Raw genomic sequence first — 115,096 nt, forward strand, 5'->3', positions numbered from 1 at the left:
GCGTGGCGGCGAACTTCCTGCGGCCCAGCATCGTTGCCGCCGGGCTCGACCCCGACGATCTTCCACCCCATGGCGCAATGGACCTCAAATCGGAGGCCCAGGCGTGGAAAACGGTATGGTCGGCCGGCCAGGGTATCGGTGCGATTGCCGATGTGCCGACCGTCGAAACCCTGGTTTGCCGGTTCGAGGACGAATATGCGGCCGCCCGAGCCAGGCTTCAGGACTGAAACCCACAAAAATGCCGGCCGCCCCGTTGGGATGGCCGGCATTTCCTCGGGCACCGGGTCAGAGCTTTTCCGTCAGCTCCGGCACGGCGTCGAACAGATCGGCGACGAGGCCGTAGTCGGCCACCTGGAAGATCGGCGCTTCCTCGTCCTTGTTGATCGCGACGATCACCTTCGAATCCTTCATACCCGCCAGATGCTGGATGGCGCCGGAAATGCCGCAGGCGATGTAGAGGTCCGGAGCCACCACCTTGCCGGTCTGGCCGACCTGCCAGTCGTTCGGCGCGTAGCCGGAATCGACCGCGGCACGCGAGGCGCCGACAGCCGCGCCGAGCTTGTCGGCCAGCTTGCCGATGATTTCGAACTGTTCCGCCGAACCGACGCCGCGCCCGCCGGACACGACCACACGCGCCGAGGTGAGCTCGGGCCGATCGCTCTCGGCCACCTTGTCGGCAACCCACAGCGTCCGGGCGCTCGTTTCAGGCGCGTCTGCCTTTTCGATCGGGGCCGGCGCTGCCGCCTCTCCGGCTGCCTCGAAGGCCGAGGTGCGGATCGTCACCACCCTGACCGGATCGTGCGATTTCACCGTCTGGATCGCATTGCCGGCATAGATCGGCCGGTCGAAGGTTTCGGCGTCAACGACAGCTGTCACATCGGAAATGATCATCACATCGAGGCGCGCGGCGACGCGCGGCAGGATATTCTTGCCGTCGCTCGTCGCCGGCGCGGCGATGATGTCAAAACCATCCGCAAGCGCCCCGATCAGCGCTGCCGTCGTTTCGGCCAGCCGGTGCGCCAGCCCGTCGGCGTCGGCGACCAACACCTTGCTGACGCCATCGATGCGCGCGGCCTCGTCGGCAGCCTTGGAAACACCGGCCCCGGCCAGCAGTAGAGTGACGTCGCCAAGGCCTGACACGGCCTTCACGGCCCTCGCGGTGGCATCCCGCGCCAGAGCGTCGCCGTGGGTTTCGGCAAGAAGAAGAACGGACATCAGAGTACTCCCGCTTCGGTTTTCAGCTTCTCGATCAGCGCATCGACCGAGGCGACCTTGATGCCGCCCTTGCGCCCTTCCGGTTCACGGGTCCGTACAATCTCGAGGCGTGGCGAAACGTCGACGCCGTAGTCGGCGGCGGTCTTCTCTTCGAGCGGCTTCTTCTTTGCTTTCATGATGTTGGGCAGCGAAGCGTAACGCGGTTCGTTGAGACGCAGGTCAGTGGTGATGATGGCCGGCAATTCGACCGAGATCGTCTGCAGGCCGCCATCGACCTCACGCGTCACCTCCGCCTTGCCGCCGGCGAGCTCGACCTTCGAGGCAAATGTCGCCTGCGGCCAGTCGAGCAGCGCGGCAAGCATCTGGCCGGTCGCGTTCATGTCGTTGTCGATCGCCTGCTTGCCGGCGATCACCAGATCGGCCTGCTCCTGCTCGATCACAGCCTTCAGCAGCTTGGCAACGGCGAGCGGCTCGACATCGGTCTCCACGCTGTCGGCGGCAACGATGAGGATCGCACGGTCGGCGCCCATCGCAAGCGCGGTGCGCAGCGTCTCCTGCGCCTGCCGGACGCCGATGGAAACGGCGACGATCTCGTCGGCGAGCCCCTTTTCCTTCAACCGGATGGCTTCCTCCATCGCGATCTCGTCAAACGGGTTCATCGACATCTTCACGTTGGCAAGCTCCGGGCCGGAGCCATCCGGCCTGACCCGGACCTTGACGTTGTAGTCGATCACCCGCTTGACGGGCACCAGAATCTTCATGACCTGCATCTCCTCCGCTTTCCGGCGGATCCCTGTCTCCTCACAGCGATCCTGCCTGCTTCACACCCTATATGACATATAGGTTATAATTATGACGTATAGGTCATATCGGAGTTGAAGATCTTGTGCAAGTCCCTCGAAACCAGGGCGGCAGGTGACGAAAAGCGCGGCGGACCGGGCCGTCGCGCTTTCCGCAGTATTCAAGCGGGGTTCAGGCGATAGCGGCGTCGTCGGGCGCAACTGTAGCGCCGGCGATGATGACCGGCACCAGCAGGTCGCCCCAGTTGTTGCTGCCGCCATGGTGGCGCGCCGAACGAATGAGCTCGACCGATATGCCCGCGTCGACGGCGCGCATCACCGACTGGTTCAGCCGGTGCAGGTCATTGGCGATCATGCGGATCGCGGCCTGCTGGTCAGTCGTCATCTGTGCTGCCTGAAGATCGGCGCGCTCTCTGACATTGAGTTTCGGTGTCATTTTCTCCTCCTTCTGGCCTTCATTGGCCCGTTGTGGCCGTACCGCTCCTCTTCGGCACGGCCCGGTGATGTCATTCGGCGGGTTCGAACTGGGCGGCCTCGGTCGAATCGCCCATCGCGGTGGTGGAGGCCGCACCGCCGGTGATTGCCATCGAAACCGCATCGAAATAGCCGGTCCCGACCTCGCGCTGATGCTTGGTCGCGGTATAGCCCTTGGCCTCGGCGGCGAATTCGGCCTGCTGCAGCTCGCTATAGGCCGCCATCTGGCGGTCGCGATAACCGCGCGCCAATTCGAACATGCCGAAATTCAGCTGATGGAAGCCCGCAAGCGTGATGAACTGGAACTTGTAGCCCATGGCGCCCAGCTCGCGCTGGAACCGCGCGATCGTTGCTTCGTCAAGGTTCTTGCGCCAGTTGAACGAAGGCGAGCAGTTATAGGCGAGCATCTTGCCCGGATGCGCGCGGTGAACCCCTTCGGCAAAGCGGCGCGCCTGCTCCAGGTCCGGTTTCGAGGTCTCGCACCAGATAAGGTCGCAATGGGGTGCATAGGCGACCGCCCGGGCGATGCAGGCATCAAGCCCGTTGCGCACCCGGTAGAAACCCTCCGCGGTGCGGCCGGCCGCATAATCGACGAAAGGCTGGTCGCGTTCGTCGATGTCGGAGGTGAGCAGCTTTGCCGCCTCCGCGTCGGTGCGGGCGATGACCAGGGTCGGCACGCCCATGACATCGGCGGCAAGCCGGGCGGCGGTCAGGTTGCGGATATGGGCGCTGGTCGGGATCAACACCTTTCCGCCGAGGTGGCCGCACTTCTTCTCCGATGCCAGCTGATCCTCGAAGTGAACACCGGCAACGCCGGCTTCGATATAGGCCTTCATGATCTCGAATGCGTTGAGCGGCCCGCCAAAGCCGGCCTCGGCATCGGCGACAATCGGCGCGAACCAGCTGTCGACCGACAGACCCCTGCCCTCGGAAACCTCGATCTGGTCGGCGCGCTGCAGGGTGCGGTTGATGCGCCGCGCAAGCTCCGGCCCGGCATTGGCTGGATAAAGCGACTGGTCGGGATACATGGCCGAGGCCGTATTGGCATCCGCGGCGACCTGCCATCCGGACAGGTAGATCGCCTTCAGCCCGGCACGTACCATCTGCATCGCCTGATTGCCGGAAAGCGCACCGAGCGCGTTGACGAAATCCTCTTCGTGGAGCAGTCGCCACAACCGGTTGGCGCCCAACTCGGCAAGCGTATGACGGATGCGAAGAGAGCCGCGCAGCCGCTCCACCTCGGCAACGCCATAGCCCCGCGCGATACCATCAAAGCGCCCCTCGGGTGCACTCTCAACCAATCTGTAAAAATCTGTCATCGTTCTTCTCCTCTCAAAACGACAATTCGGCCGTTCGCCCGACACCCCATCTCCTGCAAGAAGTACCGACCAACGATCTGTTACAGACTTTACAGAATTGATAAAAGAAAGGCGACGATATTGCCTTTCATCAAGCTATAAATCGGGTTATATTGTCGTTCTTTTTACGATGCGCATTTGTAAAAATGTCAAATTTGTAAAAAAGACTGCGATGGCTTGGGAGGAGCGCATGGCGGAGAACAAGATATTTGCGGGCCCGCGGCTGCGGCGTTTGCGCAAGGCGCTCGGTCTGACGCAGACGGCGATGGCCGAGGCACTCGCCATCTCGCCCTCTTACCTGAACCTCATCGAACGCAATCAGCGCCCGCTGACCGTTCAGCTGCTGCTGAAGCTCACCGCCGTCTATGACGTCGATATCACGGCGCTGCAAAGCGACGACAGCGGCATGCTGAGCCAGCTGAAGCTGGTGTTTTCCGATCCGCTGCTATCGGGTGAACTGCCGGGCGATCAGGAACTGGTCGAAGTGAGCGAGGCCGCCCCCAATGCCGCCCTTGCCCTGATCAAGCTCTATCGCGCCTATGGCGAACAGGCCGCCCGGCTTTCGGATCTGACGGCACTGCTTGCGCGCGAAGGCCACGATACCGGCCTTGCCAGCGCACGCCTCCCGCACGAGGAGGTCCAGACTCTGTTTTCGCGGCGTCCGGCCTTCTTCCCGGCCATCGACGCGGCAGCGGAAGCCTTTCACCGCGGTGTTCTGACGGGTGACGATCCAGGCACCCTGTTGCGCGCATGGCTGAAGCAGAAACACGGCATCACCGTGCGCATTCTGCCGCCCGGAGCCATGGTCAGCCTCGGCCGCCGTTTCGACCGCCACACGATGCGCCTGTTCATCTCCTCCCGGTTTTCGCCGCACGACCGGCAGCGGGAGATCGCCATCGAGGTTGCGCATCTGGCGTTGCGAGACGAGATCTCGACGACGGCCGATGGCCTGACGCTTTCCAGCGACGAGGCCCGGCGCCTCGCCCGGTTCGAGCTTGCCCGTTACGCCGCCAATGCGTTGTTGATGCCCTATGGTCCGTTCATCGAGGCCGCCCGCCGCGAGCGCTTTGATATCAGCCTGCTCTGCGGCCGCTTCTCGGTCTCCTTCGAACAGGCGGCGACGCGGCTTGCGAGCCTCAGGCGACCGCAGCAGACGGGGCCGGGCTTTTTCGCGATGGAGGTTGATGGCGCCGGCAATATCCTGCGGCGTTTCGGCGCCGACGGGTTTCCGCACGCCGACTTTCGCGGCGAGTGTCCGAAGCTGCGGGTCTACGAGAGCTTCTACCAGCCCGGCCGGCTGCTTTCCGAGCGGGTGGAGATGCCCGATGGCAGCCAGTTCCTGCTGCTGTCGCGCACGGTGGATGGCCCCGAACCGGCGCTAGACGAAAGGCCGAGGCGCACCGCGCTACTGCTCGGCCTTCCCTTCGCCGAGGCCGAACAGACGGTCTACGGCAAACGGCATGCGGGTTCGGCCGAGGTGGAGCGCATCGGGCCAGTCTGCCGGCTCTGCGAACGACAAGGCTGTCTGTCGCGCGCTGAACCCGCCATCACCCGCCCGCTCGGCCTCGACGAAATGGCCGCCGGGCTTTCCGCTTTCGACTTCCGCTAGGCGTCCGCGCTCACCTCGCCATCCGGGCGCGGCGATCGAGATGGTCCCTTCTGGCATCGCGGACGCTGCGGTCGGGCGAGGCGAATTCAGCGGCAACGGCGCGGGCGAGGTCCAGGCCCTCGGCGCGCAGCGGGGCGTTCTCGTCGCCTTCGACGTTATAGATCAGGTGGCTTTCGACATCCCGGACCCCGCAATAGGCAAAGGTGCCGACATCGAGCTGCGTGCGCATGGCCTCGTCATAACCGTATTTGTCATAGGTCCGCTGCGACGAGCCGCCGATCCCGATCAGCACGGTCGGGATATTGCCGAGCAGCGATTGCAGCGGCGCCTTGCCGCGATCGGCAACGCCCTTACCGTATTGGTAGGCCCAGCCCCCGGTAAAGACGCGCTCGATCCAGCCCTTCATCATCGCCGGCATGCCCCACCAGTAGACGGGATAGACGAAGGCGAGCCGGTCGGCACGCTCGACGCGGCGATGCATCTCGGCGATGCCCGGCGGAATCGGGCCACCCCAGAAATGCGCATGATCGGCCTCGGTGAACCGCGGATCGAAGCCTTCGCGGTGCAGATCGAGAATATCGATCGTATCGCCGCGGGCCTGGAAGGCCTCGTGGAAAGCGTCCATCACGGCGGCCGGATACCGGTCGCGAAACGGATGGGAGAACACGGTGAGCAGGTGCATGTCGAACCTTTCTCTTGATGTCGGGACAGATGTATCGCCTAGCGCTCGGCTCTGGCGTTGCCGATCAGCAGAAGCGCAGCCATGCCGGCAGCACGGATGGCGCTCTCGCCACGATAGCTGGAGGCCGAGACGGCACCTTCGAAGAGGACGAGAACCTGCTCCGTCAGCTCTGTCGGCGGGGCTTGCCCGAGCGCCTTCGCGCAAAGCCTTTCGATGAGGGCGAGAAGCCGCTCACGATAGCGGGCGACCGCGGCCGCAACGGCGGGGTCATCCTCGCCCATCTCGCCGGCAGCTCGCAGAAACAGGCAGCCGCGAGCACCCTCGGCCTCCGCCCATTGCGCCAGCTCCTCGAACAGGGCTTCGAGGTCGTCAACGTCGAAACGCGCGAAGAAGCGGTTCTGCCGCTCTTCGAGCACGGCGACGACGAGTGCCTGCTTGTTGGTGACATGTTTGTAGAGCGTGCGGCTCGACACCTCGGCGGCGGCCGTCAGCCGGTCGACGCCCGATCCGGCAAAGCCGTGATGATCGAAGGTGGTTTCCGCACGGGCGAGTATCTTCTCTCTCAGCGTGGTCATGGACGATATGTAAAACGAACGTTTTACCTTGTCAACCTGACCGCCCGAGCCGGAAGCAGAAGCGGTGGCACGGGGCACACGGCCCCGGCCTGTTATCAGTCGATCAGACGCGCGGTATAGATCTCGTCCGCGGCAAGCGGCAGCAGCCGTTCGGCCATCTCGGCCTTCAGCGCCTCGTGGCGGGCGGTTTCCTCGGCCGACTTGTCCTTCTTGCCGCCTAGCCGGATGAATTCCTCCAGCACATGGCCGGGCTTGATGACCGCTTCGGCGGTCTTGCCGCGATAGGCAAAGCGGAAGAGATATGGACCCGGCGGATCGGTGATGACGTCCTTGCCGCCGAGCGGACGAAAGACGGCAAGCCGGTTCTCCGTCAGCCCGCGGGTAACCATTTCCAGCGCATCGCGGCCACCGGGACCGGTGAATGCCGTCAGGATGGAGATTTCGCGCCGTTCCAGCAGCTTGTCATCGAGCAGCGGAAATGCAGCCTGCATCGCCTTCAGCCCATGTACGACGCCGCCCGGAAAGCCGCCGCCGTGATAGGCCATGATCGCCTCGAACGAAAAGGTGAGCGGCCGCCCGTTCTCGCAAACGGTGATCGTGTCATGCATCGAGAAAATCCTTCAGATTGGGAACGAAACGGTCGAGAAAGCGGGTCGTCGCCGGCATGAAATGCGAGCCGTGATGGAACATCGGGTCGAGCGACGAGACGATCATCCGCCCCGGCGTCGACACCTCATCGATGTAGAGAACCGCCCTGCCCTCGCCATCGCGAACCAGCACTTCGGCGCCCTCCGGCGGATTGAACCAGCCGTGCAGATGCCAGGTCACATCCCGGTCGGTCATGCCGGCCATCAACGGATGCCCCGGTGCGGCGATCCTGACCCCGAGATCGGCATTTTCCCCAAGCCACCACCACCAGTTTGTTGGCGTCTGGATGAAATCCACATGCGAAAGCCAGAGATGCGAGAGGCTCTCGCCAAGCGCCACCACCGTGCCACCGGCCTGAAGATGGTCGGCGATGACGGGGCGGACGGCGATCATCCGCTGCGCCGGCGTGCGGCACGGCACCCAAAGGGCATCTGCCGGCTTCAGCGTACTGCTCAGCGCCTCAGGCGCGGTGACGACATCGAAGTGGCCGCCGTAGCGGGCGCCTTCGAGCGAATGGATATGATAGTAACAGCCGGAGGACGGCAGCACGAGGCGCCCGTCCTCGGCTGATGCATGATGTCCCGGATAGGTCTCGGCCTCGGCAAGCGCTTCGAGATAGCGACCGCCGGTCTGCCGGGCCGTCAGCCGGTCGACGCAGACGCCGCCGGAGACCCAGTCGATGATCCGGGCGGCAAGGGTTGCGGGCAATTCCCACTCCCGGCCCATCGTCGCCAGATCGTTGCCGGCGTGGCTGAAGATCCGGCCCCCGCCCTCGCGCTCCCACACCCAGTCCACCGGCACCTGCGCCGGGCCGAGGCCATTCACCGCCACCGCACCACGGGGCAGCGGATTGCAGCCCCGACCGTAGAAGCCGGCAACATTCCTGTTGGTCTCGAGCCTCTTGAGGTCGATGCCATCAAAGATCGGGTGAGCATTGACGGCCTGAAGATCGAAATCGGCCCGCTTCGGCGCCCGGATCGGCCGGTACTGTTCCATGCCGTCGACCAGCGGCCGCACCATATGGCCGTTGAAGAACCAGCGGCCGCCCTTGGCGAGGAACCGATCGAGCGCCGGCTTCAGACGCAGCGTGGCATCCTGATCGAGCTGGTTGGAGGTGATCAACCCGTCGGATTGCGTAAGCTGCTCCGGCTTCAGGTCGGACTGCTCGACGATGACGAGATGGCCGTCGGCCGCGGCCTGACGGAAGGTCGCGGCAGGGCCTTCATAGGAGGATTTCACATAAAGAATGGTCATGAATATTCACGTCCTGCAAAGGCCGGCACCACGGCGCGGCGCGCGGCTCCTCCGCTGCCATGCATCTCGACCCAGCGCATGTCGACGCCATAGAGCGTGTTCAGCGCCTCCGGTACGATCATCTCCTCGACCGTACCGTTGATCTCCCGCCCACCCGGCATCATCAGCAGCACGTCATCGGCAGCCGCCAGCGCATGGTTGGGGTCGTGCGTAGTGAACAGGATTGCCCGGTCGCGGCGGTCACGCAGCATGTTGAGAAGATCGAGTGTCTTCGACTGGTTGCCGAGATCGAGCGCCGAGGTCGGCTCGTCGAAGACCAGAGCCGGAGAGCCTGTGGCAAGGGCGCGGGCGATCAGGATCATCCGCCTCTGGCCGCCTGACATGCGGTCGTAGCGGTGCTCGGCAAGCCCCGTGGCACCGACGATGTCGAGGGCTTCACGGGCCGCCTCGATATCGCCTTTCCCCGGCTGGCCGAAGAGCCCGATGCGGGCGGCATGGCCCATGACCACGACATCCAGACCCGAAAGCTTCGCCTGGGATGCGCCGTGCTGTGGCACATAGCCGGCTATCTTCGGTGCAGTGCGTTTTCCGGCGGCAAGCGGCTGGAAGCCAAGCAGCGCCCTCAGCAACGTCGTCTTGCCGCGGCCGTTCGGGCCGAGAACGGCCATCGTCCGCCCGACAGGGACCTCGAAGGTGACGTCGCGGAAGATCACGCGGCTGCCGAAGGAAACGGTCGCGCCTTCAAGTCCGATCATGGCTGGTTGACCCTGGAAAAATGGCGCCTCAGCAGAATGCCGAACACCGGGGCACCGATCAGCGCCGTCAGGACGCCGAGCGGGATTTCCGCAGACGTCAGCGTGCGGGCGAGCGTATCGATGAAGGTGAGATAGGCGGCCCCGAGAATGGCGGAAGCCGGGATCAGCACACGATGATCCTCGCCGACGAGGATGCGGGCGGCATGGGGCACGACAAGGCCGATCCAGCCGATGATCCCCGCGACCGCGACCGAGGTCGCCGTCATCAGCGCCGTCGCAACGAAAACATACCAGCGCTCGCGATCCGGATTGACGCCGAGCGAGCGAGCCTCGGTATCTTCCAGCGACAGCAGGTTCAGCCGGTAGCGGAACAGCCAGATGGCGACAAGGCCGATTGCAAGCCCCGGTAGCCCGAGCCAGAACCGCGCCCAGGTCGCCGTCGAAAACGAGCCCATCAGCCAGTAGACGATGGCGGGAAGCGAGGTATTGGGGTCGGCGACGAACTGGACAATCGAGACCAGCGCGGCAAAGAGCGCGCCGACCACCATGCCCGAAAGAATGACGGTGACGATTTCGGTGCGGCCGTTGATGCGGGCGAGAAGTCCGACGATCACCAGGGCGGAAAGGCCGAAGAAGAAGGCAAAGCCCAATAGCGTGACGCCAGCATAGCCGAGCAGGATCGCCAGCGCGCCACCAAAGGCAGCGCCCTGGCTGATGCCGAGCACCTGCGGTGAAACCAGTGGATTGCGGAAAACGCCCTGGAGCGCGGCACCGCCGACGGCAAGGGCCGCTCCGGAGACCGCGGCGATCAGGACCCGCGGCATGCGCACCAGGAGCACGATGCGCTGATCGATGCTTTCCAGCGGCGCGGAGGGGTTCGCCAGCCATTGCAGGATAATCTCCGCAATCCGGCCGGGCGTGACGGAAAACCGCCCCGCCCCGATAGAAAAGATGAGGGCCGCAAGCAGGGCGGCGACCATTGCCGCAAACATGCCGCCCCTCAGGGCGCCGGTCCCGCCATGAAGGCGGGCGCCGGCTTCCGTCATGTTCATGACTTCGCCTTGAACTGGTCGTAGCCGGCGGCGCCCTCGTTGAGGTCGACCCAGAGGATGTTGTCGATATCCTCCTCGCTGAGGTCGTAGTCGTAGATGGTCTTGTAGACCTGCTTCATCTCGGCCCTCAGGTCGTAGTCGAAGACCTCCGGGTGCAGCAGATCGGCGAGCCACATCCAGGTCAGTGGGCTTTCCGTGTTCGGCGGATCCCAGCGATAGCCGCCGAGCGGCATGCGGTAGACCTTGTGATTCTGCGCCGCATTGGTGAGCGAGAGGATCGGATCGCTATAGATCCGCTCCGGCGCAATATCGCTCTCGAAATTGTTGAGCAGGATGACGTCGGGATTCCACTCGGCGATCTGCTCGGGGTTGATGGTGACACCGTTCGCCTCGAGATCGGCCGAGGCGCTCGTGCCGCCGGTCAGTTCGATATACCAGGTATTGTAGTTGTTCTTGGCGCCGGATGCCGTCAGCGTTTCCTTCGCGCGCAGCAGGTAGAGCACCTTCGGCTTGTCGGCGTCGGCGATGTCCGCCGCCTTGCCGGCAATATCGGACGCCACCTGTTCGCGCCATTCGATGAGCGGGCCGATCCGGTCGTCGCGGCCCATGGCCTCGGCCGACAGCGTCATGTATTCGCGGGCCTTTTCCTCCGTGCCGTAGGAAATCAGCATCGCCGTCAGGCCGGCATTGGTGATCGGGTCGACGAGATCGTCGCCGCGGTCGGCCCACTGGATGACGAGGTCGGGATTGGTGGCCGCCAGTTCCTCGACATTCGGAATGAAATTCGGCGCCGTGATGTCCGACGGGATATCCTTGGCTTCGGGATAGATCTTGCCGAGAATGCCATCGAGCACCGCCTGCTTGGCGACGGGATTCATACCGACCTGCTTCTCGACGCCACCATCGATCGCGATCAGCGTTGATGCCATCGGCATCGGAATGGAGGCGACGCGCTCGGCCGGCGCTTCCAGTCTGACCGCGCGACCCGCCTGGTCAGTCAGTTCAATCGGATCAGCCATGGCGGTGTGCGCCATCAGGGCCAGGAACGCGCCGGACAGGATGCCGGAGGCCTTGCGGATTTTCATCGATATGTCCCCATTAATAAGTCGGTACTTAAACCGCGTTATATTAACAGGAGTTTTATAGTCAAGTTTCTTCGTTGCTGGCAAGGCGACCGAAAACCGCCCTGTGTTTTTTCGGCCTCAGTCCCTCGGCTCCAGCGCATCCCGCAGGCCATCGCCAACGAAGTTCACGGCAAGCACCGTCGCGAGAATGAAGAGACCCGGCGCCAGCGCCAGCCAGGGCGCAACCCTGATCCAGGAGCTCGCGGCGTTCAGCAGGTTGCCTCAGCTTGGCATCGGATGCCGGCGCGCTGCATGCGCCCTTCCCCGTCCGCGTTCCCGGTCCGCGCGGCTACCATCTCGTCTCCTCCTCCGCCAAATCCGAGCTCCGCCGCGTCAGGCTCTTCCGCCGCTGGATTCTGGAACAGACAAGCCTCTAGGGCCACGCTCCGGCCAATCGACGGCTTCCGCCGAACGGATGGACGGGTCATGCCATTGCCAAGGCCCACCGCCAGGGCAACAGCTTCGACCCGGTCCGGCACCTCGCGGCGCCTTGATCGGCCCCAGCCAACGCCCTATCAGCCTGCGCACCCCTTCGGGCAATGCCTGAACGTCACCGCCGATTTGTGGATGTCGCCAAAAAAACCCTTGATCTCATGCACATTTGACCCTACACGGGCGTCACCGGAGAGGTGGCCGAGTGGTCGAAGGCGCTCCCCTGCTAAGGGAGTATACCAGTGATGGTATCGAGGGTTCGAATCCCTTCCTCTCCGCCATCTTCAGTAATCCAGACATCATCAAGTCTCGCGAAGTGGCCGCGTCGATGCAGCCGCCGATGGCGGCTAGGCGAGAGTTTTGTGATGTGGCGGCGGGTGGCTTCATCTGCGGCTTGTGACAGAGGCAGGATCAAAAGCTTAGGGGCGCGATCGTGTCTTCGCGCCCCTTTTCCTCGATCTCTTTTTTAGTGCAAGAGATCAGGTCTTACTGCTCGGCGACCTTGCGGGCCGCGTCGAGCCAGCCGTCGACGGTTTCGCGGTTGGCGGCGATCCAGTCGGCGGCCTGCTGCTTCAGATCTTCCGGCGTGTCGGCACCATTCTTCATCGCGGCATTCTGCTTGTAGATGAAGCTGATCGGCAGCGATGCCTCCTCGATGAGCTTTGCGGCCACCGGATTTTCATCCAGGAAGTCGTTGTTGCCGACGATGCGGATGTCGTTGACAGGCCAGCCCAGCGTGCAGGGATTGGCCACGCAACCTTCGATGTCTTCGACCGTCGCGGTATCTGCCATGGCCTGCTGGTCTTCCGGCAATTTGACGTCGGGCGTCTCGATCCAGACAACATCCTCGCCGGGCTTCAGCTCGTTGACCGTCCAGTTCGGTGTCCAGGTGTAGAACAGGATCGGCTCGCCGTTCGAATAGGCCGCAATCGCATCCGCCATGGCGGCCGAGTAGCCGGCGTTGATGACGTTGATGTCGTCATGCAATTCGAAGGCATCCATCTGATAGGAAATCGTCAGCTCGCAGCCCCAGCCGGGCGGGCAGCCGACCATATCGGCCTTGCCGTCGCCATTGCGGTCGAAGGCCTGCTTGACCTCGTCGCGGCGGAAATCGTCCAGCGTCTTGATGCCGTACTTGTCGGCCGATGCCTTGTCCACCAGATAACCCTGCAGCGCGCCCTGCTTGACCACATAGCCAATCGGTCGCGCGTTGAAGCCCGGCTGTTCCAGGTAGACATTGTGGAGCGGCAGCCAGCCGTCATAGTAGAGGTCGGCGCTGCCCTGGGAGACGGCCTGATAGCTGAGCGGCACATTGCTGTCGAGCGGATCCTCGACATTGTAGCCAAGCTCGCCGAGGAGCTCGGAATAGACCGCGGTGATGATGTAGCCAGTATCATCGTTCGCCTGGGCGAACCTGACGTCGACACCTTCGCCCGGCTGCTCCGATTGGGCTGAGGCGCCGTGAGCCCCTGCAAGGGCAATGGAGAGGGCCAGCAATCCGCCGGCGAACACATTCTGTTTCTTTTTGAAAATAACCAAACTTTCCTCTTTGTCTCAATCCGTTTGCAAAAGCGGCAGGCCGGGCGACATGTCGCAATCCGACCAATAAATGCCGCAGATGCTGTACCTACGACATAGCCAATGCGTGCATCAACAGCACGAGACAGCTAGAGGATGTGAATTGCTGCCGGCCGCGCCGAGCCGAAAGAGCGCCGTGGCGCTCAGCCCACCTGGCGCACGGCGCCGCCCGCGGTCTGGACCGCGCGGCTGCCAGCGCGAATGGCGGCGGCAAGCGAGGCTGCGGGATCGGCACCTTCGAGCCAGCCATCGACGAAACCGGCATTGAAGGCATCGCCGGCGCCAGTGGTATCGACAACGGGAACCGGTTCGGCCTCCTGGCGGAGGCGCTCGCCGCCGCACAGTGCAAAGGCGCCCTCGCCGCCCGCCTTGATCACGACGTTCGGGAAATGGGCGCCAAGCGCTGCAAGCATGGCGGCGGGATCGCTCTCGCCGGTGATCTCGCGGGCCTCTTCGAGATTGGGCAGAAAGAGGTCGATGCCGCGACTGTTTGCAACAAGCGCAGGATCGCCGATCAGCGCATCGTCCCAGCTCGGATCGAGCGACACCGAAAGGCCGGCCGCCTTGGCGCGGGAGACGAGATCCGGCATCTCCGCCAGCGTTGCATATTCGGCGATGTGGAGGTGGCGCGCGTGGGACCAGGAAAGTGCCGCTTCCAGTGTCGCGGGCTCGGCCGGGCCGGCCCGTCGTGTCAGGAAGGCACGCTCCGAACCGATCACGGAAGCGACGGTGAGCTGCGGGCCAGCGTCTTCCGCGCGCTCAAGAAAGGAAAGGTCGATGCCGCTCTCGGCGAGCTGGCCTTCGATTGCAACGGAGAGCGCATCGTGGCCGAGGCGGCCGACCAGTGCCGCCGGCCGGCCGACATCGACGAAATGCGCCGCCGAGATGAAGGCACCGCCGCCGGCCGCGATCGTCAGCGCATCGGCGAAGACCTCGCGACCCAGCACCGGCATGCGATCAAGCCCGGTAAAAATCAGGTCGCAGTAAATCCGGCCGACGCAGAGCACGGCCGACCTTTCCTCATGCTTCATGGTCATTTGCGGCCCAGGCTCTTTTCGGTCTTGGCGTCGAAGAGGTAAAGCTTGCCGGGCGGCACGGTGCAGGTGACGGTGGCACCGACGGGCGGCATCACAGTGCCCGGCGAAGTCGCGATCACGTTTTCACCGGCAACGGTGAGATGCACCATGGTTTCGGGTCCAAGCGGCTCGACCGCCTCCACCACGCCCTCAAGCGTGAGGATGGCGTCGGCGGGCACGTCTCCGTCGACCGCCGCGGCCAGATCGTGCGGACGGATGCCGACCAGAACATCGGCGCCGAGGTCGCTCTTGCCGAGCTTTGCAGCGGGCAGCATGTTCATCGACGGCGAGCCGATGAAGCGGGCTGTGAAGACATCGGCTGGATGCTCGTAGAGGTCCACCGGCGTGCCGGTCTGCAGGATATTGCCGTCCTTCATCACAACAATGCGGTCGGCCATGGTCATGGCCTCGATCTGGTCGTGGGTGACATAGACCGTCGTCGTCTTAAGCTCCTGATGCAACTTCTTGATTTCAATACGCATCTGGGCGCGAAGCTGGGCATCGAGATTGGAGAGCGGTTCATCGAACAGGAAGGCCGACGGGTTGCGCACCATCGCGCGACCGATCGCAACGCGCTGGCGCTGGCCGCCGGAAAGGGCCGCCGGCCGTCGCTCCAGATACTCCGTCAGGCCGAGAATGCGTGCGGCATCATCGATGCGCGCATTCTTCTCCTCCTTCGAGAGTTTGGATGTGTAGAGCCCGAAGCCGATGTTCTGCCGCACCGTCATATGCGGATAGATCGCGTAGTTCTGGAACACCATGGCAATGTTGCGGGCCTTCGGCGCCCGCTCATTGACGACATCGCCCCCGATCTTCAGCGTGCCACCGGAGATCTCCTCGAGGCCCGCGATCATACGGAGCGTGGTCGACTTGCCGCAGCCGGAGGGGCCGACGAAGACGACGAACTCGCCATCCTCGATTTCAAGGTCGATCCCGTGAACGGCTTCGACCTTGTCGTAGCGCTTCACCAGTTTCTCCAAAGCAATTGAAGCCATTATGCTTTTCCTCTCAACCGGTTGAAACGTTCATTGCGTATTCTGGTTGCGTCAGTCAGATGCGCGGCCTGCTTTCCGGCCGCACCGCGAAAGCCTTCCAGTGTCTCGCGATAGCCGGCGATGGCATTGCCCAGCGGCTCCTCCGCCGGGCCGCCATAGCGGGCGCGCACACGGACAAAGTATTCGGGCGAAACGATCTCGCGGAAGGCGGCCTCGTCCAGCGTGCTCTCGCGGCCGGCATGGGCGGCGAAGGCCTTGCGGAAGGTGCCAAAGCCATCGCTTGCCAGCGCGCCGCCGGCGGCCACCACAGCGCGGGCGACATCGGCTGCGATCTCGTGTGCCTGGCGAAAGGAAAGCTGCTCCCGCCGCACCAGCGAATCCGCAAGCTCGGTGATGGTGATGCATGAACGGTCGAGATTGGCGGCAACCCGCTCGCCGTTGATGCTGACGGCGGCAATCAGACTCGCCATCAGATCGAGCACGCGGTAGCCGGCATCGAAGGCCTGATAGCCCATGGCCTGGGTCTCGCCTTCGCTGTCATTCATGTCGGTGAACGGCGTGTTGTGCATGATCGTCAGCACGGTCTGCGCCCGGCCCACCGTCTGGCTGGCCAGATGCCGCATATGCTCGATCGGCACCGGGTTGCGCTTCTGCGGCATGATCGAGGAGATCTGCACCAGCGCGTTCGGCACATAGAGCTGGCCGACCTCGAAGCTGGTCCAGACCTGAAAGTCCTGGATCAGGCGACCGAGATGCAGAAAGAGAAGCTCCAGCGCCGAATATGTGCCGGTGATGTAGTCGACGGCGGCGATGCAGCTATAGGAATTCTGCAGCGGCGCCGAGAAGCCGAGCAGTTCCGCCATCAGGTGCCGGTCGATGGGAAAGCCGGACGTGGTGATCGCGGCAGCGCCCATCGGCGACAGGTCGACGGTCTTGCGGGCTTCGAAGAGCCGGGCGATATCGCGCGACAGGACCTCGATCGCGGCAGAAAGGTAATGACCGAAGGTCGTCGGCTGGGCCGGCTGGCCGTGGGTATAGGCGACGATCAGCGTTGCCTTTTCGCGCTCGGCTGTATCGATCATCGCGGCAAGCAGCGCGGTGGCCTTTTCGATGGCCACGTCGATATGGGCACGCAGGCCGAGCTTGAACAGCGTGTGATCGATATCGTTGCGCGAGCGGGCGGTGTGCAGCCTGCCGCCGAGATCGGGCCCGAGCCGGGCTTTCAGTTCCTTCTCGATCAGGAAGAAGAAATCCTCGACCTCACCGGTATATTCGAGCGCTGCCGGGTCGACTTCGGCATCGATGGCGGCCAGCGCCTCGGCGATCTTTCCGGCCTGGTCGGCGGTCAGGATGCCGGTCTCGTGGAGCATGACGAGGTGGGCGCGATCGATCGCCTTGAAGCCCTCGGCGAAGTGCATTTTTGCCTCGTCGAACAAAGGCTTGAGAACGGTTTCCTTGTAAACAGGATCAGGGAATTTTGTGGTGTCGTTCTGTGCTGGATTATGCATGATCTATCCCTTGACGCCGGCAAGCATGACGCCGCGCACGATGTAGCGCTGGAAGATGAGGAAGACGAGAAGCGTCGGTATGGTGGCAAGTGCCGCACCGGTCATGATCATCTCCCATTCGATCTGCGCCTCGACGGCAAACGACGAGAGCCCCACCGGCAGCGTGTAGAGTTCGCTCGAGGTGGTGACGATCAGCGGCCAGAAGAAGGCGGTCCAGTTGCCGAGGAAGGTGAAGATCGCGAGTGCGGAGATGGCGGGCGCGACCAGCGGCATGGCGATCCGCCACCAGATGACGAATTCGTTCATGCCGTCGATGCGAGCGGCCTCCATGAAATCGTCCGGCACGCCCTCGAAGAACTGGCGCATCAGGAAGGTGCCGAAGCCGGTCATCATGCCCGGGAACATGATGCCCCAATAGCTGTCGAGCCAGCCGAAATTCGCCGACATCAGATACCACGGAATGACCAGCATCTCGGTCGGGATCATCAGCGTCGAGAGGATGGCGAGGAAGATGAAGCGGCGGCCGCGGAAGCGGAATTTGGCGAGCGTATAGCCGACGAGACTGTCGAAGAACACGTTCGAGCAGGTGACGATGGTGGCGACCAGCAGCGAGTTGAAGAACCAGCGGGCGAAGCCGGAAGAGGTCAGCACCTCGATATAGTTGGAAAACGTCGGATCCTGCGGGATCAGTCGCAGGTCGTAAACCTGACTTCCGGGCTTCAGCGACGTCGAGAACATGAAGAGCAGCGGCGTGATCATCACGATGCCGCCGATCAAGAGCAGCGTCCACATCAGTACATAGCCGGGGCGGACCTTCGGGCGGTAGCGGGAGACCGCCTCGTTGCGGGTAAGATCGGTCATGACTTGTCCCTCAGGATCCAGAGCTGCAGGAGCGAGATGACCAGCAGGATGAGGAAGAGAACCACGGTCTGCGCCGCCGCATAGCCCATCTGGTAAGACGAGAAGGCGGACTGGTAAATCATCAGCACCAGCGGCTTGGTCGAGCCGAGCGGGCCGCCGGGATCGTTGGTGGTCATGTTGTAGACCTGGTCGAAGATCCGGAGGAACCCGATCGACGACAGCACGACGAGAAAGACGGTGGTCGGCTTCAGAAGCGGCAGTGTGATCTTGCGCAGGATCGCCCATTCGCCGAGGCCGTCGATGCGGGCGGCTTCATAGAATGTCGTCGGTATGGCGCGAAGACCGGCCATGAAGATGATGATCTGGAAACCGAGCCCGGCCCAGATCGCCGTCACCATGATCGATGGCAGCGCCTGCGAGGTCGAGCGCAGGAAGGGCTGCTGCGGCAGGCCGAGCGTCGACAGAAGGTCGTTGATGACACCGATCGGCGCGGGCTGGTAGAACCAGCGCCACACCCAGGCCATGGCCGCCGCCGTCGTCAGGAACGGCATGAAATAGAGCGCGCGGATGAAACCGTGGCCGAAGCGCACGCGGTCGAGGAAATAGGCGATGGTGAAGGATAGCACCAGCGAGATGGGCGTGCCGAAGACCAGATATGCAAAGGTGTTCTTGAACACCTTCCAGAAGTCCGGATCGGCAAACAGCTTCTGATAATTTGCAAAGCCGATGAATTTCGGCGGCTTCATCAGGTTCCAGTCCGTCAGCGACAGCCGGAAGGCATCGAGCGTCGGATAGAAACGGATGACGCTGTAAAACAGCACCGGAAGCGCCAGAAAGGTCCAGACCCAGATGAGGCGCTTGGTCTTCATCGAGAAGCGGTCGAAAAAGCCGCCGCCTTCGGGGCGGCCGGTCGCCGCCCCTGTCGTTGTTTGAACGGGCATGAGCCGGCTCACATCGCTTCGTCGATAATGGTCTGCTCTTCTTCGGCCGCTTCCTTGATGCTGTCGGCAGGCGACTGGCCGTCAAGCAGCACACGGTTCGCCATGTCGATGGCGACCTGACGCTGTGCCGATTCATCGACAAACAGCGTGGTATGGGCGTAGTCGAGGCCCTTCAGGAACGGTCCGTAGATCGGGTTGGAAACGTTCTCGTCGGTCAGCGCCACCTCACGCTTGGCCGGCAGCTCGCCGACAACCTCCAGCCAGACTTCCATGGCTTCAGGCGAGGTCAGATAGGTCAGGAACTTTTCGGCGGCCTCAAGCTTCTCGCCCTCCACCTTGGCACCGATGCCATTGGCGAAGTAGCTCGAATAGTTCGAGCGCATGCCGTCGGCATTCGCCGGCAATTCGGTCACGCCCCAGTCGAAGTCGGTGATCTGGCCGAAGGAACCGAGACGGAAGGTGCCATCGATGGTCATGCCGGCGCGGCCGCCCTTGAAGGCCGCCTGGGCCTCATCCATGAAGCCCGCCTGCCCGACCTTTTCCTCAAGCTGCAGGTTGGTATAGAATTCCAGGGCTTCCGTGCCCTCCGGGCTGTCATAGGTCACCTTGCGGTAATCGTCCGTGTAGGGAACGCCGCCGAACTGGCGCACCAGCACTTCGCGCCACCACTGGTGATCCTGGCCGCCCATGTCGAGCGTCATGCCTTCGGTGGTGATGTTGCCGGCGTCGTCATGCTTGGCAATCGCCTTGGCGGCGGCAACCATGTCGTCCAGTGTCTGCGGCGGGCTATTCGGATCGAGGCCGTTCTCCTCGAACAGCTTCTTGTTGTAGAACAGCGCCAGCGAGCGCACCGCCGTCGGCAGGCCGTAATACTCGCCGTCGCGCTTCATCGCGGTCACGATCGGGAAGAACTCGCTTTCGATCGCATCATGCGGAAAGGCATCCTGCGGAAGCGGCTGCAGCAGGTTGCCGGCAACGAACTTGTCGAGCCAGCCATAGAAGAGCTGCATGACATCCGGGCCCTTGCCGGCCATGTTGGCGGCGACGATACGGGTCTGGTAGTCGGCATAGGGGAAGGTCGTCTGCTTGACGGTGATATCTGGATTGGCTTCCTCGAACTTCTCGATCAGCTGATCCATCGCGTTGACGCGCGTCTCGTAGATATACTGCCAGTATTCGATCTCGACCGCATTGGCCGAACCGACGGAAAAAAGGCTGATACCGGACATCAGCCCGGCGAGCAAAAGTGCCTTGCGCATTGAAATCTCTCCACTTCCCTTGACGATCACCATGGACCTTCAGGGCTTTTGTTCCCGAAAAGCCGTCACCCCTCTCAGGTTGCGGCCTGCTCAGCGCCCGCTTTTACAGTGCGCCTGGGCGCCATTGCCGGCACCTCTCCTTTACGGTCGCGTGACATCAGGGTTTTGTCAATAAGATAATCTACTTGAATTAATATATTGACGTTAGAAAGGTCGCGCATCAGACTGAGGCCATAAGAGAGCGGAACGCATGAACGAAAAGACGCGCGGACAGTTCGCCATCGGCAACAATCCGGAACGCAACAGGGAACACAATCGCCGGGTCGTGCTCGACATCGTGCGTCAGCACGGCATGCTCGGCCGCATGGAGATCGCGCGCCAGACACAGCTGACGGCGCAGGCGGTTGCCAATATCGTCGATGATCTCGTCGGCTCCGGTCTCCTGATCAGCACCGGCAGGCGCCGTTCCGGCCGCGGCCAGCCGCCGATCCAGTTTGCCGTCAATCCCGAAGGCGCCGCCACCATCGGCGTTGAGATCGCCACCGACCAGATGGTCGTCACCGTGCTCGATCTGACCGGCGTGCTCCGCTACAAGCGCATCATACCGCTCACCGATCTGACACCCGAACGCTGCCTGCCCGTCTTTGCCCTGGAAGTGGAGCGCGCCCGCAAGTCCTTCGATGCGCCGCTTCTCGGCGTCGGCGTCGTCATGCCCGGCCCGTTCGGCATCGAAGGCATGAGCTTCGTCGGCCCGACGACGCTTCCCGGCTGGAGCGGCATTGATGTGAAGGCGGCACTGACGGAGGCCTGCGGCATCGAGGTCGCGCTTGAAAACGATGCAGCGGCCGCCGCCGTCGCCGAGCGGCTATTCGGCGCAGGCCATTCGATCGCGCACTTCTGCATGCTCTATTTCGGCACCGGCATCGGGCTGGGCATGATCCAGGACGGCGCGCCTTATCGCGGCGCCTTCGGCAATGCCGGCGAGATCGGCCATGTGCCGGTCGTGCCCTCCGGCCGTCTCTGCCCGTGTGGTCAGCGCGGCTGTCTCGAGCGCTATGCCTCGCTGCATGCACTGCACGAGAAATTCGATCAAAGTGGTAGAGAATGGCCACAGGCTTATGAAATCGAAAAGCTTTTCCAATCCGGAGACACGGTCGTTGAAGCCTGGGTCGATGAGGCAGCGGCGCATCTTTCAACCGTAGTCGGCTTGCTCGAAAACATCTTCGATCCGGAAACAATCATCTTCAGCGGCGCGTTTTCGGACGCCATCATGGATGCCGTCATCGCCCGCATGCCCGCGCTGCCGCCCTCTGTCGCTGCCCGCGCCGAGCGCGCCCTGCCGCGTGTGATGCGCGGTCAGACGGGACAGTATACGGCCGCCCTGGGCGCCGCCGCCCTGCCGCTCTTCGAAATCCTGACGCCAAAGCTCGAAACATCGCCACCCGATCAGCAGGTGGCCTGAAACACCAACGGGGACCAAAATGCTCACGCCGCGCCAACGCATCGAACAGGAAATGTCGTCGTCTGCCCATGTGCGGCTCTATCGGGCACTCACCCGCCTGACATCGCCCGTGACGATGATGAACACCGGCGCGCATCCCGATGACGAGCAATCGGGCCTCCTTGCCTGGCTCAGCCTCGGGCTTGGCATGCGCGTCATCATCGCCTGCTCGACACGCGGCGAAGGCGGGCAGAACGTTCTCGGCCCGGAGCGGCTCGGCGCGCTCGGCGTGCTCAGAACCCGCGAACTGGAAGAAGCGGCCCGCGCGCTCGATGCCGATATTCACTGGCTCGGCCACGGATCGGAGGACCCGGTCCACGATTTCGGCTTTTCGAAGGATGGCGACGCCACCTTCGCGCGCTGGGGCGAGGACCGCATCGTCGAGCGGATGGTGCGTGCTTATCGTGCCGAACGGCCCGATATCGTGCTGCCGACCTTCCTCGACGTGCCCGGCCAGCACGGCCACCACCGCGCCATGACACGGGCCGCCGAGACCGCCATCCGCCTTGCCGCAGACGAGACCGCCTACCCGGAACATTTCGCCGAGGGGCTGAAGCCGTGGAAGGTCGCGAAATACTATCTGCCGGCGTGGTCCGGTGGAGGCGGCACCTATGACGACGACCTGCCCCCGCCGCCGGCGACGCTGACGATCGACGTTGATGGCAAGGATCCGGTGACCGGCGCCGACTTCGATCGCATCGGCGAGTGGTCGCGCTACTGCCACGCCTCGCAGGGCATGGGGCATTGGCCGGAGCGGCCGGACCACCGCTGGCAACTGCATCTTCTGCTCGGGGAGAGTGGTAGCGTGCCGGAAGCGGCCATTCTCGATGGCCTGCCCACCTCGCTTGCCGCCCTTGCCGAGAGCGGCAGGCTCCACGATACACTCGCCGCCGCCGATGCCGCGATTGCCGCAGCGATCACGGCCTTTCCCAACGCCAGAACGGTGCAGAAATGCCTCGCCGAGGCGCTGTCTCAGATCGAAGCGGCCGAAGGCCTTGTCGATGAAGCTTTCGACGCGCGCCACAGTCACCGCCTTGCCCGCAAACGCGCCGAGATCGCCGCAGCGCTGATCGAAAGCGCCGGCCTCTTCGAGCGTGCCTTCGGCGATGCCGATTATCTTTCGCCGGGCGGATCCGCGACGCTGTCCACCGTTCTTGCCGAAGGTGCGTCAGCGGAGGTCACGCCCAATCTGCCCGCCGGCGTGCAGGTGGCCGAGTCGCGCGACAAGGACGGCATCCGCACGTTCACGCTTGCGGCCGCGGCCGACGCTCCGCTCTCCAATCAGTATCCGCCGCTCTGGTCCTCGCTCGGCGGAAACGGGCCGGTTTCGGTGACGCTGAAAGCGACCATCGCCGGATGCCAGGTGGCGAAGGCCTTTGATCTCGAAACCCCGCTCCCGCTTGCGCCGGCACACTCAGTGGCTCTGAAACCGAACGCGTTTATCGTTCCGCTTCAACAGCTTCCAATGAAACTCTCATTTTCCGCAGACACCGATCTACCCCTTCACTTCAACGCCGAAGACGGCTTCGGAATCGTGCCGGATGGTGGTGAATTCACGGTTCAGGTTCCGCAGGCCGAAACGCCGGGCCTCACGGTCTTGACGCCAGAGATCGACGGCAAGCCGGCGGCGAATATCGCCAGCTTCACCTACCCCCATATCGGCAAGAACCGCTTCATCCGGCCGGAGACGCTGAGCATCCTGACGCTGGATCTGAAACTGCCGGACGGCGCGAAGGTCGGTTATGTCAGTGGTGGCGCAGACAATGTCGGCACTTGGCTGAGCCGCATGGGCCTCGATGTCACCGAACTCGACGCCAATGCCCTTTCCGGCGATCTGTCGCGGTTTACCACCATCGTCATCGGCATCTTCGCTTTCGGCACCCGGCCCGACCTCGCGGCCGCGACGATGAAGCTTCACCGCTTCGTGGAGGATGGCGGCCATCTCGTCACGCTCTATCATCGCCCCTCCGATGGCTGGTCCCCGGAGACGACGCCGCCGCGCTATCTGAAGATCGGCACGCCATCGCTGCGCTGGCGCGTGACCAACCCGGCCGCCGATGTCGATGTGCTTCTGCCGGATCACAAGCTGCTGAAGGGACCGAACCCGATCGGCCCGGACGACTGGGCCGGGTGGCACAAGGAACGCGGGCTCTATTTCTCGGCCGAATGGGACGACGCCTACGAACCGCTTCTTGCCATGCATGACGAAGGCGAAAAGCCGCTTCATGGCGCCCTCGTCTCCGCGCCCATCGGCAAGGGCCGGCACACCCATACAAGCCTTGTGCTGCATTACCAGATGGACCGGCTCACCCCCGGCGCCTTCCGGCTGATGGCAAACCTCGTGCAGCCGGCGTGAGCGCCGGGGCCGCGACACCCGAGACGAAGAATTCGGCAAGCCAGGGCATCGCCTGGCTTCTGACCGACATGGCGCTGGTCACCTTCATGAGCGCGCTGGTAAAGGCGAACAGCGTCGCCTATCCTGCGATCCAGCTCGTCTTCATCCGCGCGCTGATCGGCCTGCTGTTCATCCTGCCGATGATCATCCGCAACCGCGCTGAACTCACCAATATGCGCTATCCGCTGCGCAATGCGTTTCGCGTCACGTGCAACGCGATCGCCCTCACCTCGAATTTCCTGGCCTTTGCCATGCTGCGGCTGGTGATGGTCAATGCGCTCGGCTTCACCCGCCCGCTGGTGACCATGGGGCTTGCCGCCCTGCTGCTTGGGGAAAGAGTGAGCCGGCTTCGCTGGCTCGGCGCCGCCCTTGCATTCGGCGGCGCGCTGATCATCGTCTCGCCCGATGAGATCGCGCTCAACCCCGGCATATTCGTGGTCATTGCCAGCATCGTCTTCGGCGCCACGGCAACGATCCAGACCCGACGGCTGAAGGATGAGAGCACCATCGTGATGATGGTCTTCTACACGGTCGGCCTCGCCCTTCTCACCGGCATACCGGCCGTCATCCTGTGGCAGCCCGTGCCGCTTTCGCACTGGCCGGTGCTGGCGCTGATCGGGCTTCTGGCCCAGGCGGGACAATATTGCTGGCTGCGGGCCTATCAGAAGAGCGATGCCAGCGTGCTCGCTCCGTTCGGCTATCTTTCGGTGTTCTTTGCCGCTGCTGCCGGCTTCTTCTTCTTCGGTGAAATCCCCCCGCCCCGCATCTTCATCGGCGTCGCAGTGATTCTCGTCGCGCTTCAAGGCACCCGGTGGATCGAAGGGCGGCGTCGGATATGAAAATGCCCGCGCGAAGGGCGCGGGCATGAATTTTCGGGCGATTGCCTGAAGTCAGGCGTAGGCGACGTCCTGGCCGGCAGCAAGCGCTTCCGAGACGACGCGCGAGGTCTGGCGCGCCAGAACGATTTCCTCGTCCGTCGGGATCACGCGCACTTCGACGCGGCTTTCCGGGCAGGAGATGATCTCGGCGTTGGCATTGTTGGCTTCATCGTCGAGCTGCACACCGAGCCAGGCAAGCCGCTCGCAGATCAGCTTGCGGATGACCGGCGAGTTCTCACCGATGCCGGCGCTGAAGACCAGCGATTCCATGCCCTGCATGGTGGCGACCATGATCGAGAGTTCGCGGCAGGCGCGGAAGACGAAGAGGTCGATCGCCTTCTTGGCATTCGGGTCTTCGCTCGCCATGAGCACGCGCAGGTCACCGGAAATGCCGGAGACGCCGAGCAGGCCGGACTTGTAGTAGAGCATATGCTTGATTTCTGCCGGCGAAAGATTTTCGGCTTCCATCAGCGTCAGCACCAGACCCGGGTCGACGGTGCCCGAACGTGTGCCCATCATCAGGCCTCCGAGCGGCGTCAGACCCATCGTGGTGTCGATCGCCTTGCCGTTGCGCATCGCGCACATCGAGGAACCGCTGCCGAGGTGGGCCACCACGGTCCGCTTCTTCACCAGATACTCCGAAATCTCGCGCAGGCGATCGGCAATGTAGGTGTAAGACAGGCCATGGAAGCCGAAGCGGCGATAGCCCTTGGCTTCATATTCCAGCGGAATCGGGTAGCGCGCGGCGCGCTCGTCGATATTGACGTGGAAGGCGGTATCGAAGCATGCGACCTGCGGGAGGTCGGGTCGAATGCGGCGGAACAGCTTGATCGAGGCAAGGTTGGCCGGCTGGTGCAGCGGGCCCATCGGGATCAGCGTTTCGAGATATTCGACGATTTCGTCATTGAGCAGCACCGGATCGGCAAAGCGTCCGCCGCCGTGAAGAACCCGGTGACCGACGGCCTGGAGCGGCCGGCTGGCAGTATAAGGCTTGATGACGCTGAAAATGCGCTCGAGCATGTCTTCCTGCATGTGCTCGCCGATTTCCAGATCGAAATTGCAGATTTCCTTGCCGCCCGCTTCCTTGACGGACAGGTGCGGATTTTCGTTCACGCCGTCGAACTGACCGCGCAGAACCAGGGTGAATTTGTCCCCCTCGACTTCGTAGAGACGAAACTTGAGGCTGGATGACCCGGCATTCAGTGCCAGAATTGTGCCATTCATAATCGCTATCCAAAAAATGGGTGCGCACCGCCTTGGGAGTGGCGGTGCGCACCGGCTTCAACTTATTGGATCAGCCCTTGGGATAAGGCCATTTCCAATCGAGAATCTCCGGCATGTCTTGACCATGCTCGCGGACATAATCGTGGTGTTTGGCGCGCATTTCCTTGAGATAGTTCAAAGCGGCCGCACCTCTTTCACCAAATCCACCGGCACGTTCGATCGCATCCATCGCCAGATGGTAGCGGTCAAGGCGGTTCTGGACAACCATGTCGAACGGAGTCGTCGTCGTTCCCTCTTCAACATAGCCACGAACGTGGATGTTGTTGTGGTTGTGACGGCGATAGGCCAGACGATGGATCAGCCAGGGATAGCCGTGATAGGCGAAGATAACCGGCTTGTTCTCGGTGAAGATCGCATCGAAGTCCGCGTCGCGGATACCATGCGGATGCTCTTCCTTCGGCTGCAGGGTCATCAGGTCAACAACGTTGACGACCTTGACCTTCATTTCCGGCAGCTTCTGACGAAGAAGATCGACAGCGGCCATCATTTCCAGCGTCGGGACATCACCGGCAGCGGCCATGACGACGTCAGGCTCCTCGCCTTCCGGCACATTGCTTGCCCACTTCCATTCACCGAGACCGGCATCGCAATGAACGATGGCTTCCTCGATCGACAGCCACTGCGGCTGCGGCTGCTTGCCGGCAACGATGACGTTGACGCGGTTGTAGGTCCTGAGGACGTGGTCGCCGACCCACAGAAGGGTGTTGGCATCCGGCGGGAAATACGTGCGGACGACGTCGGCCTTCTTGTTGACGACGTGGTCGATGAAGCCCGGATCCTGGTGGCTGAAGCCATTGTGGTCCTGACGCCATACATGCGAGGTCAGAAGATAGTTGAGCGATGCGATCGGCTTGCGCCATGCCATCGTGCGCGTGGTCTTCAGCCATTTTGCATGCTGGTTGAACATCGAGTCGATGATGTGGATGAAGGCTTCGTAGCACGAGAACAGGCCGTGACGACCGGTCAGCAGGTAACCTTCGAGCCAACCCTGGCAAAGATGTTCGCTGAGCACTTCCATGACACGGCCGTCGCGGGCGACATGTTCGTCATAGTCGAGGATTTCGCCCATGAACACGCGCTCGGTGACATCGAACACATCCTGCAGGCGGTTCGACGCGGTCTCATCCGGACCGACGATACGGAAGTTGCGCTCGTCGGCGTTGAGGCGCATGACCTCCTTCAGCAGCATGCCGAGGCGCTTGGTCGCCGAGGTCATGACAGCGCCGGGCTGGGTGACGTCAACCGCGAGTTCGCGGAAGTCCGGCATGATGAGGTCCTTGCGCAGGAGACCGCCGTTGGTATGCGGATTGGCGCTCATGCGCAGTTCGCCCTGCGGTGCCAGAGCCTTCAGTTCGGGCAGAAGCGCACCGTTTTCGTCGAACAGCTTTTCGGGAGCGTAGCTTCTCATCCAGTCTTCGAGCTGGCTGCGGTGATCGGCATTCTCGCGGGCTTCGGCGATCGGAACCTGGTGGGCGCGCCAGAAATCCTCGACCTTCTTGTTGTCGACGAACTTCGGACCGGTCCAGCCCTTGGGGCTTCTCAGGATGATCATCGGCCAGCGCGGCATTTCATAGCAGGTGCCTTCGGCGCGAACCGTACCCTGGATCTCGCGGATGCGGGCGTAGCACTCTTCCATGACCTCGGCCATGCGCTGGTGCATGTATTCCGGCTCGTTACCTTCGACGTAGAAGGGCTCATAGCCATAGCCGCTGAACAGATCCGTCAGGTCCTTCTTGCTCATGCGGGCAAGAACCGTCGGGTTGGCGATCTTGTAGCCGTTCAGGTGCAGGATCGGCAGAACCGCGCCGTCATTGATCGGGTTCAGGAACTTGTTCGAATGCCACGAAGCGGCAAGCGGGCCGGTTTCGGCTTCACCGTCACCAACAACGCAGGCGACGATCAGATCGGGGTTGTCGAAGGCTGCGCCATAGGCATGAACCAGTGCGTAACCGAGTTCGCCGCCTTCGTGGATCGATCCAGGCGTTTCAGGTGCCACGTGGCTCGGGATGCCGCCGGGGAACGAGAACTGCTTGAACAGCTTGCGCATGCCCTCTTCGTCTTCAGTGATCTCCGGATAGACTTCCGTGTAGGTACCGTCGAGATAGGCGTTCGCGACAAGGCCGGGGCCGCCATGGCCGGGGCCGCAAATGTAGATCGTGCTGGCCTTGTACTTGTTGATGATGCGGTTGAGGTGAACATAGATAAAGTTAAGGCCGGGGGTCGTGCCCCAGTGGCCGAGAAGGCGCGGCTTGACGTCGGTATCGGCAAGTCCGCCCTTCAGCAGGGGGTTGTTCATCAGATAGATCTGGCCGACAGACAGATAATTGGCCGCCTGCCAGTAACGATGCATCAGATCCAGTTCCTCCTGCCCCAGGATATTCTGGGTGCTGTCAGGTACGATCTGTTCCATGTCGATTTCCCCTTTTCGAAATCAAAGTGGCGTTTAAATCGATTTGCTATATCCCCCGACGGCGCTTCGGATCACATGACCTAAATCAAGCAGGCGCCGGGAGACGATATTTTCACGCTGCCGTCACAGTGGGGTTTCGAAGAATTCAGCTCTGTTCCCCCCGGCTTACGGCGTCAACGATATCAAAAGTTTTCGCGCTTTCAATAACTTGACGAATGCAAATTCGATTGTCCCGAATTTAGTTCCGTAAAGATGTCAGCCTGTTGACGGTCCGATATTTTTTTCAGCCTTTCGGCTGGCGCAGAAATTACGTCCCGGCACTCGACGCCGCCGCGTGGTTCTGGCATGTGCTGGGCAACACGGCCTCCGCGCTGAACGCGCCCGGATGGCCTTCCCCTTCGGCGGAAGACATCTACCGCCGCGACGAACCGGTTGAGATCAATGTCCGAATCACAGAACGCACACAAGCCCATCCATGTCATCGGCGGCGGCCTCGCCGGATCGGAGGCAGCATGGCAGATCGCCAATGCCGGCATCCCGGTCATTCTGCACGAAATGCGCGGCATACGCGAGACCGCGGCGCATAAAACTGACGGCCTTGCCGAGCTCGTCTGCTCCAACTCCTTCCGCTCGGATGATGCGACCAGCAATGCCGTCGGCGTGATCCATGCCGAAATGCGGCTTGCGGGTTCGCTGATCATGGCCTCGGCCGATGCCCACCAGGTTCCCGCCGGTGGCGCGCTGGCGGTCGATCGCGACGGCTTTTCCGCCGCCGTCACGGCGAAGCTCGCCGAACACCCGCTGGTGACGATCGTGCGCGAGGAGATCGCAACGTTGCCGCCGGAAGACTGGGACCAGGCGATCATCGCCACCGGCCCCCTCACCGCGCCCGCCCTTGCCGAAGCGATCCAGGAGAAGACCGGCCGCGAGGCGCTGGCCTTCTTCGACGCAATCGCGCCGATCGTCTACCGCGACACCATCGACATGGACATCTGCTGGTACCAGTCGCGTTACGACAAGGTCGGCCCCGGCGGCACGGGCAAGGACTATATCAACTGCCCGATGGACGAAGCGGAATACAACGCCTTCATCGACGCGCTGATCGCCGGCGACAAGACCGACTTCAAGGAATGGGAAGGCACGCCCTATTTCGACGGCTGTCTGCCGATCGAAGTGATGGCCGAGCGCGGACGCGAAACGCTGCGCCACGGACCGATGAAGCCGATGGGTCTCACCAATGCCCACAACCCCGACGTCAAGCCCTATGCCGTTGTCCAGCTCCGCCAGGACAATGCTCTCGGCACGCTCTACAACATGGTCGGCTTCCAGACCAAGCTGCGCTACGGCGCACAGAAGGACGTGCTGCAGATGATCCCCGGCCTCAAGGAGGCCGAATTCGCCCGCCTCGGCGGCCTGCATCGCAACACCTATCTGAATTCGCCGATCCTGCTCGACGGAACGTTGGCCCTGAAGGGCCGCCCCGGTCTGCGTTTCGCCGGCCAGATCACCGGCTGCGAGGGCTATGTCGAGAGCGCCAGCATCGGCCTCCTCGCCGGCCGCTTCGCCGCCGCCGAACGGCTTGGCCGCGCTCCCGTCGCGCCGCCGCCGGAAACCGCGCTCGGCGCCCTGCTCGGCCATGTCACCGGCGGCCATATCGCGCATGAAGAGGAAGGCGGAAAACGCTCGTTCCAGCCGATGAACGTCAACTTCGGCCTGTTTCCGGAGCTCGAGCCCGGCGCCCTGATCGACCCCGAGACCGGCAAGCGGCCGCGCGGCAAGGCGAAATCGATCGTCAAGAAGCAGGTGATGGCCAAGCGCGCGCTCGATGCCTGCAAGGCATGGCTCGGCGCTTGACGCACTGCAGAGCCGTCCCTTAACCGGGCGGCTCAGCGTGCGTTCAGCATCCAGGTTGAAACGTCGGCCGCGTCCTGCTCGGTGCGGAAGTGGTAATTGGCGGAGAAGAATTCCTGTTCCGGGAAATCGACCTGCAGGCCGTTTGCCTCCGGCAACGCGCGCAGGCGATATTCGCTCTGCTTGACGATGATCGCCTGGCCCTTGCCGCGGCGGGTGCGGAAAAGGCCGATGCGACCATCCGAGAGGCTGAAGAAGAAGGCTTCGAGTTCCGTATCGCCGATCACCTGCACGACCCGCTCATCCGGAAACGAACGGCGGAATTCCGCCGACGCCCAGGCATTGGCCTCGTCGATATCGATCCCTTCGGATGGCTTTAGCGCTTTCGCCCGGCCGAAAACATAAAAACCCACGGCAACCACCACGATGGCGATGGCGATCCAGCCCCAAGTTTCCATTCGCAACCTTCCTTCCCCGGAACGGTCTGTCGGTTTTCTATCCCATCGATGTGCGGGAGGACCCGTTCCTGCGCGGCAGGCCGGAACGGCCCGTTTATGGTGTGAAAAGCATATGGATCAAAGCTTACGAAATAGCAAAGACCGCATCATCCCAAGCTGTCGACGCCACTGCGGCGCAATCAGCGGCTGAGCGAACACATTTTCACCCAAAGCCTCGGCCTTTACAAGAACGTTCTCGCTGACAGACATGGGCAGGTAGGCCGGCACCAGCGAGGCCGGCAGGCGACCTGCCGCCCTGAATTTCGCCAGATGCTCCCGTCCGAAGGCCGCAAAGGCGCGCACGGCGTGGCCGACGCGCTCGCTGTCACTGCCGATCAGAAAGGTTTCGCGGTCGAGGCCGGTGGCGCCGAGAATATCGGCCGGTACAAAGACCTGGCCTGCGGCGCGATGCCGCGGCATCAGCAACAGGGCACCGGCCACCGCCTGCGCGACGCCGCCGTGACCGGCCGAATCGCTGTGGGTCGCAGCGGTGGCACTGTCGAGAACGAGACTCGCAAGCTGGATCAGCGCGGACGCGGTCTCGCCGGCATAGCCCTCGAAATCGGTCGTGCTGCTCATCGGATCATCGTAAAGGTCGAAGATGCGCGCCTCGGTCATGCCGACAAGGGCGCGCCGCGGCAGGTTATGGGCGTGGATGGTTTCCATCAGCGCGGCGGCCAGGGGATTGGCCTCCGTCTCGCCATGGCTCTCCCCTTCGATGAGATCACGCCAGTATTGCAGGCGCACTTCGCCGGGCAGCGGCTCGCTCACGCGCTCGCGCACCCGCGCGAGCTCCGCATTGAAGCCATAGAGCGCGGCCAGCGCATGGCGCTTGTCCTCGGGCGAAAGCAGCGTCGCGAGATAACGGTCACGATCGGCGGCGCGAAGCTCGCCCAGAAGCATGTCCCGTGTTTCGGTTGCCTCGGCCAATGGAGTGCCTTTCGTCAGACGGCGACAAGCGCTGCTGCGACCGCCCGGGATTCCTCGAGGAGAATGTTGTAGGTGCGCACCGCGGCGCCGGTATTCATCGGATCGGCGGAGACACCCTTCTCGCGCAGGGCATCCCTCAGCGCCCGCGGCAGCATCACCAGGTCGTTGCCGGTTCCGACCAGCAGCACCTCGATCTCGCCGGCCTGCTGCAGGATACGGTCGAAGCTTTCGATCGAGAAGTCCTGAGGCCCGGCAATGTCCCAGCCATGAATACCCGAGGGCAGGCACAAGATCGAACCGCGATGCGACATGTCGGCAAAGCGGAAACCGCCATTGCCATATGTATCGATCGGCGCACGTCCGGGGAAATGCGCCTTCCGGATTTCGATGCCAGGTGCCATGGCGTCAGACCTTGGCCTCCGTGCCGGCTGCTTCCGCCGCGTCCTCGTCCTTCTTCTTGAAGGTGTCGGGGCGCAGCCGGAAGGCGATCAGCACAGGTGCCGCGATATAGATCGACGAATAGGTGCCGATCGCGACGCCGAACAGCATGGCGAAGGTGAAGGAACGGATGACCTCGCCGCCAAACACATAGAGCGCGGCAAGCGCCAGCATCGTCGTCACCGCCGTCAGGATGGTACGCGACAGCGTGTGGTTGATCGAGATATCGATCAGCTCCGGCAGCGGCATCTTCTGATAGCGTCTGAGGTTTTCACGCACGCGGTCGTAGACGACCACCGTATCGTTCAGCGAATAGCCGACGATGGTCAGCACGGCGGCGATACTGGTGAGATTGAACTCCACTCCTGTCAGCACGAAGATACCGATGGTCAGCAACACGTCATGCGCCGTGGCGATGATGGCGCCGACGGCGAACTGCCACTCGAACCGGAACCAGATGTAGATCAGGATCGCGGCAAGCGAGGCGAGAACGCCGATCGTGGCCGAACGCGTCAGCTCGCCGGAGACGACCGGCCCGACGACCTCGACACGCGAGAAGGTGTAGTCGTTCTGCAGCGCATCACGCACCTTGGCAATCGCACTCTGCTCGGCATTGGCACCGCCGCCTTGGGCGGGAATGCGGATCAGCGCGTCCGATTCGGCGCCGAAGCCCTGCGCCTGCACCGCGCCGATATTGAGTTCGTTGACCGTCGAGCGGATTTGGCCGAGATCGGCCGTGCCGTCCTTGGCCTCGACCTGCACGACGGAGCCGCCGGTGAAGTCGATGCCGAGGTTCATGCCATGGACGCCGAAGCCGACGACAGAGGCAACCGTCAGGATCGCCGAGGCCGCGAACGAAATCCGGCGAAAGTTCATGAAGGAGAAGTTGATGCCGTCAAACATGCCGGTGCGGATGCCCTTCGGCAGTTCCTTCGGCCGGCGGCGACGCACCCACTCGGAAATCATCCAGCGCGTTAGGTAGTAGGCGCTGAAGATCGTGGTGATGATGCCGATGGCGAGCGTGACGGCGAAGCCGCGAACCGGACCCGATCCGAGGAAGAACAGGATCACCGCGGCGATCAGCGTCGTTACGTTGGCGTCGATGATGGTGCCGAAGGCGCGCGAGAAGCCAGCGTCAATCGCCTGAACCAGATTGCGCCCGTTCCGTCGCTCCTCGCGGATACGCTCGTAGATCAGCACGTTTGAGTCGACCGCCATACCGATGGTCAGCACGATACCGGCGATACCCGGCAGCGTCAGGGTGGAGCCGATCAGGCTGAGGATGGCGATCAGCAGCACGATGTTGAAGAACAGGGCGATGTTGGCGATGAGGCCGAACATTCCGTAGAAAACCATCATGAAGACGACGACGGCAGCGGCACCGATGACCGAGGCCATGACGCCGGCGCGGATCGAATCGGCACCGAGGCTCGGGCCGACGGTGCGTTCCTCGACCACCGTCAGCGTCGCCGGCAGCGCACCGGCGCGCAGCAGGACGGCAAGGTCGTTGGCGCCCTGAACCGAGAAGTTGCCGGAAATCTGGCCCGAACCGCCAAGGATCGGTTCATTGATGACCGGAGCAGAGACGATCTGGTCGTCGAGCACGATGGCGAAGGGACGGCCGACATTCTGCTGGGTTGCCTGGGCAAAGCGCTGGGCGCCGCGCGAATCGAAGCGGAAGTTGACGACCGGCTCGTTGGTGCGCTGGTCGAAGGATGCCTTGGCGTCGACAAGATCTTCGCCCGAGATCAGCGCCCGCTTCTCGATCACATACGGTACCGGCGGGTCATCCATCGAATAGAGCACCTGGTCGCCGGCCGGCGGACGGCCTTCGATGGCATCCTGCGGCGACACGGTGGTGTCGACCATGTGGAAGGTCAGCTTGGCGGTCTTGTTCAGAAGCGCCTTCAGGCGCTGCGGATCGCTGAGGCCCGGTACCTGCACGATGATGCGGTCGTCGCCCTGGCGCTGGATGAGCGGTTCCGTGGTGCCGAGTTCATCGACGCGGCGGCGCACCACCTCGATCGACTGCTCGACGGCGGAGCGCATGCGATAATTGATGCCGGCATCCGTCAGCGTCAGCCTGAAGAGGCCATTGCCGTCATCGGTGATCGACACTTCCTGGAAACTGCCGCCATTCAGCGTGCCGGCATTGATGTATTCCGCCAGCGGCTCCAGCGCCGTCTGCGCCGCCTGATACTGCGCCGGATCGGTGATGCGGACCTGTGCGGTCTCGCCCGTGCCGGAAAGGCCGGTGTAGCGGACCTGGGCATCGCGCAGATCGGAGCGCATGTCATCGACCAGCGTGTTCATCCGGTCGGCGACGATATCGCTGCGATCGACCTGCAGCATGATGTAGGAACCGCCCTGAAGGTCGAGACCGAGCGTGACCTTGCTGTCAGGAACCCAGCCGGGAAGCTTGGCCAGTTGCTGGTCGGAAAACAGGTTCGGCACGGCAATGACAATGCCCAACACCACGACTAGCCAGATAAAAAGGGTCTTCCAGCGGGAAAAGTACAGCATGAAGGTCTCGGTTCGTCCGTTTCAGATCGGTCGGCTGCGCTCTTGAGGGCGGCGCCGTAACAAGACGCGGCCCGCAGCTCAGGCGAAAGCCTGAAGCCAGCGGGCAGCAGTCAATACATGCGGTTCCGGCACGCGGCGCTTCTGAACAAAGCGGCGGCCGGACACAGCATCAGGCCTTGGCCTTCGGATCTTCGGTCTTGACCGGCTCACCCTTGACCCGGACCTCGGAAACGTAGCTGCGCATGATGCGGGTGCGGATGCCTTCGGCGATTTCGACCTCGAGTTCGTTGTCGTCAACGACCTTGGTAACCTTTCCGACGATGCCACCGGCGGTTACGACCTGGTCGCCGCGACGGATGGCCGAAAGGGTCTCCTGCCGCTTCTTCGCCTGCCGGCGCTGCGGCCGGATCAGCAGGAAGTACCAGATGGCCATCAGCGGCACGAACAGGAAAATCATTTCCAGACCGGAGCCCATCGGGCTACCGGCGCCTGCCGCCTGGGCGTAAGCCGTGCTAAACATGTCGCTCAAAACTCCTCAAACCATTACCGGGGCTCAGGCCCCACGATGTGTCGCCGGTATATAGTCGGAGGCCCGTTCAATGCAAACAAAAGCGTTCGGCGAATGGCTTGTTTTGCTGCCGACTGGCCATTTTTCCCCGGATTCGCCCTTGCGCGGGCCGCGAAAAACGAAAATCTGGCAACAGTTAAGCCACCCGGAAGACAGTGGAGATGAAATTGGGCAAGGAAACGACAAAGGCTCTGATGGCCGAAATGAGACGCATCGCCGATGCGCTGGATCGCATGGCCGGCCCCGCCCCGCGCGAAAGTGACCTCGATGCGGCCGACTGTTTTGTCTGGAAACCGGAAACCTCGTATCTCGCGCCCGTGCCGCGGCCGGCCCGCGTCTCGCTGTCGCTGATCCGCGGTGTCGATCACGTCCGCGACATCCTCTACGAAAACACGCTCCGCTTCGCGGAGGGCTTTCCCGCCAACAACGCTCTGCTATGGGGCGCGCGCGGCATGGGCAAGTCCTCGCTGGTCAAGGCCATCCATGCCGAGATCGCCGACGACAGGAAATTGCCGCTGAAGCTGGTCGAACTCTACCGAGAGGATATCGGCACACTTGCCACCCTGCTCGACATCCTCAAGGGCTCGCAATACCGCTTCCTGCTGTTTTCGGACGACCTGTCCTTCGATCATGACGACGCGGCCTACAAGTCGCTGAAGGCTGCGCTCGACGGCGGCGTGGAAGGCCGGCCGGAGAATGTCCTGCTCTACGCCACGTCCAACCGCCGCCACCTGATGCCGCGCGACATGATCGAGAACGAGCGTTCCACCGCCATCAATCCATCGGAAGCGGTCGAGGAAAAGGTTTCGCTCTCCGACCGTTTCGGCCTCTGGCTCGGCTTCCACAAATGCAGTCAGGACGATTACCTGGCAATGATCGACGGCTACGCCGCCCATTTCGGCCTGGAGGGCGACGACCTTCACGCCGAAGCCCTCACCTGGGCCACCACCCGCGGCGGCCGCTCCGGCCGCGTCGCCTGGCAGTTCATCCAGGACATCGCAGGACGCCAGCGCAAACATCTGACTTTTTAGACTTTTCCACTTTGAGCTCCAAAAGCAACGGCGCGCCCGGAACTTCCGGACGCGCCGCTGAAGGCTCAAAAATGAGACCAGCCTTTACCCGTTCAGATACTGCATCGGGTCGACAGCCTTGGTGTTTTCGCGGACCTCGAAGTGAACCATCGGCCGCTGGGCCTTGCCGGTCATACCGGAGACAGCGATGGTCTGGCCGCGCTGGACGCTGTCGCCGCGCTTGACGTTCAGCTGCTCGGCATAGCCGTAAACCGTCACCCGGCCGTCGTCATGGCGGATCAGGATGGCATTGCCGTAATCCGAAAGCCCATCATCGGCATAGACGACAACGCCGTTCTCCGCCGCCTTGATCGGGGTTCCGGCGGGAACCGAGATATCGATACCCTCGGAGATGCTATCGCCATCCGCCTGGCCGAAGCTGACCACCACGGCGCCCTTGGCGGGCCAGCGATAGGTGGAAATTCCCGTTCCTTCAGGGACAGCCTCGCCGGCATCGGGGCGCACGGCAGCCTCCTCGACCACGGCCTTCTGTTCGACGGCCGGCGGCTGATAGGGCTTCGGATTGTCGGAGGCGGCGGCCTGTTGCTGGGGCGCGGCAGTCTGCGGCTGGCTCTGTGGCGTTGCGGCCGTCTGCACAGGTTCGACCGGCTGGGGCGGAGCGGCCCCGGTCGGGATCACCAGCTTCTGACCGATGCGGATATTGGTGTTCGAAAGCCCGTTCGCGGCCTTCAGCGCATCGACCGTGACGCCGTTGGCGACCGCGATCTTGTAGAGGCTGTCGCCGCTCTGCACCGTATAGGTACCGCCCTGAGGCGCACTGCCGGCACCGCTCTCGTTGGTGCGCGATGCAGTAGCGCTCGAAGACTGCACGCCCTCGCGGGTTGTCGGTGTCGTCGGGAGAACCGCGACACGCTGGTCCGGCGTGTTCGTCGGCGCCGGTTGCGGCGTCGTCGGCACGAGACCCTGCGACTGGCTGGCAGTCTTGGCGACACCCGGCTGAGTGGTCAGCATCGGCACAAGCAGAACCTGGCCGGGCCGCACCTGCGAGGCGCTGGTCATGCCGTTGGCGCTGAGGATATCCTGTTCGGAAACGCCGTTGCGGGCGGCGAACTGGGAAAGCGTCTCGTCGCCACGAAGCATCACCCGCTTGGTCGCGACATCCTGCGTCTGCGAAGGAAGCGTGCTCGGTGCGCCAACGGAAGGCTGGCTATAGGTGGTGGAGGGATTGGCCGGCTGGGCAAGCGCTGCGGTCTGGACCGGCTGGCTCGGCGGCGGCAGTGAACTGCTCTGCACCGAAACCGGCGTTGTCGCCATGCGCGCGCCGGAACCGGCGGTCGTTGCGGTGTTGATCGGCTGACGGCTGACCACGGGATCGCCGTATGTCTGCGCCGTCTGATAGCCACCACCGCCGACATTTTCCGGGGGAACGAGCTGCTGATAAGTGGGACGCGGAGCCACCGAGCCCGTTGTCATGGTATCGGGACTGCCCCCAAAACGGGCGCTCTCGGAGCTGCAACCGGCTGCCAGAACGGCTAGTGCCGAAACGAGCATGAAACCTTGTGTTGCCTTGCCGACTTCCGGCATACCAGAAATACGCATGAACCGACCTGTACGCTAGAACTGAAACTGCACTGGTTTTAAACGCAACACAGTTACCGTCGGGTTAAAGGCCCGCGTTTTGCCAAAATTTCCGTCAGGTCGACGATCAGAGCGATTTGGAAACGCCGCGCTCAGCTGCGAGATAAGGCACTTCGAACAGATCCTGTCGTTCGAACCGGCTGCCAATCCGCGTCATGCGCACCATCAGTGGCGGCGCGCCTTCGCGCAGCAGCGGCGCCATGATGACGCCGTTGGAGACGAGTTGCTCGACACGGGCACGGGGAATTTCGGGAAGCGCGACGGTGTAGAAGATGCGGTCGAAGGTGCCCTCGCCGCTCAGCCCCTCGCGGCCATCGGCCTGGCGCAGGACCACGCTCCTGAGGCCGAGCTCGCTCATCCGCTGGCGGGCATTTTCCGTCAGCGTGCGATAGCGCTCGACGCTGAGAACCCGCTCGACGATGCGGCCGATGATGGCGGCAGTGTAACCGGAACCGGTTCCCACCTCCAGCACCCGCTGCCCAGGCTTCAGCCGCAGGAGATCGAGGAGGCGGATGGCGAGATCGGCACTTTCCATGAAGGCGCCGCATTCGATCGGAAGCGAGCGCCCGCTATAGGCATAGGGCGTCAGATGCGACGGGGTGAACAGCGAGCGCGGCGTCGCCTCGACGGCGGCCAGGAGATCGAGATTGGTCACGCCGCTGCTTCTGAGCTGCATGACCAGGGCTGCGAACCCCTCGCGTTCCTGAAGCTTGGTAGCCACCTGATTCTCTTTCACGATTTGCCGAGAGCTTTCGTGATCCTGTCGCGAACCGCGTAATCGGTCAAGTCGAGCTTCAGCGGCGTGACGGAGATGTAGTTGTCGTGCACGGCCTCAAGATCGCTGTCGGCATCGAAATCGGCGAGACGCTCGCGGAAGCCGAGCCAGTAATAGGGCAGACCGCGGCCATCGGCACGCTTTTCCACCGTCAGGCCCGATTCGAGCTTGCCCTGCGTCGTCACCCTGGTGCCCTTCACCGCCTCCGGCGCGCAGGCCGGGAAATTGACGTTGAGGAAGGTGCCTTTCGGCAGCTCCAGCGTCATGAGCTTCTTCAGAAGGGCCACGGCGTGACGCTCGCCGACTTCCCACGGGAAGCTGCGGCCGTTCTCGTAGATGCCCTCCTGGCTGAGCGCGATAGAGCGCACACCCTGGAGCGTGCCCTCGATGGCGGCGGCGATGGTGCCGGAATAGGTGACGTCATCGGCCATGTTGGCGCCTGAATTGATGCCGGAGAGAATCAGATCGGGCGGACCGGGCAGCACTTCGCGCACCGCCATGATCACGCAGTCGGTGGGCGTGCCGCGCAGCGCATATTGCTTCTCGCCGTATTGGCGCAGCCGCAGGGGCTCCGACAGGGTCAGCGAATGCGCAAGCCCGCTCTGGTCAGTCTCCGGCGCCACCGTCCAGACGTCGCCGGAAAGTTGCGCAGCAAGGCTCTGCAGCATTTCAAGGCCGGGGCCATGAATGCCGTCGTCATTGGTCAACAGGATACGCATGGTTCAGCCCTGTGCCTCGATCTTCGTCAGGCCACCCATATAGGGCACCAGAACCTCCGGCACCGTGACGGAACCATCCTCGTTGAGGTAGTTCTCGACAACCGCGATCAGAGCACGGCCGACGGCGACGCCGGAACCGTTCAGCGTGTGCACGAAGGTGGTCTGCTTTTCGTCCTTCGCCCGGTAGCGCGCATTCATCCGCCGCGCCTGGAAATCGCCGCAAACCGAGCAGGACGAAATCTCGCGATAGCTGTTCTGCCCCGGCAGCCAGACCTCAAGGTCGTAGGTCTTGCGGGCCGAAAAGCCCATATCACCCGTCGAAAGCGCCATCACCCGATAATGCAGGCCAAGCTTCTTCAGCACGTCCTCGGCGGCCGACGTCATCCGCTCCAGCTCGTCGAGCGATGATTCGGCATCGGTGATCGAGACCATCTCGCACTTCAGGAACTGGTGCTGGCGCAGCATGCCGCGCGTGTCGCGCCCTGCAGAACCCGCCTCCGAGCGGAAGCAATAGGTGAGCGCGGTGTAGCGCAGCGGCAGCTTTTCTGCCGGCAGGATTTCACCGGCCACCAGATTGGTGAGCGGCACTTCGGCCGTCGGGATCATCCAGCGATCCTCCGAGGCCCTGAACAGATCGTCGGCGAATTTCGGGAGCTGCCCCGTTCCATAGAGGGCTGTATCACGCACCAGAAGCGGCGGGCTGACTTCCTCATAGCCGTGCTCGCCGGTGTGCATGTCGATCATGAACTGGCCGAGCGCGCGTTCCAGTCGGGCAAAGGCGCCGGTCAGCACCGTGAAGCGCGAGCCCGAAAGCTTCGCCGCCCGCTCGAAATCCATGCCGCCAAGGGCCTCGCCGATCTCGAAGTGCTCCTTCGCCGGGTGATTCCAGCCGGGCTTCTTGCCCCACTGGCGGACCTCGACATTATCGGCCTCATCTTTGCCGACCGGCACATCGGCAAGCGGAACATTGGGGATGCCGGCAAGCAGCGCGTCAAGCGCGGCGCTCGCCGCCCGCTCCTCTTCCTCGGCCTGCGGCATGGTGGTCTTGATCTCGGCCACCTCGGCCTTCAGCTTTTCCGCGGTCTCCGTATCCTTGCGGCCCATCGCCGCGCCGATTTCCTTCGAGGCGGCGTTGCGGCGGGATTGCATGTCCTGGAGACGCTGAACCACGGAACGGCGCTTCTCATCAAGTTCGACGATCTTTTCGGCGAGCGGTTCGGCACCGCGCGCAGCAAGCGCCTTGTCGAGCGCCTCCGGGTTTTCGCGAATCCATTTGATATCGAGCATCGTTCCAGCTTTCTGACAAAGAAAAAACCGCCGGCGTTCATTCCGCCGGCGGCCCACTTGTGCCCAACTCGCCCTGAAAGCGCAAGATATGCGCTCTGGCTTTGTCGGTTAAACTGTATCGTCTTCGGCTGCTTCCGTCTCTTCGGTCTCCGGCTTGCGGCCACGCTCGACCAGCTTGGCGGCATAGATCGCCACTTCGTAGAGCAAGAGGGTGGGAAGCGCGAGGCCGAGCTGTGACAGCGGATCGGGCGGCGTCAGCACGGCGGCGACGATGAAGGCGATGACGATCGCAAACTTGCGCTGCTTGGCGAGCCACTTGGCATTGGTGAGGCCGGCGCGCGTCAAAAGCGTCGTGACCACGGGAAGCTGGAACACCAGCCCGAAGGCCAGCACCAGCGACATGATCAGGCTCAGATATTCCGAAACCTTCGGCAGCAGAGAAATCGCCACCTCGCCGCCTTCCGGCGCCTGCTGCATGCCGAGGAAGAACAGCATCACCATCGGGATCAGGAAGAAATAGACGATCGCACCACCGATGATGAACAGGACGGGAGACGCGATCAGGAAGGGCAGGAAGGCCGACCGTTCGTTGCGGTAAAGACCGGGGGCAACGAAGGAATAGACCTGGAAGGCGATCACCGGGAAGGCGATCAGCAAGCCGCCGAAAAATGAGATCTTGATCTGGGTAAACAGGAATTCCTGTGGGGCGGTGTAGATGAGCTGCATCTTTTCCGGATCGAAGCCGGACCAGATGACGGCCCATTTATAGGGCAAAACCAACAGGTTGAAGAGATCTTTGGCGAAGAAGAAACAGATCAGGAAACCGATGAAGAAGGCCGCGAGCGACCACACCAGCCGCCGGCGCAGCTCCATCAGATGCTCGATCAGCGGCTGCGGCTTGTCTTCGATATCGTTGCCGGCACTCATCAGCTGCCCCTCCGCTTGCCGGAACTCTTCGATTTGACCGGTCGCGCGACGGGCTTGAAGCCCGGCTTGCGGCTGACGAGACTCTTCTCCTGGCGGACGGACACCAGCGCGACGTCCTCAGCCTCTTCCTTCTTGCTGACCTTGTCGAAGATGGTGACGGGGTCGAGCTTCGGCGCGTTGCCGGGTGTGGGATAGGAGGTCTTGGGAAGTTCCGGACCATCGGCCTTGGACGGCACCTTGGTCTCGAGCGAGGTCGACTTCTTCAAATCTTTCTGAAGATCACGCGCGGTCTGCCGCAAGGGGTTCATCGCGTCGCGCAGCTGATTGGCGGGGTTGAGCTTCCGCACATCCCGCATGGCCGCCGAGACATCTTCCATATCCGCCTCTTTCAAGGCGTCATCCATCTGCGACCGGAAGTCCGAAGCCATGCGCCGGAACTGCGTCATCGTCTTGCCGAAGGTTCTGAGAACGTGGGGCAGCTCCCTCGGGCCGACGACGACAATCAGCACGATTGCCACGACGAGCAGCTCCGTCCAGCCAATGTCCAGCATTCAAATTCTCCTGAAGGCAGCCGCGGGCTGCCCCGCGGTCAGCCCTGCTTGGTCTCGTCGGCCTTGTGCTCGACAGTCTTGTTGCTGTCGGAAGGCTTCTCGTCCTCGTCGGCAATGCCCTTCTTGAAGCTGCGGATGCCCTTTGCGACATCGCCCATCAGCTCCGGAATCTTGCCACGGCCGAAAAGCAGAACGACAATTGCGAGAATGATCAGCAACTGCCAAATACCGAGATTACCCATAGGTCAGATACTCCTGTTTCCCTTTTGGTGTCTGGTTTATGACGTTTGATCAGGATTTTCAAACACCAAAATCGACTGAGGTGCCACTTCCACGAAAACCCTGACCGCGCCCTTCTGCAAAAGCCCGGCACCGATGCGGGCACGGATATGGTGACCATCGACCTGCAAATCCAGATGTTCGGCCGTGCCAAGATAGCGCCGACCGGTTATTTCAGCGGCAATCGCGCCGTCAGTCTGATGCGAAAGCACCCGAATGTCGGAGTGGCGCACGGCAATCGTAACCGGGCCATCGGGTCTGGAAATGGCCATCGCACCCAGCGGGGTCATCAGAGAGCCGCCCTCAACAACACCCGGCAAGATGTTGATTTCAGAAAAGAAAGAAGCCGCGAAAAGCGTCTCGGGATGAACGAAAAGATCGTGCGGCGTGCCCTGTTGCACCAAGGCGCCATCCTTCAGCAGAGCGATCCGGTCGGCCATGCCCATTGCCTCTTCCGGGTCGTGGGTAACGATGATGACGGTCGCGCCGCTTTCGCGCAGGATGGCCAGCGTATCGGCCCGCACCTGATCCTTCAGCCGGGCATCGAGTCCGGAAAACGGCTCATCCATCATCAGAACGGCAGGACGCGGCGCCAGTGCGCGGGCCAGCGCCACGCGCTGCTGCTCGCCACCGGAAAGCATGTGCGGGTACTTTCCCTCGTAACCGGCGAGCCCAACCCGAAAGAGCGCCTCGCGCGCAGCCTCGACCTGCTTCAGCTTCGGCAGATGCGCGAGCCCGAAGGCCACATTGGCGATGACGGTCATGTGCGGGAACAGGGCGAAATCCTGGAACATCAGGCCGATTCCACGCTTCTCAGGCGGCAGGAACGCCCCTGCCCCCGCCACTGTGGCGCCGTCGATCAGCAGCCTGCCGCCGCGCGGCATTTCAAGACCGGCGGCGATGCGCAGAAGCGTGCTCTTGCCGGAGCCGGAGGGACCGAGAAGGCAGAGCACCTCGCCCGGATGGGCCTCAAGCGTCACATCGGAAATGACATCACGGTGGTCATAGCCATGGCGGATGTTTTCGAACCGCAGCCGGGCCGCAGTCTGACCCATTTGGCGCGCCGCAACGTTCATGTTCGCTCCAGAGACTGAACCGGCTAGGACCGGCTGTTTATCCAGAGTCTATTCATCATGTTTGCCGCCCGGTGTCAAAAGGCCGAGTTCCTCGAGATCGGAGGCCTGCAGCGGATCCTCGTCCTCGGCCAGTTCATCATCGTCCTGAAGCGGCAACGGGATCTGGAAATCGGAGGGAATGCGACCGGAAAGCAGGCCGGCGCCCTTCAGTTCCTCAAGCCCCGGAAGGTCACGGATCTCCTCCAGGCCGAAATGATCGAGGAAGGATGGCGTCGTGCCCATGGTCACCGGGCGGCCCGGCGTGCGCCGACGCCCGCGAAACCGCACCCAGCCAGCTTCCATCAAAACATCCAGCGTTCCCTTCGAGGTCTGGACGCCACGGATTTCCTCGATTTCGGCGCGGGTCACCGGCTGGTGATAGGCGATGATCGCCAGCACTTCGAGCGCAGCGCGCGACAGCTTGCGCGCCTCGCGCTCGCCGCGATGGATGACGAAGGAGAGATCGGGCGCTGTGCGGAAAGCCCAGAGATTTTCGACCCGCACCAGATTGACGCCGCGATTTTCGTAGAGCACGGCGATGCGCTCCATGGTGGCACCGACATCGACACCATCGGGAATGCGCTCGGCGATATAGGCCTCGCTGACCGGCTCCGACGAGGCGAAAACCAGCGCCTCGGCAATGCGCTCCGCCTCAAGCAGAAGCTCGGGGCTGACCTCCACGCCGGCGTCGGTCTCTTCGATAGGTTCGTCAGGCTCGCTCATTCCGCCGCCTCCCCTGCGGGAGGACGTGTTTCGACCGGCTTGCGGCTGCCGCGTCGCATCAGGATCGGCGCAAACGGCTGGTCCTGCTTCAGGTCGAGCGATCCCTCGCGGACAAGCTCCAGCGAGGCGGCAAAGGTGCTGGCGATCGCCGTGCGCATTTCCTCCGGGCGGGAGAGATAGCGCAGCAGGTAGCGATCGAGCGCCGTCCATTCGCCGATCTCGCCGATCATGCTTTGCAGCAGTTCGCGGGCATCGGTCAGCGACCAGACAAGGCGCCGTGCGATGGTAACCTCGCTGACGGCCTGACGCTGGCGCATATTGGCATAGGCATCGAGAAGCTCGTAGAGCGTCGCGGAATAGGCCGAGCCGGTCTCGTCCGGTATGTGCTCCGGCGCGCCGCGCTGGAAGACATCGCGACCGAGACGGTTGCGATTGACGAGGCTCGCGGCGGCATCGCGCATCGCTTCCAGCCGCTTGAGCCGGAAAGCAAGCGTCGCCGCCATATCCTCGCCCGAAGGCTCCTCGTCGTTGCTGCGTTTCGGGATCAGCAGGCGCGACTTCAGATAGGCGAGCCAGGCCGCCATGACGAGATAGTCTGCGGCGAGCTCCAGCCGAATCTGCCGGGCCTGTTCGATGAAGGCGAGATACTGTTCGGCAAGCGCGAGCACCGAAATCCGGGCAAGGTCGACCTTCTGGGTGCGGGCGAGATGCAGCAGCAGGTCGAGCGGCCCTTCGAAGCCGCCGACATCGATGACGAGCACCGCCTCACCGGTCGCGCGAAGCTCGACCAGAGGTGTCTCTGTCTCGGGAAAGAAGGTCTGCTGCATCGCCCTTCCTGCTATGCCATCGCCAGAATGTCGTCGAGCTTTCGGCCGAGTGCGGCAAGGTCCGCATCATCCGGAGCCGGCCGGGCCTCGATGACGTCGTTCGCCCGCGCGAGCGAAGCGCCTGAAAGCGCCGGCGCAACGCCCGCAACCATTTCCATCTCAGCCATAACGCCGTTGCAATGCAGAACGATGTCGAGGCCTGAGCCGAGCACCGCCTTCGCCCTATCGGCGATATCGCCGGACAGCGCATTCATCGAGATATCATCGGACATTACCAGCCCGTCAAAGCCGATTTCGCCGCGGATGATTTCCTCCATGACCTTGCGCGACGCAGAGGCCGGGAAATACGGATCGACCGCGGAGAAGACGCAATGGCAGGTCATCGCCATGCGGATGCCCTGCAATTCGGAAAACGGTCGGAAATCGGTCTGCCGGAGCACTTCGAGCGGCGCATCGACCACCGGAAGATCCTTGTGGGAATCGGCGAAGCCGCGTCCATGCCCCGGAATATGCTTGACGACCGGCTGCACACCGCCCGCCACAAGGCCATCGGCCACGGCCTGGGCCATCGTCGTTACCTGCTGCGGCGTGCTGCCATAGGCGCGCCGCGCGATAAAGCCCGAGCCCGCCTCCGGCGGCATGTCGAGGACCGGTGCACAGTCGATATCGATGCCGAGCGCGAAGAGATCGGCGGCCATCAGACGGCCGGTCGCCCAGGCGGCCTCCCGGGCAACCTCGGGCCTTTCGGCAAAGAGAGCTCCGATGACATCGGCGGCTGGATAGTCGCGCACCAGCGGCGGCCTCAGCCGGCGCACCGTGCCGCCCTCCTGATCGATCAGCACCGGTGCCTGCCAGCCCACCGCCGAGCGCGCGTCCTCGACCAGCGCCCGCACCTGTTCGAGGCTTTCGACATTGCGGCCGAAAAGAATGAAGCCCCAGGGTTGGGCGGCGCCGAAGAAGGCTTTCTCGGCCGGCGTTAGCACGGGGCCGCTGAGGCCGAGAATCATGGCTTTGCGTGTGTCTGTCATCGGCGAATCATAGCAAGCCGTCTGAAAAGCCCGAGTGGCAACCGCATCAATGCACAGCTTTCTTGGGCCTTAGCGGGTTGAAACGGGCCTCAGCGCGGCACGAAGCAGCTTCCGCCCTCTGCCTTGTAGGCTTCGCAAAGCGAGATGGCCTCCGAAAGGCTGTTGGCGCCGATGCGCACCCGGTAATAGGTGCCCTTGCCCGCGATCGTCGCCGGCACGAATTCCGCCGGGCGCCGCCCGAGCAGCGAGGGATGCTGCGCGGCGAGCCGCTGATAGGCCTGCCGTGCCTCCTGCTCGGAGGGCAGAGAGGCAATCTGCATAGCATAGGCAAGCGAAGGCTGGGCGGTCGAGGTCGGCGCGGTGGCCGCCGGTGCTGCAGCCGCCGGCGCGGCACTTGCCGTTTGCGTCGGGGCGGATGCCGTTGCGGCGGCACTTCCCGCGGGGCGGGGCGGACGCCGTGTCGGGACCGGCGGGTTGGGTATGCCCAGATCACCGACAGGAGCGGCCTGCTCTTCGGCTGTTGCCACATCGGTTTCGGCCGCATCGCCAGGTACTGGCGTTTCCGCATCCGTGGCTGGCGCGACCAGCGAAGGCTCTTGCGCGCCGTCATCATCGATGGCAGGCGGCTCGACCGTGGTCGAGGCGGCTCCGGTATTGTCGCTGCTGCCGGGTACGACCAGGCGTCCGTTACCGTCCGGTAGAGCCGTGACAGTCTCGATGCCGCGCGCGCCACCGGTGGAGGTGGTGTCTCCGGCCGGCGTGGAGGTGCCGTCGGCGCTGCGCTCGACAAGCGTTCCATCGGGACGGACGATGATGGTCCTGACACGCCGCGGCTCGACGCCGCCGGTGTCGGTGCTGGCGTCGGCGGGCGCATTGCCGTTTGCCGCACTATCGGCAATCGGATTGGGTGCAACGGCGTCGACGTCGGTCGGCTGCTCGTCGGAAGCGATCAGCGTGTCCTGGCGCGGCTCACCGCCAAGCGTGCTCGTCACGTTGTTGAAGACGGCGTTGTCCTGATTGGGCACCACCTCGCCGCCGGGATCTTCCGGCGCTTCCTTGACGCTCGAATTATCGGCGGTGATCACCAGCGGCTCGTCGAGCCCCTCCTCGCGGAAATAGCGCATGCCGGCAAACACCAGCAGGACGACCACGACAAGGCCGATCAGGCTGGCAAGCAACACCCGCCCGTAGCCCATGAAGGTGACGGTCGCAGCGCCCGGACGGCGCTCGTCGTCATATTCCTGGTCCTCTACGGTGTAGACCGGCTGAGCCTCGCTCTGCTGCAGGTCATACTGGAAATCATCATCGAGCACCGTCTCGATATTGTTGCCATAGCCGGCCGAGCCAGCGGCAGCGAAGGCGACGCCCTGCTCTTCGAGCGGCGGCTCTTCGGGCGCAGCGCTTTGGTGAAGCGGATCGACGGCATGGCCCGCCATCACATCGGCCAGCTCTTCGTCGAGATCGAATTCATAGGGTTCAGGACCAGCGGCAACCGGCGGCTCATCCTCCGCCATGCGCGGCAGGTCGAGCTCATCCACCGGCTTCGGCGGTTCCTCGGTGGAAATCAGTGCCGCGGGGTCGAAGACATCGTCCTGCGGCTCCTCGTCAGAGGCCACGGTTTCCAGCGGACCGACATTGTCCTCGGGCGGCAGCTCGATATCGGAAAGCTCAAGCTCGAGTTCCTCCAGATCGAGCGCCAGATCGTCTTCCACGGCATGCTGCGCCGTCTCCTGCGGCGGCACGGGCTCATCGGAAGCCACTGGCTCGGGCTCCTCGTCGACAGGCTCGAACACGAACCCGCCCTCGAAGGGATCATCCTCGACGGGCGCCGGCTCGTCTTCCGACAAGAAGGCCTGGTCTTCGCGGTAAAACCGATAATCCGGCACGACGGCGGGCTCAGGCTGGGGCGCGCGCTCCGCGGTGCCTCGCGCCGTCGTTTCCTCCGGCTCGTCGAAATCGAGTGCGGCGAAGGAGCGCTCCAGCTCATCGGCAAGCGCCTCGGGCACATCCGGAACGGCTGGCTCCTCGTCTGCAGGGAAATACGCGTCTTCGGGCTCCTGCGGCGGATAAGTGACCGGCTCGAAGGAGACGAACTCGTAATAGGGCCTTGCTGGTTCCGGTTCCGGCGTCGGCTCGGGGCCGACCTCCGGAAGCTCGAAGCCGCGCAGAAGCTCGTCGGTCAGGTCGTCGGAAACCTCCGGCTCGACAGGCGACCGCCGATCATCGCGCGGGCGCGAGCCGCCCTCGGGCGCGATCAGCCTTGCGAGCTCCGCAAAGGGATCGTCGTGATCGATGTCTCCGGGCTTTCCGAAAGCGGGACCCGGTTTCCTGTTGTCTGCCATATATCACCACCGATGCTGCCGGATGCTGCCGATGGCAACATCCGGGAAAAGCGTTGGGGGTCTTTAGCGCATTTCGAGCGGCGCTTCGGTTCCCATGAGCGTGAGACCGGACCGCAGAACCGCCGCCGTCGCATGGACCAGCCCCAACTTTGCTAGCGTCGATTGTCGATCTTCATCGTTAATAAATCGTAATTCCTGTTTTTCCTTACCCCGGTTCCAGTGCGAATGAAAGTGCGAGGCGAGGTCATTCAGGTAGAATGCAAGTCTATGTGGCTCGCGCGTAAGTGCCGCTTGATTGATGACACGCGGATATTCGGCAAGCTTTGCGATCATGCGCAGTTCTTCAGGCTCAACGATCCGGCCGGAAACAGCATCGGCAAGCGTGTTACTGTCGACCTCAAGCCCCGGGAAAGTCTCCGCCGCCTGACGCATCACGGACATGCAGCGCGCATGGGCATACTGTACATAAAAGACCGGGTTGTCCTTCGACTGTTCGGTGACCTTGGCGAAGTCGAAATCGAGCGGCTCACTGCTCTTGCGATAGAGCATCATGAAGCGAACCGCGTCGCGGCCGACCTCATCGACCACTTCGCGCAGCGTCACGAAATTGCCGGAGCGCTTCGACATCTTCAATTCCTGGCCGTTGCGCAGCAGTTTCACCAGCTGGCAGAGCAGCACGGTGAGCTTGGCGCTGTCGCCGGAAACGGCCTTCGCCAGCGCTTCCAGGCGCTTAACATAGCCGCCATGGTCGGCGCCGAGGATGTAGACCATCTCGTCGAAACCGCGGTCGAACTTGTCCTTGAAATAGGCAACGTCGGCGGCAAAGTAGGTGTAGCTTCCGTCCGACTTGATCAGCGGCCGGTCGATGTCGTCGCCAACCTCGGTCGAGCGGAACAGGGTCTGCTCGCGATCTTCCCAGTCCTCGGGAAGCTGACCCTTCGGTGGCGGCAGCGTGCCCTTGTAGACATGGCCCTTGAAAGTCAGGTCGTTGATCGCGGCGCGGATCCGGCTCGCGTCGTCGGCATGCAGCGTCCGCTCGGAGAAGAACACGTCATGCTTGACATTGAGGGCGGCGAGATCCTCGCGGATCATCACCATCATCGCGTCGATGGCCCGGTCCTTGACGATCGGCATCCACTCGTCTTCCGGAAGATTGTGCAGCGACGGACCGAATTCGGCCTTCAGCGCCTCGCCGACCGGGACGAGATAGTCGCCGGGATAGAGCCCTTCCGGGATTTCGCCAATTGTCTCGCCAAGCGCCTCGCGGTAGCGCAGGAAGCAGGAGCGCGCCAGAACGTCGATCTGGGCGCCTGCATCGTTGATGTAATATTCCTTGGTGACGTCGAAGCCGGCATAGGCAAGCACGTTCGCCAGCGTGTCGCCGACGACGGCGCCACGGCAATGGCCGACATGCATCGGGCCGGTCGGATTGGCCGAGACGTATTCGACGTTGATAGACAGCCCCTCGCCCGCCGTGCTGCGTCCGAAGTCCTCGCCCTCGGTGATCGCCGCAACCAGGACACGCTGCCAGCAGGCCGCCGACAGGCGGATATTGATGAAGCCGGCGCCGGCAATCGACAGCTCCTCGAAGTCCGGATCGGATTCGAGCGCGGCGACAATCTCGCCCGCCAGGTCGCGCGGCTTCATGCCGAGCGGCTTCGACAGCACCAGCGCCGCGTTGATCGCGATGTCACCATGGCTCGGATCGCGCGGGGGCTCGACGACGATACGCTTGAAATCGAGGGTATCGCGCTTCTCGGCAATCGCCGGGACCGTCAGCAGCCGCTCGTTCAATCTTTGTTCAAAGTCGGTAAAAAGGTTCATGTCACATCCATCAGCCGCCCTGAGGACGGCGAAAAGCACTGGTTGCCGGGGCTCCTAGCGTAATTCGGGGGTATGGTCAAACAGCCGGCGGTGAGTGTTGTAGGCATAAGTATCGGTCATGCCGGCCAGATAGTCGGCGACATTGCGGGCAAGCTGCGCCGGCGTCAGTTCGGCAATGCTGTCCGTCCAGGGCTGGTCACCGACAAGCGTCGGGTCTGCAATATAGGCATCGAACAGGTCGGTGACGATCTGCGCCGCTCCCTTGCGGATTTCCATGATATCGGGATGGCGATAGATATGGGTGAACAGCAGCTTCTTGATCTGCCGGTCGATCTCCGACATTTCCGGCGAGAAGCTCGCAAAGGTCCGCCCGGCGTGCCGGACCTCGTCCGCGCTTGCCGGCTTCAGCGCCTTAAGGTTCGCCTGCGAGACGGCGATGACATCCTCGACCATGGCGGTGATCTGACGGCGCATGATCTCGTTGGTGAAGCGGCTGGCCTCGAGCCCCGGATAGCGATTGCCGACCTCCGTCATCAGGGCGTGCAGGAACGGCACCTCCTCCAGCATCTCGAAGGTGAGATAGCCCGAACGCAGCCCGTCATCGATATCGTGGGTGTTGTAGGCGATGTCATCGGCAATCGCGGCCACCTGCGCCTCAAGGCTCGCATGCGTCTGGAGCCAGAGGTCATGACGCTCCGAATAATCGAGAATCGGCTGGGGGATCGGTCCATCGAGCCCCGCGCCCGTGGCGTCGGCCAGCGGACCATTGTGCTTCACCAGCCCTTCGAGCGCTTCCCAGGTGAGGTTGATGCCATCGAATTCGGCATAGCGGCGCTCAAGCTTGGTGACGATGCGCAGCGACTGCGCATTGTGATCGAAGCCGCCAAAGGCCGCCATCTTCTCGTGCAGCGCATCCTCGCCGGTATGGCCGAAGGGCGTGTGGCCAAAATCATGAACGAGGGCGACACCTTCGGCGAGATCTTCATCGAGGCGCAGCGCCCGGGCGAGCGACCGCGCCACCTGCGCCACCTCGATCGTGTGGGTCAGCCGGGTGCGATAATGATCGCCGTCCTGGGCGATGAACACCTGGGTCTTGTGCTTCAGCCGACGAAAGGCGGTGGTGTGGATGATGCGGTCGCGGTCGCGCTGGAAGGTCGAGCGGGTCAGGCTGTCGCCCTCGGGATAAAGCCGGCCCCGGCTTTCCCACGGGTCGCAGGCATAGGCCGCGCGCGCCACATCGCCGAAACCCAGCGCATTCTTGTCGATGGTCATTTCATGTCCTGTTGCCGAGGGAGAAGACGCAGAGAGGGCCTCTGGGCCGACATGCAAATCTTGCCCGTTGACGGTTGCATGCGCCGTTCTTAACTAAGTTTCAAAACCATTGAAAGACATGGCCGGCAATGCCATGTTCTGGATGAAGGCCCGCTGCCCGGTCGGTGGCAGGAGCCACGGAGAAAATCATGGATACGCAGACAGTAACGCTTTCCGATAGTGCCGCGCGGCGGATCGCCAGCATCATTGGCAGCGAAAATGGCAAGCAGGCCCTGAGGGTTTCCGTCGAGGGCGGTGGCTGCTCGGGCTTTTCCTACAAGTTCGATCTGGTCGATGCCCGCGACGACGATGACGTCGTTATCGAAAAGGGCGATGCCGTCGTTGTCATCGACAGCATTTCGCTGGTCTATATGGCCGGCGCCGAAATCGACTTTGTCGACAACCTCTTGGGCCAGTCGTTCCAGATCCAGAACCCCAATGCCGTGGCAAGCTGTGGCTGCGGCACCAGCTTCGCCATCTAGTCTAGGTCCGAGCAGGACCCAAGTTTTGGAAAGGGCCGCGGTTTTCGCCGCGGCCCTTTTTCTTGCAATTTCTATTCTTCAATTGCCTTGCCGGCCCCTTCCGGGATCAGCAGGGAGAGAAGGATGGCCGAAAGGCCGGAAAGCGTGATCGGCGTTGCGAACACCTTCTGAATGATGTCAGGCATCTGCTGCATGGACTGCGGCACCAGCGTGACGCCAAGGCCGAGGCCGAATGACACCGCCATGATATAGACCTTGCGGTGGTCAATGGGCTCCGATGCCAGGATGCGGATACCTGCGACGGCTATCGAGCCGAACAGCACAACCGTGGCACCGCCCAGAACCGGCTTCGGCACCAGCAGGAAAGCCCCACCGATGATCGGGAAGAAGCCCAGCACCAGAAGGATGCCGGCGATATAGAGGCCGACATGGCGGCTGGCGACGCCGGTCATCTGGATGACGCCGTTGTTCTGGCTGAAGGTGGTGTTCGGGAAGGTGCAAAACAGTGCGGCAAGGCCGGAGTTGATACCGTCGGCCAGAACACCGCCCTTGATGCGGTTCATATAGACATCGCCCTGTACCGGTTCACCGGAGATCACCGAGTTCGCGGTGAGATCACCTGTCGTTTCGATGGCGGTGATGAGGTAGACGAACGCAATCGGGATGAACAGGCCGAGGTCGAAATCAAGACCGAATTTCAATGGCATGGGCACCGCGAAAATGGGCTGGGTACCGAGCTGGCTGAAGTTCACCATGCCGAAGAAGATCGAGACGATGAAGCCGACCAGCAGACCGAGCATGATGGCGGCGATACGCACCATCGGGTGCTTGCTGAACGAAAACAGGATGATGACCGCAACCACGAGGAGGCCGAGGAAGATATTGACGGGAGCACCGAGATTTTCACCAGCGGCCGCGCCGCCGGCAAAATCGGTAAAGCCCGATTTCACCAGGCTCAGCCCGATGACGGTGATGACGATGCCGGTAACCGTCGGTGTCACCACGCGGCCCATGCGGGTGATGAACTGGCTGAGCACGATCTCGACGATGCAGCCGACAAGGCAAAGGCCGAAGATCATGGCCAGGATATCTTCCGGCGTGCCGCCCCTGCCCTTCACCGCGAAACCCGCGGCCAGGATGACACCCAGAAATGCGAAGCTGGTGCCCTGCACGCTGAGCAGACCGGAGCCGACCGGCCCGATGCGCTTGCACTGAATGAAGGTTGCCACGCCCGATACGAACATCGACATGGCCAGCAGATAAGGCATGTGTTCGCCAAGTCCGAGCGCGCCGCCGATGATCAGCGTCGGCGTCACGATGCCGATGATGCTGGCCAGAATATGCTGGAAGGCTGCCAGAAAGGACGCTGCCGGCGAAGGCACGTCGTTGAGCTTGTAGATGATGTGATGGTGTTCCGTCATGAAACCTATTTCCCCCGCGGTCTCGGCCGCTTGATCGACACTTTCGATACAGGGTCTGCCAAGCAACATCCGTGCCATAAAAGCGTCACAATAAAGCATGCGTTGCATTTTGCGGGCAACGGCGCGAAATCAACGGCGTCCGCCCCCTTGGCGCGGCTCCAGGCCAGGAACCGCATCCCTCTGAAAGTGCAGATTGAATGCAAGGTAAACGCGAATTGCATAAAATGCGGGCAAATTCGCGCGAGTGACGGTCATCACACCCTCCACGCCAGAGGATCAGGCGAACCGCCACGGGCCCTCCGCAGCGGCAGATCGACGGCCGGTCCACAGACATATCACGGCCAAGGGCTATCGCTCCCCGCCTTCATCCGGCATGATCGCGCTGATTTGATACGGCAGCCCGCGGCTTCGCCCTGAGCCATGCCGGAGGCGCCCCTGCGGCAATCGCCGCACCAGCTACGAGCCCGGATTTTGACCATGAAAATAGCCACCTGGAACATCAACGGCATCAAGGCCAGGCAGGAAAATCTCGCCCAGTGGCTGGAGACTGAAAAACCCGATATCGTCTGTCTGCAGGAGATAAAGTCGGTCGATGAGGGCTTTCCCAGCGCAACATTCGAAGCGCTCGGCTACCATGTCGAAACTCACGGCCAGAAGGGTTTCAACGGCGTCGCGCTGCTTTCGCGGCGCCCGCCCGAAGACGTTTCCCGCGGCCTTCCGGGCGATGACGAGGACGCGCAGTCACGCTACATCGAAGGCGTCTTCAGCGTTGCCGGCGGCGTCATTCGCGTTGCCTCCATCTATCTGCCGAACGGCAACCCGGTCGATAGCGACAAGTATCCCTACAAGCTCGGCTGGATGGCACGACTGAGAGAGCATGCGCGCACATTGCTGGCGCTCGAGGAGCCGCTGGTGCTCGCCGGCGACTATAATGTCATTCCGCGCCCGCAGGACTGCCACGACCCCGCTGTCTGGGCCGGTGACGCGCTGTTCCTGCCGCAGACCAGGGAAGCCTTTTCCGCCCTCATCGGCCTCGGCCTGACGGACGCGGTGATGGCCGGCAGCGATGACGGCGGCCAGTACACGTTCTGGGACTATCAGGCCGGCGCCTGGCAGAAGAACAACGGCATCCGCATCGATCACCTGCTGCTTTCCGCCGAAGCGACCGACCGGTTGACCGCAACGGCAATCGGCAAGGATGTGCGAAGCTGGGAAAAGCCGTCCGACCACGTTCCGGTCGTCGGCACCTTCGAATTCGATTGGGTTTAGGGCGTATCAGCGCGGGCTTCTGACAGCGCGCAGGCATGTCGGCGCTGTCAGGGCGACGGCGGTGTGCTCATGTTCTGGGCCAGTGCGACGGCACCCCGCCGATCTGTCTCATCGACCACGGAGAATGACTTCTCCTGCAGATCGCGGATCCAGGCGCAATCGCTCGGTGGGCAATGATCGGCCGCCATCGTCAGATAGGCCAGGCCGAGAACCGCCTGCCCCTCATTGAAGATGAGATCTCCGAAAACCGCCATGGCGCCGACATTGCCGTTCTTGCGCGAAAGATTGAGCCATTTCTTGGCAAGGCGGACATTCTTGGCGCCCCCCTCACCGTTCAGGATCATTTCGGCCAGATGAAACTGCGCATCGGGATTGCCAAATACGGAGGCAGCCTGGAAGTAGAGCTGCCGAGCCTGCGCCAGGTCCTGGTTGACGGCAGAGCCCGGAATACCGGTATAGTAGTAGCGTGCCAGCGCCAGAAGAGCGTTGACGTAAAACCCAGTATCGGGCGAGCCGGGCTCCACATCCTGGTTAACGATTTCGGCGTAATACTTGAAAGCCTCGTAGTCATTCTCGGGCACGCCGTCGCCGGAGTCATACATGTTGGCCAGCGCCCAGCGCGAGCCGGTATGCCCCTTCTCGGCGGCATAGCGATAGGCCTCGACGGCCTTTTCCTTGTCGCCGTTCTTGTAGGCCTTGAAGGCGAAGCGGAACAGATCGAACCGACCGGAATCCTTCGGCACGTCGGAAGAGATATCGAAAGCCATTGCCGACCGAAGCGCCGGTGCGCTGACCAGCATGCCGGCCACGGCAACGCAAAACCCGATCTGTCTGAGACTGTGCATCATCATCAAACGCATCTTCTACCGAAGCTTCGGCCCAGAGCCGCCCTTGCCATCCGCAAGGCCTCGCGCCGCTGCCGCATGACCCTTTACTATCCGCCCTTTTCGCCGGCGGCTTGAGGCCCACAGATGCTCCGCGTTTGTGGCGGGAAATGGACGGACCTGCAGAGAATGGTTCTACGGGATTTTCAAGCCAATTACTGTGACGCAAGCGACACACTTTGTGAAATAGACCGAACGGCTAACAAAACGTAACCGGAGCCGCAAAGGCACAGGGCACGAAAAAAGCCGCATAGCCGCAGCCAAATCGCTGAAAGCCGCTGCAGGCGAGTTGCGCCGCTTGGAAAGCCGTAATACACAGAACCGCGCCCCGCGGACGTGGCGAAACTGGTAGACGCAAGGGACTTAAAATCCCTCGACCTTCTGGTCATGCGGGTTCGATCCCCGCCGTCCGCACCACCCTGGCACCGCCCTCCGACACCACGACAACATATCGACGACCGCCACGGGCCGGTCTCCGTCATATCGGCAACCCAACCAACAAAAAAAGCCCGGTCGGAGACCGGGCTTTCTCGATTACGTCAACTTCAGATTAGAAGTCGCGCTGCAGACGGAACCAGCCGTTGAACAGGTCCTGGTCGTCAGCGTCGTCAGCCTTGTAGTACTGAAGGTTCAGCTTGGCAGCCAGACCGTCGACGATCTCGTATTCGAACAGAGCGCCGCCCTGCCAGTACGAGTCGGCCTCGATACCAGCAGCCGTGTCGTCGAGATGGGTGTACTGGAAGGCCGGGGTTACCTTGAACTTGTCCGAAACATTCAGACCATAACCAACAGCAACAGCCCAATCCGAGTAGGCGCCGGGACCGAAGTAATCGTCGGCCTTGTTGGCGTATGCGTTCCAGCCGCTGGCCCACTGAGCACCGAAGTTAAGTTCACCCGGGCCGAGAGCAAAGCCAGCCATCAGACGGAGCGAACCTTCTTCGTTGTAGGTGTCGTAACCGCCATCGAGCTTCATGTCGACGCCACCGGCAGCAAAGCCGATGCGGCTCGAGAAGCCAACGTGGTTGGAAGCCGGCGTGTAGTCATACGAAATCATCGACGGGCTCAGAGCGTCAACCGAGAGACCAGCGATGAAGCCGTCGGCAACGATGCCGTAACGCATCGAGTTGAACTTGGTTTCGCCCGACAGATCGTCGATTTCGCCAACGAGGCCATCATCCCAGTAGCTGGTGAAGTAACCAGCCTGGAAGCCACCAAGACCAAGGTAGGTCTGGTCGAGCTTGACGCCGCTACCGTTGAAGTAGGTGTTGCTCGAATACTCAGCGTTAATCTTGATAACGCCGGTCAGCGTGCCGAGCTCGGTGTCGGTCTTGGACGTGATGTCCAGGTGACCACGGGTCCAGCTACCCCAGTCGCCATCGCTCAGACGAGCAGCATCGCCCGTTTCAAAGTCGACCTGGAAACGGATATAACCGCCGAAGTCGAGGCAGGTTTCAGTACCCGGAATGTAGAAGAAACCGGCGCCGAAAGCGTCGCAGACTTCTACGTAGTTAGCAGCTACAGGCTCGATGACCACTACCGGGTCGGCCGCCTGAGCGCCCGAAGCTGCAGCAAAGGCGGCAGCGGAGCCGAGGAGAAGGCTCTTAACGTTCATAATGACCTCCAAATAAGGTTTAAAGCGGGTCTGGGATTTTCGCCGAGGCGTTCCCTGCCCCATCCCCTGGTTAGAAGAAGATTGGGCCGTCTCGCCCTCGCTTCCGAAGATGAACATACAAGAGCGGCTGCTGATCGCAATCGCGAAACGTCCTGTTTCTGCCCTCGACCCCTTCCTTACCCGCTTGCTGTTGCGGATTGGCAACAAGTTCGTGCCCTGCCGCCACAAATCTTTACAAAAGGTAAAGAAAAACAAGCCTTCACATGCTTCCGGCGAGCGGCCGGCAGTCCCCTTCTCCGCCCGACAAGCGAATCTCCCGCCCGCACACCTGCGGCGGGCGCAGCAGATACGCCGCCCTTAAACCGGCCCTTCGCTCAGACCAGCTCGACGTCGATGACGCCCGAGACCGCCCGCATGGCCGACGCCACTTCCGGAGAGAGGCGATAGGTTCCGGGCAGTTCCACTTCGACTTCGCGCAAGCCATCGTTCTGGATGACGACAAAGGAGACGAGCCCGTCGCCATTGTCATTGAGATGGCGGGCGAGCGAGGCGAGCGGCGATTCGTTGCGCAGGAAGATTCGCATCGCCTTCTGCTGGCGCACGGCTTCCTCCTCAAGCGACTGCACCGTCTGGATGCGCATGCCTATACCCTCGGGCCGCATTTCCGCGGATACGGTGATGACAACCGACGTGCCGGGCTCCAGGAGATCGCGATACTGATAGAGCGATTCGGAAAACAGCACCGCCTCGAACTGTCCGGTCGAATCGGAAAAGGCGATGATGCCCATCTTGTTGCCGGTTCTGGTCTTGCGCTCCTGCTTGCCAACCACCGTGCCAGCAAGACGGCCGCGATCGGAGCCGTTCTTCACCGAGAGCGAGAAATCCGCAAAGCTCTGCACCCGCATCTTCGACAGAAGGTCCGCATAGGCATCGAGCGGATGCGCCGTCTGGTAATAGCCGAGCATCTGATACTCACGCATCAGCCGTTCCGAATCGGGCAGCGGCGTATAGTCGGGCAGAACGATGGCCGAGACACCGCCGCTGCTGCCGAAGATATCGCCCTGACCGCTGACGAGATCATCCTGCGTGCGCTGGGCAAAGCCGATGATCCGATCGAGGCCGGCGAGCAGGGCCGCGCGGTCCTTGCCGAAGCAATCGAAGGCGCCGGCGCAGATCAGGCTTTCAAGGACCCGCCGGTTCACCTGTTTCGGGTCGATGCGCTGGCAGAAATCCTCGAGACTATCGAAAGGCCGGTCGCCACGGGCGGCGACGATGTGATCGACCGCGGCCTCACCGACACCCTTGATTGCGGCGAGCGCATAATAGATGCGAGCCTCGCCCGGCTCGAAATGACGATAGCTGGTCTGCACCGAAGGCGCGACGACCTCGATGCCGAGGCGCTTGGCATCATGACGGAAGTCGTTGAGCTTTTCGGTATTGGCCATGTCGAGCGTCATCGACGCGGCCAGGAACTCGACCGGGTAATGCGCCTTCAGATAGGCCGTATGATAAGAGACGATGGCGTAAGCCGCAGCGTGCGACTTGTTGAAACCGTAATTGGCGAATTTCGCAAGCAGGTCGAAGATCTCGTCCGCCCGCCCCTTCTTCACTCCCCGCTCGACAGCGCCTTCGACGAAGCGGACACGCTGCTTGTCCATCTGCTCCTTGATCTTCTTGCCCATGGCGCGGCGCAGAAGGTCGGCTTCGCCGAGCGAATAGCCGGCCAGCACCTGGGCGACCTGCATCACCTGCTCCTGATAGATGATCACGCCCTGGGTCTCGGCCAGGAGATGGTCAATCACAGGATGGATCGACTCGATCTCCTCCTCGCCATGCTTGCGCGCATTATAGACCGGAATATTCTCCATCGGACCCGGACGATAAAGCGCCACCAGCGCGATGAGATCCTCGATACGGTCGGGTGCCATGCCGATGAGTGCCTTGCGCATACCGGCACTTTCCACCTGGAACACCCCGACCGTCTCGCCGCGGGCCAGCATCTCGTAGGTCGGCGGATCGCCGAGCGGCACGGTCGAAAGGTCGACGGAAATACCGCGCCGGGCAATGAAATCGACCGCCGTCTTCAGCACCGTCAACGTCTTCAGGCCAAGGAAGTCGAACTTCACCAGCCCCGCCTGCTCGACCCACTTCATGTTGAACTGAGTCACCGGCATGTCCGAGCGCGGGTCCCGATACATCGGCACGAGCTTGGACAGCGGCCGGTCACCAATGACGATCCCGGCGGCATGGGTCGAGGCATGGCGGTAGAGCCCCTCGATCTTCTGCGCGATCGTCAGCAGCCGGCCGACAATCGGCTCTTCCTCGGCGGCTTCCTGGAATTTCGGCTCGTCCTCGATGGCCTTGGCAAGGGTCACCGGGTTTGCCGGATTGTTCGGCACCAACTTACAGATGCGATCGACCTGGCCGTAAGGCATCTCCAGCACGCGGCCGACATCGCGCAGCGCCGCGCGTGCCTGCAGCGACCCGAAGGTGATGATCTGCGCGACCTGGGCGCGACCATATTTCTGCTGGACGTAGTGGATGACCTCTTCACGCCGATCCTGACAGAAGTCGATGTCGAAGTCGGGCATCGACACGCGTTCGGGGTTAAGGAAGCGTTCGAACAGCAGTGAAAACCGCAGCGGATCGACGTCGGTAATCGTGAGCGCATAGGCGACCAGCGAACCCGCACCGGAGCCGCGGCCGGGCCCGACCGGGATATCGTGTTCCTTCGCCCATTTGATGAAGTCCGAAACGATCAGAAAGTAGCCCGGGAATTTCATGCCTTCGATGATGCCGAGTTCATAGTCGAGGCGGGTGAAATAGTCCTCCCGGCTGTGCCCCTCGCTCAGACCGACATGAGCGAGCCGTTTCTCGAGCCCTTCCAGCGCCTGCCGGCGCAACTCGTTCGCCTCCGCCTTTTCCGCGGCTTCCGGATCTTCGGCGCCGCCGGTGAACCGTGGCAGAATCGGGTCGCGGGTGTTGAGGATGAAGCTGCAGCGCCGGGCAATCTCGATCGTGTTCTCGCAGGCTTCGGGAAGGTCGGAAAAGAGTGCGGCCATCTCTGCCTGGGGCTTCAGGTAATGATCCGGCGTAAGACGAAACCGGCGGTCATCCGACACGATCGCATTGTGGGCAACCGCCATCAGCGCATCATGCGCCTCGAAATCCTCGCGCGCGGGAAAGAAGGGTTCATTGGTGGCAACGAGCGGCAGATCGAGATCATAGGCGAGCTTCAGAACGCGGCGCTCCTGCTGCACGTCGTATTCACCGTGGCGCTGAACCTCGACATAGAGCCGATCGCCGAAAAGCGCCTTCAGCCGCGATAGCCGATCAATCGCCTTCTCTTCGAAACCGAGGGCTAGCGGCTGATCTATAGGGCCGCCCGGCCCGCCGCTGAGCGCGATCAGCCCTTCGGTCCGTCCCTCAAGCCAGCTGCTCTTGATATGAACGCTGTCATTTCCATTGCCGCCGAGATAGGCCTCACCGACAAGATCGAGAAGATTGGCATAGCCCTCTGGATTGGAAACAAGCAGCACGATCGACGGCAGCTTGACCGGAAGATGCGAGCCGCCGCGGCGTTCACCGTCGCTGCCATCCTCCATGTCGATGGAGAGCTGGCAGCCGATGATTGGCTGCAATCCCTCGCCGACCGCCTTCTGCGCGAACTCCAGGGCACCGAAGAGATTGTTGGTATCGGTCACCGCGATAGCGGGCTGGCAATCGGCGACAGCCCGCTTCAGCACAGTCTTCAGCGGCAGCGCTCCTTCGAGGAGCGAATAGGCGGAATGCACGCGAAGATGAACGAAACTGACCGCCCGTGCGTCCGCGTCCGCAGTTTCATCCCGTCGTGCATCCATACCGGCCATATTCAGCTCCATCACCAAAGTCCGGCCGCCACTATAAAGACAAAGCCCCGCCGTGGCACTTCGTGCGCCGGCTCAGCGCCGACAATGCACAGAAAGCTTTTCCCGGATGGCGGGGCATGGCGGCGCGTCTCAGAAGGCACCGATGATCAGCGCCATGCTGGCGACGAAGATGCTGATGGAAAAGAATGCAGCAATGTCTCTCATGATGTCGGTCATTTCCAAGCTCCTGTTCCTTATCTGTTTTTATACTGTTCCGTTTTTGTTCTAATTACAATCATTTTTATCCGCGGCCTTTTTCGCCTGAGCGAATCAGATTTGGATTCAACCACTTGGAGATGCAAAAAAATGACTGGCCATGCGTTCCGGTGGTCGCGGCTCCTGTTTGCACGCACCCGGCCGGGCGCAAAAGCGGTGTCACGGCAGCATCGCCTCCGCCAGGCTTCACTTGTCGTCCGCAACACCCTACATCTTGCACGACCCTAACGAACGATGGACGGACAGCGTGGCAGACGAGCAAGCAGAAGCGGAACACGGGCGCAGGCTTTCGGATATTCTCGCCGAGCTCAGGCCGGATGAAAGCGGACGCGTCAGCCTTCGCCAGCTTGACGAGGCGCTTGCCGACAGGTCGTTCGGCGCATTCCTGGTTGTCTTTGCCATACCGAACCTGGTGCCGCTACCGCCGGGCGCGACCCTCGTCCTTGGTATTCCGCTCATCCTCATCGCCTGGCAGATGATGGCCTCACGCCACAATGCAATCTGGCTGCCGGAGCGGATTGCGCGCGTTTCGATCGATGGCAAACGCTGCGCGGATGCGCTGGACAAGATCCTGCCCTGGCTCAGATGGATCGAGGGCGGGATCCGCCCGCGTGCATGGTTTTTGAAGACACGGCGCTCCGAGCGCCTTCTCGGTGCCTATGCGCTGATCCTCGCCATCGTCGTGTTCTGTCCCATCCCCTTCGGCAACTGGTTGCCGGCGCTGGCACTCGGCATTATCGGCCTTTCGGTCACCGAGCGCGATGGTTATGGCATCATCGTCGGCTCGATCGTCGGCGTGGTCGCGATCCTGCTTGCCGGTCTCGTCGTGCTCGCCGCAGGCGCTCTGCTCGCCCTCATCTTCTGAAGTGCGAGCGAAAGCCTCAAAATCATTAGTCTCGAGTGCGGTCAGGCCGCGCGGCTCTGCGCCTGCACTGAGCGGAAGGCGTGGCGGATCGCATCTGCAACCGCCTCGACGAGTTCGCCACCGCCCGGCCCGCGTCTGAGGCCAATGTCGTAATGGCCGAGCTCCGGCAGGCCGTGCTCGGCGCCAAGCACATCCATGTCGTCGGTCACGTAATAGGCGGCAAGCGGCGCCACGGCGAGATCGGACAGCACGGCAGCCCTTTGCACCATTGTCGTCGCACTCATATAGGCCACGCGGTAGCGCCGGTCCGCCGCAGAGAGGTGCTTCACGGCCTCGGCGCGCCAGGCGCAGGAACTCTCCCACATCGACACCGGCAGCGGCTCCTTCAGATAGGCCGTGCCACCGCGGGCGCCGACCCAGACGAGGCGCTCGCGATGGATCAGCTCGGTCTCTTCGCCGTCGGCCGCCAGATCGCCGGTATTGAGGAGGGTCAGGTCCAGCCGCTGTTCGTTCAGGCGTTTCTTCAGGCCGATGCTGTTGTCGATCGTGACATCGACCATGACGCCGGGAAAGGCCTCGGCGAACCGCTTGAGAATGGTGGGCAGAATCCGCTCGCCGATATCGTCGGTCGCACCAAGGCGAACGACGCCCTGCATGTCCGGCCGGCGAAAGCGCGACATCGCCTCGTTGGAAAGCGCCAGCATGCGCCGCGCGTAGGAAAGCAGGGTCTCCCCCGATTCGGTCAGCCGCACGGAACGGGCATCCCGAACGAAGAGCTGGATACCGAGCTGCTCCTCAAGCCGCTTGATCTGCATCGAAACGGCGGAGGGCGTCCGGAACACGGTCTCGGCCGCCGCCGAAAAGCTGCCGCTCTCGGCGATCGCGACGAAGGTGCGGAGAATGTCATTGTCGAGCACCGGCAGAGGCGTCTGCATCAGGTTGGTCATCGTGCCACCTATCGTTCAATTATTTTGACATGAACCGTCATAACATTTCGTTTGATTGAATGTCAAAGCCGCCTATCTTCACCGTCATCAACGAAGGAGAAGAGCCATGGGCCTGTTTGCCATACTGCACCACCTCATCCGCCCGTTCACCAACCTGACACGGCGTAGCGACGAACAGCGACGCAAGGAAATGCTGGAGCGCAGCCTTTCGCGGATACCGCCGCATCTGCGCGACGACGTCGTCGCGAAGGAGAAGTTCTGGATCTATGACTGAGCGGCAATGCCCCGGCCAGGCCCGGCTGGCCCGGCCGGGCCAAGGCATGCTGCGCTGCGGCGAACCGCATCACGTCTGCATGATGATCGTCAAATCGAGAAAAATCGCGCCATTCTGCCAGCCGTCCGGGCAAAAAATCGCCGGACTTGCGGCGCATCGTCTTTCCTGACGCTTTTGCTTGTGTCAATGTCGCATATAGACAATTGGCGGCCCGATTTCTTGCAGAAGTTAAGTTTTTCGCGGCTCCTTATTTGGCGGTGTGTGCACAATGGTGAGATCATTCGTCTTTTATCTGATACCCCAATTCTCGCTTCTGCCGTTTTCCGGCGCGATCGAGACATTGCGCATTGCCAACAGAATGCTCGGTTACGAGGCCTTTCGCTGGCGTATCGCTTCCGATCTCGGCGGCAAGGTCTATTCCTCAAGCGGCATCGCCATCGACAGCGACAGTTCGCTCGCCGATGAGCGCCGTGCCCTGATGGGCGAAAAGCGCGCCGACCTGGTGCTGGTCTGTTCCGGGCTCGACGTCGAGGACTACTACAACAAGTCTTTCGATGCCTGGCTGCGCGAACTGAACAATCGCGGCTGTCGCATCGGCAGCATGTGCACGGCGACGCATCTTCTTGCCCGCGCCGGCCTACTGAAGGGCAAGCGCTGCGCCATCCACTGGGAAAACCTTCCGGGTTTCACCGAAACCAACCCGGAAATCGATGCCCATGCCGATCTCTTCCAGATCGACCGCAACATCTATACCTGCGCCGGCGGCACCGCCTCGCTCGACATGATGCTGAACCTCATCGGCCGTGAATTCGGCGATGGCCTGGTCAATGCCATCTGCGAACAGGCGCTGACCGACCGCGTCCGGCCTTCGACCGAGCGCCAGCGCCTGCCGCTGAGAGCCCGCCTCGGCGTGCAGAACGGCAAGGTGATGCAGATCATCGAATTGATGGAGGCGAACCTCGCCGAACCGCTGTCGCTGATCGAGATCGCCGACGCCGTCGGCCTGTCGCGCCGCCAGATCGAGCGGCTGTTCCGCCAGGAAATGGGCCGCTCGCCAGCGCGCTATTATCTCGAAATCCGACTCGACCGCGCCCGCCGCCTGCTGGCGCAATCGGCGATGCCGGTGGTCGATGTCGCGGTCGCCTGCGGTTTCGTTTCGGCCTCGCATTTCTCCAAATGCTACCGCGAGATCTATCACTGCTCGCCGCAGCAGGAACGGGCGCAGCGCCGCCAGGCCCGCATGGTCGTGCGTGAAAACGCGATGAGCCTCGCCGTCTGAGCAACGCCGCAAAGACCAGGTGGACTGGAGGCCGAGAGTGAAGAATGCAGCCTCACAGCGATGCGAAGAAGATACAACCCGTGGCAGCCTCCGACCGACCCTGATATGGTTTCCTCATGAAACATGTTGAATTCAAAACCGCAGATGATCTGGCCAGTTGGCTTGGCAAAAACCATGCCGAAGAGACCGAACTTTGGGTGCGAATTTTCAAGAAAGGCTCCGGCAAGCAGTCGGTCAACTGGCAGGAATGCGTCATCGCAGCCATCGCCTGGGGATGGATCGATGGTCGCAAGAACGCGCTCGACGACCACTCATACCTTCAGCGCCTCACCCCCCGTAGAAGAAAGTCCAACTGGTCCCAGAAAAACAGGGAGCACGCCGAGACCCTCATCGCAGACGGCAAGATGTCGGCCTTTGGCCTCAGCCAGGTCGAAGAAGCCAAGGCGGATGGTCGCTGGGACGCAGCCTATTCAGGCCAGGCCGATATGGTCATTCCGCAAGACTTTCTGGACGCTCTCGAAGCGCATCCCAAAGCAAAAGCGTTCTTCGCGACGCTCGGCAGGGGCAACCGATTCCCGATCTACTACAGGCTCACGACAGCCAAGAAGCCCGAAACGCGCTCGAGACGGATGCAGAAGATATTAGAGCAACTGAACCGTGGCGAACCGCTCTAGATCGGCTCGCGGATTGTCGGCTTTCATTTTCGTGTAAAGAACCCGAAGCTGCTCTCGCGCGCCTAAACTCAGCCTTTCAGCAGCAGCGTCACCCAGCCGTCGCGCCAGTAGGTGCGCACATGGCGAAGGCCGACGGTATTGTAGGCCGAGAGCACTTTCCAACGCTGCTCGGCGAGAATGCCCGAGAGGATGACCGAGCCTCCGAGGGCCAGATGCTGCGAAAGCCCGGGCGCGAGCTTCATCAGCGGCCGGGCGAGAATGTTGGCGATGATCAGATCAAAGGGGGCGGCCCGTGCAAAGGCCGCGTGGTGAAACCCAGGCGCCGTCGCAAAATCGACGCCGGAGACGATGCCGTTCAGCCGCGCATTGGCGCGGGCGACGCGGACGGCGACGGGGTCGACATCGGTCGCCAGCACCGGGATCGGCGCCAGCATGCGCACGGCCATTGCCAGAACACCCGTGCCGGTCCCGAGGTCAAGCGCGTTCTGCGGCCGCTCCGCCTTCAGCACCGTATCGATCATTTCCAGGCAACCGATCGTGGTGCCGTGATGGCCGGTGCCAAAGGCTTGGCCGGCGTCGATCTCGATTGCGAGGTCGCCCGGCCGCACATGGTGACGGTCATGGCTGCCATGGACGAGGAAACGTCCGGCACGCACCGGCTTCAGGCCCTCGAGCGATTTCGCGATCCAGTCGATATCGGGAATGTCTTCACGTTCCACCGGGGGATGGTCGCTGCCGAACAGGCGCTCCAGCACGGACGCAAATATCTCCGCCAGCGCCGCAACCTCCGAAGCATCCTCGAGATAGACCGAGGCCTCCCAGATGTTCGCCTTCTCGTCGATCTCCATCGTTGCGAGCGCATAGGGCTCCTCGCCGAGGGCGGCGGAAAGGCCATCGAGCACCTGCCCTGCCCCGGTTTCATCGGTGGTGACGTAAAGTCTGAGCTGGCTCACGGCGGCGGTCTCTTTCTGGTGGTTCATTCGGTCGGCCTGCGGCAGAAGCTCAGCCCTTCAGCAGGTTCTCGAGCTTCTTTCGGGCGACCTCGGGGTCTTCGTCATAGGCGATGGTGCCGTCCAGCACACCACCGTCATCGAGCATGAACACGGCAGCGTTGTGGTTCATCGTGTAATCGCCGTCCGGGTCGTTCGGATCGAGCGGCACCTTTTCATAGTAGATACCGAAGCCATCGACCATCTTCAGCACCTTTTCCGGATCGCCGGAGACGCCGACAATGCGATCGGTGACGTTGGAGAGGTAGCGATGCATGATTTCGGGCGTGTCGCGTTCGGGATCGACGGTGATCCAGTAGGCGTCAAACTTGTCGCCGTCGGGGTCGACCTCGTGCAGAAGCCCGTTCAGCTCGTAGAGCGTCGTCGGGCAGACTTCCGGGCAATGGGTGAAGCCGAAGAACAGCAGCGTCGGCTTTTCGCGGAAGGCGGCTTCGGTGATCTCTGCGCCGTTGCTGTCGGTCAGCGCGAATTTCGGCCCGAAGGGAACGTTCATCATCTTTTCGTTGGTGCGGCCGATCTCGTAGACCAGCCAGGCAATCATGGCGCAGATGATGACGACAGCAGCCCAGAGCACCCGTCGGAAAGTCTTCATGCCGTTCATTCCTCAAGCAAACCGTGCCGGCGGTGCCATTCCTCGATCGAAAGTTCGGGATAGCCGCCGAAGTGGACATGGCCGGGCCCCTCCGGCACCTGCACCCATTCGGCCTTGGAATCAAGCATGATGTGGACGATTTCGGGCGGCGTCGGCAAAGGCGTGTCGACCGCGGAGGCCATCGGATGCACCAGTTCCGGCCAGCGCGGGTCATAAAGATAGAGCGAGGTGCCGCATTCGCCGCAGAAATGCCGTTCGCCCTCGGAATGGCCGTGCGCCATGCGCGCATGATAGAAACGCTTGTATTCGGCGCCCTCGATCTCAAGCGTGGCCGAATCGGCACCGAGATTAATGGCATAGCCACCGCCACCACCGGTCTTGCGGCAGATGCTGCAGTAGCAGCGCATATAGGGATAGGGGGTGCGGCTTTCGACCGAATAGCGGACCTTGCCGCACTGGCAGCTTGCCTCGAGTTTCATGGCGCTCTCCCGGGTGTCACTTGCGCTTTGCGACCGAACGAAGCGAACTAGTTCGGCGCCCCGTTTTCCCACACCACGTCCTGACCGTAAAGCGGCACGGTCGAAAGCGACATCTTGGCCGAGCCCTCCACCACCTCCCGCGTGTGGGCAAGATAGACCAGCGTCTGATTTTCGCTGTCATAGATCCGGTTGATCACAAGCTGCTTGAAGATCAGCGAACGACCGGCCTTGAACACTTCCTCGCCACCCTTGTCGAGCGCGATGTCGCCGATCCGGATCGGTCCGGTCTGGCGGCAGGCGATCGAGGAATTCGACGGATCCTCGAACCAGTTGCCGTTCGAAAGCCTGTCGATGATCGAGCGGTCGAAATAGGCGATATGGCAGGTCACGCCATCAACCTCCGGATCCTGCAACGCCTCGACGATGATGTCGTTGCCGACCCAGTCGACCCCAACCTCGCCAACCTCGGCGGCCGAAGCGGCAGAGGTCAGGGCTGCCAGACCGGCCACCAGTGAAATCAAAAATCCGCGCATCCCAAATCTCCCGTAGAACTGGTTTTGAAGATAGGAAGGCGCGGTAGTGTTACAAGCGGTTGACGCGCAAAGCTGCGGGAGAAACACTCAGATCGGTTCGGAAAAATCAGTTCGCCTACGCCCCGATGAGCGCTAGCCACTCATCCTCGTCCATCGTCTGAACGCCCAGCTCTTCCGCCTTCTTCAGCTTGGAGCCTGCGCCAGGGCCGGCGACGACGATGTCGGTCTTCTTCGAGACAGAGCCCGAGACCTTGGCGCCGAGGCTTTCGGCCTTGGCCTTGGCCTCGTCACGGGTCATCTTTTCGAGCGTGCCGGTAAACACCACCGTCTTGCCCGCGACGGGGCTGGAAAGATCGACACGCTGCTGGTCGTCCTCCGGCGTCACCTCCTGCAGCAACCGGGCGATGACATCTGTGTTGTTTTCCTCGGCATAGAATTCGACGATGGCGCGGGCGACGACGGCGCCGATGCCGTCGATATTGTTGAGGTCGTCCCAGGCATCCCCCTCGCCTGCCGCCGCCTCCCGCATCGCCTTCTCGAAGGCGCTGTAGGAGCCATAGGAGCGGGCGAGCAGCTTTGCCGTCGTCTCACCGACATGGCGGATGCCGAGCGCGAAGATGAAGCGGTTGAGCGCGATACTCCGGCGCTCGTTGATCGACTGGAACAGGTTGGCGACCGAGGTCTTGCCCCAGCCGTTGAAATTCTCGAGCTTCGTCAGCGTATCGCCCTGCCGGCGCTCCAGCGTGAAGATATCGGGCGCGGTGCGGATCGAAAGCGCCTCGTCCTCATGCTCGAAGAAGAAGTCTACCTGCTTGGTGCCAAGCCCTTCGATATCGAAGGCATTGCGCGAGACGAAATGCTTCAGGTGCTCGACCGCCTGCGCCCGGCAGGAGAAACCCGCCGTGCAGCGGCGCACCGCATCGAGCTTGCCGGTTTTCTCGTTGATCTCGCGAACCGCATGGGCACCGCACACCGGGCAGTGATCCGGAAACACATAGGCAACGGCATCTTCCGGCCGCTTGTCCGGCACGATATCGACGATCTGCGGAATGACGTCCCCGGCGCGCTGGACGACCACGTAGTCGCCGACACGGATATCGCGGCCCTCGCGGATCGGCTCGCCGTTCGAGCCCTTGCCGGCGATATAGTCCTCGTTGTGCAGCGTCGCATTGGTGACGACGACCCCGCCAACGGTGATCGGTTCGAGCCGTGCCACCGGTGTCAGCGCTCCGGTGCGGCCAACCTGGATGTCGATCGCCGTCAACCGCGTGATCGCCTGCTCGGCCGGAAACTTGTGCGCCGTCGCCCAGCGCGGCGAGCGCGAGCGAAAGCCGAGGCGGGCCTGCAGGTCCAGCCGGTCGACCTTGTAGACGACGCCGTCGATATCATAGTCGAGATCGCCGCGCTGAACGCCGATCTCGCGATAGTGGTCCAGCAACGCTTCGGTCGAGGACAGCCGTTTCATCAGCGGATTGACCGGAAAGCCCCACGCCTCGAAGGTCTTCACCATGCCCATCTGGGAATCGGCCGGCATTTCCGACATTTCGCCCCAGGCATAGGCGAAGAATTTCAGACGGCGCTTCGCCGTCACCTGCGGGTCGAGCTGACGCAGCGAGCCCGACGCGGTGTTGCGCGGGTTCACATAGGTCTGCTTGCCCTCTTCGGCGAGCGCGGCGTTCAGCGCCGCGAAATCGCTCTTCGCCATATAGATCTCGCCGCGAACCTCGACGATCGCCGGCGCGTCCTTCGGCAGGCGATTCGGGATTTCGGATATGGTGCGGACATTCGCCGTCACGTTTTCGCCGGTAGCCCCATCGCCGCGGGTGGCGCCGGAAACCAGCACGCCGTCCTCATAGCGCAGCGACATCGACAGCCCGTCGATCTTCGGCTCTGCCGTAAAGGCGATCGAGCCATCCGGCATCTGTCCCAGGAAGCGATAGACCGAGCCGATGAAATCCTGCACGTCCTCATCGGAAAACACGTTGCCGAGCGACAGCATCGGCACGCTGTGGGTAACCGGGGCAAAGGCCTCGGACGGCGCCGAGCCGACGCGACGCGACGGCGTATCGGCACGAATGAGGTCGGGGAACCGCGCCTCGATCTCGTCATTGCGGCGCTTCAGCGCGTCATATTCTGCGTCGGTGATCTCCGGCGCGTCCTTGCCGTGATAGGCCTCGTCATGGCGCGCGATCTCGGCCGCGAGCGCGGCAAGCGCGGCTTCCGCCTCTTCCCGGGTCAGCGCATCGACCGCTTTCTTCGCCATGGCACACTCCTTCGCGACGTTTCCGCTGAATTAGAGCACCGGACAGGGTGCGGGCAAGCTCAAAGCGGCGCGCGTGCCGCTTCGCCATCGCCGGCGCGGTCCTCGCCGCGCAAAACGGCGGTATCGAGCAGCGCCGTCAGCGGCAGATGGTCCGAAGCGACGCGGGCCAGCGGCGAATCATGCGCGGCGAGATCGAGCACCAAGCCGTCGCGGTTGGAAATGATTCGGTCGAGCGCCAGCACCGGCCAGCGCGCCGGAAAGCTTGCCCTCGGCGGCGGCAGTTCGCCGAAGGCGGCTTCGAAGCGCTTCAGCGCCGAGCCATCGCCAAGCCGCCACTCGTTCATGTCGCCCATGATCAGCGAGGCCGCCTCGTCGCGATTGCCGAGGAGACCGAGAATATGATCCGCCTGCTGCCGGCGCGAGACCCTGAGCAGGCCGAGATGCACGGCAACGACCCGCAGCAAGCTCCCGTTGTTCAGCGCAATCTCGGTGAGCAACGCCCCGCGCGGCTCAAGCCCCGGCAGTTTCTCGCGGCGAATGTCTCTGATCGCGCCATCGCGAAACAGCAGCACGTTTCCGTGCCAGCCATGCGCGCGTACACTTGCCTCAGCCGGCACGGCGATCAGCCCGGTTTCCTGTTCGATCCGCTTCAGGTCGAGCAGGCCGGTGCGTTCGCCGAATCGGGTATCGGCTTCCTGCAGCGCGATCAGGTCGGCGCCGATCTCGCGGATCACCTCGAAGGTCCGGTCGGGATCGAGCTTGCCGTCGACGCCGACGCATTTGTGCACGTTATAGGTCGCGACCCTCAGGCCTTCGCCCTGCAACGGCACGGCCTCTTCCGGCCGTTTCCCGTTTTCGCGGATCGAACGCATAACGGCATTTGCAAGCGGCGATTTCAAAGGTTTCATGACGGCGAGGCATTCCCATTCAGCGTCGGTGACCGGCCTTTACATTCGACAACCAATATGGCGCTTTTCAGAGATAGGGCAATCCCAGCCAGAGGATGCGGTCGCGCAAACGCCAGACAAACGGTCGGGCCGCCAGAGCCTCCAGCGTGATCCGCTCCGAATTCGTCAGCGCGCCACCGATACGGGTTTCGAGATCATTGGCGAAGTCGGCATCAAAGACTTCCATGTCGGTCTCGAAGTTCAGCCTGAGCGAGCGGGCGTCCATGTTCGAGGAGCCGAGATAGGACCACTTTCCGTCGATCGTCATCAGCTTGGAGTGGTTGAACGGGCCGCGATCGCGCCAGATGCGGGTGCCGTCGCGGATAATCTCCGCAAACTGTGCCGTCATCGCATAGTCGACCAGAGCCAGGTTGTTGGCGCCGGGCACGACGATGTCGACCTTGACGCCGCGCCGCGAGGCGGTGGCGAGCGCGGAGACGAGATCGCGGTCGGGCAGGAAATAGGGCGACATGATCATCACCCGTTCTTCCGCGACTGAAAGCGCGCCGATGATCATGCTGTTATTGTTGCCGAGATTGCGATCGGGACCGGATGGCACGATGCGGGCGACCACGCCATCGGGGCTCGCCATCTTGTCGTCGAACTGCCAGGCGGGGCCTTCAAGCGCCTCGCCGGTTTCGAAATACCAGTCGGTGGCGGCAACCGAGAGATAGTCGGCGACGGCCGGGCCGTGCAGCTCGAAATGCGTGTCATGGGCGGCGTCCTTGCCGGTGAACGCCTCGCGGATGTTCATGCCGCCGGCAAAGGCCGTGTCGCCGTCGATCACCATGATCTTGCGGTGGGTACGCAGGTTGGCATAGGGCAGCCGCATGCGCAGCAGAACCGCGCCGTTGAAGGTGGCGACGCGCACGCCCTTGTCCCGCAAAAGCCCGGTGATGCGCGGGCGCGAATAGCGCGCGCCGATGGAATCGATCAGGATCCGGACCTCGACCCCACGCTGAACAGCGGCCGCAAGGCTGTCGACGAAGCGACGGCCGATCGAATCGGCGTCGAAGATATAAGTCTCCATCAGGATCGAATGTTCGGCGCGGTCGATGGCTTCGAGCATCGCCGCATAGGCATCATCACCGGTGGTCAGCAGCCTGACCGTGTTGCCGGCCGTCGCCGGCGTGCCGGCAACGCTGTTGCCGAGGTTCCAGAGCGCCGCCATGCGCGGACCGAAGGCTTCTGCGATTGCCTCCCGGCTCACCAGGTGCAGCTTCTCCTCGCGTGCTACCGCGTCATAGAGCCCGGTGCGCCGGTCGCGCACCGAGGCGCGGCGCATGCGGTTGATACCGGCCACCGCATAGATCAGCGCTCCGAGGATCGGCGACAGCATGATGACGCCGACCCAGCCGATGGCAGCGCGGACCTCGTCCTTGGTCATCGTCGCATGAATGGCGGCGGTCGCGCCGAACAGGAAGGATATGACCGCCAGAATATGCGGCCAGTAATGCTGCAGAAAGCCTTCCATCGGCGTACGTCCCCTTCGTCGCTATGCCACCGCAATGGAGGCGGTTCGTGGCCGAGGCCTCCGCTCCTCTTGTCTCCCACCTAGGGGAGGGAAATGCCCCGACAGGGGCAGAGAGGGTGAACCCTTTCGGCAATTTCGGCGTTCGCGGCCTGTGCCCCTACCCCTCTCTGTCGCATTGGCGACATCTCCCCCGCAAGGAGGGATATCGACGGGAGCAAGTCCGCATTTGTCTTCATCCTATATCAGCAAAACCCAATCAACCATCGCCGGCAAGCAGCTTGGCCGCAGCAGCGCGCGCTTCGGCGGTCACGCTTGCCCCCGCCAGCATGCGGGCAATCTCCTCCTGCCGCTCCTCGGGACCGATGACGGCGACGCGGGTGCTGACCATGTCCTTGCTGCCGGCCTTGGAAATGAGGAAATGTCCGCCGGCGCGGGCGGCGACCTGCGGGGCGTGGGTGACCGAGAGCACCTGCACATTTTCGGCGAGCCGTTTCAGTCGCTGGCCGATCGCATCCGCAACCGCGCCACCGACACCGGTGTCGATCTCGTCGAAGACCAGCGTCGGCGCCGAGCCCTTGTCGGCAAGTGCCACCTTCAGCGCCAGCAGGAAGCGCGACAGCTCGCCGCCTGACGCGACCTTCATGATCGGCCCCGGCCGCGTGCCCGGATTGGTCTGAACCTCGAAGGACACCGTGTCGATGCCGTCAGCGGTGGCATCCTGCGGGTCGCTGGCGACAACGGCGGCGAAGCGGGCGCGCTCGAGCTTCAGCGCCGGCAATTCGGCCTGCACCGCCTCGCCAAGCTGGGTTGCCGTCTCCTGACGCTTGACCGACAGCCTGCCCGCGGCCTCGCCGTAGGCCTTTTCCGCCGCCTCGGCTTCGGCCGCAAGGGCGGCGAGCCGGCTCTCGCCAGCATCGAGTTCGTCAAGATCGGCCACCATGCGGGCGGCAAGCGCCGGCAATTCGGTCACAGGCACGTTGAACTTTCGGGCAGCACCCCGGATCGCAAACAGCCGCTCCTCGACGCGCTCCAGTTCCTTCGGATCGAAGGCGGCACGGTCAAGCGCCGCCTCGACCTCCATCTGCGCCGACGACAGCTTGTCGAGCGCATCGTCGAGCAGTTCGACGGAGCTTTCCAGGAGACCGGGAGCCTCATGCGACTTGCGCTCCAGCCGACGCACCAGCGAGGCGATCATCGGCACGGGAGACGCATTACCACTCAGGAATTCCAGCGCTTCGGAAATATCGCTCGCAACCCGCTCGGACTTCATCATCGTTGCCCGGCGCTCGGCGAGCTCGTCCTCCTCGCCGTCGACCGGCGAAAGCGTCTGCAGTTCTTCCACGGAGGCACGCAGGTACTCGGCCTCGCGCATGGCTTCCTCGATATGAGCGCGATGCTTCTTCAGACGGCGCTCGGCATCTTTCCAGACGCGGTGAAGCTCGCCGACCGTTTCGACATCCGGCACGAGCCCGCCGAAGGCATCAAGCAACCGGCGGTGGCCATCGGCCTCGATCAGCGCCCGCTCGTCGTGCTGGCCATGGAACTCGACAAGCATACGCCCCGCCTGGCGCATCAGCTGGACACTGACGGACTGGTCGTTGATGAAGGCACGAGTGCGGCCGTCGGCAGTCTGCATCCGCCGGAAGATCAGATCGCCCTCGTCATCTAGGTCGTTCTCGCGCAGAAACGCACGCACCGGATGTCCCATGGCGACATCGAAGACGGCAATCACCGATCCCTGGTCCTGGCCGTGACGCACGAGAGCGCCATCACCGCGGGCGCCGAGCGCCAGCGACAGGCTGTCGAGCAGGATGGATTTGCCGGCGCCGGTCTCGCCCGTCAGCACGGAGAGACCTTCGCCGAGATGCAGTTCCAGCCGCTCGATCAGGACAATGTCACGAATGGAAAGCTGAACAAGCATGTTGTTGTTCGCGCCTTGGGGGCTCAGCTCGGTTTGGCGCTCGAAACGTCAGAACCGCGGCCGGCCGATTTCGGCTGGAGCCCCTGTTTGTTCAAGAGATCGTAGGCACGCTGGTACCACGGGCTGTCGGGGTAGTTATGCCCCAGCACCCACGCCGCATTCTGCGCCTCGGAGACGATGCCCATCGCATAATAGGCCTCGACCAGACGTTCGAGTGCTTCCTCGATCTGGTTGGTATCGGAATAGTCGTCGACGACGGTGTCGAATCGCGAAATGGCGGCGACATAGTCCTTGCGCTCGAGATAGTAGCGGCCGATCTGCATGTTCTTGCCGGCGAGCTGGTCGCGGGCATAGCGGATCTTGGCGCGCGCATCCGTCGCGTAGTCGGAATCCGGATAGTTGTCGATGACGAGCTGCATCGCCTCGATCGTGCTCCGGGCCGCGGCCTGGTCCTGCGTCACATCGGCAATCTGCTTCGAATAGGAAAGCCCCATCAGATACTGCACATAGGCCGCATCCGGCGAGTTCGGATAAAGCGACATGTAGCGCTTGGCCGAGGTGACGGCCGCATCATACTTGCGCGAGCGGTACTGCAGGTAGGTCTGCATAACCAGTGCCTGACGGGCTTCGTCCGACAACGGGTTCTGGTCCTGGATCGCCTTGAACTTGCGCAGCGCCTCCGAGACCTTGCCGGCGTTGATATTGGCCAGCGCCTCGTCATAAAGCTGCTGCGGCGGGTCCGCCTCATACTGAAGGGTGGTGATATCCACGTCCTTGTCGCGCGAGCATCCGGCAAGCACCAGGCCGGCGCCAAGGATAATGGCGGCGGGCAGCGCGCTCACGCGAATCGAACCCTGAATCTTTCGGTTTTTCATACCAGTCATTCAATGTGCCCTATCTGCGCGTCAACAAAACGCTATGCGACGTTTGACGCTGTTTTACGCATATCCGCGAGGCAAGAGCAATCATGTGCCGGCAAAATCGCACATATTTATGTCGTTTTGCCACCGCATGGGCCGCTGACACCCCTTTGCAGGACAGTCGCAGACATCACTGTTTTAGCTCGAAGAATCAGTACGGCCCGGCCTGACATCTCAGGACCGGGCCGCAACCGCAATCTGATTTTGGCGCCTCAGGACACCGGACCGGCGAGGATCGCCTCTTCCTGGCGCAGGCGGAACGGCAGGGCGCCGCGCGGCGAGACGACAACGCAGGCGCCGGCCGTTTCGAACAGGGCGCGAACCGCAGCCGCGTTCAGCGCGTGGCCACCGCGATAGGAGCGGAACGCCCCGGCAAAACGCATGCCCATCATGGCGAGATCGCCGACGGCATCGAGCGTCTTGTGACGGACGAACTCCTTCTCGTAGCGAAGGCCCTCCGGATTGATGACGCGGTTGTCATCCGAGATCACCACGGAGTTCTCAAGCGAGGAGCCGAGCGCGAAGCCACGGGCCCACATCGGTTCGACGTCGCGCATGAAGCCGAAGGTGCGCGCACCCGAGAGCTCGCGACGAAAGGTCTCCGCGGTCATGTCGCCGCGCCATTTCTGGCGGCCGATGACCGGGGTGTCGAAATCGATCTCCACGTCGAACAGCGTGCCCTCATAGGGGCTGAACTCGGCCCAGCCGGAGCCGTTCTCGACGCGCACCGGCTTGGTGACGCGAATGAAGCTGCGCTTTTCGGAAAGGGTGACGATGCCGACTTCGTCGATCGCCTCGACGAACACCCGCGAGCTGCCGTCCATGATCGGCACTTCCGGGCCGTCGATGGTGACGGTGAGGTTGTCGACGCCGAGCGCATAGAGCGCGGCCATCACATGCTCGATGGTGGCAACCCAGCGTGCCGGATTATCGCCGAGCACGGTGCAGAGCGCCGTCGGGCCGACATTGTCGGAGACAGCCTTGTAGCTTGCGATCAGACGGCCATTTTCATAGCGTTCGAAAACGATGCCGTGATCGGCAGCTGCGGGCTGCAATTCCATGCTCACCGGCTTGCCGGAGTGCACGCCGATTCCCGCAGTCCGAACCGTACCCGCAATCGTGGTCTGCAACCCGAAATATCCAGCCGACATAGCAACGCCCTTAAAACAGTCTTTTGTCACATTGCCGCGACGACCCGCTATCAGCTTCTGCGGCTATCCCTTAACGCACAACCACAGCAGATGGACGCGAGTCCCGCGCCTTTAGCCAGATACTTACGCACGCGGCAGTTGGAAACCAAATCACTGTTTCTTTCGATATGTTACGAAACACGTAAAAACCCGGCCGCCACAGGCGACCGGGTCACTTCACGAGAAGGTTTTGGAAAAGACGGTTACCGGTTCCCTAATCGGGTGAAACCGAAAACCGCGGCGATCAGTTAGCCTGACGACGCAGGAAGGCGGGAATATCGAACTGATCGTCATCCTGACGCTGCTGGGCGGGCTGTTCGGCCTGCCGGCGCGGCGCGTAAGGATTGCTCTGCGGAGCCTGCTGGGCTGTTTCGCGGCGCGGAGCCTGCTCGACGTGATGCCCTTCAAAGCTCTCGTCGCCGCGGCCAAGCGTATTCGACAGGCGCTTGAACAGGGCCTTCGGGCCACGCTCTTCCTGCTCATGGCGGCGGCTGGTGTTCATTTCCGGCTGAACCAGCGGCGGAAAGTCGGAAACTTCCGGCATACGACGCTGCTGTTCGCTGGCCTGCGGACGCGGCTGCTGCGGTGCGGGCTGCGGGGCAGCGGCACGGGGCTGCTGCGGTGCAGGCTGCGGGGCAACTGCCGGACGCGGGGCGGCCGGGCGCGGTTCCTGTGCGAAGATCTGGCTCTTCGGCTGCATCATCTCACGCGGCTGCTGCTGCGGGGCCTGCGGTGCCTGCGGCATGCGGGTCACGGCCATCTGCAGTTCGCGCTCCATCTCGACTTCCGCCGAGCGGATGGTTTCAGCGATCGGATCGACCTTCGGCTGAGCCTGGCTGACCGGACCGTTTCCCTGACCACCGGTCGAGGTACGGATTTCCGGCGCGCGGGTTTCGCGGCGCTGATCGAAGGCACGGTCGTCATCATGCTGCGCGGCCGAACGATCGATGCCGGTGGCAACGACGGACACGCGGATGATGCCTTCGAGTTCCTCGTCGAAGGTGGCGCCGAGGATGATGTTGGCGTCCGGATCGACTTCCTCGCGGATACGGGTCGCGGCTTCGTCGACTTCGAAGAGCGTCAGGTCACGACCACCGGTGATCGAGATCAACAGGCCCTGCGCGCCGCGCATCGAGGTTTCGTCGAGCAACGGGTTGGCGATCGCGGCTTCGGCGGCCTGCATGGCGCGGCCTTCGCCGGATGCTTCGCCCGTACCCATCATGGCGCGGCCCATCTCGCGCATCACCGAACGGACGTCGGCGAAGTCGAGGTTGATCAGGCCTTCCTTGACCATCAGGTCGGTGATGCAGGCAACGCCCGAGTAGAGCACCTGGTCGGCCATGGCGAAGGCGTCCGCGAAGGTCGTCTTGTCATTGGCAATGCGGAACAGGTTCTGGTTCGGGATGACGATCAGCGTGTCGACCGACTTCTGCAGTTCCTCTATTCCAGCATCGGCAAGACGCATGCGGCGACCGCCTTCGAACTGGAACGGCTTGGTGACGACGCCGACGGTCAGGATGCCCTTGTTGCGGGCGGCCTGGGCGACGATCGGTGCTGCACCCGTGCCGGTGCCACCGCCCATGCCGGCGGTCACGAAGCACATGTGGGTGCCGTTCAGGTGATCGATGATCTCATCGATGCACTCTTCTGCGGCCGCGCGGCCGACTTCCGGCTGCGAGCCGGCGCCGAGACCTTCGGTGACGCCGACGCCGAGCTGGATGACCCGCTGCGCCTTCGTCATCGTCAGGGCCTGTGCATCGGTGTTGGCGACAACGAAGTCGACACCCTGCAGGCCTGCGGTGATCATGTTGTTGACGGCATTGCCGCCACCGCCACCGACACCGAAAACGGTGATCCGGGGCTTCAGTTCAGTAATATCTGGCTTTTGAAGCGTAATAGTCATTTCGTTCCGTTCCTTCTCGCTAAGGCCGCACCGCCATGCGGGCCCATCTCTTGTGTTGGTTAAAAACTTTCCCTCAACCACTGGCCGACGCGTGACAGGCGTCCGCCGCCCGATGCCAGGAAACCCCGCTGTTCCCCGCCATAGGTCTCTTTTTCCGCAAGCTGCGGATAGATCAGAAGTCCGGTTGCCGCCGCGAAGGCAGGCCCCTTGGCCGCTACCGGCAGGCCGGCAACACCCATCGGGCGGCCGATCCGGACATTGCGGCTCAAAATGCGCCGCGACAGTTCGCAAAGGCCGATCAGCTGGCTTGCGCCACCCGTCAGCACCACCCGCTTGCCGACCACCGTCGAAAAGCCGGAGAGCTGGATGCGATCGCGGATCAGCTCCAGCGTCTCCTCGACGCGGGCGCGGACGATCTTCGACAGCACGGCCTTCGAGACCTGACGCTGCTGGTTGTGATCCTCTTCGCCGATCGAAGGCACCGCGATCATCTCGCGCTCGTCGGCGCTGGAGGCGATCGTCGAGCCGTGCACGCATTTCAGCCGTTCGGCATCTTCCATGCGGGTCGACAGGCCACGCGCCAGATCGGTCGTCACATGATGGCCGCCGAGGCTTATGGCATCTGTGTGGACCAGCTTGCCTTCGGCAAAGACCGAGATCGTCGTGGTGCCGGCGCCCATATCGATGGCAGCGCAGCCGAGTTCCACTTCATCATCGACGAGGGCAGCCAGGCCGCTCGCATAAGGGGTCGCCACCATCCGCTCCACCGAAAGGTGCGCACGGTTGACGCAGAGTTCGAGGTTGCGCAGCGCCAGCCGTTCGGCCGAGACCACATGCAGGTCGACGCCGAGCGTTTCGCCGTACATGCCGAGCGGATCGCGGATGCCGCGCTCGCCGTCGAGCGTGAAGCCGGCCGGAACCGAGTGCAGCACCTGGCGCTCATCATTGACCGAGCGGCGCGAAACGGCCGAGAGCACGCGGCGCAGGTCGCTCGAATCGACATCCTGTCCGCCGAGGTCGATCGCCGCCGTATAGGTGTCGCTCTTCAGCCGACCTGCCGAAACATTGACGATCAGGCTGTCGATGGTGATGCCGGCCATGCGCTCAGCCGCATCCACCGACTGGCGGATCACCGCTTCGGCAGCATCGAGATTGACGATGACGCCGCTCTTGATGCCCTGCGAGCGCTGATGGCCGATGCCGATGATTTCGATATTGTGGGTGCGGCCGGGCAGGATCTGGCTTTCGGCACGCGGGGTCAGCCGCGCGATCATGCACACGATCTTGGATGAACCGACATCGAGGACGCTGACGATATGCGTCTTCTTCGACGAAAGCGCCCGGCCACGGCCGGAAGTGCCAAACAGCGTCACAGGCGCCTCCCCTTGTTCTTGTAGGTCTTCTGCAGGGCTTCCACCGCTTCGGTGCGCTGCTCCATCGCCTCGGGCGTGAGCTGCACGGCGACGCGGTCATCGAGCCTAAGATCGATCGCGGCGACCTGGCGCTCGAGGATCGAGCGGCTTTCGTCGAGCGACTTCAGCCGGGCGACAGCCGCATCGGAGCCCATTTCCGGCAGCTTCACCAACACGCCGTTATCGAGGTAGAGGTCCCAGCGACGGCCATCGACGCGCTTGTAGGCGCGCACGCGGCTTGCAAGTTCCGGCCACTCCGACAAGAGACTGCCAAGGCCCTCGACGGCGAAGTTCGCCCCCTGCCCCAGCACCAGCGGCAGACGCTTGAATTTCGGTTCGTTGATCGGCCCGATGACATTGCCGTCATGCTCGATCATCAGCACCCGGCCATCCTCCTGCTGCCACAGCGCATAGGGTACGCGCTCGGTCAGCGAGACCTTGAGGGTCGACGGATAGACCTTGCGGACATCCGCATCGGCCACCCAGGGCAGGTTCAAAAGTTCGCCACGGGCGCGCTGGATATCGAGGCCCTGCAGCGAATAGGCGTTCTCGAGGCCAAGGTTCTGCAGCACCGCAATCTCTGACGTCTCGTGGTTACCGGAAATCTCGATGTCCTCGACATAGAAGCCGGAAAGACGGAAGGCGGCGCGGGTGACGACATCGCCCTTGCCCGCGACGACGATCGCGTTGGCGCCGACGGCGAGGAAGAAGACCAGCGCCGCGGCAGTGCCGACATGTTTCGGCACAGGCGTGCGACCGGTCGCCAGCCCGCCGGCGACACGAACGGCCCGGCGGACCGGACGCGGCAGCACGCCCGCGCGACCATTCGGGTCGACGGTACCGCCTTCAGTCATGTCCTGCCTTTTGCCACTCACCGCAAACACGAAGCATCCTCCACCATCCAACGGAGAAAAGCGCCAAAACTGTAACCTGCATCGGCCGCCATTTCGGGAACCAGCGATGTCGGGGTCATGCCGGGCTGGGTATTCACTTCCAGCCAGATAATCCCTTCTTCGCCGAGCGTTTCGTCAAACCGGAAATCCGACCGGCTGACGCCGCGGCAACCGATTGCCTGATGCGCCTCAACTGCCAATGATTGAATCTTTTGGTAAATATTCGGTTTAAGATCGGCAGGAAGGATGTGTCTTGAGCCGCCCGGACGATATTTTGCGTCGAAATCGTAGAATTTCTGACCAACGGGAACGATCTCGGTGACGCAGAGCGGCCGACCATCGATCACGCCGCAGGTAAACTCGCGCCCCTTGATGAACCGCTCGACCATCAGGATTTCGCCGAAATGCCATTCCGTCGAAGCGACTGACTGCGGCGGACCGCTCTGACCCTCATCGACGATCAGCACGCCGAAGGACGAGCCCTCGTTGACCGGCTTCAGCACATAGGGTGGCGCCATCGGATGATCGCTGCCGATATCGGCGCGCTTCGTCAGCAGGCTTTCGGCGACGGGAATGCCGCAGGCAGCGGCAACGCGCTTGGCCTGCGCCTTGTTCATCGCCAGCGCGGAAGCCAGAACGCCGGAATGCGTATAGGGAATTTCGAGATATTCGAGGATGCCCTGAACCGTCCCGTCCTCACCGAAAGGGCCATGCAGCGCATTGAAGACGATGTCGGGCCGGACCTCGGAGAGAACCGTCGCAACCTCGCGGGTGACGTCGATGCGGCTGACACGGTAGCCCTCGGCTTCGAGCGCATCGGCGCAGGCATTGCCTGAGGCAAGGCTTACCGGGCGCTCCGAGGAGAATCCGCCCATCAATACAGCTACATGTCCGGAGCTCATGCCCGTCCCCATCTTCACCGGCGAAAGCCGGAGCACACATTCGGAATATCGCTTTTTTGTGGAAAGCGTTTCGTATTCCCATTAGTGCCGGATGATGGTTAATGAAGCGTTTACTATGGTTAACCGAAGCAAAAAATCATTTGGCCAAGAGGCGGTTAGCGTCCCGCAACGATGGTCGGGCGGGCGAGCCGCCCGCCCTGCAGATACAGCGTAAAACTGGCTGAATTCAGGAGATCTTCGCCAGATCACCCGGCAGGCGTTGCGCCCAGTTGGTGATGCTGCCGGCGCCGAGCATGACCACAAAATCGCCCGGTTCGGCGATGCTTGCGATCTTTTGGGCAAGCTCCGATTCGTCGGCGAGATATTGCGCGTCACGATGACCCGCAGCGCGCATTCCGGCGACGAGCGATTCGGCGTCGAAGCCCGGACGCGGGTCTTCGCCGGCCGCATAAACAGACGCGATGAAGACGGTATCGGCATCGTTGAAGCAGCCGGTGAAATCCTCGAACAGGCTTTCGAGACGCGAATATCGGTGCGGCTGGTGAACGGCGATGATGCGACCCTTGCAGGCCTCCCGCGCCGCTGTCAGCACCGAGCGGATCTCGACCGGGTGGTGTCCGTAGTCGTCAAAAACCTGAACGTCATGCCATGTGCCGACCAGGGTAAACCGGCGCTTGACGCCACTGAAGGCGGCGAGCCCCTTGCGGATATCGTCCTCGGAAATATGCAGCCGATCGGCAACGGCGATCGCCGCCGTGGCATTCGATACATTGTGCCGGCCGGGCATCGGCAGAGCGAGGTTTTCGAGCTTCACCGAAGGGCGGCGGCGACGGCGGATATCGACGTCGAAAATCGTGCGCGTGCCTTCGGTGCGGATGTTGGAAAAGCGAACGTCGGCCTGCCGGTTCTCGCCATAGGTAACGACGCGGCGGTCCTCGATCTGACCGACGAGCGCCTGCACTTCGGGATGGTCGAGACACATCACGCCGCAGCCGTAGAACGGCACGTTCTCGACGAACTGGCGGAAGGCCGCGCGCACGCCGTCGAATGTACCGTAGTGGTCGAGATGCTCGGGGTCGATATTGGTGACGACCGCGATTTCGGCGGGGAGCTTCAGGAAGGTGCCGTCGGATTCGTCAGCCTCAACCACCATCCACTCGCCCTCGCCCATGCGGGCATTGGTGCCGTAGGCATTGATGATGCCGCCATTGATGACAGTCGGGTCCAGTCCGCCGGCTTCGAGAAGCGAAGCGACCATCGAGGTGGTCGTCGTCTTGCCGTGGGTACCGCCAATGGCGATGGCATCGCGAAAGCGCATCAACTCGGCCAGCATTTCGGCCCGGCGAACCACAGGCAGGTGCTTCTCGCGGGCGGCGACGAGCTCGGGATTGGTGCGCTTGATGGCGGAGGACACCACGACGACCTCGGCGTCACCGAGATTTTCGGCCGCATGACCGATGGAAACAGCAATCCCCTTCTCACGCAGACGAAGCACATTGGCGCTTTCGGCCTGGTCGGAGCCCTGAACCTCGTAGCCGAGATTCTTCAGCACCTCGGCAATGCCGCTCATGCCGATGCCGCCGATGCCGACGAAATGAACGACACCAATCGCGTCTGGCATTCTCATCAGTCTGTTCCTTCAATCGTCTTGCCGGCGGCGAGCGCTTCCGCCATGTCGGCGAGCTTCTCGGTCGCATCCGGCCTGCCGGCGGCGCGCGCTGCGCCTGCGGCTGTTGCAAGTTTCTCGGGATTTTCGACGCCGTCCTTCAGGATGGCAGCGAGCCGCTCCGTCGTCAGCTCCGACTGGCGCACGACCTCGGCGCCACCATTCCTGGAAACCAGCGCGGCATTCGCCGCCTGATCGTGGTCGAGTGCGTGCGGATAGGGCACGTAGACGGCGGGGCGGCCGATGACTGAAAGCTCGGAAACGGTCGAAGCACCAGAGCGGCAGATCACCAGATGCGCCGCGCCGATGCGCCGCGCCATGTCGCCAAAGAACGGCGAGATTTCCGCCGGCACGCCGAGTTCGGCAAAGCGGGCTGTCACTTCATCGACATCCTCCGGCCGCGCCTGCTGGGTTATGCGGAAACGCGCCCGCATCTCGGCCGGCAGGGCCTCGAGTGCATCAGGGATGGCTTCGGCGAAGAAATGCGCCCCCTGGCTGCCGCCGAAAACCAGCAGGTTGAACGGGTCCTCGACACCACGCACCGGATAGGCCGAGCCAGCCGCTTCGAAAACGGCCGGCCGAACCGGATTTCCGGTCTCGAAGATCTTGCCGGCATAGTGCGGGTCATCGCGCGTCAGGAAGCCGCCCGCAATGGCGTTGACGCGCGGGGCAAGCATCTTGTTGGCGCGGCCCATCACCGCATTCTGCTCATGCAGCATGGTCGGTATGCCAACACTGGACGCGGCGTAGATCGGAGGTACGGTCGGATAGCCGCCGAAACCGATGACCACGGCCGGGCGGTATTCACCGAACAGGTTGCGGGCAACGCGCGATCCGCGGAAGAGCGTGATGCCGGCGCGGATGATCGCAATCGGGTTCTTCGAACCGATCGTCGCCGAGGGCACGACATGGATCTTCTCGGCAGGAAACGTCCCTGCGAAGCGCTCGGCGCGACTGTCGGTAACGAGATGAACGCGGTGGCCGCGGCGAATAAGTTCATGCGCCAGCGCTTCGGCGGGAAACACATGGCCGCCGGTACCGCCGGCGGCAAGAAAGAACACTTTGCTGTCCATAGCGCGCCCCTACTCCGCCGCGACGCCGCGCGGCTTGCCGGGTTCATAGTAATGGTCCTGCCGCGCCCGCTTTTCCGGCCGGTGACGGGTGAGTGCCAGGATGAAGCCGGCGCCGACGCAGGTCGCAACCATCGAAGAGCCGCCAGCCGAAATCAGCGGCAGGGTCATGCCCTTGGCCGGCATCAGCTGCAGCGCAACGCCGATATTGATGATCGACTGCATGCCGAACTGCAGCACGAGGCCGGCGACGGCATAACGGGTGAAATCATCACGCTCGCGATAGGCATGCATCAGCCCGCGCAACACGATGAAGGCGAAGATCGCGACGATGAACAGGCAGAACAGGATGCCGAACTCCTCGGCCGCCACGGAAAACACGAAGTCGGTATGACTGTCCGGCAACCTTCGCTTGACGATGCCCTCGCCCGGACCCTGCCCGAACAGGCCGCCACGCTGGATCGCCTTGGCGGCAAGCTCCACCTGCATGTTGTCGCCCTCGCCGGTCAGGAACCGGTCGATACGCGAGGTCACGTGCGGCAGCCAGGTATAGGCCGCCAGCACGCCGGCAACGGAGGCGCCGCCGAGCCCGACGATCCAGATCCACGACATGCCCGCCATGAAGAAGATGCCGCCCCAGATGATCGACAGCAGCACCGTCTGGCCAAAGTCCGGCTGGGCGATGAGCAGCACCGCGGACACGATGAAAATCATGCTGGCAAAGAGATTGCCGGGGATTTCCGGATAGCGCTGGTGCTCGGCGAAGAGCCAGGCGCACACGACGGCGAAGGCCGGTTTCAGGAACTCGGATGGCTGCACCGACTGTCCGAGGATCACGATCCAGCGCCGCGAGCCGTTATTCGATGTGCCGATGAACAGCGCCGCCACCATCGCCAGAAGCGCGCCGATCAGCATGACGATCGCGATCCGGCGGATCATCTTCGGCGAGCAGAAGGAAAGCGAGATCATCACCGCGAGCGCCGGCGCGATGAACAACGCATGGCGGCGCACGAAGAAGAAACTGTCATAACCGAGCCGTTCGGCAACCGCCGGCGAGGCCGCGAAAGAGAGCATGAAGCCGATGCCCATCAGCGTGATGAAGGCGGCAAGCAGCCATCGGTCGATGGTCCAGAACCAGTCTGCGATCGGGCCTCTTTCTACGCGACTGACCATGGCTTACGCCTCCTCCTTGACAAGCGGTTTCACCCCGTCGAGTGCCATGACCGCGCTGACGAAGGCATCGCCGCGCTGTTCGAAACTCCTGAACTGGTCGAAGCTGGCGCAGGCGGGCGACAGCAGCACCACCGGTGCAGCGGTCCCGCCCGCGGCGGCATCATCGGCAGCAGCGCGCACCGCCGCGTCGAGCGTGCCGGCCAGCACGGTCTCGACCTTGCCGTCGAGCGTCTCGGCAAAGGCCGGAGCCGCTTCGCCGATGAGATAGGCTCTGGCAATCTTCGGAAAGAACGGTGCAAGCGAGGTGATCCCGCCCGCCTTGGCACGTCCGCCCGCGATCCAGTAGATGTCGCTGAAGGACGCAAGTGCCGGCGCCGCCGCATCGGCATTCGTCGCCTTGGAATCGTTGACGAAGAGCACGCCGTTCAGCTTGGCGATCGGCTGCATGCGGTGCGCAAGGCCAAGGAAGCTTGCCAGCCCCGTGACGATTTCGGCATCCGTTAGCCCGACAGCTTCGCAAGCGGCGATCGCGGCTGCGGCGTTCTGGCCGTTATGGGCGCCACGAAGGACGGGATGGCTGGAGAGATCGGCGATGACGGTATCCGCGCCGGCGGCGTCAACGGCAACGATGGCGCCGCCGTTGAAGGCGATGCCGGTGTCGACCGTCGCACGGTCCTTGGAAATACGAACGACGCGGTGATGCACCGCATCAAGCCTTTCGGCGATGGCGCGGCAGTAGTCATCGTCGACGCCGATCACCGCGACGCCCGCCTGCATCACCAGCCGCTCCTTGATGGCGGCATAGTTTGCCATGTCGCCATGGCGGTCGAGATGATCAGGGGTCAGGTTCAGCAGCAATCCGGCATCCGCATCAAGCGTCGGGGCGAGATCGATCTGGTAGGACGAGCACTCGACGACATAGAAGCGATCAGAGGTCAGCGGCGAAAGGTCGAGCACCGCACGGCCGATATTGCCGCCGACCTCGGCCTTGCGTCCGGCCTTGTCTAGGATATGGCCGATCAGCGCCGTGGTCGTCGACTTGCCGTTGGTCCCGGTGATCGCGATCAGCTTGGCTTCCGGCGCCGTCTTGCGGCGTTCACGGGCGAAGAGCTCGATATCGCCGATGATCTCGACGCCGGCCGCCTTCGCCATCTCCACCGTCCAGTGCGGCTTCGGGTGGGTAAGCGGCACGCCGGGCGCGAGAACGAGAGCTGCGAACGCGCTCCAGTCGACGGTGCGCAGATCGGTGACGGCAATGCCCGCGGCTCGTGCCGCATCGCAGCTTTCCGGCTTGTCGTCAAAGGCGACGACATCCGCACCGCCGGCGGCCAGCGCGCGGGCGGTGACCAGCCCCGAGCCGCCAAGGCCAAAGAGCGCTACTGTCTGACCGGAAAAAACGGTGACCGCGATCACGTCCGCACCTATCTCAGTTTCAGGGTCGAAAGGCCGATGAGGGCAAGGCCGAAGGAGATGATCCAGAAGCGGATCACGACCTGGCTTTCGGTCCAGCCGAGCTTTTCGAAATGGTGGTGGATCGGCGCCATCAGGAAGACGCGCCGCTTGGTGCGCTTGTAGACGGCGACCTGGACGATCACCGAGAGCGCCTCGAGCACGAAAAGGCCGCAGATGATCGCCATGACGATCTCGTGCTTGGTGGCAACAGCGACCGAGCCGATCAGCCCGCCGAGCGCCAGCGAACCGGTATCGCCCATGAAGATTGCGGCCGGCGGCGCGTTGAACCAGAGAAAGCCCATGCAGGCACCGATGACGGCGGAAAGCAGCACGACGAGTTCGCCGGTGCCAGGCACGTAATTGATCTGCAGATAGGTGGCGAAGACCGAGTTGCCGACGACGTAGGCAATCACCGCAAACGAGGAGGCGGCGATGATCACCGGCACAGTGGCGAGACCATCAAGCCCATCCGTCAGGTTCACCGAGTTGCCCGCGGCAACGATGACGAAGGCGCCGAAGGGGATGAAAAACCAGCCGAGGTCGAGGACAAAATCCTTGAAGAAGGGAAAGGTCAGGGCCGAGCTGAGCGTGGCGCCGTCAATGGTGGCGAGGTTTGCCGCATACATCATGAAGGCGACCGCGCCACCGGCAATGATGAATTCGAAAAACAGCCGCCGGCGGCCGGAAAAGCCCTTGTCGGACTGTTTCGTGACCTTCAGGTAGTCATCATAAAAGCCGATCGCGCCGAAACCGAGGGTCACCAGCAGCGTCGCCACCACGTAGGCGTTGGAAAGGTCCGCCCACAGCAGCGCCGAGCCGACGATGCCGGCGAGGATCATCAGCCCGCCCATGGTGGGCGTACCGGCTTTCTTGAAGTGAGTCTGCGGCCCGTCGGCGCGGATCGGCTGGCCCTTGCCCTGCCGGATCTTGAGCGCCGAAATGATCGCCGGACCGAACAGGAAGACGATCAGCGCAGACGTAAAGACCGCCGCGCCGGAGCGGAAGGTGATGTAGCGGAACAGATTGAAGAACTGGAACCTGTCGGAAAACTCCACAAGCCAAATCAGCATAAACGCCCCTTTCCAGCGACGGCCGGATGCGCCGGACGTCCCGCCTCGGGACATCGCCGGCGCATCAATTTCTGGTTTTTCGCCGACCCTCAATCGAATCGCGGGCCGCGCATGCACTTGAGCGCGATTTACCCCTCGGCGGGATAGGTATCGAGCAGTTTCTTGACGATTGCGCCGAATCCGATGCCCAGTGACGATTTTACCATTACCGTATCGCCCGCGGCGACCGCACCGGCGGCGAAATCCGCGAGTTCGTCCGCATTCGGCCGATATTCCACAACTATGCTCTCCGGCAGCGCCTCCTTCAGTGCCACCATCTCCTCGCCGGCGAGCCAGACATCGGTGACGCCGGCCGAGACCAGCGGCACGGCGAGCCCCTCATGCGCGTCCCGGGCAAAGCTGCCGAGTTCCAGCATGTCGCCGAGAACCGCCACCTTGCGCCCGTCACCGGCGGAGGCGCCGAGCAGCTCCAGGGCTGCCCGCATCGAGGCCGGATTGGCATTATAGCTTTCATCGATCAGGGTGAAGCTGCCACCGCCGATCTTGAGGCGGTGTCGACGGCCCCTGCCCTTGAGCTGACCGGCGGCTGTAAGCGCGGGAATGGCCGCCTCGACGCTGCCGCCGGCATAAGCGATCGCCGCCAACGCCGCGAGCGCGTTTTCGGCCATGTGCTGGCCCGGCAGCCCGATCTCGAAGGTCACCGGCTCATCGGCGGCAAGCAGCGCCTGGATATGACCGCGATCGCCGACGGTGCGGTAATCGAGCAGCTTGAAGTCGGCCTTCGAATGCTCGCCGAACGAGACGATCTCCGCGCCAAAGCGGCGAGCGATATGGGCGAGCGCCTCGTATTCGTCGATATCGCGGTTGAGCACGGCAAAGCCGGCCGGCTCCAGCCCCTCGAAGATTTCCGCCTTCGCAGCAGCGATTTCCCTGAGACTTGCGAAGTTGCCCATATGTGCGGGCGCGATCGTCGTGATCACGGCGACATGCGGCCGGACGAGCTCCGTCAGCGGGCGGATCTCGCCGGCATGGTTCATGCCGATCTCGAACACGCCGAACTCTGCATCCGCCGGCATACGCGCCAGCGTCAACGGCACGCCCCAGTGATTGTTGAACGAGGCGACGGCGGCGTGGACCTTGCCGGAGGTGGCGAGCCCTGCCGCAATCATCTCCTTGGTGCTGGTCTTGCCGACCGAGCCGGTGACGGCGACGATGCGCGCCTCCGACCGTGTGCGCGAGGCAGCGGCCAGCATCACCATCGCCTCGAGAACGTCGTCGACGACGATCATCGGGCAGGTCAGGCGGCCGAGCGCCGGCAGCTTCGCCTCGGAGACCACCAGCAGCGACGCGCCGTTGGCGGCGGCAAGACCCGCGAAGGAATGGCCGTCGACGCGGTCACCCTTGATGGCGAAAAAGGCCTCGCCCGGCACCACGGTACGGCTATCGATGGAAATTCCGCTGACACCTTCCGGCAGTTCGCCCACCGGACGCCCTTCCATGGCCTCGACCATATCGGCTGATGTCCATAGCAAACTCACGATTGAATGCCCTCCAATGCTTTTCTGACTTCGGCAAGGTCGGAGAATGGTCGGGTGACGCCGGCGGCGGTCTGCCCCTCCTCATGTCCCTTGCCAGCAACGATCAGTGTATCGCCCTGCCTCAGCAATGCCACGGCATGGGCAATCGCCTCGGCCCGGTCACCGATTTCGGTGGCACCGGGCGCTGCGGCGAGAATTTCGCCGCGGATCTCGGCCGGAACCTCCGAGCGCGGATTGTCGTCGGTGACGATGACGACATCGGCAAGCCGCGTCGCGATCTCGCCCATGATCGGCCGCTTGCCGCGATCGCGATCGCCGCCGCAACCAAAGACGACGACAACCTTGCCGGTGGTGAACGGGCGGACCGCCGTCAGCACCTTTTCGAGCGCATCGGGCTTGTGGGCGTAATCGATATAGGCGAGCGCACCATTGGCGGCTTTGCCGGCGAGTTCGAGACGGCCGGCCGCGCCCTCGATCTTCTCCAGCGCGGCAAGCGCGGTCCTGGCGGTCACGCCGGTCGCAATCGCAAGGCCTGCGGCAACGAGGGCGTTGGAAATCTGGAATTCGCCGGCTAGCGGCAGCCGCACTTCGTATATCTCGCCATCGTGCAGGATTTCGGCGAACTGGCTGTCGCGCTTCTGCTCCACCCGCTTCAGGCACAGGAAACTGCCGCTGCGGCCGACCGTCATAACCCGGTGGCCGGCATCGCGGGCGGCCACTTCGGCACGCGCGGACCAGGCATCATCGGCGTTGATGACGGCGGGAGAGCCCTTGGGCAGCACCCGGTCGAAAAGGTGCATCTTGGCGCCGAAATATTCCTCGATGGTCGCGTGATAGTCCATGTGATCGCGACCAAGATTAGTGAAGCCGGCGGCGGCGAGCCGGACGCCATCGAGGCGATACTGATCGAGGCCGTGGCTCGAGGCCTCCATCGCCGCATGGGTCACTCCGTCATGGGCGAGTTCGGCGAGCAGGCCGTGCAGCATGACCGGGTCCGGCGTCGTCAGCGAGCCGTATTCCTTGCGGCCAGGCGCGATTACGCCGGTGGTGCCGATCATCGCGGCGGCAAGGCCGGCATGGGCCCAGATCTGGCGGGTGAAGGACGCGACCGAGGTCTTGCCAGCGGTGCCCGTGACGGCAACCATCGTTTCCGGCTGGGCGCCGTAGAAGCGGGATGCGACCACCGACAGGAAGCGCCGCGGATTGCTGACCTGCAGCACGGGGATCCGCGCGCCCTCATGTGCCGCGGCGCTGACGGCGACGGCCGCGCCTCTTTCGGCGGCATCATCGATGAAGCCGGCGCCGTCGGCTTTGCTGCCGGCAATCGCCACGAAGAGCGCTCCGGGACCGGCCTTGCGGCTGTCGGCAGTGACGGCGGCAATGTCGAGCGCGCCGGCGCGGCCGGAAAGCGCCGCGTTCAATTCTGGAAAAGCCGTACCGGCGAGAGCGCTCAATTTCATCGTGTCAGTCTCTCTTCCTCACCCGGCGAGGCCGGGTGGCGTTGTCTCAGTAGGCGGCCAGGAGTGCGTCCCCTTCCGCGCCGAAATCGGGATCGACGCCGAGGATGGGGGCGCAGCGACGGATGATCTCGCCAGCCATGGGCCCGGCATTCCATGCCGCCGTGCGGCCCGGAACGCCTTCCACCTTCTTCGCGTCATCGATGGTCACGAGCACGACATATTGCGGATCGTCCATCGGAAATGCGGCGAGAAATGCGTTGAAATTGCGATCCTTCGAATATTTGCCATCGATGATCTTCTCCGACGTGCCGGTCTTGGCGCCGATCCTGTAGCCCGGCACCTGCCCGTTGCGGCCGGAGCCGTCGGTTCCGTTGAGGCGAAGAAGATAACGCATCTTGTCGCTGGTGTCCTTCGAGATCACCTGCTTGGCAACCTGATCAGCCTCAGCCTCCGTGCGCGGCAGGAAGGTCGGCGTCAGCAGCTTGCCGCCGTTGACCAGTGCGGCCGCGGCCGCGGCCGTCTGCAGCGAGGTCGTGGTCACGCCCTGGCCGAAGGAAACGGTGGCGGAGAACACGCCGCCCCACTTCTGCGGACGCTGCGGTGTGCCTGCGCCGCCGATTTCGGTGTCCATGCGATCGAGCAGGCCGAGCTTTTCGAGGAATTCGCGCTGATAGTCAGGGCCGACGGCGGCGGCAATGCGAGAGGCGCCGATGTTCGACGAATAGGTGAAGACTTCCGGATAGGTGAGAATACGGTTCTGGGCATGGTCGTCTCGGATGCGCGAGCGACCGAAGATCAGCGGTGTCTTGGCGTCGACGAGGCTGTCGAGCGTGAACTTGCCGGATTCAAGCCCCATCGCCAGCGTGAAGGTCTTGAAGGTCGACCCCATCTCGTAGACGCCGGTGATGGCGTCGTTCAGCATCCGCGGATCGGTCGCGGGCGGCGGGTTGTTGGGGTCGAAATCGGGCACGGACGTCAGCGCGACAATCTCGCCTGTGTCGACCTTGAGCACGGTGGCCGTGGCGCCAACCGCCTCGAACTTGTGCAGGCCTTCAACAAGAATATCGCGGACGATGCTTTCGACCCTCAAATCGATCGACGTCGCGAACGGCTTCAGGTTCATCGCGCCGGAAAGGCCAAGGCCCATCAGGCTCGAAATACCGTCGGACTTGTCCATGTAACGCTCGATACCGGAGAGGCCGCGATTGTCGATGTCGACGAGACCGAGAATATGGGCCGCTTCAGGGCCGCCCGGATAGAAGCGGTGAACCTCCGGCCGGAAGCCGACGCCCGGCACGCCAGCGGCGAGGACCTGGCTCTGCTGTTTCGGCGTGATCTGCCGCTTCAGCCACACGAATTCGCCCTTCGAATTGAGCAGACGGTATGCCCGCGCCTCGTCGAGATCAGGGAAGATCGGCTTCAGCGCATCCAGCACGTCATCGGCGCTGGTGATCATCGAAGGGTCGGCATAAAGCGACATCATCCGAACGTCCGTCGCGAGAACCGCGCCGTTGCGATCGACGATGTCGGGGCGGCGGGCGAGCGTCTGCGGCGCCACCGCGTTGGAGACGGTGCCATCCTCCTTCGCCAGCGAATAATGCACCAGCCGTCCGCCGATCACGGCGTAGACGCCGAGGAAGCAGGCGGTGATGATGCCGACGCGGCTGCGCGCCAGGCCGACGCGCTTCTTGGCCGTGCCCTGGAACACATCGGTGACGGCGCCGTCAGTCGGCGGCGTAGCTTCAGGCGCGGATTTGCGGCGAAAACTCGGGATACGTTTCTTCATGGCGTCACCGATCCGGTTATGACGATATCCGTGCCGTCGGGCGCTTCCCCTGCCACCAGCGGCGGCAGGTCTTCCACGGCGGGCGGCGGGGCAATGGGGGGAAGCTGATCGAGCGTTGCGATCTGCTCGGGCTCGGCGGGCTGAAGACCGAGCTCGAGGGAATAGTGAGAGGCAAGGCGGCCGAGACGGGCGGGCTGCGTCAGGAGCGCCTCGTCGGCCTTCAGGAGGTCGATGTTGTTTTCCTCGAGCGCAATCTGATCATCGAGCTTGCGCACCTCGTCGAGCGTCGCTTCGGCCGAGTACTTGATGGTGTAGGTCACCGTGGCGGTCGCCACCATGACGAGAATGAGGATGAGGTCCAGCGGACGCAGCATGGTTATTCGTGACCTCCAAGGCGGGAAATTTCGGCGAGCGCCGGCAGGCCGAAGGCGTCGAGGCCGGTCTCCGGCGCTTCGGCAGACGTGCGTATGGCGGCGCGCAGCTTGGCAGAGCGCGCCCGCGGATTGACGGCGGCCTCGGCTTCGGAGGCGGCGATCATCGCCTTGCCCTTCTGCTCGAAGAGCGCCGGCGCGGGCGCGACCTCCGGCAGGTGGCGCGAACCGCCGGCCTTGCCGAGGCGCGCGGAAATGAACTGCTTGACGATCCTGTCTTCCAGCGAGTGGAAGGTGACGACGGCGAGTACGCCGCCGGGCTTCAGCGAGCGCTCAGCGGCCAGAAGCGCCTGCGCCAGTTCACCGAGCTCGTCATTGACATAGACGCGCAGCGCCTGGAAGACGCGGGTCGCCGGATGGATCTTGTCCTTGGCCTTGCGCGGCACGACCGTCTCGATCAGCGAAGCAAGGTCGCGGGTCGTTTCAAATGGCGCCTCGGCCCGCTTGCGCTCAATCGCGCGGGCGATGCGGCCAGCATTCTTTTCCTCGCCAAGAAGGCCGAATATCCGCGTCAAATCGCCGGCCTTGGCGCGATTGACCACATCGGCGGCCGAGACGCCCTCGCCCGACATGCGCATGTCGAGCGGACCGTTCTTCTGGAAGGAGAAGCCGCGCTCGGCCTCATCAACCTGCATCGAGGAAACGCCGATATCGAGCACGACGCCATCAAGCCCCTCCTCGGGAGCGAAGCGATCGAGCACGGAAAAGCGGGTGTGATGCAGGGTGAGTTTTCCCGGCCATGCGGCCAGCATGTCCGCAGCGCCGGCGATGGCATTCGGATCGCGGTCGAGGCCGACGACGTCGGCGCCCGCTTCAAGAATTGCCTGCGAATAGCCACCGGCGCCGAAAGTGCCGTCGAGGATGACCTTGCCGGATACGGGCTCGAGCGCCTTCAGCACCTCCGCAAGCATCACCGGAACGTGACGAACCGGTCCGCCATCGGCATTTTCCATGCCAGCTATCCCCATTCCGTTTCCCCTGATCATCAGGCGCCGGCACGGCCGCCAAGTCGTGCCTGTCGCGCCTGAGCCTGCGCTTCCTGAAAGGTCCGCGGCTCCCAGAGCTGGAAGTGGTCCGCGCGACCGACGAAAGTAACCTCCGCCTCGATGCCCGTGAAATCCCGGATGAAGTCGGTGACCATCATCCGCCCCTCGGCATCGAGCTTGGTAAACACCCCGCCACCATGAATGAGCAGCGACATGCTGTTCGCATTTGCCGAAAACGGATCTTCCTGATCGATCTGCCGCTCGAACCGGTCGAGCAGGTCCGGACCGCCGATACTGATGGCGGGAAAGATGAAATCCTGGAAGCAGTAGAGTTCCGAGATATTCCGTTCTGCCAGAACCGTGCGGAACACCGCAGGCACCGACACCCTTCCCTTCGCATCGATCTTCTTGGTCGCGTTGGAGAGAAACCGGTTCATGACGCAAAACCACCGAAATCACCGGCAGCCTCCGTCGAGCCGCCTCTTCCCAAAAAGACACAAGAAACCCGCTTCGCCCAAGGGGCGAATTCAGCAGTGAAAGCAGATACTTGGAACCGAAGAACCGCCCATACGCGCCAACTGCTTCGGGCAGCGAACTGTTGCCTAATGGGATAGCATGGGCAGATATGGGCGTCAATGGGACAACCTGTCATTAACCATGGTCGAAAGCGTTCCGGAACCCTGATTCTATCAACCTCCTGTTAACGAAAACTTTCCGGCGCAAGCCCTCGGAAAAAAGGCATGAATCGTCTTCCGCAGGGACCGGATCCGGACAAAGTTTCAGCGCTGTGGGGCGCCGTCCCAAAATGGAGAAAAAACCAGTTGGCCTGTAAGCCGGGTTCTGTATGGCCTCGCGGTTTCCCGCGAAACGTGGCGGCCATTCATCTGGGACGACGCTTGCGCGCCGCCTCTCGCAACCCACCCGGATGACTGGCCCGGAAACGGCCTGGGGCGAGCCCCGCGTCATCCCTATTCGGTCTTGCTCCCGGTGGGGTTTACCGTGCCGCCTTGCGTTGCCGCAGGCGCGGTGGGCTCTTACCCCACCCTTTCACCCTTACCCCGGAAAACCGGGGCGGTTTGCTTTCTGTGGCACTGTCCCTGGGGTCGCCCCCGCCGGACTTTCTCCGGCACCGTCAATCCGTGGAGCCCGGACTTTCCTCACCCTGCCGCCTTTCGGCATTGGCAAAGCGCGGCCGCCCGGCCAACTGGTGCGGCCTTCCTAGACGAAGTGGCCGGCTGACGCCAATGGATTTTTCGAGGGCTGGCCTGAGCGGCGGACGGTGCACTCTGCCTAGCGGCGTTCCCGAAGCGGCAATCGTCCCTGCCCCCCAAAGCAAAAAACCCGCCGAACGCATCGGCGGGTTTTCGAAATGATCGACAGTCAGGACCCAGATCAGCTTCCGGCGCCGTTCTGCAGAACGGTGACGGTGCGGCGGTTCTGCGACCAGCAGCTGATGTTGTCGCAGGTCGCGACCGGGCGCTCCTTGCCGTAGGAGATCGTCGAGATCCGGTTCGCCGGAATACCGCGCGACGCGAGGTAGTTCTTCGTCGCGGCAGCACGACGGGCGCCGAGCGCAAGGTTGTATTCGCGCGTGCCGCGTTCGTCGGCATGGCCTTCGATGCGGATCGAGTAGTTCGAATAGCGCTGCAGCCACTGCGCCTGTTTGTCGAGCGTCTGGGCGGCGATCGGCGTGATCGAGGACGAGTCGGTCTCGAAATAGACCGTATCACCGACATTCATGTCGAAGTCCTGGACGCTGCCCGGCGTCGCGTAGCCATTGGCGCCGGCAGCAGAGCCGCCAGCCATGCCGTTGCCCGGAAGGTTCTTGTCCTTGGATGCGCAACCGGCCAGTGCCAGAACGGCGCAAAGTGCAATAACGGCGGGCTTCACTGCGCCCAGTTTCGAAAGGCCTGCTGCTGCGGGCATCGCTCGGCTCATGGCCGCTCTCCTTGATCGTGTTTCATCATGTCCGGCGTTCAGTTCGCGGCGGCGTCCTCGGGGCGACGCCTCGCCGTGCCGAACGGTTTTCAGACAGTTTGCTGCAGTCGAGGAACTCATACCCAAGTGTCGTTAACAGCCCCTCAACGATCGCGGTTAACAAATTCCCAAAATGCCCCGAAATCGTATTTTTTCGCCGTTTCGGGGCGTTTCAAACCTATTCCAGCAGCGGCGACCATGCCGGGTCGGAGGCGAAATCGGGTGTCGAAACACGCTGTTCGTTATAACCTGTGAGGTCGATGGAATAAAGGTGCGGACCGCCCTCGCCGGCATTCTGGCGGAAGAACATCAGCACGCGGCCGTTCGGCGACCAGGTCGGCCCCTCATTGTGGAAGCCGGTGGTGAGGATGCGCTCGCCGCTGCCGTCCGACTTCATCACGCCGATCGAGAACTTGCCGCCGGACTGCTTGGTGAAGGCGACCAGATCACCACGCGGCGACCAGACCGGCGTCGAATAGCTGCCGTCGCCGAACGAGATGCGATGCTGGTTCGAGCCGTCGGCGTTCATGATGTAAAGCTGCTGGCGCCCGCCCCGGTCGCTTTCGAAGACGATCTGGGTGCCATCCGGCGAATAGGACGGCGAGGTATCGATGGCCGCGGTATTGGTCAGACGCGTGGTCGCGCGGGTCCTGAGGTCCATGGCGTAGATATTGGCGTTGCCGTCCTGCTGCAGGCTCATGACGATGCGCTGGCCGTCCGGCGAGAACCGCGGCGCAAAGGTCATGCCCGGGAAGTTGCCGACAACCTCGCGCTGCCCCGTCTCGAGCTGCAGCAGGTATACCCGCGGCTGATCGTTCTCATAGGACATGTAGGTGAGTTCCTGCCGGTTCGGCGAGAACCGCGGGGTCAGCACCATGTACTGGCCGTCGGTCAGCATGCGGACATTGGCGCCATCCTGGTCCATGATCGCGAGCTGACGCTTGCGGGCGGTCTTCGGCCCGCTTTCGGAGACGAAGGCGACACGGCTGTCGAAATAGCCCTGCTCGCCGGTCAGCGCCTCATAGATCGAGTCGGCGATGATATGGGCGACGCGGCGCCAGTTGTCCGGCTGGGTGAAGAACTGCTGGCCGATGATCTGCTGGCCCGCATAGGTGTCCCAGAGCCGGAACTCGGACCGCAGCCGACCGTCGGGCTCGCGCGTCACGCGGCCGACGACCAGGGCCTCGGCGCTGATCAACTGCCAATCCTGGAAGCGCGGCGTTTCATCCGGGCTCGCGATCTGCTGGATGAAGGCGGACTTGTCGATCGGTTTGAACAGGCCGGAACGCTGCAGATCGGCAGCAACGACGTTGGAGATGTCGGCGCCGAGCCCGTCATCTGACTGGAAATCGGTGATGGCGATCGGCAGCGGCTGGACATTGCCTTTGGAAATGTCGACTTCGACCAGCGCATAAGCCGGGGCCACGAACATCAGGCCGATGCCGGCATAGGCGATCGAAAGAAACATGATACAGCGTTTGAGCATGACAGGGCAGGCCTTTCAGCGTTGATTGCAGCGGGCTAAGTGGTGCGAAAGCACGCGGCTCTTCATGTTAAATCATCTGGCTGGGGTCAAAGTTCACGATGACTTCGCTCCAGGCGTCATATTTTTCCGGCGGAAGCTGGGTGAAGGGCGAGGCCTTCAGCACGGCACGCCGTGCGCCGCCGGCGAGAATGCGGCGGGCACTGTCGCTGCCGCCGGTGGCCGTCACCTCGGGCTCACCGATAATGGCGCCGGAGGGATCGAGCTTCATGTGGATGCGTATCCGCACGCCATCGGCGCCGTCAAGGCCGGCGAGGATCGACCAGTTGCGCTGGATCTGGCCACGCAGTGCATCGATTTCGCTCTGGCTCAGCGTCGAGCCGGCCGTGGTGCGCTGGCCGCCCAGTGCCGCCGGCGCCTCGGAGCGCCTGGCGCCCCCGCCCTCAGCCTCGGTACGGTTCAGCAGTGCGGCGATATCGTCGACGTTGAAGTCGTCCTTTTCAGGCGTCGTCGACGCGGTCGTCTGGTTGTCGGTCTCCGGCTTCTTCTCCGCAGGCTTCTGCGGCGCAGGCTTGGTCTCGGCAACCTGCCTCTGCGGCTCGGGAGGACGGCGCGTCGGCAACGGCGCCTGATCCGGGAAGGCAAGCTCCGTCGTCTCTTCCTCGGCAGGCTGCTCCGGCTCGGCTTCGGCCGTCTGCGGTTCTGGCGCAGGTGCAGGCGCCGGGGCCGGCGTCTCGACAGCTTCCGGGGTCGGTGCGGGTGCGGGTTCCGGCGCGGGTGCAGGCGCCGGTTTCGGCGCAGGCGTTGGTGCCGGCGGCGGGGGCTCTTCGACCGGTGCGGGCGCCGGCGTTTCGGCGACCGGCTCCGGCTCGGGCGCGGGCTGCGGCTCAGGTGCTTCGGCAGGCTTCGGAATTGCGGCCTGCTTCTCCTCGCGTGTCGAGGGGGCAGCATCCTTCTGCGTGGAAAGGTCGACGTCGTTGTCGCCGACATTTTCGGCGTCCGCGACTTCTGTCGGACGCTTGGTCGGAACCGGCGCTGCGATCTCGGCGAGATCGGCCTTGTCATCGCCCTGCTGGATCTGGGTGACATCCTCAACCGGCACGAGCGTGACCGGCAGGGCGTCGACGTCAGCCACCTCGAGCGGGGCGGGCGCCCCCAGCACCAGCATGGCCGATCCGAGGATCAGACAGTGCAACACAAAGGAAATGACAAGGCTGCGCTTCATGATGGATAATCAGTTATCCTGTTCCTGCAGGGTGACAAGACCGATATTCTTGAAGCCTGCTGCCGAAATCCGCGCCATCACTTTCATCACCGTGCCGTAATCGGCATTGGCATCGCCGCGCACATAGATGCGCTCGTTATAGCCGGTGGTGGCGATCGCTTCGAGTTTCGGCACGACCTCATCGATCGGGATCTCGGTTTCCTGAAGGAAAATCTGCCCTTCCGGCGTGACCGAAACGGTGATCGGCTGGGTATCGGAATTGAGCGCCTGCGCCTGCGTCTCGGGCAAGTCGATCGGTACGCCGACGGTCATCATCGGGGCGGCCACCATGAAGATGATGAGCAGCACCAGCATGACGTCGACGAGCGGCGTGACGTTGATTTCACTGACGGGCGCCTTGCGCGAACGGCGACGTCCGCGCCGTCCGGCTCCTGCTCCGCCTGTTCCTACTGACATGGCCATGTCGGTTCTCTCCCTTCAGGCGTTATTCCGCCGCGGGGCGCGACTGGAGTTTCTCGTCGATCTGGCGCGAAAGAATGGCGGAGAACTCATCCGCGAAACCTTCCATGCGACCAACGAGCTTGCCGGAATCGGCGGAGAACTTGTTGTAGGCGATAACCGCCGGAATAGCGGCGACAAGACCGATCGCGGTGGCGAGGAGCGCTTCGGCGATACCCGGCGCCACGACGGCGAGATTGGTCGACTTCGAACCGGCAATCGCCTGGAACGAGGTCATAATGCCGACGACCGTGCCGAACAGGCCGATGAACGGCGCTGCGGAGCCCGTGCTGGCAAGGAAGCCGAGGCGGGCCTCGAGCGATTCCGATTCACGCTGGATGGCGACATCCATCGCCTTTTCGACGCGCATCTGCAGGCCGACCGGCGTACGTGCGCCGCGTTCGAAGGATTTCTTCCATTCGCGCATGGCGGAGACAAAGACGGCGGCCATGCCGGTGGTCTTGCGCTCCGAAAGCGTGCTGTAGAGTTTTTCGAGCGAGGTGCCCGACCAGAACGCGTCCTCGAACTGATTGTAGGCGCGACGTTCCTTGTTGTAGGCGATGATCTTCTCGATCACGATGGCCCAGGTCCACACCGAGGCTGCGATCAGCCCCAGCATGACGATCTTGACGATCAGACCCGCCTGCAAGAAGAGCGCCAGGAGGCCGACATCGGCCGTTGCTTCCAACCCAAGCTGTTCCATATTTCGATAGTCCCTGAATACGAAGGCCCGGCAAGCCGGACGGTACAGTTAGAGCCGCCTGCGAGACGCTTTTCGATTTGCAATGAGATTGAGGACGCCCATTTCTTCCCTCTGTTCCCCAAAAACGTGGTGAAAGGGAGGCAAAAACGCCCGAAATCCCGCTTGTCGCATAAAACACGACTATGGTTAACGCCGGGTTACCACGACTGCCCCAAAGGGAGCTCCATGACCCGAAAACGCCTGAAATCAAACGCGCGCAGGCTGCGGCGCAATTCCTTCACATAATACTCATGTTTTATCAAGCCCCGCCGTCCGCTTCGTCCTGTCCGGGCATGAGCGTTGCGGCAAGTTCGTCGGGCATGCGCCGCGCCCGGCCATGACGGTTGATCATGACGACCGTCACCGTCGCCGTCGCCAACAGCACACCGTTGGCGAGGATGGCCTGATCCAGCACCAGCCGCACACCGGTCGCCTTCTTCGTCGTCGTGGTGACCTCGATCACATCATCCATCCGGGCGGGCCGGATGAATTTCAGGTCCATATGGTGGACGGCAAAGGCAAGGCCTTCCTCATCGATCGTGTGCAGTGCCCGCTGCTCGACGCCCAGACACCGCAGGAAATCCGTCCGCCCGCGCTCGAAAAAGTGGAGATAGCGGGCATGATAGACGAGGCCCGAGAAATCGGTGTCCTCGTAATAGATCCGCTGCCTGAGGTGGTGCGTGCCCTCCTCCAGCCAGCCGCTGAGAGGACTTGCGTCCCTGTCGTTGCTATCTGCCATCGATCGCTCCGGTTTGACGCCCTTCGGATACAGCAATGTGACAGCGGGGAAAAGGCCGAAGCCGATCCCCGGCCGAACGTGGGCAACCGACCTCCGCAAGACGAAAGGATAACGCCGTCTGGCCGAAATTCAAAGCTCAGAGAAAGGCCGGAGCGAAGACATTGCCATAGCCCTCCTCGCGCAGCGTGCCGCGATGCATCAGGACGGCGCCGAGCCGACCGATCTCGTCCGAGCTCTTCGCAGCCGCCCCGTTGCCGGCCGTCAGCACGGCGATGCGCGGTGACGGCGAAAAGCCGATCATCGGATAGCCCGACGGCGAGAAGCTGGTGACACAGGTGCCGGTGGTCGTGCTCAGGACGCGGATTTTCGGCATCAGTGCGCAGAGGATGCGGGTGAGGTGCTCGCGAGTGGAGACGCGGCCTTCCGAACGAAACCAGGTGCGTATTGCCGCCTCGTCCGCAAGCGCCATGTCGTCCGGATCGCCGCCGATCTTGATGTAGTAGCGCCCGTCGGGATAGCGGATCGGCGGCAGAAGATAGATCCCGTGGGCGTCGACCTCCGGCCTGTAAATCAGGCTCGGCATGCCGTGGAGCGCTGCGGCCTCAGCCTCGGAGATCTCGAAAAACGCAACGGTGCGGGCATAGACGGTGAGCGCGATGCGCGCCGGCAGGAGATTTTCGTTGATGGTGAAGCCACCGGCGGCGACCAGCGCCGTGTCGGCGGTCAGGCTCTGGCCATCATCGGTTTCGACGCTGACCCGCCCGCCTCGCTCCGCGACCTTCGTCACGGCTGCGGCAATGACGCTCGCCCCCGCCCTTTCGGCAAGCAGCGATTGGGCCGCGACCAGCCGCCGCGGCGAGATATGCCCGGCATTCGTCGTTTCATAGACGGCCTCCGTTTTCGGAGCGAAGGCAAAGCAGGGAAAGCGGGTTTCGGGCGCTTCAACGAGTTCGGCAGGAGCCTCGCAGGCGGCAGCGGCCGCCAGGATCGTCTCGAGATAGCGCCCCCTGGACCGCGCCGGCCCCGCAATCAGCGCTCCGGCCTCGGTGAAGAAGGTGACGCCGCTGTCGCGTTCGATGTCGCGGTAGCGGGCGATCGAACGATTTGCGAGACGGGCCCAGACGGGATCGCGATCGATGGTGCGGGTGATGCGCCCCTCGTCGTAGTGGCTGCCGAAAACACCTTCGTGGCTCGCCTTGTCCTCCGGCTCGCCGGGACCGACGACGGCAACCCCCTCCTGCATCCCGGCAAGATGGCGGGCGGCGGCCGATCCCATCAGTCCGCGACCGACGATGATCGTGCTGAAATGTTGTCGTGTCATGCATGCGCCCCGGCCGACGTCTGTGCCGGAGCTTGTTGCCGAAGCGGCGGCATTGCAAGGTAAAGCTGACGCGGAGGCGCCGTTATCCTAACGCGAAGCGTCGTAGAGCACGAAGACGGTGTCGTGGAGGTCTTCCGGCGGGTCTTCGAGATTGGCCTCGTAAATCGGATCGATCGCATAATAGGTGAGAACGAAGCGTCCATCCTGAAGCGTCCAGCGCCCCCAGGAGGCCGCGTCGCCAAGGCCGCGCCACTTCTCGAACGTCGAGATGGTGTTGGTGTCGGGATCGAAACTCGGATTGATCAGAGTTGTATCGGCGCCAAAACCGGTGACGACCGGATCGCGGGCGAGCTTCGTATTCGTATCGTCGTCCGCCGCATAGTCGACGGAAAAGGCCGGTGTTGCGAAGGTCACGAGTTCGCCCTGCTGCGGGAAGCCGTCTTCCGCGGCAAACACATAGGCCACGACGAGATTGTAGGCACCCGCATAACAGCCGATTTCGTAGAGCGTTCCCGCCTTCTGCACGGGCTTGCCCTCATAGTCCGTCTCGGACCAGTGCACGTCGTGCACGGTATCCTCGAGGCCCGGGAGACGCTCGGCGAGATCGGAATCGCAGATTTCCGGAAGCGCCGAGAACACGATCCTGCGGGCCGCCTCAAGGCCGTCATCGGCAGCAAATGCCGGCGACGCAACCATGATGACTGAGGACAAAAGCAGGCCGAGGGCCACAGCGCGGGCCATGTCAGGCAGCCTTGAGCTCGCGCTCGATCGCTTCATAGGCCGCGTTGATGCGCGCCATACGGTCGTTGGCGGCGGCGTGGAATTCCTTCGGAACGCCACGGGCGATCAGCCTGTCGGGATGATTTTCGGCGACCAGCGCGCGGTAGCGGCTGCGGATGGTCTTGAAGTCGTCGCTGCGCGAAACGCCAAGCACGCCGTAGGGATCGCGCTCGCCGAGGTCCATATGGCGGGCGCAGATCGCGGTGAAGCGAGCCTCGCTGATGCCGAAGATTTCGGCAACGTGGGCGAGAAACTCGAGCTCCTTCTCATGAACAGTGCCATCGGCCTTGGCGATGTGGAACAGGCCGTCGATGACCTCTTCCAGCAGCGGGCAGCCCTCTTCGCCATCGGAGCACAGGTTCTTCAGCGTGCGCGCATAAGCCTCGTAGCCGGCGGTATCCTGACGGGCGAGGTTGTAGAGCCGTGCGACGTTGCGGCGTTCGCCTTCAGGAATCTCGAAGATCTCGTGGAAGGCGTTGACCTCCTCGAGCGTGACGAAACCATCCGCCTTCGCCATCTTGGCCGAAAGTGCAATCAGCGAAACCGAGAACGCCACCTGCCGGCGGGTCTCCGGATCGCCCTCGAAAAGCGTGCGCACAGCCTCCACCACGCCGGTCAGAACCGTGCCGGCGGATTGGCTGATGAAATTGACAAGCTTTTCCCAGAAAGACATCGGACTCGCTCCTGACGGCGCAAACCGTCGTTCCTTGAAGACTCACCTTGAACAAAAATCATGGCGGTGGCAAGTCGAACCGCTCGGTTCAATTTCACATTTTTGCGAACCGCGCCACCCCCGTTCATCAGAAAAGTCGGCACGTCTCCGAGCGGTTGCAGGGCTTTTGCGATTGCCAGTTTCCGCCACGCAACGCTATAGAAACTGCATCCTTTATCCCTCCTCAAGCGACGGGCGGCCCGGAGAAAGCCAATGGAACGCAAGAATACCTTCAATATCGGCTATTTTCTGGTGGCCTTCCTGATTCTGATCGGTTTTCAGATGTGGTTTACGTCCCGCGACGTCGCCCAGATCAGCTATTCCGACATGATCAACTATATCGAGAAGGGTCAGGTTCTGTCGGTGGCGATCGCCGACAACACCATCGAAGGTCAGTTCAAGGACGAGGTCGACGGCAAGAAGTATTTCGTCACTTACCGCGTGCCACAGGAACTTGCCGTCGATTTCGACAAGTACAAGGTGAATGTCACCGGCGTTCCGGACCACACGCTCCTGACCAAGATCCTGTCGTGGGTGCTGCCGGTCGTCATCTTCCTCGCGATCTGGGCCTGGTTCTTCCGCAAGTTCGCGGAAAAGCAGGGCATGGGCCTCGGCGGCATGATGAATGTCGGCAAGTCGAAGGCGAAGATCTATGTCGAGCGCAAGACCGGCGTCACCTTTGACGACGTTGCCGGCGCCGACGAGGCCAAGACCGAGCTGCAGGAGGTCGTCTCCTTCCTCACCGACCGGGAGAAATACGGCCGCCTCGGCGCCCGCATTCCGAAGGGCCTGCTGCTCGTCGGCCCGCCCGGAACCGGTAAGACGCTGATCGCCAAGGCTGTCGCCGGTGAGGCTGGCGTCACCTTCTTCTCGATCTCCGGTTCCGAATTCGTCGAAATGTTCGTCGGCGTTGGTGCCGCCCGCGTGCGCGACCTGTTCCAGCAGGCCCGCGAACTGGCGCCCTGCATCATCTTCATCGATGAGCTCGACGCGCTGGGCCGCGCCCGCAATTCCTTCGGCATGGGCGGCAATGACGAGAAGGAGCAGACGCTGAACCAGCTGCTGGTCGAGCTCGACGGCTTCGACCCTGCCGCCGGCATCGTCATCCTCGCCGCAACCAACCGCCCTGAAGTGCTCGACCCGGCGCTGACCCGTGCCGGCCGCTTCGACCGGCAGGTGGTGATGGACCGTCCCGACCGCGACGGCCGCGCCGCGATCCTGAAGGTCCACATGAACAAGGTGAAGCTCGACGACGACGTCGATGCCGACCAGATCGCGGCACTGACGCCGGGCTTCGCCGGCGCCGATCTCGCCAATCTGGTGAACGAAGCCGCAATCTTCGCCACCCGCCGCGATGGCGATAAGGTGAAGATGGAAGATTTTACCCAGGCCGTAGAACGCATCGTCGCCGGTTCCGAACGCCGCGGCCGGCTGCTGAACCCCGACGAGCGCGAACGCGTCGCCTTCCACGAAATGGGCCACGCGCTCGCGGCGGCGGCGCTTCCGAAGACCGATCCGGTGCACAAGATCTCGATCATCCCGCGCTCCATCGGCGCGCTCGGCTACACGATGCAGCGGCCGACCGAGGATCGCTTCCTGATCACCGCCGGCGAACTGCGCGACCGGATGGTGGTGCTGCTCGCCGGCCGGGCGGCAGAGGACATCGTCTATGGCGAGATCAGTACCGGTGCGTCCGACGACCTCGCCCGCGTGACCGACATCGCCCGCCAATATGTGATGAGCTTCGGCATGGATCCCGATATCGGCCAGGCGGCGCTGGAGCAGAAGCGTGCCCAGTACCTGCCGGAAGCCCCCGGCATGGGCAGCGCAAAAAACTACTCCGACGTCACCGCGCGCGAGATCGACATGGCCATCCGCAAGCTGATCGACGAGGCCTATGAGCGCGCAAAGGAAGTGCTGCAGCAGCGCCGCAAGGATCTTGATGACGGCGCCCGCATCCTGCTGGAAAAGGAAACCATCACCCCCGACGATTTCCCGCCGCTGACGCAGCAGCCGCTGGCGCAATCGCGGGTGCTTTCGTAAATCGTGTAAAAAGGCTCCGCATAGCCCCCAATCAATCTCCCCCTCGAGGGGGAGATTGAATGCAGTGCTTCAGCTTCCTTCTTCTAAAGCAGCCCCAGCTCCGCGAGCTCCGCCCGCAACTCCTCCGGCATGTCGCCGCCGCCGTCGCCGAAATCGAGGTCGCGGGGGGCGTCTTCGGTCTTCAGGTAGCGCCAGCCCTGGAAAGGCTTGCGTGGCACCGGGACAGTGTCGATGACCTGCGGGGCGAGTATAAGATCGCAGCGCTCGATGCCCTCGTGGTCGGTGTGGTTGCCTATGTCGAGGAGCGCCTGACGGGCGCGAATCTGTCCGTTGATGACCCAGTAGAGCGAGCCGCCATCAAGGAGTTCATCGCGGCGCTTTGGCGTCATGCGGGTGGTGTGGGTGCTGTGCGGCTCGAGGCCGGCCGCGATCGCCGACATGGCGCGGGCGGCGACCCATTCGCGCAGATCGTCAATGCCGGTCGCGCCGACGCAGAGTTTGAGAAGATGGACGCTCATAATTCCTTCAAGACCCGGGGCCGGCTGTCGTCAAGACACAAACCGGCGGATGGTCAGCAATCCACGACATTGACGGCAAGGCCGCCGGTCGAGGTTTCCTTGTATTTCTCGTGCATGTCGCCACCGGTCTGACGCATGGTTTCGATGCAATTGTCGAGCGGCACGAAATGGGAACCGTCCCCTTTCAGCGCCAGCGAGGCGGCAGTGACCGCCTTGACGGCGCCAAGCGCATTGCGCTCGATGCAGGGCACCTGGACGAGGCCGGCGATCGGATCGCAGGTCATGCCGAGATGGTGCTCCAGCGCGATCTCGGCGGCGTTTTCAACCTGTTCCGGCGTGCCCCCCATCGCGGCGGCAAGCCCCGCCGCAGCCATTGCGGAAGCAGACCCCACCTCGCCCTGACAGCCGACTTCGGCGCCGGAGATCGAGGCGTTCGACTTGATGATGCCGCCGATCGCCGCAGCGGTCAGCAGGAAATCGCGGATAGCCGCCTTGCCCATCGGTTTCTGGAACTCACGGAAATAGCGCAGCGTCGCCGGCACCACGCCCGCCGCCCCGTTGGTCGGCGCCGTGACGACGCGGCCGCCGGCGGCATTTTCCTCGTTGACCGCCATGGCGAAGACAGCGAGCCAGTCATTCGCCATCATCGGATCGAACTGGTTCGAGCGGCGTGCCTCCGACAACTTCTCATGGAGCTTGCCGGCACGACGCTTCACATTGAGGCCGCCGGGCAGCACGCCCTCCCCGTTCAGCCCGCGGTCGATGCAGCCGTCCATCGCGTCCCAAAGGCGATCGAGGCCTTCGTCGAGTTCGGTCCGCGACAGCCGCGTCTCCTCGTTCGCCCGCTTCATCGCGGCGATCGAGAGGCCGGAGCGGCCCGCCATGGCGAGCATTTCGGCGGCATTGCGGAAGGGAAAGGGAATGTCCTCGGCCGATTGCTCGCCGGCCGGGAAGTCCTTCTTTTCCTTCCAGGCCGCAAGCTCGGTATCGCTCAGCACGAAGCCGCCGCCGATCGAATAATAGACCTGGCGCAGCAGCGTGTTGCCATTGGCATTGAGCGCGAGGAACACCATGCCGTTGGCATGCCCCGGCAGCGGCTCGCGCTTTTCGAAGATGACATCCTCGTCGCAGTCAAGACGATAGGATGGGTGGCCAGGCGGCGTGACCATGCCGGTCGCGCGGATGCCGGCAATGATATCGTCCATCGCGTCCGGATCGACCGTATCCGGCGCTTCACCGGCAAGGCCGAGGATGACGGCGCGGTCGGTGGCGTGGCCGAGGCCGGTATAGGCGAGCGAGCCATGCAGACTGACGCGCAGGCGCGAGACGACGGCGCCGGCCGGTCGCGGCCAGTCATTGGAGGCAAGCAGATCCAGAAAGCGCAGGGCGGCCGACATCGGCCCCATGGTGTGGGAGCTCGACGGACCGACGCCGATCTTGAAAACCTCGAAAACCGATAGGAACATCGCTTCGACCTCCGTTCAGTGTCTGAGACCAATAGCGGAACCGGGTTCGGTCCTCAACGTCGCGACCGACATTGATGCTCTTGGCTACGACACATCCGGCCATCGCAAGGTGAGATGTCAGCGACAAAGGCCAAAACGAAAACAACGGCCCGCGGGAAGCAGGGCCGTCGTCTTTTAAAACTCTATTGTGCTGACTAGACAGCGACCATGAGATAGGCAAGTCCAAGAATAGCACCAAAGCCTACAACGGCACGCAGGGTTACACCCCAGCAGGATTTACGTGCGGTGTCTTCCATATCCACTCCGATTGTCTTATCCAGCGGGCGATGGGAGGATGCCCGCTGATGGTTACCGCTTTATTAAAACGTGATGGAAACCGCAATGGGGTTTTTGAAGAATTTGTGAAAATCATCGCTTGCCATACCGGGCCACCGAGACCAAAGCTCCCTGCGAAAGCCGCGCAAAACCCGAAGCCAGAGCTGCTGCCATGAACACGATCGATCTCCTCGCCCTCTGCTTTTTCCTGCTGATCTGGTTCGTGTTCGACCAGGTGGTCGCCGGCCGGGTGGGCTCCATCAAGCGTGCCAGCCTCACCCAGCTGATGATGGAATACCGGCGGCGCTGGATGCGCAATTCGCTGACGCGCGACTGGAAGATGATCGATACGCAAATCCTCTCCGGCCTGCAGAACGGCACGGCCTTCTTCGCCTCCACCTCGATCTTCGCCCTTGGCGGCTGCTTCGCGCTGATCAACCAGGCCGACCGCGCGCAGATGCTGTTCCAGGATCTGCCGGTCGCCTTCGAAAGCTCCCGCGTCGCCTTCGAGATGAAGGCCGGCGGCCTTGCCGTGATGTTCGGCTATTCCTTCTTCAAGTTCGGCTGGTCCTATCGGCTCTTCAACTACAATACCATCCTGTTCGGCGCGCTGCCGATGATGCCGGAAACGGAACGCGATCGCGCCTCAGCGGAGCGGCTGGCGGACAAGGTTGCCGAGATCAACATCATCGCATCCAAGCACTTCAACGCAGGCTTGCGCGCGATCTTCATCTCGATCGGATACCTTGGCTGGTTTCTCGGGCCCTACGTCTTCATGGCGACCACGGCCTTCGTTTTCGTGATACTGCTCAGGCGCCAGTATTTTTCGGAGGCCCGCCGGGCCCTTCTCGACGCCTGAAGGACGCATGCATGACCGAAGAAAGCCGGGCTTCGAAAGGCCGCATCCATCTCATCGACGCCTTCCGCGGAGTGGCGCTGATCGCGATGGCGATCTACCACTTCACCTGGGACCTTGATTATTTCGGCTATGTCCGGTCCGGTCTTTCCACGACCGGCGCCTGGGCGATCTTTGCGCATCTGATCGCCGGCAGTTTCCTGTTCATCTCCGGCTACAGCCTCTATATGGCGCACGGCCGCGACCTGCGGCTGCGATCCTTCGCCAAACGGACCGGCATCCTGATTGTCGCCAGCATCGCGATCACCATCGTCTCGCTGTTCACCACGCCGGAAGCGCCGATCTATTTCGGCATCCTACAGTCGATTGCCGCCGCCAGCATCATCGGCCTCGCCTTCATGCGGGTGCCGGCCCTAGTGTCGCTTGTCGTCGCGGCAATCGTCGTCGTGCTGCCGCACTTTGTCCGCTTTCACGCGCTTGACCCGGCCTATCTTGCCTGGATCGGGCTCGCCGATCATCCGCCGGCCTCCAACGACTATGTGCCGCTGTTTCCGTGGTTCGGCCCGTTCCTTGCAGGCATCGCCATCTCGAAGCTCTCGCTTCAGTGGCTTCGCCGTCAGCGGCAATTGCCGCGAAAGGAAAACCTGCTCAATCTCCTGGGGCGCCATAGCCTGATCTTCTACCTTGCCCACCAACCGATCCTGTTCGGTCTGGTCTTCGCAGCCTCGACGGTGATGCCGCCCGATCAGGGTCCGGCCTATCTTGCCGCCTGCCAGACGAGCTGCGAGGCGACCGATCCTGCGGGCTTCTGCCGGTCATATTGCGCCTGTACGCTGAGCGAGCTGAAGGGCCAGGGCCTGTTCACGCCGCTGATGCGCAACGAAACCACCGAGGATGACGCGGTCGCGCTGAATCGGATCGGGATGATGTGCAGCAGCCAGCCCCCGGCCCAAGAGTGAGGCGCGGCGCTTGAGGATCTTTTATAGAGGCGGTCAGGTGCCGACGCCGATTTCGGCGAGGCGGGCGAGGCAGTTTTCCTCGGCCAGATCGAGCTCGCCCATGATCTCGTCGATATCTCGGCGTTTCTGGCGCAGTTCCTCGCGCTGGAGCTTGATCCGGTCCATCGTTCTCTTCAGCTCCTCCGTTTCATTGGGGAGATGATGGAACAACTCGAGCACGTCCTTGATCTCGGCTAATGTTAGCCCAATGCGACGGTTACGGAGGATCTGCCGGATCAACAGCCGTTCGTTTTCGCTGTAAAGACGTGTGCGACCGCGACGGTCGGGCTGCAGCAATCCTTCATCTTCATAGAAGCGCAGCGTTCGCGTCGAGACTCCGAATTCGCGCGTAAGCTCCGTAATTGAATAGTGTTTTTTTTGCACGGCGCACCCTTGCAAAGTTGATTGTTTAAGCAATCGATTAGACCCTGGCGGGAAAGTTAGATGTTAAACCACCAGGTAGCAATTCCCAAAAACGAGAAAAACCCGATAACATCTGTGGTTGTCGTGACAAACACAGACGACGAGATGGCGGGGTCCGCGCCGGCTCTCTGAAGCAGCAGGGGGATGAGGATTCCGGCCATTGCCGCGACGAACATGTTGATCACCATGGCGGCCGCGACGACCCCACCGAGCTGCGGATTGTTGAACCACAAGCCTGCCGCAATCGCGATCAGGATGGCGAAGGCGAAACCGTTGAAAAGTCCCACACCCGCTTCTCTGCGGATGATCCGGGCCGCGTTATAAATGTCGAGATCGCGGGTGGCGAGGGCGCGAACCGTCACCGTCATCGTCTGGGTGCCTGCATTGCCGCCCATCGAGGCAACGATCGGCATCAGCACCGCAAGGGCGATCATCTTCGAAATCGATTCGTCGAACAGGCCGATGACGCTTGCCGAAAGGAAGGCGGTGCCAAGATTTATAAGAAGCCAGCCGAACCGCGAACGCACCGCGCTGACGACATTGTCCGACAGTTCCTCATCACCAACGCCACCCATGCGCTTGATGTCTTCATCCGCCTCCTCGTGGATTACGTCAACGACGTCATCGATGGTGAGGACGCCGACGAGCCGGCCATTGCTGTCGACGACGGCGGCGGAGAGAAGGTCATACTGCTCGAAGACCTGCGCCGCCTCTTCCTGATCGAGCTCGGCATCGATCGGATGGTTGGTCTCGCGCATGATCGTTTCGATCTTGGTCTGACGCTTGGTACGCAGGATCTGATCGAGATCCACGGCGCCGAGCAGCCGGAAGGTCGGATCGACGACGAAGATCTGCGAGAAGGAATGCGGCAGGTTGTCGTCCTCGCGCATGTAGTCGATCGTCTGGCCGACGGTCCAGTACGGCGGCACCGCGACGAACTCGGTCTGCATGCGCCGGCCGGCCGAGCTTTCGGGATAGTCGAGCGAACGCGACAGCCGGATACGCTCGGTGAACGGCAGCTTGGCGAGGATATCCTCGCGCTCCTCGTCGTCGAGGTCTTCGAGAATGTAGACGGCGTCGTCGGAATCGAGCGCGCTGATGGCGGTCGCGATCTGCTCGTTCGGCAGCGAATTGATGATGTCGAGGCGGACGGCCTCATCGACCTCGGTCAGCGCCGTCAGGTCGAAGTCGGCTCCGAGCAGCCGGACAAGGCTTTGCCGACTGGTGGGATCGAGCGATTCGAGGACGTCACCGATTTCCGATTCGTGGCGGTTGCCCATCTGCTCGCGCAGAAACGCCGAGTCCTCCTGTTCGATCGCACGATCGATTTGATCCAGAAATTCGGCGCTGACATCCCCCTCTTCATTATAGATCTCGAGGAGAGCGTCGCGGGGATCGGTGAGAAGTTCGTCGTCCAGATGGCTCATATTTTTGAAACCCTTTCTGTCAGCAACGCGGCCCTGCAAAGGCGGTTCCTCAAGCGCTCATGTCTTAGTGCTTTTCCCTGGCAAATGAAATCGCCGGCGGTAAAGGTTTTGCGACATTCGGCAAGGAATTCCGCCCCGCGCTTCGCATCTTGATTGAACCGCAATTCTGTTTTTTGTTAAGCTAGGGCAAAGAAGAAGGACGTCATGGCAGACACCCGAAAAAACACGCAAGGATCGAAGGCCGCAGGCGGCTGGGAAGCGCTTTATGCGTCCGGCCGGTCGCTGATTGCAAGTGGTGCCCCAATGTCGGGCGCCAAGGCCCTGATGAAAGCCAACCAGCCCGATGGCTTCGACTGTCCGGGTTGCGCCTGGGGCGATCCGGAGCACGGCAGCTCATTCGAGTTCTGCGAGAACGGCGTCAAGGCGGTGTCCTGGGAAGCAACCGAGCGGCGCGCCGACCTCTCGCTTTTTGCCCGCCACAGCGTCAGCGAACTTGCGGCAATGAGCGACCATGCGCTGGAGAATTTCGGCCGCCTCACCCATCCGCTCCGCTACAACCGCGAAACGGATCACTATGAACCTGTCGACTGGGAGGTGGCGTTTGCCGAAATCGGCAGTCACCTCAACGCACTCGAAACGCCCGATGCGGCCAATTTCTATACCTCGGGCCGGGCCAGCAACGAGGCCGCGTTCCTCTACCAGCTGTTTGCGCGGCTTTACGGCACGAACAACATGCCGGACTGCTCGAACATGTGCCACGAGGCCTCCGGTGTCGGCCTGACGCAGGCAATCGGCATCGGCAAGGGTACTGTGCGGCTTGAGGACTTCGAGCAGGCGGATGCGATCTTCGTCGTCGGCCAGAACCCCGGCACCAATCACCCGCGCATGCTGGGCGACCTGCGCCGGGCGGCCGAACGCGGCGCACGGATCGTCGCCCTCAACACGCTGAAGGAACGCGGCCTGCAGCGCTTCGCCGATCCCCAGCGCAAGCTCGAAATGGCGGTCGGCGGCAGCGCGCGGATTGCCAGCGACTATTTCCAGCCACGCCTGGGCGGCGACATGGCGGCGTTCCGCGGCATGGCCAAGGTGGTGATCGCGGCCGATCGCGCCGCCAGCGCGGCCGGCGAGAAGCCTGTCGTCGACGTCGCCTTCATCCGCGACCATTGCAGCGGCTATGAAGACTACATTGCCGCCGTCGACGCCACGAGTTGGGAGGCGATCGAGGATCAGTCGGGGCTGACGCGCGCCGAGATCGAAAAGGCCGCCGCCATATATCTCTCCGCCGAGAAGGTAATCTGCACCTGGGCCATGGGCATCACCCAGCATCGCCACTCGGTGATTACCATCCGCGAAATCACCAATTTCATGATGCTGAGGGGCCATATCGGCCGTCCCGGCGCCGGCCTCTGTCCGGTTCGCGGGCATTCGAATGTCCAGGGCGACCGCACCATGGGCATCAACGAAAAGCCATCAACCGCCTTTCTCGATGCCCTCGCCAACGTCTTTGGCTTCGAGCCCCCGCGCGAGCACGGCTATTCGACCATCCGCGCGATCGGCGCCATGCTTTCCGGCGAGGCTAGAGCGTTTGTCGGCCTCGGTGGCAATTTCGCCCGCGCCGTGCCGGATGGCGGGCTGATCGAGGCGGCGTTGCGGCGCCAGGAGTTGACGGTCCACATCGCGACCAAGCTCAACGCCAGCCACACCATGCCCGGTCGGCATGGCTACATTCTCCCCTGCCTCGGACGCACGGAGATCGACGTCAACAGCCAGGGCAAGCAGCAGCTGGTGACCGTCGAGGATTCGATGAGCATGGTCCATGGCTCCGCCGGCATCAATCCGCCCGCGGGCACGCACCTGCGCTCCGAGATCGCCATCGTCGCCGGCATCGCGGCGGCAACCGTCGGCTCGGCGCGTGTCGACTGGCAGGCCCTTGCCGACAACTATGATGGGATTCGCGACCTCATCGAAAAGACGATACCGGGGTTTGACGACTTCAACAGGCGCGTTCGCATGCCGCGCGGATTTGACCTTGGCAACACGGCGCGCCAGAGGGTCTGGAAGACGGTAACTGGGAGAGCGACCTTCTATACCGGCGCGCTGCCGGAGAAGACCGTCTATCAGGAGCGCGAGAAACGGGCCGACCGCTTCGTGCTGCAAACCATGCGCAGCCACGACCAGTACAACACCACGGTTTATGGCATGGATGACCGTTATCGCGGCGTCTATGGCGAGCGTCAGGTGATCTTCATCAACCCCGCCGACATCACGTCGCTTGGCATGAAGGCGCACCAGCGTGTGGACATTCATGGGCCCGACGAGGACGGCGTCAACCGCGTCGCCAAGGGCTTCAAGCTCGTTCCCTACGAGATCCCGCAAGGCTGCGTCGCCGGCTATTTTCCAGAGCTGAACCTGCTGGTGCCACTTGCAAGCGTCGGCGACCTGAGCGAAACGCCGACCTCCAAATCCATTGCCGTCCGCCTGAGCGCGGCAAGCGGATGACGGCGGAAAGCAGCAGCCTGATCGAGCGCTATGCGGCTGCCATTCCCCGCCTTGCCGACGATCAGCTTGCTGCCGCCGTGCTTGCGCTGGCCACCGCGGGCGAAGCCGCAGACAGCCGTGCGGCCGCCCTGAAGCTTGGCGTCGGGCACGCGCTGGTGCTTCGCGCCATCGCAACGCTCGCCACTCCGCCAGCGCTGATCGGGATCGACAGGCGGGACCACCGGACCCAGCGTATCTTCTTCCATGTCCTGCCGGCGGCGCGAAATTCTCTGGCTATGGCCGATAATTCGAAACAGCAGAAGGGAAAGAACGCGCCGACCGTTT

At 62.9% G+C, this 115,096-nt stretch carries 102 protein-coding genes, 2 tRNA genes and 1 other RNA gene (2 of these 105 running past the window's edge); 22 read left to right on the plus strand and 83 right to left on the minus strand.

The features are described 5' to 3' along the window. A protein-coding gene (locus TM49_RS17875; protein ID WP_045683246.1) for an NAD(P)H-dependent flavin oxidoreductase crosses the window boundary here: on the plus strand, window positions 1–227 show its 3' end. The gene continues 688 nt to the left of window position 1, outside the view; 227 of the gene's 915 nt are visible here — the last part of the coding sequence; the start codon falls outside the window, past its left edge; the stop codon is at window positions 225–227. Window positions 228–285: 58 nt separating this feature from the next. Here the strand turns inward: TM49_RS17875 and TM49_RS17880 are convergent, their stop codons facing one another. The 4 genes from TM49_RS17880 to aceA form a co-directional block, all read right to left on the minus strand. Continuing rightward, entirely contained in the window at window positions 286–1,215 is a 930-nt protein-coding gene (locus tag TM49_RS17880; protein ID WP_045683248.1) for an electron transfer flavoprotein subunit alpha/FixB family protein, read from the minus strand. Then, on the minus strand, window positions 1,215–1,976 hold the full coding sequence (locus TM49_RS17885) for an electron transfer flavoprotein subunit beta/FixA family protein (RefSeq protein ID WP_045685442.1): 762 nt from the start codon (window positions 1,974–1,976) through the stop codon (window positions 1,215–1,217). The genes TM49_RS17880 and TM49_RS17885 overlap by 1 nt, the downstream gene beginning before the upstream one ends. A 211-nt stretch (window positions 1,977–2,187) precedes the next feature. After that, complete coding sequence (locus tag TM49_RS17890) at window positions 2,188–2,451, minus strand: SMc00767 family acetate metabolism repressor (RefSeq protein ID WP_045683250.1); 264 nt, start codon at window positions 2,449–2,451, stop codon at window positions 2,188–2,190. A 70-nt stretch (window positions 2,452–2,521) separates the two neighbouring features. Beyond that, window positions 2,522–3,808, minus strand: coding sequence for an isocitrate lyase (aceA, locus tag TM49_RS17895; RefSeq protein ID WP_045683251.1), 1,287 nt, complete (start codon window positions 3,806–3,808; stop codon window positions 2,522–2,524). A 229-nt stretch (window positions 3,809–4,037) separates the two neighbouring features. Here aceA and TM49_RS17900 point away from each other — a divergent pair, with 229 nt between their 5' ends. Next, window positions 4,038–5,456, plus strand: a complete 1,419-nt coding sequence (locus tag TM49_RS17900; protein ID WP_045683253.1) for a helix-turn-helix domain-containing protein — start codon at window positions 4,038–4,040, stop codon at window positions 5,454–5,456. A gap of 10 nt (window positions 5,457–5,466) precedes the next feature. On the opposite strand, the gene TM49_RS17905 is transcribed toward TM49_RS17900, so the two are convergent. The 7 genes from TM49_RS17905 to TM49_RS17935 form a co-directional block, all read right to left on the minus strand. Next, window positions 5,467–6,138 carry an NAD(P)H-dependent oxidoreductase gene (locus TM49_RS17905; protein WP_045683255.1) on the minus strand — a complete coding sequence of 224 codons (672 nt, stop codon included), beginning with the start codon at window positions 6,136–6,138 and terminating at the stop codon, window positions 5,467–5,469. A 38-nt stretch (window positions 6,139–6,176) separates the two neighbouring features. Beyond that, the gene (locus TM49_RS17910; protein WP_045683257.1) at window positions 6,177–6,713 is read right to left on the minus strand and encodes a TetR/AcrR family transcriptional regulator; all 537 of its coding nucleotides are present in this window, start codon (window positions 6,711–6,713) and stop codon (window positions 6,177–6,179) included. 95 nt (window positions 6,714–6,808) lie between these two features. Continuing rightward, on the minus strand, window positions 6,809–7,321 hold the full coding sequence (locus TM49_RS17915; RefSeq protein ID WP_045683259.1) for a hypothetical protein: 513 nt from the start codon (window positions 7,319–7,321) through the stop codon (window positions 6,809–6,811). Continuing rightward, the gene (locus TM49_RS23955; RefSeq protein ID WP_045683261.1) at window positions 7,314–8,615 is read right to left on the minus strand and encodes a hypothetical protein; all 1,302 of its coding nucleotides are present in this window, start codon (window positions 8,613–8,615) and stop codon (window positions 7,314–7,316) included. The genes TM49_RS17915 and TM49_RS23955 overlap by 8 nt, the downstream gene beginning before the upstream one ends. Then, window positions 8,612–9,370 (minus strand): ABC transporter ATP-binding protein, encoded by a 759-nt coding sequence (locus tag TM49_RS17925; protein ID WP_045683263.1) that lies wholly within the window; start codon window positions 9,368–9,370, stop codon window positions 8,612–8,614. The genes TM49_RS23955 and TM49_RS17925 overlap by 4 nt, the downstream gene beginning before the upstream one ends. After that, window positions 9,367–10,422, minus strand: a complete 1,056-nt coding sequence (locus tag TM49_RS17930) for a FecCD family ABC transporter permease (RefSeq protein ID WP_045683265.1) — start codon at window positions 10,420–10,422, stop codon at window positions 9,367–9,369. The genes TM49_RS17925 and TM49_RS17930 overlap by 4 nt, the downstream gene beginning before the upstream one ends. Then, window positions 10,419–11,507, minus strand: coding sequence for an ABC transporter substrate-binding protein (locus TM49_RS17935; RefSeq protein ID WP_045683266.1), 1,089 nt, complete (start codon window positions 11,505–11,507; stop codon window positions 10,419–10,421). The genes TM49_RS17930 and TM49_RS17935 overlap by 4 nt, the downstream gene beginning before the upstream one ends. A gap of 266 nt (window positions 11,508–11,773) precedes the next feature. On the opposite strand from TM49_RS17935, the gene TM49_RS23700 reads away from it, so the two are divergent. Further along, window positions 11,774–11,923 carry a type 2 periplasmic-binding domain-containing protein gene (locus TM49_RS23700; protein WP_158498660.1) on the plus strand — a complete coding sequence of 50 codons (150 nt, stop codon included), beginning with the start codon at window positions 11,774–11,776 and terminating at the stop codon, window positions 11,921–11,923. A gap of 246 nt (window positions 11,924–12,169) precedes the next feature. After that, window positions 12,170–12,259 (plus strand) — tRNA-Ser (locus tag TM49_RS17940). Window positions 12,260–12,464: 205 nt separating this feature from the next. Here the strand turns inward: TM49_RS17940 and proX are convergent. From proX to TM49_RS17975, 7 genes are all read right to left on the minus strand, one after another. Beyond that, complete coding sequence (gene proX, locus TM49_RS17945) at window positions 12,465–13,517, minus strand: glycine betaine/L-proline ABC transporter substrate-binding protein ProX (protein ID WP_244464752.1); 1,053 nt, start codon at window positions 13,515–13,517, stop codon at window positions 12,465–12,467. Window positions 13,518–13,699: 182 nt separating this feature from the next. Beyond that, a complete protein-coding gene (locus TM49_RS17950) occupies window positions 13,700–14,587 on the minus strand; it encodes a carbohydrate kinase family protein (protein WP_045685445.1) in 888 nt (295 codons plus the stop codon). Window positions 14,588–14,589: 2 nt separating this feature from the next. Then, window positions 14,590–15,627 (minus strand): ABC transporter ATP-binding protein, encoded by a 1,038-nt coding sequence (locus TM49_RS17955; protein WP_045683267.1) that lies wholly within the window; start codon window positions 15,625–15,627, stop codon window positions 14,590–14,592. After that, window positions 15,627–17,135, minus strand: a complete 1,509-nt coding sequence (argH, locus tag TM49_RS17960; protein WP_045683268.1) for an argininosuccinate lyase — start codon at window positions 17,133–17,135, stop codon at window positions 15,627–15,629. Before argH ends, TM49_RS17955 begins: the two co-directional genes overlap by 1 nt. A 3-nt stretch (window positions 17,136–17,138) precedes the next feature. After that, complete coding sequence (locus TM49_RS17965; RefSeq protein ID WP_045683269.1) at window positions 17,139–17,996, minus strand: carbohydrate ABC transporter permease; 858 nt, start codon at window positions 17,994–17,996, stop codon at window positions 17,139–17,141. After that, window positions 17,993–18,937: a carbohydrate ABC transporter permease gene (locus TM49_RS17970; RefSeq protein WP_144409608.1), complete on the minus strand. Its 945-nt coding sequence runs from the start codon at window positions 18,935–18,937 to the stop codon at window positions 17,993–17,995. The genes TM49_RS17965 and TM49_RS17970 overlap by 4 nt, the downstream gene beginning before the upstream one ends. Before the next feature lie 8 nt (window positions 18,938–18,945). Then, on the minus strand, window positions 18,946–20,196 hold the full coding sequence (locus TM49_RS17975) for an extracellular solute-binding protein (protein WP_045685448.1): 1,251 nt from the start codon (window positions 20,194–20,196) through the stop codon (window positions 18,946–18,948). Window positions 20,197–20,446: 250 nt separating this feature from the next. Here TM49_RS17975 and TM49_RS17980 point away from each other — a divergent pair, with 250 nt between their 5' ends. Genes TM49_RS17980 through TM49_RS17990 form a run of 3 tightly spaced genes read left to right on the plus strand, consistent with a single transcriptional unit; the run spans window position 20,447 to window position 24,931 of the window. After that, complete coding sequence (locus tag TM49_RS17980; RefSeq protein ID WP_045683270.1) at window positions 20,447–21,658, plus strand: ROK family transcriptional regulator; 1,212 nt, start codon at window positions 20,447–20,449, stop codon at window positions 21,656–21,658. A gap of 19 nt (window positions 21,659–21,677) precedes the next feature. Beyond that, window positions 21,678–24,053: a PIG-L family deacetylase gene (locus TM49_RS17985; RefSeq protein WP_045683271.1), complete on the plus strand. Its 2,376-nt coding sequence runs from the start codon at window positions 21,678–21,680 to the stop codon at window positions 24,051–24,053. Further along, window positions 24,050–24,931, plus strand: coding sequence for a DMT family transporter (locus TM49_RS17990; protein WP_045683272.1), 882 nt, complete (start codon window positions 24,050–24,052; stop codon window positions 24,929–24,931). The genes TM49_RS17985 and TM49_RS17990 overlap by 4 nt, the downstream gene beginning before the upstream one ends. A 51-nt stretch (window positions 24,932–24,982) precedes the next feature. On the opposite strand, the gene TM49_RS17995 is transcribed toward TM49_RS17990, so the two are convergent. Both TM49_RS17995 and TM49_RS18000 read right to left on the minus strand, forming a co-directional pair. Next, window positions 24,983–26,194 carry an acetate/propionate family kinase gene (locus TM49_RS17995; protein WP_045683273.1) on the minus strand — a complete coding sequence of 404 codons (1,212 nt, stop codon included), beginning with the start codon at window positions 26,192–26,194 and terminating at the stop codon, window positions 24,983–24,985. A 70-nt stretch (window positions 26,195–26,264) separates the two neighbouring features. After that, window positions 26,265–28,664 (minus strand): phosphoketolase family protein, encoded by a 2,400-nt coding sequence (locus TM49_RS18000; protein WP_045683275.1) that lies wholly within the window; start codon window positions 28,662–28,664, stop codon window positions 26,265–26,267. A gap of 441 nt (window positions 28,665–29,105) precedes the next feature. On the opposite strand from TM49_RS18000, the gene trmFO reads away from it, so the two are divergent. Next, on the plus strand, window positions 29,106–30,518 hold the full coding sequence (gene trmFO / locus TM49_RS18005) for a methylenetetrahydrofolate--tRNA-(uracil(54)-C(5))-methyltransferase (FADH(2)-oxidizing) TrmFO (protein ID WP_045683277.1): 1,413 nt from the start codon (window positions 29,106–29,108) through the stop codon (window positions 30,516–30,518). A 32-nt stretch (window positions 30,519–30,550) separates the two neighbouring features. Here trmFO and TM49_RS18010 read toward each other — a convergent pair whose 3' ends face one another. From TM49_RS18010 to yajC, 5 genes are all read right to left on the minus strand, one after another. Further along, on the minus strand, window positions 30,551–30,973 hold the full coding sequence (locus TM49_RS18010; protein ID WP_045683279.1) for a hypothetical protein: 423 nt from the start codon (window positions 30,971–30,973) through the stop codon (window positions 30,551–30,553). A gap of 117 nt (window positions 30,974–31,090) precedes the next feature. Further along, a complete protein-coding gene (locus tag TM49_RS18015) occupies window positions 31,091–31,942 on the minus strand; it encodes a phytoene/squalene synthase family protein (protein ID WP_045683283.1) in 852 nt (283 codons plus the stop codon). 14 nt (window positions 31,943–31,956) lie between these two features. After that, entirely contained in the window at window positions 31,957–32,343 is a 387-nt protein-coding gene (locus tag TM49_RS18020; protein ID WP_045683285.1) for an Mth938-like domain-containing protein, read from the minus strand. Window positions 32,344–32,347: 4 nt separating this feature from the next. After that, the gene (secDF, locus tag TM49_RS18025) at window positions 32,348–34,903 is read right to left on the minus strand and encodes a protein translocase subunit SecDF (protein WP_045683287.1); all 2,556 of its coding nucleotides are present in this window, start codon (window positions 34,901–34,903) and stop codon (window positions 32,348–32,350) included. A 169-nt stretch (window positions 34,904–35,072) separates the two neighbouring features. Then, window positions 35,073–35,423, minus strand: coding sequence for a preprotein translocase subunit YajC (yajC, locus tag TM49_RS18030; RefSeq protein WP_045683289.1), 351 nt, complete (start codon window positions 35,421–35,423; stop codon window positions 35,073–35,075). A 209-nt stretch (window positions 35,424–35,632) separates the two neighbouring features. On the opposite strand from yajC, the gene TM49_RS18035 reads away from it, so the two are divergent. After that, window positions 35,633–36,502 carry an ATP-binding protein gene (locus tag TM49_RS18035; protein WP_144409609.1) on the plus strand — a complete coding sequence of 290 codons (870 nt, stop codon included), beginning with the start codon at window positions 35,633–35,635 and terminating at the stop codon, window positions 36,500–36,502. 84 nt (window positions 36,503–36,586) lie between these two features. Here TM49_RS18035 and TM49_RS18040 read toward each other — a convergent pair whose 3' ends face one another. From TM49_RS18040 to TM49_RS18105, 14 genes are all read right to left on the minus strand, one after another. Next, window positions 36,587–38,101, minus strand: a complete 1,515-nt coding sequence (locus TM49_RS18040) for a peptidoglycan DD-metalloendopeptidase family protein (protein WP_045683291.1) — start codon at window positions 38,099–38,101, stop codon at window positions 36,587–36,589. A 106-nt stretch (window positions 38,102–38,207) separates the two neighbouring features. After that, window positions 38,208–38,861, minus strand: coding sequence for a protein-L-isoaspartate(D-aspartate) O-methyltransferase (locus TM49_RS18045; RefSeq protein ID WP_082074925.1), 654 nt, complete (start codon window positions 38,859–38,861; stop codon window positions 38,208–38,210). 11 nt (window positions 38,862–38,872) lie between these two features. Then, window positions 38,873–39,634: a 5'/3'-nucleotidase SurE gene (gene surE / locus TM49_RS18050; protein WP_045683293.1), complete on the minus strand. Its 762-nt coding sequence runs from the start codon at window positions 39,632–39,634 to the stop codon at window positions 38,873–38,875. A 3-nt stretch (window positions 39,635–39,637) separates the two neighbouring features. Further along, window positions 39,638–40,921, minus strand: a complete 1,284-nt coding sequence (serS, locus tag TM49_RS18055; RefSeq protein WP_045683295.1) for a serine--tRNA ligase — start codon at window positions 40,919–40,921, stop codon at window positions 39,638–39,640. Window positions 40,922–41,029: 108 nt separating this feature from the next. Continuing rightward, the gene (gene tatC, locus TM49_RS18060) at window positions 41,030–41,848 is read right to left on the minus strand and encodes a twin-arginine translocase subunit TatC (RefSeq protein WP_045683296.1); all 819 of its coding nucleotides are present in this window, start codon (window positions 41,846–41,848) and stop codon (window positions 41,030–41,032) included. Beyond that, window positions 41,848–42,399: a Sec-independent protein translocase protein TatB gene (tatB, locus tag TM49_RS22755; RefSeq protein WP_052699928.1), complete on the minus strand. Its 552-nt coding sequence runs from the start codon at window positions 42,397–42,399 to the stop codon at window positions 41,848–41,850. Before tatB ends, tatC begins: the two co-directional genes overlap by 1 nt. Window positions 42,400–42,437: 38 nt before the next feature. After that, window positions 42,438–42,641 (minus strand): twin-arginine translocase TatA/TatE family subunit, encoded by a 204-nt coding sequence (locus TM49_RS18070; RefSeq protein ID WP_045683298.1) that lies wholly within the window; start codon window positions 42,639–42,641, stop codon window positions 42,438–42,440. A gap of 36 nt (window positions 42,642–42,677) precedes the next feature. Next, window positions 42,678–43,733: an ABC transporter ATP-binding protein gene (locus TM49_RS18075; RefSeq protein WP_244464753.1), complete on the minus strand. Its 1,056-nt coding sequence runs from the start codon at window positions 43,731–43,733 to the stop codon at window positions 42,678–42,680. A 69-nt stretch (window positions 43,734–43,802) separates the two neighbouring features. Next, a complete protein-coding gene (scpB, locus tag TM49_RS18080; protein ID WP_082074801.1) occupies window positions 43,803–44,516 on the minus strand; it encodes an SMC-Scp complex subunit ScpB in 714 nt (237 codons plus the stop codon). Continuing rightward, a complete protein-coding gene (locus TM49_RS18085) occupies window positions 44,513–45,343 on the minus strand; it encodes a segregation and condensation protein A (RefSeq protein WP_045683302.1) in 831 nt (276 codons plus the stop codon). Before TM49_RS18085 ends, scpB begins: the two co-directional genes overlap by 4 nt. 11 nt (window positions 45,344–45,354) lie before the next feature. After that, entirely contained in the window at window positions 45,355–46,371 is a 1,017-nt protein-coding gene (gene nagZ, locus TM49_RS18090; RefSeq protein WP_045683304.1) for a beta-N-acetylhexosaminidase, read from the minus strand. Window positions 46,372–46,460: 89 nt separating this feature from the next. After that, window positions 46,461–48,713: an SPOR domain-containing protein gene (locus TM49_RS18095; protein ID WP_045683306.1), complete on the minus strand. Its 2,253-nt coding sequence runs from the start codon at window positions 48,711–48,713 to the stop codon at window positions 46,461–46,463. 63 nt (window positions 48,714–48,776) lie between these two features. Beyond that, window positions 48,777–50,537, minus strand: a complete 1,761-nt coding sequence (gene argS / locus TM49_RS18100; RefSeq protein WP_045683308.1) for an arginine--tRNA ligase — start codon at window positions 50,535–50,537, stop codon at window positions 48,777–48,779. 54 nt (window positions 50,538–50,591) lie between these two features. Further along, the gene (locus tag TM49_RS18105) at window positions 50,592–51,809 is read right to left on the minus strand and encodes a deoxyguanosinetriphosphate triphosphohydrolase (RefSeq protein ID WP_045683309.1); all 1,218 of its coding nucleotides are present in this window, start codon (window positions 51,807–51,809) and stop codon (window positions 50,592–50,594) included. Between the two features lie 188 nt (window positions 51,810–51,997). Between TM49_RS18105 and erpA the strand changes: the two genes are divergently transcribed. After that, complete coding sequence (gene erpA / locus TM49_RS18110; protein ID WP_045683311.1) at window positions 51,998–52,330, plus strand: iron-sulfur cluster insertion protein ErpA; 333 nt, start codon at window positions 51,998–52,000, stop codon at window positions 52,328–52,330. Between the two features lie 71 nt (window positions 52,331–52,401). On the opposite strand, the gene TM49_RS18115 is transcribed toward erpA, so the two are convergent. Then, the gene (locus TM49_RS18115) at window positions 52,402–53,751 is read right to left on the minus strand and encodes a uracil-xanthine permease family protein (RefSeq protein ID WP_045683313.1); all 1,350 of its coding nucleotides are present in this window, start codon (window positions 53,749–53,751) and stop codon (window positions 52,402–52,404) included. A gap of 477 nt (window positions 53,752–54,228) precedes the next feature. Between TM49_RS18115 and xth the strand changes: the two genes are divergently transcribed. Next, window positions 54,229–55,020, plus strand: a complete 792-nt coding sequence (xth, locus tag TM49_RS18120; RefSeq protein ID WP_045683314.1) for an exodeoxyribonuclease III — start codon at window positions 54,229–54,231, stop codon at window positions 55,018–55,020. Between the two features lie 47 nt (window positions 55,021–55,067). Here the strand turns inward: xth and TM49_RS18125 are convergent, their stop codons facing one another. Beyond that, window positions 55,068–55,820 carry a tetratricopeptide repeat protein gene (locus TM49_RS18125; RefSeq protein ID WP_244464874.1) on the minus strand — a complete coding sequence of 251 codons (753 nt, stop codon included), beginning with the start codon at window positions 55,818–55,820 and terminating at the stop codon, window positions 55,068–55,070. Window positions 55,821–56,234: 414 nt separating this feature from the next. Here TM49_RS18125 and TM49_RS18130 point away from each other — a divergent pair. Continuing rightward, window positions 56,235–56,321, plus strand: a tRNA-Leu gene (locus TM49_RS18130). Window positions 56,322–56,454: 133 nt separating this feature from the next. On the opposite strand, the gene TM49_RS18135 is transcribed toward TM49_RS18130, so the two are convergent. Together TM49_RS18135 and dnaE are read right to left on the minus strand one after the other, a co-directional pair. Then, window positions 56,455–57,771 carry a porin gene (locus TM49_RS18135; protein WP_244464754.1) on the minus strand — a complete coding sequence of 439 codons (1,317 nt, stop codon included), beginning with the start codon at window positions 57,769–57,771 and terminating at the stop codon, window positions 56,455–56,457. Window positions 57,772–57,890: 119 nt separating this feature from the next. Further along, a complete protein-coding gene (gene dnaE, locus TM49_RS18140; RefSeq protein WP_045685458.1) occupies window positions 57,891–61,385 on the minus strand; it encodes a DNA polymerase III subunit alpha in 3,495 nt (1,164 codons plus the stop codon). Between the two features lie 502 nt (window positions 61,386–61,887). Between dnaE and TM49_RS18145 the strand changes: the two genes are divergently transcribed. After that, complete coding sequence (locus TM49_RS18145; RefSeq protein WP_045683318.1) at window positions 61,888–62,505, plus strand: exopolysaccharide biosynthesis protein; 618 nt, start codon at window positions 61,888–61,890, stop codon at window positions 62,503–62,505. A 41-nt stretch (window positions 62,506–62,546) separates the two neighbouring features. On the opposite strand, the gene TM49_RS18150 is transcribed toward TM49_RS18145, so the two are convergent. After that, entirely contained in the window at window positions 62,547–63,452 is a 906-nt protein-coding gene (locus TM49_RS18150; protein WP_045683319.1) for a LysR family transcriptional regulator, read from the minus strand. Between the two features lie 106 nt (window positions 63,453–63,558). Here TM49_RS18150 and TM49_RS23705 point away from each other — a divergent pair, with 106 nt between their 5' ends. The 4 genes from TM49_RS23705 to TM49_RS18160 all read left to right on the plus strand — a co-directional run bounded on the left by TM49_RS23705 (window position 63,559) and on the right by TM49_RS18160 (window position 65,679). Further along, on the plus strand, window positions 63,559–63,726 hold the full coding sequence (locus tag TM49_RS23705) for a hypothetical protein (RefSeq protein WP_158498661.1): 168 nt from the start codon (window positions 63,559–63,561) through the stop codon (window positions 63,724–63,726). Continuing rightward, window positions 63,719–63,895: a hypothetical protein gene (locus TM49_RS23710; RefSeq protein ID WP_158498662.1), complete on the plus strand. Its 177-nt coding sequence runs from the start codon at window positions 63,719–63,721 to the stop codon at window positions 63,893–63,895. Before TM49_RS23705 ends, TM49_RS23710 begins: the two co-directional genes overlap by 8 nt. 99 nt (window positions 63,896–63,994) lie before the next feature. Further along, window positions 63,995–65,005, plus strand: coding sequence for a GlxA family transcriptional regulator (locus TM49_RS18155; protein ID WP_045683321.1), 1,011 nt, complete (start codon window positions 63,995–63,997; stop codon window positions 65,003–65,005). A 116-nt stretch (window positions 65,006–65,121) separates the two neighbouring features. Beyond that, window positions 65,122–65,679, plus strand: a complete 558-nt coding sequence (locus TM49_RS18160; protein ID WP_045683322.1) for a YdeI/OmpD-associated family protein — start codon at window positions 65,122–65,124, stop codon at window positions 65,677–65,679. A gap of 68 nt (window positions 65,680–65,747) precedes the next feature. Here the strand turns inward: TM49_RS18160 and TM49_RS18165 are convergent, their stop codons facing one another. The 35 genes from TM49_RS18165 to TM49_RS18330 all read right to left on the minus strand — a co-directional run bounded on the left by TM49_RS18165 (window position 65,748) and on the right by TM49_RS18330 (window position 104,188). Further along, window positions 65,748–66,632 carry a 50S ribosomal protein L11 methyltransferase gene (locus tag TM49_RS18165; protein WP_045685459.1) on the minus strand — a complete coding sequence of 295 codons (885 nt, stop codon included), beginning with the start codon at window positions 66,630–66,632 and terminating at the stop codon, window positions 65,748–65,750. A 49-nt stretch (window positions 66,633–66,681) separates the two neighbouring features. Then, window positions 66,682–67,281 (minus strand): SCO family protein, encoded by a 600-nt coding sequence (locus TM49_RS18170; protein WP_045685461.1) that lies wholly within the window; start codon window positions 67,279–67,281, stop codon window positions 66,682–66,684. 5 nt (window positions 67,282–67,286) lie between these two features. Next, window positions 67,287–67,760 carry a GFA family protein gene (locus TM49_RS18175; RefSeq protein ID WP_045683323.1) on the minus strand — a complete coding sequence of 158 codons (474 nt, stop codon included), beginning with the start codon at window positions 67,758–67,760 and terminating at the stop codon, window positions 67,287–67,289. Window positions 67,761–67,807: 47 nt separating this feature from the next. Then, the gene (locus TM49_RS18180; protein ID WP_045683324.1) at window positions 67,808–68,293 is read right to left on the minus strand and encodes a CreA family protein; all 486 of its coding nucleotides are present in this window, start codon (window positions 68,291–68,293) and stop codon (window positions 67,808–67,810) included. A 115-nt stretch (window positions 68,294–68,408) separates the two neighbouring features. Next, window positions 68,409–70,556, minus strand: a complete 2,148-nt coding sequence (gene ligA / locus TM49_RS18185) for an NAD-dependent DNA ligase LigA (protein WP_045683325.1) — start codon at window positions 70,554–70,556, stop codon at window positions 68,409–68,411. Window positions 70,557–70,615: 59 nt separating this feature from the next. Continuing rightward, entirely contained in the window at window positions 70,616–71,464 is an 849-nt protein-coding gene (locus tag TM49_RS18190; RefSeq protein WP_045683326.1) for an endonuclease/exonuclease/phosphatase family protein, read from the minus strand. A gap of 67 nt (window positions 71,465–71,531) precedes the next feature. Next, a complete protein-coding gene (locus TM49_RS18195; RefSeq protein WP_045683329.1) occupies window positions 71,532–72,977 on the minus strand; it encodes a phospholipase D-like domain-containing protein in 1,446 nt (481 codons plus the stop codon). Window positions 72,978–73,233: 256 nt separating this feature from the next. Then, window positions 73,234–74,898, minus strand: a complete 1,665-nt coding sequence (recN, locus tag TM49_RS18200; protein ID WP_045683330.1) for a DNA repair protein RecN — start codon at window positions 74,896–74,898, stop codon at window positions 73,234–73,236. Window positions 74,899–74,921: 23 nt separating this feature from the next. Further along, on the minus strand, window positions 74,922–75,773 hold the full coding sequence (locus tag TM49_RS18205; RefSeq protein ID WP_082074804.1) for an outer membrane protein assembly factor BamD: 852 nt from the start codon (window positions 75,771–75,773) through the stop codon (window positions 74,922–74,924). A gap of 257 nt (window positions 75,774–76,030) precedes the next feature. Continuing rightward, on the minus strand, window positions 76,031–76,969 hold the full coding sequence (lpxC, locus tag TM49_RS18210; protein WP_045683334.1) for a UDP-3-O-acyl-N-acetylglucosamine deacetylase: 939 nt from the start codon (window positions 76,967–76,969) through the stop codon (window positions 76,031–76,033). Between the two features lie 283 nt (window positions 76,970–77,252). Continuing rightward, the gene (gene ftsZ / locus TM49_RS18215; RefSeq protein WP_045683336.1) at window positions 77,253–78,911 is read right to left on the minus strand and encodes a cell division protein FtsZ; all 1,659 of its coding nucleotides are present in this window, start codon (window positions 78,909–78,911) and stop codon (window positions 77,253–77,255) included. 59 nt (window positions 78,912–78,970) lie between these two features. Continuing rightward, window positions 78,971–80,284, minus strand: a complete 1,314-nt coding sequence (gene ftsA, locus TM49_RS18220; RefSeq protein WP_045683338.1) for a cell division protein FtsA — start codon at window positions 80,282–80,284, stop codon at window positions 78,971–78,973. Further along, complete coding sequence (locus tag TM49_RS18225; protein WP_045685463.1) at window positions 80,281–81,177, minus strand: cell division protein FtsQ/DivIB; 897 nt, start codon at window positions 81,175–81,177, stop codon at window positions 80,281–80,283. The genes ftsA and TM49_RS18225 overlap by 4 nt, the downstream gene beginning before the upstream one ends. A 17-nt stretch (window positions 81,178–81,194) precedes the next feature. After that, window positions 81,195–82,118, minus strand: coding sequence for a D-alanine--D-alanine ligase (locus TM49_RS18230; RefSeq protein ID WP_045685465.1), 924 nt, complete (start codon window positions 82,116–82,118; stop codon window positions 81,195–81,197). A 226-nt stretch (window positions 82,119–82,344) separates the two neighbouring features. After that, entirely contained in the window at window positions 82,345–83,745 is a 1,401-nt protein-coding gene (murC, locus tag TM49_RS18235) for a UDP-N-acetylmuramate--L-alanine ligase (protein WP_045683340.1), read from the minus strand. After that, a complete protein-coding gene (murG, locus tag TM49_RS18240) occupies window positions 83,745–84,857 on the minus strand; it encodes an undecaprenyldiphospho-muramoylpentapeptide beta-N-acetylglucosaminyltransferase (protein WP_045683342.1) in 1,113 nt (370 codons plus the stop codon). The genes murC and murG overlap by 1 nt, the downstream gene beginning before the upstream one ends. A 9-nt stretch (window positions 84,858–84,866) precedes the next feature. Next, on the minus strand, window positions 84,867–86,027 hold the full coding sequence (gene ftsW, locus TM49_RS18245) for a putative lipid II flippase FtsW (protein ID WP_045683344.1): 1,161 nt from the start codon (window positions 86,025–86,027) through the stop codon (window positions 84,867–84,869). Window positions 86,028–86,030: 3 nt separating this feature from the next. Continuing rightward, complete coding sequence (gene murD, locus TM49_RS18250) at window positions 86,031–87,440, minus strand: UDP-N-acetylmuramoyl-L-alanine--D-glutamate ligase (protein WP_045683346.1); 1,410 nt, start codon at window positions 87,438–87,440, stop codon at window positions 86,031–86,033. An 8-nt stretch (window positions 87,441–87,448) separates the two neighbouring features. After that, window positions 87,449–88,549, minus strand: a complete 1,101-nt coding sequence (gene mraY / locus TM49_RS18255) for a phospho-N-acetylmuramoyl-pentapeptide-transferase (protein WP_045683348.1) — start codon at window positions 88,547–88,549, stop codon at window positions 87,449–87,451. Between the two features lie 128 nt (window positions 88,550–88,677). Then, entirely contained in the window at window positions 88,678–90,087 is a 1,410-nt protein-coding gene (locus TM49_RS18260) for a UDP-N-acetylmuramoyl-tripeptide--D-alanyl-D-alanine ligase (RefSeq protein WP_045683349.1), read from the minus strand. Further along, a complete protein-coding gene (locus TM49_RS18265; protein WP_045683351.1) occupies window positions 90,084–91,547 on the minus strand; it encodes a UDP-N-acetylmuramoyl-L-alanyl-D-glutamate--2,6-diaminopimelate ligase in 1,464 nt (487 codons plus the stop codon). Before TM49_RS18265 ends, TM49_RS18260 begins: the two co-directional genes overlap by 4 nt. A gap of 46 nt (window positions 91,548–91,593) precedes the next feature. After that, window positions 91,594–93,333, minus strand: a complete 1,740-nt coding sequence (locus TM49_RS18270) for a peptidoglycan D,D-transpeptidase FtsI family protein (RefSeq protein WP_045683353.1) — start codon at window positions 93,331–93,333, stop codon at window positions 91,594–91,596. Continuing rightward, window positions 93,330–93,707, minus strand: a complete 378-nt coding sequence (gene ftsL / locus TM49_RS18275; protein WP_045683354.1) for a cell division protein FtsL — start codon at window positions 93,705–93,707, stop codon at window positions 93,330–93,332. The genes TM49_RS18270 and ftsL overlap by 4 nt, the downstream gene beginning before the upstream one ends. A gap of 2 nt (window positions 93,708–93,709) precedes the next feature. Then, complete coding sequence (gene rsmH / locus TM49_RS18280; RefSeq protein WP_144409610.1) at window positions 93,710–94,732, minus strand: 16S rRNA (cytosine(1402)-N(4))-methyltransferase RsmH; 1,023 nt, start codon at window positions 94,730–94,732, stop codon at window positions 93,710–93,712. A gap of 17 nt (window positions 94,733–94,749) precedes the next feature. Continuing rightward, window positions 94,750–95,187 carry a division/cell wall cluster transcriptional repressor MraZ gene (gene mraZ, locus TM49_RS18285; RefSeq protein WP_045683357.1) on the minus strand — a complete coding sequence of 146 codons (438 nt, stop codon included), beginning with the start codon at window positions 95,185–95,187 and terminating at the stop codon, window positions 94,750–94,752. Window positions 95,188–95,563: 376 nt separating this feature from the next. Next, an RNA gene (gene rnpB / locus TM49_RS22825) (RNase P RNA component class A) lies at window positions 95,564–95,958 on the minus strand. A gap of 184 nt (window positions 95,959–96,142) precedes the next feature. Beyond that, entirely contained in the window at window positions 96,143–96,688 is a 546-nt protein-coding gene (gene pal / locus TM49_RS18290) for a peptidoglycan-associated lipoprotein Pal (RefSeq protein ID WP_045683359.1), read from the minus strand. A 217-nt stretch (window positions 96,689–96,905) separates the two neighbouring features. Beyond that, window positions 96,906–98,213: a Tol-Pal system beta propeller repeat protein TolB gene (gene tolB, locus TM49_RS18295; RefSeq protein WP_045683361.1), complete on the minus strand. Its 1,308-nt coding sequence runs from the start codon at window positions 98,211–98,213 to the stop codon at window positions 96,906–96,908. A 67-nt stretch (window positions 98,214–98,280) separates the two neighbouring features. Then, window positions 98,281–99,435, minus strand: a complete 1,155-nt coding sequence (locus tag TM49_RS18300) for a hypothetical protein (RefSeq protein ID WP_045683363.1) — start codon at window positions 99,433–99,435, stop codon at window positions 98,281–98,283. A 9-nt stretch (window positions 99,436–99,444) separates the two neighbouring features. Further along, window positions 99,445–99,897 (minus strand): protein TolR, encoded by a 453-nt coding sequence (gene tolR, locus TM49_RS18305; RefSeq protein ID WP_045683365.1) that lies wholly within the window; start codon window positions 99,895–99,897, stop codon window positions 99,445–99,447. A 22-nt stretch (window positions 99,898–99,919) separates the two neighbouring features. Beyond that, window positions 99,920–100,636 carry a protein TolQ gene (gene tolQ, locus TM49_RS18310; RefSeq protein WP_045683366.1) on the minus strand — a complete coding sequence of 239 codons (717 nt, stop codon included), beginning with the start codon at window positions 100,634–100,636 and terminating at the stop codon, window positions 99,920–99,922. A gap of 298 nt (window positions 100,637–100,934) precedes the next feature. Beyond that, window positions 100,935–101,414: a tol-pal system-associated acyl-CoA thioesterase gene (ybgC, locus tag TM49_RS18315; protein ID WP_045685467.1), complete on the minus strand. Its 480-nt coding sequence runs from the start codon at window positions 101,412–101,414 to the stop codon at window positions 100,935–100,937. A gap of 136 nt (window positions 101,415–101,550) precedes the next feature. After that, a complete protein-coding gene (locus TM49_RS18320) occupies window positions 101,551–102,735 on the minus strand; it encodes an NAD(P)/FAD-dependent oxidoreductase (RefSeq protein WP_045683368.1) in 1,185 nt (394 codons plus the stop codon). Between the two features lie 87 nt (window positions 102,736–102,822). Beyond that, on the minus strand, window positions 102,823–103,476 hold the full coding sequence (locus TM49_RS18325; RefSeq protein ID WP_045683370.1) for a DUF1176 domain-containing protein: 654 nt from the start codon (window positions 103,474–103,476) through the stop codon (window positions 102,823–102,825). A gap of 1 nt (window position 103,477) precedes the next feature. Then, complete coding sequence (locus TM49_RS18330; RefSeq protein WP_045683372.1) at window positions 103,478–104,188, minus strand: J domain-containing protein; 711 nt, start codon at window positions 104,186–104,188, stop codon at window positions 103,478–103,480. A 252-nt stretch (window positions 104,189–104,440) separates the two neighbouring features. On the opposite strand from TM49_RS18330, the gene ftsH reads away from it, so the two are divergent. Next, a complete protein-coding gene (gene ftsH / locus TM49_RS18335) occupies window positions 104,441–106,270 on the plus strand; it encodes an ATP-dependent zinc metalloprotease FtsH (protein ID WP_045683374.1) in 1,830 nt (609 codons plus the stop codon). 83 nt (window positions 106,271–106,353) lie between these two features. On the opposite strand, the gene TM49_RS18340 is transcribed toward ftsH, so the two are convergent. Then, window positions 106,354–106,788: a DUF1489 family protein gene (locus TM49_RS18340; RefSeq protein ID WP_045683376.1), complete on the minus strand. Its 435-nt coding sequence runs from the start codon at window positions 106,786–106,788 to the stop codon at window positions 106,354–106,356. 53 nt (window positions 106,789–106,841) lie between these two features. Further along, a complete protein-coding gene (locus tag TM49_RS18345) occupies window positions 106,842–108,254 on the minus strand; it encodes an L-serine ammonia-lyase (RefSeq protein WP_045683378.1) in 1,413 nt (470 codons plus the stop codon). Window positions 108,255–108,741: 487 nt separating this feature from the next. On the opposite strand from TM49_RS18345, the gene TM49_RS18350 reads away from it, so the two are divergent. Together TM49_RS18350 and TM49_RS18355 are read left to right on the plus strand one after the other, a co-directional pair. After that, complete coding sequence (locus tag TM49_RS18350; RefSeq protein ID WP_045683380.1) at window positions 108,742–109,428, plus strand: DUF599 domain-containing protein; 687 nt, start codon at window positions 108,742–108,744, stop codon at window positions 109,426–109,428. An 11-nt stretch (window positions 109,429–109,439) separates the two neighbouring features. Next, window positions 109,440–110,384 carry an acetyltransferase domain-containing protein gene (locus tag TM49_RS18355; RefSeq protein WP_045683382.1) on the plus strand — a complete coding sequence of 315 codons (945 nt, stop codon included), beginning with the start codon at window positions 109,440–109,442 and terminating at the stop codon, window positions 110,382–110,384. Between the two features lie 33 nt (window positions 110,385–110,417). Here the strand turns inward: TM49_RS18355 and TM49_RS18360 are convergent, their stop codons facing one another. Next, window positions 110,418–110,807, minus strand: coding sequence for a MerR family transcriptional regulator (locus TM49_RS18360; protein WP_045683383.1), 390 nt, complete (start codon window positions 110,805–110,807; stop codon window positions 110,418–110,420). Between the two features lie 56 nt (window positions 110,808–110,863). Next, window positions 110,864–112,273: a magnesium transporter gene (gene mgtE, locus TM49_RS18365; protein WP_045683385.1), complete on the minus strand. Its 1,410-nt coding sequence runs from the start codon at window positions 112,271–112,273 to the stop codon at window positions 110,864–110,866. 204 nt (window positions 112,274–112,477) lie between these two features. Here mgtE and TM49_RS18370 point away from each other — a divergent pair, with 204 nt between their 5' ends. Next, window positions 112,478–114,772 carry an FdhF/YdeP family oxidoreductase gene (locus tag TM49_RS18370; protein WP_045683387.1) on the plus strand — a complete coding sequence of 765 codons (2,295 nt, stop codon included), beginning with the start codon at window positions 112,478–112,480 and terminating at the stop codon, window positions 114,770–114,772. After that, window positions 114,769–115,096, plus strand: partial view of a hypothetical protein gene (locus tag TM49_RS18375; RefSeq protein WP_045683389.1) — the 5' portion only. 2 nt of this gene lie beyond the right edge of the window; 328 of the gene's 330 nt are visible here — the first part of the coding sequence; it begins with the start codon at window positions 114,769–114,771; the stop codon is cut by the window's right edge — 1 of its three bases falls inside, at window position 115,096. Before TM49_RS18370 ends, TM49_RS18375 begins: the two co-directional genes overlap by 4 nt.

It is taken from the genome of Martelella endophytica (genome assembly GCF_000960975.1).
Taxonomy (GTDB): Bacteria; Pseudomonadota; Alphaproteobacteria; order Rhizobiales; family Rhizobiaceae; genus Martelella; species Martelella endophytica.

Excerpts from the sequence above, each read along its gene's own strand:
- TM49_RS17880 (WP_045683248.1), bottom strand. The coding sequence starts at position 1,215 with ATGTCCGTTCTTCTTCTTGCCGAAACCCACGGCGACGCTCTGGCGCGG.
- TM49_RS17885 (WP_045685442.1), bottom strand. The coding sequence starts at position 1,976 with ATGAAGATTCTGGTGCCCGTCAAGCGGGTGATCGACTACAACGTCAAG.
- TM49_RS17890 (WP_045683250.1), bottom strand. The coding sequence starts at position 2,451 with ATGACACCGAAACTCAATGTCAGAGAGCGCGCCGATCTTCAGGCAGCA.
- aceA (WP_045683251.1), bottom strand. The coding sequence starts at position 3,808 with ATGACAGATTTTTACAGATTGGTTGAGAGTGCACCCGAGGGGCGCTTT.
- TM49_RS17900 (WP_045683253.1), top strand. The coding sequence starts at position 4,038 with ATGGCGGAGAACAAGATATTTGCGGGCCCGCGGCTGCGGCGTTTGCGC.
- TM49_RS17905 (WP_045683255.1), bottom strand. The coding sequence starts at position 6,138 with ATGCACCTGCTCACCGTGTTCTCCCATCCGTTTCGCGACCGGTATCCG.
- TM49_RS17910 (WP_045683257.1), bottom strand. The coding sequence starts at position 6,713 with ATGACCACGCTGAGAGAGAAGATACTCGCCCGTGCGGAAACCACCTTC.
- TM49_RS17915 (WP_045683259.1), bottom strand. The coding sequence starts at position 7,321 with ATGCATGACACGATCACCGTTTGCGAGAACGGGCGGCCGCTCACCTTT.
- TM49_RS23955 (WP_045683261.1), bottom strand. The coding sequence starts at position 8,615 with ATGACCATTCTTTATGTGAAATCCTCCTATGAAGGCCCTGCCGCGACC.
- TM49_RS17925 (WP_045683263.1), bottom strand. The coding sequence starts at position 9,370 with ATGATCGGACTTGAAGGCGCGACCGTTTCCTTCGGCAGCCGCGTGATC.
- TM49_RS17930 (WP_045683265.1), bottom strand. The coding sequence starts at position 10,422 with ATGAACATGACGGAAGCCGGCGCCCGCCTTCATGGCGGGACCGGCGCC.
- TM49_RS17935 (WP_045683266.1), bottom strand. The coding sequence starts at position 11,507 with ATGAAAATCCGCAAGGCCTCCGGCATCCTGTCCGGCGCGTTCCTGGCC.
- TM49_RS17950 (WP_045685445.1), bottom strand. The coding sequence starts at position 14,587 with ATGAAGCATGAGGAAAGGTCGGCCGTGCTCTGCGTCGGCCGGATTTAC.
- TM49_RS17955 (WP_045683267.1), bottom strand. The coding sequence starts at position 15,627 with ATGGCTTCAATTGCTTTGGAGAAACTGGTGAAGCGCTACGACAAGGTC.
- argH (WP_045683268.1), bottom strand. The coding sequence starts at position 17,135 with ATGCATAATCCAGCACAGAACGACACCACAAAATTCCCTGATCCTGTT.
- TM49_RS17965 (WP_045683269.1), bottom strand. The coding sequence starts at position 17,996 with ATGACCGATCTTACCCGCAACGAGGCGGTCTCCCGCTACCGCCCGAAG.
- TM49_RS17970 (WP_144409608.1), bottom strand. The coding sequence starts at position 18,937 with ATGCCCGTTCAAACAACGACAGGGGCGGCGACCGGCCGCCCCGAAGGC.
- TM49_RS17975 (WP_045685448.1), bottom strand. The coding sequence starts at position 20,196 with ATGCGCAAGGCACTTTTGCTCGCCGGGCTGATGTCCGGTATCAGCCTT.
- TM49_RS17980 (WP_045683270.1), top strand. The coding sequence starts at position 20,447 with ATGAACGAAAAGACGCGCGGACAGTTCGCCATCGGCAACAATCCGGAA.
- TM49_RS17985 (WP_045683271.1), top strand. The coding sequence starts at position 21,678 with ATGCTCACGCCGCGCCAACGCATCGAACAGGAAATGTCGTCGTCTGCC.
- TM49_RS17995 (WP_045683273.1), bottom strand. The coding sequence starts at position 26,194 with ATGAATGGCACAATTCTGGCACTGAATGCCGGGTCATCCAGCCTCAAG.
- TM49_RS18000 (WP_045683275.1), bottom strand. The coding sequence starts at position 28,664 with ATGGAACAGATCGTACCTGACAGCACCCAGAATATCCTGGGGCAGGAG.
- trmFO (WP_045683277.1), top strand. The coding sequence starts at position 29,106 with ATGTCCGAATCACAGAACGCACACAAGCCCATCCATGTCATCGGCGGC.
- TM49_RS18010 (WP_045683279.1), bottom strand. The coding sequence starts at position 30,973 with ATGGAAACTTGGGGCTGGATCGCCATCGCCATCGTGGTGGTTGCCGTG.
- TM49_RS18020 (WP_045683285.1), bottom strand. The coding sequence starts at position 32,343 with ATGGCACCTGGCATCGAAATCCGGAAGGCGCATTTCCCCGGACGTGCG.
- secDF (WP_045683287.1), bottom strand. The coding sequence starts at position 34,903 with ATGCTGTACTTTTCCCGCTGGAAGACCCTTTTTATCTGGCTAGTCGTG.
- yajC (WP_045683289.1), bottom strand. The coding sequence starts at position 35,423 with ATGTTTAGCACGGCTTACGCCCAGGCGGCAGGCGCCGGTAGCCCGATG.
- TM49_RS18035 (WP_144409609.1), top strand. The coding sequence starts at position 35,633 with ATGAAATTGGGCAAGGAAACGACAAAGGCTCTGATGGCCGAAATGAGA.
- TM49_RS18040 (WP_045683291.1), bottom strand. The coding sequence starts at position 38,101 with ATGCGTATTTCTGGTATGCCGGAAGTCGGCAAGGCAACACAAGGTTTC.
- surE (WP_045683293.1), bottom strand. The coding sequence starts at position 39,634 with ATGCGTATCCTGTTGACCAATGACGACGGCATTCATGGCCCCGGCCTT.
- serS (WP_045683295.1), bottom strand. The coding sequence starts at position 40,921 with ATGCTCGATATCAAATGGATTCGCGAAAACCCGGAGGCGCTCGACAAG.
- tatC (WP_045683296.1), bottom strand. The coding sequence starts at position 41,848 with ATGAGTGCCGGCAACGATATCGAAGACAAGCCGCAGCCGCTGATCGAG.
- tatB (WP_052699928.1), bottom strand. The coding sequence starts at position 42,399 with ATGCTGGACATTGGCTGGACGGAGCTGCTCGTCGTGGCAATCGTGCTG.
- TM49_RS18070 (WP_045683298.1), bottom strand. The coding sequence starts at position 42,641 with ATGGGTAATCTCGGTATTTGGCAGTTGCTGATCATTCTCGCAATTGTC.
- TM49_RS18075 (WP_244464753.1), bottom strand. The coding sequence starts at position 43,733 with ATGGGTCAGACTGCGGCCCGGCTGCGGTTCGAAAACATCCGCCATGGC.
- scpB (WP_082074801.1), bottom strand. The coding sequence starts at position 44,516 with ATGAGCGAGCCTGACGAACCTATCGAAGAGACCGACGCCGGCGTGGAG.
- TM49_RS18085 (WP_045683302.1), bottom strand. The coding sequence starts at position 45,343 with ATGCAGCAGACCTTCTTTCCCGAGACAGAGACACCTCTGGTCGAGCTT.
- nagZ (WP_045683304.1), bottom strand. The coding sequence starts at position 46,371 with ATGACAGACACACGCAAAGCCATGATTCTCGGCCTCAGCGGCCCCGTG.
- TM49_RS18095 (WP_045683306.1), bottom strand. The coding sequence starts at position 48,713 with ATGGCAGACAACAGGAAACCGGGTCCCGCTTTCGGAAAGCCCGGAGAC.
- argS (WP_045683308.1), bottom strand. The coding sequence starts at position 50,537 with ATGAACCTTTTTACCGACTTTGAACAAAGATTGAACGAGCGGCTGCTG.
- TM49_RS18105 (WP_045683309.1), bottom strand. The coding sequence starts at position 51,809 with ATGACCATCGACAAGAATGCGCTGGGTTTCGGCGATGTGGCGCGCGCG.
- erpA (WP_045683311.1), top strand. The coding sequence starts at position 51,998 with ATGGATACGCAGACAGTAACGCTTTCCGATAGTGCCGCGCGGCGGATC.
- TM49_RS18115 (WP_045683313.1), bottom strand. The coding sequence starts at position 53,751 with ATGACGGAACACCATCACATCATCTACAAGCTCAACGACGTGCCTTCG.
- xth (WP_045683314.1), top strand. The coding sequence starts at position 54,229 with ATGAAAATAGCCACCTGGAACATCAACGGCATCAAGGCCAGGCAGGAA.
- TM49_RS18125 (WP_244464874.1), bottom strand. The coding sequence starts at position 55,820 with ATGCTGGTCAGCGCACCGGCGCTTCGGTCGGCAATGGCTTTCGATATC.
- dnaE (WP_045685458.1), bottom strand. The coding sequence starts at position 61,385 with ATGGCCGGTATGGATGCACGACGGGATGAAACTGCGGACGCGGACGCA.
- TM49_RS18150 (WP_045683319.1), bottom strand. The coding sequence starts at position 63,452 with ATGACCAACCTGATGCAGACGCCTCTGCCGGTGCTCGACAATGACATT.
- TM49_RS23705 (WP_158498661.1), top strand. The coding sequence starts at position 63,559 with ATGGGCCTGTTTGCCATACTGCACCACCTCATCCGCCCGTTCACCAAC.
- TM49_RS23710 (WP_158498662.1), top strand. The coding sequence starts at position 63,719 with ATGACTGAGCGGCAATGCCCCGGCCAGGCCCGGCTGGCCCGGCCGGGC.
- TM49_RS18155 (WP_045683321.1), top strand. The coding sequence starts at position 63,995 with ATGGTGAGATCATTCGTCTTTTATCTGATACCCCAATTCTCGCTTCTG.
- TM49_RS18160 (WP_045683322.1), top strand. The coding sequence starts at position 65,122 with ATGAAACATGTTGAATTCAAAACCGCAGATGATCTGGCCAGTTGGCTT.
- TM49_RS18170 (WP_045685461.1), bottom strand. The coding sequence starts at position 67,281 with ATGAAGACTTTCCGACGGGTGCTCTGGGCTGCTGTCGTCATCATCTGC.
- TM49_RS18175 (WP_045683323.1), bottom strand. The coding sequence starts at position 67,760 with ATGAAACTCGAGGCAAGCTGCCAGTGCGGCAAGGTCCGCTATTCGGTC.
- TM49_RS18180 (WP_045683324.1), bottom strand. The coding sequence starts at position 68,293 with ATGCGCGGATTTTTGATTTCACTGGTGGCCGGTCTGGCAGCCCTGACC.
- ligA (WP_045683325.1), bottom strand. The coding sequence starts at position 70,556 with ATGGCGAAGAAAGCGGTCGATGCGCTGACCCGGGAAGAGGCGGAAGCC.
- TM49_RS18190 (WP_045683326.1), bottom strand. The coding sequence starts at position 71,464 with ATGAAACCTTTGAAATCGCCGCTTGCAAATGCCGTTATGCGTTCGATC.
- TM49_RS18195 (WP_045683329.1), bottom strand. The coding sequence starts at position 72,977 with ATGGAAGGCTTTCTGCAGCATTACTGGCCGCATATTCTGGCGGTCATA.
- recN (WP_045683330.1), bottom strand. The coding sequence starts at position 74,898 with ATGCTTGTTCAGCTTTCCATTCGTGACATTGTCCTGATCGAGCGGCTG.
- TM49_RS18205 (WP_082074804.1), bottom strand. The coding sequence starts at position 75,773 with ATGAAAAACCGAAAGATTCAGGGTTCGATTCGCGTGAGCGCGCTGCCC.
- lpxC (WP_045683334.1), bottom strand. The coding sequence starts at position 76,969 with ATGTCGGCTGGATATTTCGGGTTGCAGACCACGATTGCGGGTACGGTT.
- ftsZ (WP_045683336.1), bottom strand. The coding sequence starts at position 78,911 with ATGACTATTACGCTTCAAAAGCCAGATATTACTGAACTGAAGCCCCGG.
- TM49_RS18225 (WP_045685463.1), bottom strand. The coding sequence starts at position 81,177 with ATGACTGAAGGCGGTACCGTCGACCCGAATGGTCGCGCGGGCGTGCTG.
- TM49_RS18230 (WP_045685465.1), bottom strand. The coding sequence starts at position 82,118 with ATGAGCTCCGGACATGTAGCTGTATTGATGGGCGGATTCTCCTCGGAG.
- murC (WP_045683340.1), bottom strand. The coding sequence starts at position 83,745 with ATGAGAATGCCAGACGCGATTGGTGTCGTTCATTTCGTCGGCATCGGC.
- murG (WP_045683342.1), bottom strand. The coding sequence starts at position 84,857 with ATGGACAGCAAAGTGTTCTTTCTTGCCGCCGGCGGTACCGGCGGCCAT.
- ftsW (WP_045683344.1), bottom strand. The coding sequence starts at position 86,027 with ATGGTCAGTCGCGTAGAAAGAGGCCCGATCGCAGACTGGTTCTGGACC.
- mraY (WP_045683348.1), bottom strand. The coding sequence starts at position 88,549 with ATGCTGATTTGGCTTGTGGAGTTTTCCGACAGGTTCCAGTTCTTCAAT.
- TM49_RS18265 (WP_045683351.1), bottom strand. The coding sequence starts at position 91,547 with ATGAAATTGAGCGCTCTCGCCGGTACGGCTTTTCCAGAATTGAACGCG.
- TM49_RS18270 (WP_045683353.1), bottom strand. The coding sequence starts at position 93,333 with ATGAAGAAACGTATCCCGAGTTTTCGCCGCAAATCCGCGCCTGAAGCT.
- ftsL (WP_045683354.1), bottom strand. The coding sequence starts at position 93,707 with ATGCTGCGTCCGCTGGACCTCATCCTCATTCTCGTCATGGTGGCGACC.
- rsmH (WP_144409610.1), bottom strand. The coding sequence starts at position 94,732 with ATGGGGATAGCTGGCATGGAAAATGCCGATGGCGGACCGGTTCGTCAC.
- mraZ (WP_045683357.1), bottom strand. The coding sequence starts at position 95,187 with ATGAACCGGTTTCTCTCCAACGCGACCAAGAAGATCGATGCGAAGGGA.
- pal (WP_045683359.1), bottom strand. The coding sequence starts at position 96,688 with ATGAGCCGAGCGATGCCCGCAGCAGCAGGCCTTTCGAAACTGGGCGCA.
- tolB (WP_045683361.1), bottom strand. The coding sequence starts at position 98,213 with ATGCTCAAACGCTGTATCATGTTTCTTTCGATCGCCTATGCCGGCATC.
- TM49_RS18300 (WP_045683363.1), bottom strand. The coding sequence starts at position 99,435 with ATGAAGCGCAGCCTTGTCATTTCCTTTGTGTTGCACTGTCTGATCCTC.
- tolR (WP_045683365.1), bottom strand. The coding sequence starts at position 99,897 with ATGGCCATGTCAGTAGGAACAGGCGGAGCAGGAGCCGGACGGCGCGGA.
- tolQ (WP_045683366.1), bottom strand. The coding sequence starts at position 100,636 with ATGGAACAGCTTGGGTTGGAAGCAACGGCCGATGTCGGCCTCCTGGCG.
- ybgC (WP_045685467.1), bottom strand. The coding sequence starts at position 101,414 with ATGGCAGATAGCAACGACAGGGACGCAAGTCCTCTCAGCGGCTGGCTG.
- TM49_RS18320 (WP_045683368.1), bottom strand. The coding sequence starts at position 102,735 with ATGACACGACAACATTTCAGCACGATCATCGTCGGTCGCGGACTGATG.
- TM49_RS18325 (WP_045683370.1), bottom strand. The coding sequence starts at position 103,476 with ATGGCCCGCGCTGTGGCCCTCGGCCTGCTTTTGTCCTCAGTCATCATG.
- TM49_RS18330 (WP_045683372.1), bottom strand. The coding sequence starts at position 104,188 with ATGTCTTTCTGGGAAAAGCTTGTCAATTTCATCAGCCAATCCGCCGGC.
- ftsH (WP_045683374.1), top strand. The coding sequence starts at position 104,441 with ATGGAACGCAAGAATACCTTCAATATCGGCTATTTTCTGGTGGCCTTC.
- TM49_RS18340 (WP_045683376.1), bottom strand. The coding sequence starts at position 106,788 with ATGAGCGTCCATCTTCTCAAACTCTGCGTCGGCGCGACCGGCATTGAC.
- TM49_RS18345 (WP_045683378.1), bottom strand. The coding sequence starts at position 108,254 with ATGTTCCTATCGGTTTTCGAGGTTTTCAAGATCGGCGTCGGTCCGTCG.
- TM49_RS18350 (WP_045683380.1), top strand. The coding sequence starts at position 108,742 with ATGAACACGATCGATCTCCTCGCCCTCTGCTTTTTCCTGCTGATCTGG.
- TM49_RS18355 (WP_045683382.1), top strand. The coding sequence starts at position 109,440 with ATGACCGAAGAAAGCCGGGCTTCGAAAGGCCGCATCCATCTCATCGAC.
- mgtE (WP_045683385.1), bottom strand. The coding sequence starts at position 112,273 with ATGAGCCATCTGGACGACGAACTTCTCACCGATCCCCGCGACGCTCTC.
- TM49_RS18370 (WP_045683387.1), top strand. The coding sequence starts at position 112,478 with ATGGCAGACACCCGAAAAAACACGCAAGGATCGAAGGCCGCAGGCGGC.